We start from the raw sequence: 110726 nt of genomic DNA, 5'->3' as shown, positions 1-110726 counted from the left end.
GCCGCGGTCGGCGCCCGGCGCGAGATCCTCCGACAGGCCCCAGCCGGAGTAGAACGGCCGGCCGTGGGTCGCCACGGTGAGGCCGCGGATCAGGGCCTCGAACCCGGCGAGGGACGTCATGGTCTCGACGTGGTGCACCCGGTCGAGGAGGTCGACGATGCTGATGCCGCCCACGATCCGGTCGGCCAGGGTCAGGGCCTCCGCCTCCGGGATGAGGCCGGGCCGGAAGCCGGCCTCCACGTCGGGGTGCGGCTTGTAGAGCAGGAACGCGTCCGGGTTGCGCCGCCGCGCCGCCTCCAGCAGCGCCCGGTTCGAGCGGACCAGCGGCGAGCCGTGGCGCACCGAGGCGTCGTCCTCCACCTGGCCGGGTACGAGGACGATCCGCCGGCCGGCCGGCCAGTCGAGCGCGGCGGCGTCGAGGCCGACATTGTACTTGCTGAGCCGGCGCGCCACGACCTCCTCGCGCAGGCGCCGCGCCCGGGCGACGAGGTCCGGGGTGAAGTCGGCCTCGGCGAGCAGCCGCTGCAGGCGGCTCTCCCGGCGCGGGTCGTAGTAGATGCCGAGGTCGTCCACCACGATGGAGGCGCCGGGCTGCAGGCTGGCGCCGAGCCCCACGGAGCGCAGGAACCCGTCCTCCACGCGGGCCAGCGGCAGGCCGGCCCGCGCGCAGGCTTCCTCGAGCTGACCGGGCGCCCGCGTCGCCCAGGCGAGGAGGCGGCCGCCGTGGCGCTGTCCCGCGGCGATCGCGGCCTCGGTGGTCATGGTGTGGATCGGCCGTCCGGCGGGGCCCGCGCCCAGGACGTCGAGGGCGGGCCGCTTCCAGCGCGACATCCCGACATAGACCACCCGCCGGTCGTTCTCGGCGAAGCGCGTGGCGAGCCACGCCACCCGCTCGGCGCAGGTCGCGCGGTCGATCGGCGCCCCGGTCCAGGGGTCGAGGTAATGGACGCCGCCCTCCCCGCCGAGAGGCGCCCCGTCGAGGGTGATCCGCAGGGATGCGAAGCCGGACTCCGGCGAGTCGTAGGGGCTCAGGAGCGGCCCGGGCGCGACCACGAGCCGGCGCCGCCCCGTCAGCGCCAGCAGGCGCCCGGCGAGGCTCCCCGCGCCCCAGGTCGCGCCGACGGCGCCGGGGCGCGCCGGACCGAAGGCGAGGCCCGTCGCGGCCTCGATCTCCGCCCGCAGGCGGCGGATCGTGCGGCCGGTCGCGTAGAGCGACGGGGTCGGGTCTGCGGGCATGGTCGGTGCGTCCGGCTCCGGTCGGGTGAGGTGCGGAACAGGCCTGTAGCGCATTTTCGCCGGCATGGGATGGTGATGCAACGCGGGGACAACCTGAGCGCGCGTCGCCGTCGCCACGTCCTGGAAAGGATTTGGACATATCGTCGCCGCGATTGCCCGCCTATTCCGGAGGCTAGGCCGCAGACGCGGGACCGTTGCAGACGGGCCACGCCGGCGCGGAAACGCCATGCCGCGGCATGGCTTCGGATTGCGGGCTCGCCGGGCACCGTGCCACCTCAAGAGTCTCTCGCCGGTTCGGTTCATCCGGCCCAGGGTCAAGGACAGAAGCGCCGCGGAATGCAACAGCCCGCCCCCGACGCCCTCCGCGACCGCCCCGCGACCTTCCTCTTCCTGCAGGGCATCGCGACGCCGTTCTTCTCCGATCTCGGACAGGCGCTGCGCGCGCGGGGACACTCTGTCCGGCGCATCAATCTCTGCCCCGGCGACTGGCTGTTCTGGAGCGGCGAGGCCGAGAATTACCGCGGTCGCCGCGAGACCTGGGGCGAGTATCTCGACGCCTATCTCGACCGCGAGGGCGTGACCGACATCGTGCTGTTCGGCGATTGCCGGCCTTTCCACAAGGCGGCCCGCATGATCGCCGAGTATCGCGGCCTGCGGGTGCACGTGTTCGAGGAGGGCTATATCCGCCCGAACTGGATCACCTGCGAGCTGGGCGGCGTGAACGGCTTCTCGTCCCTCCCCCGGACGGCCGCCGAGATCCGCGCACTGGCGCGGCGCCTGCCGCAACCCGGCCGGGCGATGCCCTCCACGGGCGACATGGCCCGGCGCAGCGTCTGGGACGTCGGCTACAACCTCGCCAACGTCCTGTTCCCCTACCTCTTCCCCCATTTCCGCAGCCACCGGCCGACCCATATCGCGGCCGAGTATGCGGGCTGGATCAAGAAGTTCGCCCGCCGCGCGCATACCCGCCGCGAGGCGGCGCGCTGCGACGAGATCTACCGCGCGGTCGGCTGCGACTACTTCCTGCTGCCGCTGCAGCTCGACAGCGACTACCAGATCCGGGTCCACTCGCCGTTCCTCGGCGTCGAGGGCTTCATGGACCGGGTGATCAAGTCCTTCGCGGACGGCTCGTCGGCGCCGACCCGGCTGCTGGTGAAGCTGCACCCGCTCGACAGCGGCCTGATCAACTGGCGCAAGTTCGCCCGCGCCTCGGCCCGCCGCCACGGCGTCAGCGACCGGCTCGACTTCATCGACGGCGGCGACCTGCCGGCCCTGATCAAGAGCGCCCGCGGCGTGGTCATCGTCAACTCGACGGTGGGGATGCTGTCCCTGGAGATGGGCTGCCCGACCCACGCGGTCGGCACCGCGATCTACAACATGGCCGGCCTGACCCATCAGGGCGACCTCGACAGCTTCTGGAAGAATCCGACGCCGCCGGAGACGGACCTGATGGCGGATTTCCGCCGCGTGGTCCTGCACCGGACCCAGGTCAACGGCGGCTTCTTCTCCAAGGAGGCGATCGACCGCGCGGTGGCCGGCTCGGTACCGCGGATGGAGGCCGCCCTCCCCGACGCGATGCTGGCGGCGGCGCGGGCGGTGAGTGAGGCGGCCGAGCGCGACGGCGAGCTCGCGCCGGTCTACTGACCGGGCTCGCCCGGCTCCCGGGCCGTCGCCATTCGGCGGCCTTTGAAGCGCGTTTAACCGCCGGTGAGCCTTTCCCGGCCTTGATCTTTCCCCGCGCGGCGGCGTAACCCGCCCCATGCCCCGCATTCTGATCACCGGCGCGTCGAGCGGCATCGGCGCCGCGCTGGCGCGCCACTACGCGCAAACCGGCGCGAGCCTCATCCTCGTCGGCCGCAACGCCGAGCGGCTGGAGGCGGTCGCCCGGGACTGCCGCGCCAGCGGCGCCGCCGTCGAGACCGCCCGCCTCGACACCCGCGACCGGGCCGCCACCGTGGCGCTGGTCCACCGGTCGGATGCCGAGGCCCCCCTCGACCTCGTCATCGCCAACGCGGCGGTGAACGGCGGCAACCAGGAAGGGCAGGTGGAGGCCGAGGACGTGGCCTTCGAGACCGCCGACATCAATTACACCGGCACGCTCAACGTGATCTTGCCCGCCCTGACGCTGATGCTCCAGCGCGGGCGCGGCCAGATCGTGCTGCTGTCGTCGCTCGCGGCCTACGCGCCGCTCCAGGACGCGCCGGCCTATAGCGGTGCCAAGGCCGCGCTCGTCGCCCACGGTCTCGCCCTGCGCCAGAAGGTCGCGTCCCGCGGCGTGAAGGTCAACGTCGTCACCCCGGGCTACGTGAAGACGCCGATGGGCGGCGAGCTCAAGGGTTGGCGGCCGCTCGAGATCAGCGCCGAGGAGGCGGCCGTGCGGATCGCCAAGGGCATCGCGGCCAACCGCGACGTGATCGCGTTCCCGTTCATCCTCACGGCGCTCGCCCGCACCGTGCTGCTCCTGCCCGAGAACGTCCGCAAGGCCGGCCTCTACGCCTTCCGTTTCCAGCGCCGGAAGCGGCGCTGATGGCGCGACCCCGGATCGCGCTGTTCGTTCTGGAGGCGTTGCCGAACGCCCGCGCGGTGCGCCGGCTCGTCGCCGATCTCCGGGCCGACATCGCGCTGGTCGGGCTCTCCAACGCCGAGCGGCCGTCGAGCGGCGGCCTCACGGGGCAGATCCGGCGGCACCTCGCGCGCTCGGGCCCCGGGATCCTGCCCTACCTCGCGGTCAATTTCGGCCTGCCGGACCTGCTGCGGCCCCTGGCGCCCCTGACCCAGGCGGCGTCGGGAAGCGGCGACGCGCCGGAGGCGACGCCGCTCAGGACCCTGTGCCGCCGCCTCGGCGTCCCGACCCTGACGGTCGACGACGTCAACGGTCCCGACGTCGCGCGGGCCCTCCGGGACGCGGCGCCGGACCTGATCCTCACCTACCATTTCGACCAGATCCTGAAGCCCGAGACCATCGGGCTGGCGCGGCTCGGCGGGATCAACGGGCATCCCGGCCTGCTGCCCCGCCACCGGGGCCCGGTGCCGACGATCCACGCGCTGGCCGACGGGCCCGGGCAGTTCGGCATGACCCTGCACCGGCTGGTGGCCGCGATCGACACCGGCGCGATCCTCGCCCAGGAGGCGCTGGCGCTGCCCGAGGGTACCACCGCGACCCGGGCCTCGGTGGCGCTCCACGCCCACGGGCGCGGGATGCTCGACCGGTTGCTCGAGGACGTCACCCGGAGCGGAACCCTGCCGGAGGGGCGGTCCGAGCCCGTTCTGCCCTACTGCCCGTTCCCCGACCGCGCGATGCTGGCCGCGCTGCGCCGCCGCGGCCTTCGCCTGACCGACGGGCAGGATCTTCGGGACGCGCTGAGCCTCTCCGCGCGGGCGTCTTAACCCCCGGTTAAGGCTGTTCGGCAAGGATTCGGTCAGATCCTCGCCGTCGATAGGGCCCGCGCATGCCGGATACCAGCGCCCTCAACTCGGCCGCCGGCGCCCTGGCCGCCGGCCGGCAGGTGCAGAGCGGGCGGATCCGCGCGATCTCCGAGAACCTCGCCAACGCCGATTCGGTCCCGACCACCCCGGGCGGTGCCCCCTACGCCCGCAAGATCGCGGTGTTCGCCCCGGTGGCGGCCGACAGCCCCCGCGACCCGGTCGGCCGGATCGTCCGCGACACCACCGGCTTCCGCACCCGCTACGACCCGACCAATCCCGGGGCCGACCCGACCGGCTATGTCCGTCTGCCGAACGTCAACGTCGCGGTCGAATCGGCCGACCTCCAGCGGGTGGTCCGGAACTACGAATTGAGCCTGAGCGCCTCGGCCTCGATCAAGACGCTCGCGCAGGCCACCATCAACCTGATCAGCTGAGCCGGCCGTGCCGCCGGCCGTAGCCGGCGTAGATCGCGAGGCCGATCGCCAGCCAGACCGCGAGGCGGATCCAGGTGTCGGCCGGGAGCGACGCCATCAGCGTGACGCAGGACAGGATCCCCAGTCCGGCGATGAGGGGCACCGCCGGCACGCGGAACGGGCGCGCCCGGTCCGGATCGGTCCGGCGCAGGATCAGCACCGTCGCGCAGACGAGGCAGAAGGCCAGGAGCGTGCCGATACTGACGATCTCGCCCAGGACGTCGATGGGCACGAGCCCCGCCACGGCCGCCGTGAACAGGCCGATCACCAGCTGGCTCGCCACGGGCACCCGCGTCACCGGATGGACCCGGCAGAAGATCCCCGGGAGGAGCCCGTCGCGGGCGATGGCGAAGAAGATCCGGCTCTGCCCGTAGAGGGCAGTCAGCGCCGAGGTGGTCAGGCCGATCAGGGCGCCGGCCTTGATGATCGTGGCGAAGCCCGTCAGGCCGATCACGTCGACCGCCTTGGCGACCGGGTCGGCGACGTCCAGGTCGCGATAGGGCACGAGTCCCGTGAGGACGGCCGCCATGGCCACGTACAGGATCGTGGTGATCAGCAGCGACCCGATCAGGCCGACCGGCGCGTCGCGCTGCGGCGCCCGGCACTCGCCCGCGGCCGTCGCCACGGTCTCGAAGCCCACGAAGGCGAAGAACACCACCGCGGCGCCGCGGAACACGCCGCTCCAGCCGTAGGCGCCGAAGGTCCCGGCATTCTCCGGCACGAACGGGTGCCAGAGTTCGGGACGCAGATGGGCCACGCCGACACCCACGAAAGCCAGGATGATCGCGACCTTGCAGGCGACCAGCAGGCCGTTGACCAGGGACGCCTCCGCGGTGGCGCGCATCAGCAGGGCGCTGAGCAGCAGCACGATCCCGGCCGCCGGGAGGTTGACGAGGCCGCCGGCGCCGGGCGCCCCGGCCAGGGCCGGCGGCAGATGCAGGCCGAACTCCGCCGCGAGGGACTGCGCGTAGCCCGACCAGCCCACCGCCACGGTCGCCGCCGCCACGGCGAACTCGAGGACGAGGTCCCAGCCGATGATCCAGGCGGGAAGCCGCCCGAGGCTCGCGCGGGTGTAGGTGTAGGTCGATCCCGGCTCGGGGATCATGGCGGCCAGCTCGGCGTAGCACAGGCCGACGAGGCCGCAGGCGATGCCGCCGATCACGAAGGAGAGGCTGAGCGCCGGGCCCGCGTACTGCGCCGCCGCCGTCCCGGTGAGCACGAAGATGCCGGCGCCGATCGTGGCGCCGAGGCCGATGGCGACGAGGCCCGGCGCGGTGAGGCTCCGGGCGAGTCCGCGCCCCGCGCCCGCCCGTTCACCCGTGGTCACCGCGGACTCCGCCATCGCGTCCGTTCTCCCTCGCCCGGATCGTCACCCGGCACTTTTCATGCCCGGACGGCGGCCTCCGCGGAACCGCCCGGACCGGCGCCGCACCGTCCTCATCCCGAGTCGATACAGCCTACCGCCGCACCGCGCCCACGGGATCGGGGTCAGGGGCCCCGCCGCGCGCTTCCGGGTCGCCCCCGCCGGGCGGGGACGGTGCGGCGGCGATCATCCGGGTGTCGGTCCGGAACGCCCGGGCGACGAGGCCGCAGAAGCGGATGAAGGCGCTGCCCTGCGGGGTGATGACGTAGCCGTCACCCGCTCGCGCGACGTTGCCGGAGGCCTGCTGCTCGGCCAAGCGCCGCTCCATCTGCCGGAACTCGCCGAGGTAGACCCGCTCGAACACCGCCCGCGCGCGCTCAGGCGTGAAGCGCTCCCCGGGATGGGCAGCCATCTGGCCGAGCAGGAACACGCTGATCGACCGGTCGACCGTCACCGGCAGGATCACGAAGGCGCTGAGGTTCAGGGACAGCGACAGGACGCAGGCGCCTAGGGCGTCCCGTCGGCGCAATCCCCAGGCCCGGCCGAGTCCGGCCAGCGCCATCGTGACCGCCAGGGTCAGCAGGAAGGCGACCGCGAGCAGGACCAGTCCGCGGTAGAACAGGATCGTCACGCCGGACCACAGATCCGTCTGGAACAGCAGCACGAAGCAGGCGAAGCCGACGACGACGGCGCCGGCCTGCAGCAGCGCCTGGGCGCAGAGCCAGCGCAGGGCCTGCCCGGCGCGCGGGTGGGTGGGTGCCGCGAGACTGGGTTCAGTCACGGAGATCCTCCACGGAGATCCTGGACCCGCAGGATCCGGACGAGCGGATCGGCGTAGACCGCGGGGCTGCGCCAGACCCAGGAATCGGGGCTGCTCCAGGGGGCGTCCTGCGCGGTGACGACCAGGGCGCCGATCCCGGCCGCTTCGGCGCGCCGCCGCACCTCGGCGCCGTCCAGGCGGTCGCGGAAGACCGGCGCGACGTCGGCGAGCCGCGACGCCACGGCGTCCGGCGGGGCGCCGAACAGGCGCGCCTCCGCGTCGGCCACCCCCGTCGGCTGGAGGCCGTAGAGCCCGAAATCGAACACCCGGTGCGGCACCGGCGACTGCTGCAGCACCAGGTCCCGGGGTAGGTGCGTGCCCGCCCAGGCGTAGGCCGCGCGCAGCGCCCGGTCGATATCGGGACGGCCGGCGAGGCGGGCGAAGGCGGGCCGGTCCGAGGCGGGATAGGCGCGCATCCCGACGAAGCCGTAGAGGGTCGTCGCGTAGCCGAGGATCAGCAGCGCGGCGAGGAGACCGGGGATCCGGAGCCGCCGCGCCTCGCTCAGGCGGGTCAGGGCCACCACGGTCCAGACCAGGGTCGCGACCTGCGCGAGCAGGACCACGCGCGCGCCGAGGTCGTTGTTGAGGATCGCCGAGCGCAGGAAACCGCCGAGGAGCAGGCTCGCCGCGGCGCAGAGCGTGAGCAGGCGCCCGGCCTCGCGCCCGTGTGCCTCCCGGCGCGGCACGAGGCGCCAGAACAGCAGCGCACCGGCGGCGCAGACTCCCAGGGCCGTGTAGTAGTTCAGGGGCAGAAGGATCAGGCGGAGCGCGCTCAGGGCCGGCGCGTCGACGAGGCCGTCGAGCGGCCCGAATCGCCGGATCGAGAACCGGATCGGCGCGCCGCCGTCGGTCCGGTTGGCCAGGACGCTCAGCAGGTAGGGGGCGGCCAGTGCGGGGCTGAGCAGGCCGGCAACCGCCAGCCGGGCCGCGGCGCGCCAGCGGCGCTCCAGGCCGAGCAGCACCATCCAGGCACCGGCCGCACTCGCCGTGCCGAGGCAGACCCAGACGGACAGGCCCGCGCAGGCCGCGAAAGCCAGTGCCGCGACGCCGATCGCCGCCGCCTCCGCGCGCCTGTCCGGGCGCGTCCGGTCCGCGACCTCCGCCAGGGCCAGGAGTCCGAGCCACCCGGCCAGGGCGCCGGCGACGTGGTGCGGCACCCAGACCAGCGAGGCCGGCCAGTTGAGGACCTGCTCGTTCAGCCACTCCGGGACCGGCAGCCAGGTCCCGGACGTCGTCCGGTCGGCGAGGACCAGCAGGATGTCGAGGCTTCCGGCCGGCAGCAGCAGCAGCACCGCGCGGCGCACGAGCCGGGGCGCGGCGTCCGCGACGAGTCCGGTCGCCGCGAGCAGACGGTCGATCAGGCCGAGGAGCGCGAGGCCGGTCCAGAAGGCGAGGCCCGCGAAGGCGGTCCGCCCGTCGACCAGCCGTCCGCCCGCCCAGTCGACCAGGGCGGTGAGCGTGTAGAAGCCGTAATAGTAGCCCGCCCGCTCGGGCCGGGCGAAGAACGGGTCCACCGGTGGCAATCCGTGCTCCACGATCGCGCGGGTCAGGGCGGCGTGCTTGACGAGGTCGATGATCGTCACGGGCCGGTAGAGGGCGGTGCCGGTATCGACGTCGATCAGCGCGTAGGCCACGACGCCGAGCCAGAGCAGCGCGAGGGCGAGCGCCGCCCGGTCGAGGGACGCGCGCAGGCTCCGCGCGACCGGCCGCAGCGCGGCGAGCCCGAGGGCGCCGGTCGCGAGGGCCGCGACCGGGACGCCGCCCGCCTGGATCAGCAGGCTGTCGAGGGCCGGCAGCAGCCCGATCCCGAGGAGCGCCCCGCACAGGAGGCGGTCGCCGGGCGCGAGCGAGCGGAACCCGAGGATGCCGGTCAGGCCGCCCAGGGCATAGCCCGGCACGAGAACGAGGGGGATACCGAGCAGCGTCGCGACGGCGACGCCGCACGCATCCGAGAAGGTGCCGTTCATCGCCGGGCCGCGTCGCGTGAGCGGTTCCGGGTAGCACGGCGGCGTTAACCGTTCTTTGGACGGGCCCGGACAGCCGCGACGCGCCACCGCTGCGGCCCGCCCGGCTCGGGACTGGCATAACCGTCGGTTTCGTGTATGGATCGCGCGGCCTCGACCCGGGTTGCCGGGCGGGGCTTGAGCCGCTTGGCGCTGTGACCGTGCTGGACGACATCCCGGCACCGGCCGAACGCCGAGCCCGCGCGCGCCCGTTTGGGGCGCCGCATCCGACCAGCACAACCCGAAAGGCACGCGATGTCGATCACGGCAGAGCGCAAGACCGCGCTCATCAAGGAACACCGCAAGGACGCCAAGGACACCGGGTCCCCCGAGGTCCAGGTGGCGATCCTCACCGAGCGGATCACCAACCTCACCGGCCACTTCAAGACCCACGGCAAGGACAACCATTCCCGCCGCGGCCTCCTGAAGCTGGTCTCGCAGCGCCGCTCGCTGCTCGACTACGTCAAGCGCAAGGACGAGGCCCGCTACCGCGCCCTCATCGAGCGTCTCGGCATCCGCCGCTAAGGCACGTCTCGCGCGGTTCCGGGCCCGGCCCGGGGCCGCGTTTCACCATCGCGGGCTGCCGGAATGGGTCCGGCCTCCCGACAAACGGGCCGCTTCGAGGCGCCAGCGTCGGGGCAGGATCGCGAGACACTTCGCCGAGCGTTCTCGGGCGCAGTGTCTCGCCGTCTTGCCCCCGGGCGGCGCCGGGCTTGGGCCCGCCGCAGGCAAGGAAGAGATTGAGAATGTTCGACGTTCAACGCGAAGAGCTGATGTGGGGCGACCGCAAGCTCGTCCTGGAGACCGGCAAGGTCGCGCGCCAGGCCGACGGCGCCGTCATCGCTACCTACGGTGAGACCTCGGTGCTCGCGACCGTGGTCGCCGCCAAGGAGCCGAAGCCCGGCATCGACTTCATGCCGCTCACCGTGAACTACCAGGAGCGCGCCTACGCCGCCGGCCGCATCCCGGGCGGCTACTTCAAGCGCGAGGGCCGTCCCTCCGAGAAGGAGACCTTGGTCTCCCGCCTCATCGACCGCCCGATCCGCCCGCTCTTCATCGACGGCTGGCGCAACGACACGCAGGTCGTCGTCACCGTCCTGACCCACGATCTCGAGAACGATCCCGACATCGTCGCGATGGTCGCGGCCTCCGCGGCCCTGACCATCTCGGGCGTGCCGTTCATGGGCCCGATCGGCGGCGCCCGCGTCGGCTACATCAACGGCGGCTACCGGCTGAACCCGCTGGTCACCGAGACCAAGGAAGAGTCGAGCCTCGACCTCGTCGTCGCCGGCACGCAGGACGCGGTGCTGATGGTCGAGTCGGAGGCCAAGGAGCTCTCCGAGGAGGTGATGCTCGGCGCCGTGATGTTCGGCCACAAGCACTTCCAGCCGGTGATCGAGGCGATCATCCGTCTCGCCGAGAAGGCCGCCAAGGAGCCGCGCGACTTCAAGGCCCCCGAGAACGCCGACGTCGAGAAGGCCGTGCTGGAGGTCTGCGAGGCGGAACTCCGCGCCGCCTACACCAAGACCGTCAAGCAGGAGCGCTACGCCGCCGTCGACGCCGTGAAGGCGAAGGTGATGGCCGCCCTCTGTCCCGAGGGCGCCGAGAAGTTCCCGGCCGAGAAGGTCAAGGCCGCCTTCAAGGAGGCCCAGTCGAAGGTGGTCCGCTGGAACATCCTCGACAGCGGCGCCCGCATCGACGGCCGCGACGTGAAGACGGTCCGCTCGATCCTCTCCGAGGTCGGCGTGCTGCCCCGCGCTCACGGCTCGGCCCTGTTCACCCGCGGCGAGACCCAGGCGCTGGTCGTGGCGACGCTGGGCACCGGCGAGGACGAGCAGTTCATCGACGCGCTGGAAGGCACCTACAAGGAGCGCTTCCTGCTCCACTACAACTTCCCTCCCTACAGCGTCGGTGAGACCGGCCGGATGGGCTCGCCGGGCCGCCGCGAGATCGGCCACGGCAAGCTCGCCTGGCGGGCGATCCGCCCGGTCCTGCCGCCGGCCCACGAGTTCCCCTACACGATCCGCGTCGTGTCGGAGATCACCGAGTCCAACGGCTCGTCCTCGATGGCCTCGGTCTGCGGCGGCTCGCTGTCGCTGATGGATGCCGGCGTGCCGCTGCGCCGTCCGGTGGCGGGCATCGCCATGGGCCTCATCCTGGAGGGTGAGCGCTTCGCGGTCCTGTCCGACATCCTCGGCGACGAGGACCACCTCGGCGACATGGACTTCAAGGTGGCCGGCACGGACGAGGGCGTGACCTCGCTCCAGATGGACATCAAGATCGCCGGCATCACCGAGGAGATCATGAAGATCGCCCTCGCCCAGGCGAAGGACGGCCGCGCCCACATCCTGGCCGAGATGGCCAAGGCGCTGACGGCGGCCCGTCCGGAACTCGGCGAGTACGCGCCGCGCATCGAGACGATGCAGATCCCGACGGACAAGATCCGCGACGTGATCGGCACCGGCGGCAAGGTGATCCGCGAGATCGTCGAGAAGACCGGCGCCAAGATCAACATCGAGGACACGGGCGTCGTGAAGATCGCCTCGGCCGACGGCAAGGCGATCAAGGCGGCCTACAACTGGATCCGCTCGATCGTGGCGGAGCCGGAGGTCGGCGTGATCTACGACGGCACGATCGTGAAGTGCATGGAGTTCGGCGCCTTCGTGAACTTCTTCGGCGCCAAGGACGGCCTCGTCCACATCTCGGAGCTCGCCGCGAACCGGGTCGCCAAGGTGACGGACGTCGTCAAGGAAGGCGACAAGGTCAAGGTGAAGTTCCTCGGTCAGGACGACCGCGGCAAGATCCGCCTGTCCATGAAGGTCGTCGACCAGCAGACCGGCGAGGACATCACCGAGAAGGTGAAGGCTCAGCGCGACGCCGACCGGGCCGAGCGCGGCGACGAGCCGCGCGAGCCCCGCGAGGGCGGCCGCCACCGTGGCGAGCGCCGCCGCGAGGCCGGCGAGTAAGCACGCGGGACGCCCGCGCCGGCCTCGGTCGGCGGGGATGTCTTAGACGGGCGCGGTCCTCCGGGGCCGCGCCCTTTTTGTTGCCCCGTCGAGGTCGGGTCACACCGGTCGTCGGCCGGGAACGGGGCGCCAGATGCCGCGTTCCCCCGCGACTTCCCAATCGGAGACCCTCATGGCCAACGACATGATGCACGACATCTTCAGCGGGCAGCCGAACCTGTCGACGACGGAGCGCGCCGTCTCGGTGGCGCTGGGCCTCGGCATCGCCGCGGCCGCCGCGCAGCCCCGTCCCAACAAGCTCCTGAGCCTGCTGGCCCTCGTGGTCGGCGTCGGGCTGGCGGTCCGGGGCGCGACCGGCCACTGCGCCGTGAAGGCCGCGTCCGAGCATCTCTGAGCCTCAACCCTCGGAGGGCTTCGGCGCCTCCGTCTTTGCGAGCGCAGTGATGCAATCCATGCAGCGCGACGTTCGACGTCGCCGCGCCGCCCTGGGTCACGTCGCTGCGCTCGTTATGACGGAGAGCGCTGTGTTGAGACTCGCCACCGGAATGCGTCGGTCAAAAAAAGGGGCGCCCCGCGGGGCGCCCCTCGTCGTATCCGGACCTGCCGGACGGATCAGTAGGTGGTGGTGCGGCGGCCGGCGATCAGGCCGTAGATGAACAGCACGACCACGGCCCCCACGATGGCGCCGATGAAGCCTGCGCCCTGGTTCGGCCCGTACCAGCCGATCGCCTGGCCCAGGAAGGTCGCCACGAAGGCGCCGACGATGCCGAGGATCGTGGTCAGGATGAAGCCGGCGGGCTCGTTCGGGCCCGGCATGAGGAACTTGGCGATGACGCCGGCGAGAAACCCGATGATGATGGTCCAGAGAATACCCATGACTGACCCCAAGGCGTGATTGTCGATGGCGGCAGAACGCTTCGAGGCCCGCGACGGTTGCCCGCACCCCGACCGCCGATGACGATTTTCCTCGGGTTCCCGCGGCGCGTGCGCGCGCGGCCCTTTACGGCCGGGCCGGTGCGGCGGCAGATACGCCGGTTCTCGAGGATGTGGAGACGGGTATGGACATTCAGCGGATCGAGCCGGGCAAGCGGATGTCGCAGGCCGTCACCTTCGGCGACATGGTCTACCTCGCCGGGCAGGTCGCGTCCGACACGGTCGGCACCGGGGTCACGATCCAGACCCAGCAGATCCTGTCGGAGATCGACCGGCTACTCGCCGCGGCCGGCAGCGACAAGGCGCGGATCCTCTCGGCCACCATCTACCTCGCCGACATCGCGACGTTCGCGGAGATGAACGCCGCCTGGGACGCCTGGGTGTCTCCGGAGAACGCGCCGGCCCGCGCCACCGTCGAGGCCAAGCTCGCCGCGCCGGAGTACCTGGTCGAGATCGTGATCGTGGCCGCGAGGAGCCGGTGATCGGCCCGCGCCGGACCGTCCTGGCGGCGGCCGCGGCCGTCCTCGCGGGAGGGCTCCTGGCGGTCCTGCCCCTCGTGCGGCCGGCACCGGCCGCCGAGGAGCGGGTCGTCAACATCTACAACTGGTCGGACTATATCGACCCGCAGGTGCTCGAGGCCTTCACCCGCGAGACCGGGATCAAGGTCGTCTACGACACCTACGACAACAACGAGATCCTGGAGACCAAGCTGCTCGCGGGCCGGTCGGGCTACGACATCGTCGTGCCGTCGGGACCGTACCTGCAGCGGCTGATCCGGGCCGGCGCGTTCCTGCCCCTCGACAAGTCCAAGCTGAAGAACCTCGGCAATCTCTGGCCCGAGGTGACCAGCCGGCTGGCGGCCTACGATCCCGGCAACACCTACGCGGTCGACTACATGTGGGGCACGACCGGCATCGGCTACAACGTCGCCGCGGTGCGCGAGCGCCTGGGCGCCGGCGCGGCGGTCAATTCGTGGTCCGTCGTCCTCAATCCCGCTTCGGCCAACAAGCTGAAGGAGTGCGGGATCATGGTGCTCGACAGCCCCGAGGACCTGATCCCCAGCATGCTCCCGGCCTTCGGCGCCAAGGCGGATTCCAAGCGCTGGGACGACATGACCCTGGTGACCGACGCCCTCTACAAGGTGCGCGGCGCCGTGCGGAAGTTCCACTCGTCGGAATACATCCAGGCGCTGGCCAACGGCGATATCTGCCTGGCCGTCGGCTATTCGGGCGACATCATGCAGGCCAAGCGCCGCGCCGAGGAGGCCAAGAACGGGATCGACATCGCCTACGTCGTGCCGAAGGAAGGCGCGCTCATGTGGTTCGACACCTTCGCGATCCCGAAGGATGCCGCCCACCCGGCCGAGGCGCTGGCCTTCATCGACTACATGATGCGGCCCGAGGTGGCGGCGGCCAACACCAACTTCGTCTCCTACGCCAGCGGCAACCTCGCGGCGAAGAAGTTCGTGAAGCCCGAGATCCTGAGCAATCCCGGCATCTACCCGGACGAGGCGACGATGCAGCGCCTGTCCATCAACACCGCCTGGGACGACCGCACCCAGCGCTTCGTCACCCGCCTCTGGACCCGGGTCCGCACCGGGCGCTGACGCGGATCGGCGTCGGAGGGGGCCGTCAGCCTTCCGGATCCGCCGGGATGCCGCTGCGGGCGAGCCACGCGCGGACCGCCGCGCGGGTCTCGCGCCCGGAAGCGTTGAGCAGGCGCTCGGGGGTGGTGAAGAAGTACGGCTGGAAGGTCTTCTGCTGCGCGTTGCGCAGGGTCGGGTCGACCCCGGCCTCGAGCAGCCTCAGCACCCAGGGATTGGCCGCGCCGACCTGTGCCGCCACGTGGAGCAGCGAGTTGCCGGTGGCGTCGATCCGGTTCAAGTCCGCACCGGCCCGCAGCAGCAGCGCGATCTGCGCCTCGCGCCGGTTCTGTACGGCGCGGAACAGCGGCGTCCACTGACCGCGCGGGCTCACCGGGTCGACCGGCGCGCCGTGGCGCAGCAGGATCTCCAGGTAGGTCGGATCCTCGACCATCGCCGCCATGTGCAGCGCGGTCTCCTGATCGAGCCCCGGCACAGACGGGTCCGCCCCCGCGTCGAGCAGGGCCGACAGCGCGCGCGGCCGCGCGTTCCAGATCGCCCATTCGAGCAGGGTGAGGTTCCGGCCGCCGCGGACGGAGAGATCCAGGCCGGGCGCCAGCGCGGCGATGCGCGCGACGTCACCGCGGGCGACCGCCGCGGCGATCGTGGCGAGAGGGGACGCCTCGAAGGCGCCGCTGTGGTCCCCGGTCGGGGTCTCCATGACCGTTCGCTCCTCGGCGCCGCCTGATTCGGCGCTGCGTGACGCGGGTCATGTGATCGATAAACACGGAGGCGCCGCAAGGCCCTCTCCGCAAGTGTCGCCGCCGGTGCGCACCGCCGGCGCACGACGTGGTCAAGAAGCGATCTCGCCGCGGCGCCGGTCGAGACCGTCCGCGGCGAGCCTCGTCGATCCCGGACTCGATGACCTAGTGCTTCAGATCGTCCGGAACCTTGCCGCCGTTCTCGGCGAGCTTCTGCATGACCTGCTTGTGCAGCCAGATGTTCATGCTGGCCGAATCGTCCTTGTCGCCGGTGTAGTGGAGCTCGTCGGCGAGCTGCTTGCGCGCGGCGAGGCCGGAATCGAGGCCCAGCAGCTTCATCAGGTCGACGATCGAGTGCCGCCAGTCGAGCGTCTGCGGGTTCTTCTCGGCGAGGCCGGTGAGCACCGCCGCGACGTCCACGGGCTCGCTGCCGCCGGCCGAGCCGGGGGCCGACGTGGAGGGCGTGCTCGTGCCGGCCGAGCCGCCGGAGCCGGCGTTGGGCGCGGGCGCGGCGTCCGCGGTGCCGCCACCGAACGGATGGAGGATCTTGCTGACGATGCTGCCGAGGAGGCTCATGGATCCGCTCCGATAATCGAGGCCCGATCTCCGCGTCGGGCGGCCATTCAACTGGCTGTGAGCCTTGGCGTTCCGCGATTCGGCAGGCTCGGGACGGTCGGCGCGGCGCGGCCCGGAGCGATCACGACCTCGGCCAGAGGGCGAGGACGAGCGCGGCCCGCTCCTCCGCGAGCGTGCCGTCCGGGACCGGGCGGCCCGCGCGGGCGTACCAGTAGCGCGCGTTGCCGTCGTCGCCCTCGACCCGGTGGAGATGGGCGTGGACCCAGGCCGCGTCGGACCCGCCGGCGTCCTGGACGAGGCGGTGCGCCCGCTCCCAGGCGGCGGAGGCCGGGCCGGACGCGTCCCGGGCGAGCCACCAGAGCGCGGCGAGCGGGGCGTCCCAGACGCTCGGCGGCTCGGACGCGGCGAGTGTCGCGGCGAAGGCGGCGGGGAGGCTCTCGGTCACGGCTGTCTCCTTCCCGGGCGTTTCAGCGGCCGGCGGCGCGCTCCGGCTGCCAGCGCCCGCGGCGCTGCCGGGCCGACCACGCGTAGCGGGCATCGCCGTCGAGGCGGTCGAGATGGTCGGAGAGGCGGTTGCGCTCGAGCCACGACAGGGCCGCCTCCAGCTCCGGGAGGGTCATGGTCGCGCGGCCCTTGCCGAGCACGCGCTTGAGAACGGCGTTGTAGCGGTGGGCGAGATTGCCGCCGCGGGGCACGCGCAGCGAGGTCTCGTCCTCGACCGCCTGGGCGGCCACCGCGGCGGCGAGCCGCTGGCGCAGGGTCCGCTCGGTGACGGAGGGCGGTTCGGGCGCGGGCGCCGCGGCGACCGGTTCGGGGAGGCACGGGCGCAGCAGGGCGTAGCGCATCCCGATCGCGTTGCTCTCCAGGGGCGTGATCCCGCCCGGCTCGTCGTCGCGCCAGCGGGTCCGCTCGGGCACGACGGCGCTCGCCGGCCGCTCGCGGGGCGGCCGGACGCTGCTGCCCTGCTCGGTCTCGAGTTCGAGGCGGAACCGCGCGAAGAGCGGGTCGTCGGGGTGGAAGATCAGCGCCTGCTGCCCGTCGTAGGGGCCGGCATGGGGATCGACCCGGGTGGCCCGGGCGAGCATCTGCTCGAGCCAGGGCCGGGAGCGGATATGGGTCAGGGCCGCGACCACCGCGACCTCCGGGGCGTCGAGCCCCTCGTACGCCATCGCCACCGTCACCAGCACGGCCGGTTCCGGCGTGAGCCGGAACGCTGCCAGAGCCGCGTGGGCGTCGCCCTGGCCGGAGGTCGCGAGACGGACATCGCGCGCGCCCTGCCCGGCCGGCATCCAGTCCCGCAGGGTCGCGAGATAGGCCCGCGCGCTCGCCTGATCGGGCGCCACCACGAGGAGCTTGCCGAGCCCCCGGGCGGGATCGCCGGGCGGGAGATCGCGCTCGGCCCGGCGCCGGGCGCGCAGGCGCTTGGTGGCGAAGAACGCCTCGCTCAGAAGGTCGCGGGCGAAGCCGGTCCGCAGGGCGGTGAACAGCGCGGGCCGGGTGGTGATCCGGACCGAGCCCGCGCCGAGCCGGTGCGGCCCGACGCGCGGGCTGTCGCCCGCGATCCGGCCGCCCTCCAGCCAACTCGCCTCGCCGTCGATGGCGCCGAACGTCACCGGCAGCACCGCCCGCTCGGCCAGCGCCTGCGCCCGCGAGTAGCCGATGACCGCGAGGCCGGGGGCGTCGAGATCGAGTTCCGGTCCGCGGCCGGGCGCGGCGGGCTGGTAGGGCAGTCCGAGAATCCGCCGCCCGTCCGCCCGCTCCAGCGTCCCGGACAGGTACAGGCGCACGGTCGCCGCCTCCATGACGGGCAGCATCGCGCGGGACCACGCCCCCGCCTCGGCATCCTCCGCGGAGGCTTCGTCGGCGCCCGGGCGACCGGGGACCGGCAGGTGATGAACCTCGTCGACCACCAGCAGGGTGCGGTGCGCCCGCGCCTCCGCGAGGTGGAGCGCCGGGGCGGCGGCGACCGCCTGATAGGTGGTGACGTAGCCGGCCAGACCCCGCGCCGGGTCGCGCTCGTTGTCGGCGGCCCGGACGCTGAGGGCGTGCCCGAAGGCCGCGCGCCACAGCGGGTCGGCGAAGGCTTCCTCGGCCTGCAGCCGCAGGGAATCCCGCGGCACCACCCAGACCACGCGCTCGACGAGCCCCGCCTCGATCAGCCGGTGCGCGGCGATGACCGGCAGCAGCGACTTGCCCCCGCCCGGCGTGACCGCCGCCAGGATCTTCCGGACATGGGCCGCCTCCCCGCTCGCCATGGCCGCGACCAGGGCCATCAGCGTGCGCTGGTGCGACCGCAGGGACGGGGCGGGACGGGTCAAGGGCCGGCGAAGCAGGGCGACATCGCCACACCGTGGCCGATCCGGATTCCTTTGTGAATCCCCGGAGTCGCGGAACGTTCGCGTTTTCGTCCCAATGGCGGAGCCGCGGGCACCGCGAGGCCGGAAGAGGGTCGACTCTGCGAGCGCGGCCGCCCGGATCGCGGCGACGCCGAGCGAAACCGCCCCGCTCTCCACGATTGCCGCGTCCGGCGAGGCGGATCGGTCCACCATAAGCGTTGACACCCGGCCCACCCCTCACCATAAGGGCGCCGCGGGCGATGCCCGCCTTGGGGGAATGTCCCGAGCGGCAAAGGGGGCGGACTGTAAATCCGCTGCGTAAGCTTCGTAGGTTCGAGTCCTACTTCCCCCACCAAGTTCTTCCCGATCCCGTCAGCCTTGTTTCGCCAGCGCGGCCTCGATACGCGCGGCCGCGGCGGCCGAGAAGCCCTTCCCCTCGAGCCCTTGTCCCGCGGCCGCCTGACCGGTGAGCGAGCGGCGCTTGCCCCCCGGCAGATGCGCCTGCCGCAGGGCGTGGGCGTCCCGGTGACTGGCATGGGTGATCGCGATGGCCAGCGCGTCGGCGGCGTCCGCGACGCGGAACTCGGCCTTCGGCAGAAGGAAGCGGACCATCGCCTGGATCTGCACCTTCTCGGCGTGGCCGGAGCCCGCGACGGTCTTCTTGATGAGGTTGGGGGCGTACTCGAACACCGGCAGTCCGGCGAGGGCCGGCACGAGCAGCGCCATCGCCCGCGCATGGCCCAGCTTGAGCGTCGCCTGGGCGTCCTTGTTGACGAAGGTCTCCTCCACGGCGACCTCGTCGGGCCGCACGGCCTCGACGACGCGGCCGATCCCCTCGAACAGCTCCCGCAGGCGCAGGGCCAGCGGAAGCTCCCCGTCCGAGGTCACGACCCCGCAATCGCCGTAGGTGAGCTTCGTGCCCTGCGCGGTGATCAGGCCCCAGCCGGTGCGGCGGAGTCCGGGGTCGATCCCGAGAATGCGGACGGCGCTGGTCATGGGGCTCCACGGCTCGGTGAACGGCCCGAGGCTGCCGTACGTATCGTGAACGCTTGGTTTCACCAAGGTTCCGAACGCGGAAGCGGTCGGCCGTGGCCGGCCCGGCACGGTGCCGGGTCGAACTCACCCCCGGCGACCGAGGAGGATCAGCGCCGTTCCGGCGAGGCAGACCGCGCTGCCCGCGAGGTCCCACCGGTCGGGCCGCTGACCCTCCGCGAGCCACAGCCACAGGACCGAGGCCGCGACGTAGACGCCGCCGTAGGCCGCGAAGGCGCGCCCCGCCGCGGGGCTGTCCACGAGGGTCAGGAGGGCCGCGAAGGCCGCCAGCGAGGCGAGGCCCGGCAGCGCCCACCAGGCCGACCGCCCGAGCCGCAGCCAGGCCCAGAACGCGAAGCAGCCGGCGATCTCGGCGAGGGCGGCGGCCGCGTAGGCGAGGAGGGTCATCGCGTCAGCTTGGCACGGCGCGCCGCGCGGGACGAGCCCGGCCCCGGGGACGGACCGCGACCGGCATTAAGCTCCCGGCAAGGAGGATCCGGTCGAGTGTCGCCATGAGCACGCATGCGAGCACCCGTGAGACCCAGGGCGACCGGCTGCTGTTTCCGGGGGACGCCCGCCTCCGCGACGCCGTCCTCGCCTGGATCGAGGCGCTGGCGCGGGAGCGGCGGATGTCGTCCAACACCGTCGAGGCGTACGGGCGCGACCTCCGTCAGTTCCTCCACCACCTCGCGTCCCGTCAGGGGACGCCGACGATCCCGATGCTGATCGGGCTCAAGGTGCGGGACATCCGCGGCTTCATGGCCGCGCGCCGGGCCGACGAGGTCTCCGGGCGCTCGCTGATGCGCATGCTGGCGGGACTGCGCTCCTTCGCGCGCTTTCTCGAGCGGGAAGGCTTCGGCACCGTCTCGGCCCTGGGCGGTGTGCGCTCGCCCAAGGTCCCGCGGCGGCTTCCCCGTCCCCTGCCCGTCTCCTCCGCGGTGGCGCTGACCGATACCGCGATCCGCGCCGGCGAGGAGCGGGAGCCCTGGGTCCTCGCCCGGGACGCCGCCGTGCTGGCGCTGCTCTACGGCGCCGGGCTGCGCATCTCCGAGGCCTTGGGCCTGACCCGCCGTGACGCACCCCTGCCCGGGGTCGATCAGGTCACCGTGCTCGGCAAGGGCGGCAAGCAGCGCATGGTGCCGATCCTGCCCGTCGTGGCGCAGGCCGTGGCGGACTACGTCGCCGCCTGTCCCCTGCCGCTGCCGCCGGAGGGACCGCTGTTTCTCGGTGCCCGGGGCGGCCCGCTCTCGCCGCGCATCATCCAGTACACGGTCGCGCGCGCCCGCGGCGCCCTGGGCCTGCCCGAGAGCGCCACACCGCACGCCCTGCGGCATTCCTTCGCAACCCATCTCCTGGCACGCCAGGGCGAACTCCGGGCGATCCAGGAACTCCTGGGCCACGCCTCGCTCTCCACGACGCAGCTCTACACGCAGGTCGACGCCGCCCGCCTCATGAGTGCCTACGCGGCGGCCCATCCGCGGGCTGGCCATTGAGCAAGATTGCTAAAAACTTCGACTTCGAGAGCCTTCATCATCGTCTATAGGCGCGTCTTCCGGTTCGCCCAGTGCAGAATCCCGCTCTTTAAGAGCTTCGTCACGATCTTCAGCCAATATGGGCAACGAACGGGATGGGGTTGGGCGGGCGTCATGGATCTTCAGGATGGGAGGGCGCCGGCACGTGTCGTAATCGCGGATTGCGATCCGGGCCGCCGCGTCTCCCTGAGAGAGATCGTCCTGCGATTCGATCCCAGCGCGGTGATCGATGAGGCGACCTCGGGTCAGGCGCTCTGCGACATCCTCCTCCGCCACCGTCCCACCCTGGCCTTCGTGGGAATGCAGCTCGACGATCTCAGCGGCCCCGAAGCCGTCGCCGTCGCGCGCCGGGCGGGTGCGGAGCCCCCCTGCCTGGTGCTGGTGGCGACCCGCGTGCTGCCGCACTGGCAGGAGATCGCCACGAGCCTCGGCGCCTACGAAGTCCTGAAGACGCCCCTCGACCCGAGCCATATCGAGCCGCTGCTCCACGCGGATGCCCGCCGTCGCGCACCGACCCGGGCCCTGCTCGCCTGCTCGACTCCGGCCGGGCGGTCGGCCATCAGCCGCGTCGTGGCGCGCAGCGGGTTCGCGATCGAGCTCGACGAGACGGATGACGGCCGCCACGCCCTCAAGCAGCTGAAGCTCGCCGCCTACGACTTCGCCTTCATCGACGTGAAGCTCGGCGGCATCGACGGGCTCGAACTGGCCTGCCAGATCCAGCCCCTCGGCCTCCCGACCCGGATCACCCTGCTGACCACGTCCGAGCTGGAGCCCGTCGCACAGGCCGGCCGCTACTTCGGCGTCGACGCCGTGCTGCGGATGCCGTTCTACGCCCGCGACATCGACCTCGCCCTGCACAACGCGCTGGGCCTGCGTCGGCCGTATCTGCTGAACGCCCTGACGGCCCCGCCCGCGCCGAGCGCGCTGCTGCGGATCGCCGACCTGCCGAATTCCAGGCGCAAGATCGCCTGACCCCGCGCCGGGCCGTCGCTCTGCGGGCCAGTCAGGTTCGAGGCGCGCGGTGTGTGACGGAACGCGAAGGCCCCCTTTCCCGCACGGGAGAGGGGGCCTTCGCGCAGGCGGTCGAGCCCGCCGAGGTAGCAATCCGCGCAGCCGTGGGCCTTGGCCCGTCAGACGTGGATGGCGCGCTTGTTGACCGCCAGCGCGGCTTCCTTGACGGCCTCGGTCAGCGTCGGGTGCGCGTGGCAAGTGCGGGCGATGTCCTCCGACGAGGCGCCGAACTCCATCGCGACCGCCACCTCGGCGATCAGGGTGCCGGCATCCGCGCCCACGATGTGCACGCCGAGTACCCGGTCGGTCTGGGCGTCGGCCAGCACCTTCACGAACCCGTCGGTGGTGCCGTTCGCCTTGGCCCGGCCATTGGCCGTGAAGGGGAATTTGCCGGCGTTGTAGGCCACGCCGTCCTTCTTCAACTCCTCCTCGGTCTTGCCGACCGAGGCGACCTCCGGGAACGTGTAGACCACGTTCGGGATCACGCCGTAATTCACGTGGCCGGACTGGCCGGCCAGCATCTCGGCGATCGCCACGCCCTCGTCCTCGGCCTTGTGGGCGAGCATCGGGCCGGCAATCACGTCGCCGATGGCGTAGATGCCGGTGACGTTGGTGGCGTAGTGGGAATCGGTGAGAATCCGGCCCTTGTCGTCCCGCTGGACGCCGACCGTGTCGAGGCCGAGGCCCTCCGTGTAGGGCGTCCGGCCGATGCAGACGAGGACCACGTCGGCCTGCAGCGTCTCCGCCGCGCCGCCCGCGGCCGGCTCGACCGTGACCGTCGCGCCGCCCTTCTTGCCGACCTCGACGCCCGTCACCTTGGTGGACAGCTTGAAGGCGATGCCCTGCTTGGTCAGGATCCGCTGGAACTGCTTGCCGACCTCGCCGTCCATGCCCGGCAGCACCCGGTCGAGATACTCGACCACGGTCACCTCGGAGCCGAGCCGGCGCCAGACGGAACCCAGCTCCAGCCCGATCACGCCGGCGCCGATGACGAGGAGCTTCTTCGGCACCCGGTCGAGTTCCAGGGCGCCGGTGGAGGAGACCACGACCTTCTCGTCGATGGTGACGCCGGGCAGGCGCGCCACGTCCGAGCCGGTCGCGATGACGATGCTCTTCGTCTCGAGCATCTGGTTGCCGCCGTCCTCGGCGATGACCTCGACGCGGCCGGCGCCGGCGATCCGGCCGGTGCCGTGGAAGGTGTCGACCTTGTTCTTCTTGAGCAGGAACTCGACGCCCTTGGTGTTGCCGGCGACGCCCTCGGCCTTGAAGGCCATCATCTTCTTGAGGTCGAGCTTCGGCGTGCCGACGTCGATGCCGAGATCGGCGAAGTGCGTGTTGGCCTCCTCGAAGGCCTCGGACGCGTGCAGCAGGGCCTTGGACGGGATGCAGCCGACATTGAGGCAGGTGCCGCCGTGCGTCGCGCGCTTCTCGACCACCGCGGTCCGCAGGCCGAGCTGCGCCGCGCGGATCGCGCAGACGTAGCCGCCGGGGCCGGTGCCGATGACGACGAGATCGTAGGACATGAGGCTTCGCTTCCGCTCGGTCGTGCCGCGTGCGAGACGGGCAGGGAATGTCAGGTGGGGCTTGGCCTCAGCGGCCGCCGCCGATGTCGAGGATGGCGCCCGTGGTGTAGGAGGCCTCGTCCGAGAGGAGCCACACGATCGGTGCGGCCACCTCCTCGGCGGTGCCGGCCCGCTTCATCGGGACGCCGGGGCCGAGACGCTCGACCCGGTCCGGCTCGCCGCCGCTGGCGTGGATCTCGGTGGCGATGATGCCGGGCGCCACCGCGTTGACGCGGATGCCGTCGGCGGCGACCTCGCGGGAAAGCCCGATCGTCAGCGAGTCGATGGCGCCCTTGGAGGCCGCGTAGTCCACGAACTGGCCGGGGCCGCCGAGGCGCGCCGCCACCGAGGACAGGTTGACGATCGCGCCCCCTGCCCCGCCGCGCTTGATCGACATGCGCCGCACCGCCTCCCGCGCGCACAGGAAGCTGCCGACCACGTTGGTGGTCATCATGCGCTGCAAGCGGGCGACGCTCATGTCGGCGACGTCAGACTTCACGTCGACCACGCCGGCATTGTTGACGAGCGCCGCGAGGCGGCCGAGGCCGTCGGCCGCCTTGAACAGGGCGATGACGTCGGCCTCGTTGCCGACGTCGCCCTTCACGGCGAGCGCCCGTCCGCCCTTGGCCGCGATCGCGTCCACCACGCCCTGCGCGGCGGCGGCGTCCGACACGTAGCTCAGGCAGACGGCGTAGCCGCGCTCCGCCAGGAGGAGCGCCACCGCGCGGCCGATGCCGCGGCTGCCGCCCGTGACGATCGCGACCCTGTTCTCAGCGCTCGACATGGCTGCCTCAGAGGTCCAGCACGAGGCGCGCCGGATCCTCCAGCGCCTCCTTGACCCGCACCAGGAAGGTCACGGCCTCCTTACCGTCGACGATGCGATGGTCGTACGACAGGGCGAGGTACATCATCGGCCGCGCCTCGATCTTGCCGGCGCGGACCACCGGGCGCTCCTCGATGCGGTGCATGCCGAGGATGCCGGATTGCGGCGCGTTGAGGATCGGCGTCGACATCAGCGAGCCGTAGATACCGCCGTTGGTGATCGTGAAGGTGCCGCCCTGCATCTCCTCGATGGAGAGCTTGCCGTCGCGGGCCTTCTTGCCGAAGCCGGCGATCTTCTTCTCGATGCCGGCGATCGACAGGTCGTCGGCGTCGCGCACCACCGGCACGACGAGACCCTTATCGGTGCCGACCGCGATGCCGATATGGTAGTAGTTCTTGTAGACGAGGTCCTGCCCGTCGATCTCGGCGTTGACCGCCGGCACGTCCTTGAGGGCGCCGATCACCGCCTTGGTGAAGAAGCCCATGAAGCCGAGCTTCGTGCCGTGCTTCTTCTCGAAGATATCCTTGTACTGGCTGCGCATCGCCATCACGGCCGACATGTCGACGTCGTTGAACGTCGTCAGCATCGCCGCGGTGTCCTGCGCGTCCTTCAGGCGGCGCGCGATGGTCTGGCGCAGCTTCGTCATGCGCACGCGCTCCTCGCGCGCGGCGTCGTCCGGCGCCGAGGGGGCGCGCGGCAGGGTCGGACGGGCCTCCTTGGCGGGCGCCGACGGGGCCGGCCCCTTGGCGATGGCGCCGAGCATGTCGCCCTTCGTGACGCGGCCGTCCTTGCCGGACCCGCTCACCGACGACGGGTCGACACCCGATTCCCGGGCGAGCTTGGCCACCGCCGGGCCGTTGTCTCCGACCGGGCGCTGCTGGGCCGCGGGGGCGGCGGCATCGCCGTGGTTGCCGTAGCCGGCGGACGATTCCTGGGCCGGGGCCTCGGCCTTCGCGGGCGCGGCGGCCTTCGGGGCCTCGCTCCGGCTCTCGGCCTTGGTCTCGGCGCTCTCCTTCGGGGCGGCCTTCTTGGCCGTGCCGCCGCCGGCTCCGGCCTCGACGATCGAGCCGAGCAGGGCACCGGGCTCCACGGTCTCGCCGTCCTTGACCAGGATCTCGCCGAGCTCGCCGGCCGCCGGGGCGTTCACCTCCAGGGTGACCTTGTCGGTCTCGAGCTCGACGATTGGCTCGTCGGCCGCGACCGTGTCGCCGGGCTTCTTGAACCAGCGGCCGATCGTGGCCTCGCTCACGGATTCGCCGAGGGTCGGGACGAGGATGTCGGTTGCCATGCTCTCTTCTGCCCCGCGGGGGGCCTCCTCTGGATGTCGGGCCGCGACGTCAGCGCCGCAGGATCAGGGATGGAACGGGCGAGACGGTGTACCGGAAGCCTGCCTGCGCCATCAGGACGGGATCTGCTTCGCCGAGCGCCTCGGCCCGGGCCGCGTCGTCGGCCTCGACCATGGCCAGGCCCCAGGTGCCGCCGGACTCGAAGACGGGTCCGACCGCGATGGCGGTGCCGGCGGCCGCCTGCTCCATCCAGTAGCCGGAATGCGCCGAGAACAGCGCCTTCTCGACCTCCGTCGCGTCGAACGGGAAGCTCGGGGGGGGGGGCGGTTCCAAGCGGAGCAGGAAGTAGGCCATGGCCGGACGATCAGACCGCCAGGGCCTCGTTGAGGAAGGCCTGGAGCTGCGCCTGGTGCTTCGACATCTGGCCGACCGCCGTGGAGGCGGAAGCCGGACGGCCGACGTAGCGGGCGCGCTTCACCGCGGAGCCGGCCTGGCCGAGCACCCACTCGAGGTAGGGCTCGACGAAGGACCAAGCGCCCATGTTCTTGGGCTCCTCCTGGCACCAGATCACGTCGGCGTTGCGGAACCGGGCCATCTCGTTGGCCAGCGCCTTCAGGGGGAACGGGTAGAGCTGCTCGACGCGCATCAGGTAGATGTCATTGAGGCCGCGCTTCTCCCGCTCCTCCAGCAGGTCGTAGTAGACCTTGCCGGAGCACAGCACGACGCGGCGGATCTTGTCGTCGCGCACGAGCTTGTTCTGCGCGCCCTCCTCCTCGGCGTCGTCCCAGAGGACGCGGTGGAAGGTCGAGCCCTCGGCGAGCGCGTCGAGGTTCGACACGGCGCGCTTGTGGCGCAGCAGCGACTTCGGCGTCATCAGGACCAGCGGCTTGCGGAAGTCGCGCTTCAGCTGCCGGCGCAGGATGTGGAAGTAGTTCGCCGGCGTCGTGACGTTGGCGACCTGCATGTTGTCCTCGGCGCAGGCCTGGAGGTAGCGCTCCAGGCGGGCCGAGGAGTGCTCGGGCCCCTGGCCCTCGTAGCCGTGCGGCAGCAGCAGCACGAGGCCCGACATGCGCAGCCACTTGCGCTCGCCGGACGCGATGAACTGGTCGATCACCACCTGGGCGCCGTTGGCGAAGTCGCCGAACTGGGCCTCCCAGAGGACCAGGGCGTTCGGCTCGGCGAGCGAGTAGCCGTACTCGAAGCCGAGCACCGCTTCCTCGGAGAGCATCGAGTTGATGATCTCGATCGCGGCCTGCCCCTCGCGGATGGCGTTGAGCGGCGTGAAGCGCTGCTCGTTCTCCTGGTCGATCACCACCGCGTGGCGCTGCGAGAACGTGCCGCGCTCCACGTCCTGACCCGACAGGCGGACCCGGTTGCCGTCGAGGAGCGTCGCCCCGAAGGCCAGGGCCTCGGCGGTCGCCCAGTCGATGCCGACCCCCGTCTCCACCGCCTTGGCGCGGTTGTCCATGAAGCGCTGGATCGTGCGGTGCAGGTGGAAGCCGGGCGGCGCCTGCGTGATCCTGCGCCCGATCTCCTGCAGGGTCCCGGCCGGCACGGCGGTGCGGCCGCGGCGCGGGTCGTCCACGTCCTCGTGCACGGCCTTCACGCCGGACCAGCGGCCGTCGAGCCAGTCGGCCTTGTTCGCCTTGTAGTTGTTGGCGACGTCGAGCTCGCTGTCGAGCATCCCGCGGAACTCGGCCTTGCGGGCGTCGAGCGCCTCCTGGGTCACCGAGCCGTTCTCGACGAGCTTGCGGCCGTAGCTCTCCAGCACCGAGGGATGCTTGCGGATCCGCTGGTACATCTTCGGCTGGGTGAAGGCCGGCTCGTCGCCCTCGTTGTGGCCGAAGCGGCGGTAGCACAGCATGTCGATCACGACCGGCTTGCCGAACTTCTGCCGGTACTCCACCGCGACCTTGGCGGCGAAGGTGACGGCTTCCGGATCGTCGCCGTTGCAGTGGAAGATCGGCGCCTCGACCATCTTGGCGACGTCGGACGGGTAGGGCGAGGAGCGCGAGAAGCGCGGATCGGTCGTGAAGCCGATCTGGTTGTTGATGATGAAGTGGACCGAGCCGCCGGTGCGGTGGCCCTTCAGGCCCGAAAGGCCGAAGCACTCCGCCACCACGCCCTGGCCCGCGAAGGCGGCGTCGCCGTGGATCAGGAGCGGCAGCACCGTGCGGCGCTCGATGTTGGGCTTGGCCCACTGGTCCTGCTTGGCGCGGACCTTTCCGAGCACCACCGGGTCGACGATCTCGAGGTGGGACGGATTGGCGGTGAGCGACAGGTGGACGTTGTTGCCGTCGAAGGCGCGGTCCGAGGACGCGCCCAGGTGGTACTTCACGTCGCCCGAGCCCTCGACCTCGGCCGGGGAGGCCGAGCCGCCCTTGAACTCGTGGAACACCGCCCGGAAGGGCTTGGCCATCACGTTGGTGAGCACGTTGAGCCGGCCGCGATGGGCCATGCCGAGCACGATCTCGCGCACGCCCAGCGCGCCGCCGCGCTTGATGATCTGCTCCAGCGCCGGGATCATCGCCTCGCTGCCGTCGAGGCCGAAGCGCTTGGTGCCGGTGTACTTGAGGTCGAGGAACTTCTCGAAGCCCTCGGCCTCGATCAGCTTGTTGAGGATCGCCCGGCGCCCCTCGGGGGTGAAGGAGATCTCCTTGTCCTTGCCCTCGATGCGCTCCTGGATCCACGCCTTCTCGGCGGGATCCGAGATGTGCATGAACTCGACGCCGAGGGTCTGGCAGTAGGTCCGCTCCAGGATGCCGACGATCTCGCGGATCGTGCCGAACTGCAGGCCGAGGACGTTGTCGAGGAAGATCGGACGGTCCCAGTCGGCCTCCTCGGTGAAGCCGTAATGCTGCGGGTGCAGCTCCTCGTGATCGCCCCGCGGCGCGAGCCCCAGCGGGTCCAGCTTGGCGTGCAGGTGGCCGCGCATCCGGTAGGAGCGGATCAGCATGATCGCCCGCACCGAATCCTTGGTCGCCTGCTCCACCGACACGCCGGTGGTGGCGGTGACGCTGTCCTGCGGCTTGCCGGGCTTGGGCTCCTTGGCTTCCCGCGCGACGATCTTGTCGCCGATCGCCTTCTCCAGGGCGCCCCAGTTGCCGTCGAGCGCCGAGACCAGCTCGCCGTTGAGCGGCACCGGCCAGTGCGGCTTCTCCCAGGAGGCGCCGGCGGCGTTCTTCTCGACCAGGGTCTCGTCCTCGCCGAGCCCCTTGAAGAAGGTCTGCCACTCCGGATCCACCGAGGACGGGTTGCGGGCGTAGGCCGCCTGCAATTCCTCGATGTAGGCGGCGTTGGCGCCGTACAGGAACGAGGTTTCGAGGAGCGCTTCGTTCACGTCCTGGCGTGCCATGGTGCGTCCATCCTGATCGCGCGGGCAGGCTCCCCTGCCCTCCGGGCTCCCCGTCAGCGCGGCGGAGCGCCCTCGAACCGAAACGGGGCGGGTGACCGCCCCGCTGAGATCGTCTGCACGCCCGATATGGGCGTCGCGGCCCTGCGATGGCCGCGACGCAGGCGCGCGGGCCTTTAGCCCTTCAGCACCTCGACGAGCGTCGAGCCCAGCCGGGCCGGCGACGGCGACACGCGGATGCCCGCGGCCTCCATGGCGGCGATCTTGTCCTCGGCGCCGCCCTTGCCGCCCGAGATGATCGCGCCGGCATGGCCCATGCGGCGGCCCGGAGGCGCCGTGCGGCCGGCGATGAAGCCGACCATCGGCTTCTTGCGCCCGCGCTTGGCTTCGTCCTTGAGGAACTGCGCCGCCTCCTCCTCGGCCGAGCCGCCGATCTCGCCGATCATCACGATCGACTCGGTCTTCGGGTCGGCGAGGAACAGCTCCAGCACGTCGATGAACTCGGTGCCCTTCACCGGGTCGCCGCCGATGCCCACCGCCGTGGTCTGGCCGAGGCCGGCATTGGAGGTCTGGAACACCGCCTCGTAGGTCAGCGTGCCCGAGCGGGACACGATGCCGACCGAGCCGGGCCGGAAGATGTTGGCCGGCATGATGCCGATCTTCGACTCGCCGGCGGTGACGATGCCGGGGCAGTTCGGCCCGACGAGGCGCGACTTCGAGCCCGTCAGCGCCCGCTTCACCCGCACCATGTCGAGCACCGGGATGCCCTCCGTGATGCAGACGATCAGCGGCACCTCGGCGCTGATCGCCTCGCAGATCGCGTCGGCGGCACCGGGCGGCGGCACGTAGACCACCGAGGCCTCGGCGCCGGTGGCCTCGCGCGCCTCCGCGACCGTGTCGAAGACCGGCAGGCCGAGATGGCTGGAGCCGCCCTTACCGGGCGACGTGCCGCCGACCATCTTGGTGCCGTAGGCGATGGCCTGCTCGGAGTGGAAGGTCCCGTTCTTGCCGGTGAAGCCCTGGCAGATGACCTTGGTGTTGGCGTCGATCATCACCGACATGATCAGGCTCCCTTCACGGCGGCGACGATCTTCTGGGCGGCGTCGTCGAGGTCGTCCGCCGGGATGACGTTGAGGCCGGAATTGCGGATGATGGCCTTGCCCTGCTCGACGTTGGTGCCCTCGAGGCGCACCACCAGCGGCACCTGCAGGCCCACCGCCTTCACGGCCGCGATCACGCCGTTGGCGATCACGTCGCACTTCATGATCCCGCCGAAGATGTTGACGAGTATCCCCTTCACGTTCGGGTCGGCGGTGATGATCTTGAACGCCGCCGTGACTTTCTCCTCCGAGGCGCCGCCGCCGACATCGAGGAAGTTCGCCGGCTCCTCGCCGTAGAGCTTGATGATGTCGAGCGTCGCCATGGCGAGGCCGGCGCCGTTGACCATGCAGCCGATCGTGCCGTCGAGCGCGATGTAGGCGAGGTCGTACTTGGACGCCTCGATCTCCTTGGCGTCCTCCTCGGTCTCGTCGCGGAGCGCCATGATGTCCGCGTGCCGGTAGAGGGCGTTCGAATCGAAGGCCATCTTGGCGTCGAGGCACTTGAGGTGCCCGTCGGCGGTCAGCACCAGCGGGTTGATCTCCAGGAGGCTCATGTCCTTGGCCACGAAGGCCGCGTAGAGCTTCTCGGTCAGCGCGGCCGCTTCCTTGGCCTGGGCGCCCGACAGGCCGAGCGCCTTGGCGACGGCGCGGCCGTGGTGGGGCATCACGCCGGTGGCCGGGTCGACCGCGATCGTGTGGATCTTCTCGGGCGTGTCGTGGGCGACCGCCTCGATGTCCATGCCACCCTCGGTGGAGACCACGAAGGCGACGCCGCCCGTGGCGCGGTCGACCAGCATCGAGAGGTAGAACTCCTCGGCGATCTGGGCGCCTTCCTCGATGTAGAGGCGGTTGACCTGCTTGCCGGCCGGGCCGGTCTGGATGGTCACCAGCGTCTGGCCGAGCATCTCTCCGGCGAACTGCTTGACCTCGTCGATCGACTTGGTGACGCGCACGCCGCCCTTGGCGCCCTCGGGCGCGCCCTTGAAGGTGCCCTTGCCGCGGCCGCCCGCGTGGATCTGGCTCTTCACGACCCAGACGGGGCCGCCGAGCTCCTTGGCGGCGGCCTCGGCCTCCGACGGGTTGAAGATGGCCACGCCGCGGGAGACGGGCAGGCCGAACTCCTTCAGCACGGCCTTGGCCTGATATTCGTGGATATTCATCGGAGCCTCGTAAGGAGGAGCGAATAGGTGGCAGCGGGCGGCGCGTAGAGAAATCGAGTGATCGAGATTCGAATCTCCGACCGCTACGCGCTGCCCGGTATCCGCTTACCGGTCAGGCGAGGCTGCTGTCGACGCCCTTGCAGGCCTCGATGAGTCCCGTCACCGAGGCGACCGACTTGTCGAACATGGTCTTCTCGGCCGCGTCGAAGGTCACCTCGAGCACGCGCTCCACGCCGTTGGCACCGATCACGATCGGCACGCCGATGAACATGCCCTTCACGCCGTACTGGCCGTCGAGGTAGGCGGCGCAGGGCAGGACCCGCTTCTTGTCGCGCAGGTAGCTCTCGGCCATGGCGATGGCGGAGGCGGCGGGCGCGTAGAAGGCCGAGCCGGTCTTGAGCAGGTTGACGATCTCGCCGCCGCCCTTGCGGGTGCGGTCGACCATGGCGTCGAGCTTCTCCTGGGTGGTCCAGCCGAGCTTGACGAGGTCCGTCAGCGGCACGCCTGCCACCGTCGAGTAGCGGGTCAGCGGCACCATGTCGTCGCCGTGGCCGCCGAGCACGAAGGCCGTGACGTCCTCCACCGACACCTTGAACTCCTCGGCGAGGAAGTGGCGGAAGCGCGCCGAGTCGAGCACGCCGGCCATGCCGACGATCTTGTTGGTCGGGACGCCCGAGAACTTCTGCAGCGCCCACACCATGGCGTCGAGCGGGTTGGTGATGCAGATCACGAAGGCGTCCGGCGCGTGGGTCTTGATGCCCTCGCCGACGGCCTGCATGACCTTGAGGTTGATGCCGATCAGGTCGTCGCGGCTCATGCCGGGCTTGCGCGGCACGCCGGCGGTCACGATCACCACGTCGGCGCCCTTGATGGCGGCGTAGTCGCTGGCACCCGCGTAGGTCGCGTCGAAGCCCTCGACCGGGGCGGCCTCGGCGATGTCCAGCGCCTTGCCCTGCGGCACGCCGTCGACGATGTCGAACAGCACCACGTCCCCAAGATCCTTGAGGCCGGCCAGAAGGGCCAGGGTGCCGCCGATCTGGCCGGCGCCGATGAGCGCGATCTTGTTGCGAGCCATGTCGGATGTGTCTCCGCTGAGTTCGACTTCGGTGATGCGTTGCGCGAGGCCGGAGCCGCTCGTCCGTCAGGGTCCGAGGCCGGATTCGCCACTCTGAAATCTGCGCGGCTGTGTGGCCGAAAAGCACCGTGGCTTCAACCCGATGAGGGCCGCGCGGGCGGCGCGTCCGGGCCGTCGGATCGCCCTCGAGCGTCCCGACGGTGCCTCCGAAACGTCAACGTCGCGAGTGTTTTAGGTGCAGTGCACCCTGGCGCGGGACGGCCGCGAAGCCGCGATGACAGATCTGAAATCCTGTCATTTCGGGTCGCGGCGGGCGGCGTGCGGCGCGGGAGGGCGCACGAACGACGAAGGCCCGGACGGTCTGTCCGGGCCTTCGAGAGAGCCTGTGGGTACGCGCCGGATCAGAGGATGCCGGAGCGCAGGACCCGCTGGATCGCGTGGATGACGGCCCCGAACCGGGCCTCGATCAGGTCGCGCGGCACCTCGGCATCGTGCTGGATCGCCAGCGGATGCGTGAAGCGGTAGCTCGCGTCGAAGATGTAGGCGATCGCCCGTTCCCGGTCCCGGGCCGAGAAGATCCCGGAGGTGATGCCCTCCTCGACCACGCGCTCGACGAGGCTGCGCAGCCGCACGCGGTGCCGCCGGGCGATCGGCCGTGCCGAGACGGTGGCGTCGAGATGGACCGCGAACAGGTTCGGCTCGTCGAACAGGGCGTCCCGCTGGACCGTCGCGAGGGCGGTCAGGAGGCGCTCGATCTTGTCGTCGGCGGGATCGGGCGCGTCGGCGATGCCGGCGAGCCGGGCTTCGACCTCGCGCAGCCAGCGGCCCGCCACCGCGTCGAGGAGCGCATCCTTCGACGGGAAGTAGCGGTACACGTTCGCGTGCGTCATACCGGCCTCGGCGGCGACGGCCACGACCGTCACGCGCTTGGGCCCGAGCCGCGAGAGGTGCTCGGTGGCGATCCCGAGGAGCCGCACGTCGGCCGCGACCGGCGCCCGCGGGCGGGCGGGACTGGCCGCCTCACCGCTCTCGCGGAGTGTGCCGGATTCGGCGTCGGCGACGGTGATCTTGGCCTTGGCGCTGAGCGCCTCCTCCTTGGACCCGTCGGACTCTGGCTTGAGGAAAGGAAGCGGAAGGCGGGAAGTGGACAGGTGGTAGGGCGAGACGGACCCCCATCATACCGGCTGAAGCGTCCCGGCGCTTCGCGTTGACGTTACGGCTTCCCCCCGGGAGCCCGGTTACCTGAGCGGATTAGGACCGCTTAAACACCCCTATGTGTCAGTTTGCCTTGAGAAGGCAACAAATTTTTCTCGTTATCACCTGCGTCAGAAGCGGTTCTTCCACGCCCGTAAGGCGACGAACACCGCCTCGGGATCGCTTTCCGGCGGAAGGTCGACGGATCGCGCCAGGGCCGGCTGCCCGCTGCGCAGGAACGGGTTGGTGGCCCGCTCCGCACCCATGGTCGAGGGGATCAGGAACCGGCCCTCCGCGTGGGCACGCTCCGCCTCGGCGAGGCGTCTCTTCAGATCCGGGTTGTCCGGATCCGCCGCCAGGGCGAAGCGCGCGTTGGAGAGTACGTAGTCGTGGCCGCTGAAGACCTGCGTCGCGTCGGGCAGGTCGTCGAAGCGCCGCAGGGAGCGGTAGAGGGTCTCGGGCGGGCTCTCCATCACACGCCCACAGCCGAGGGTGAACAGGGTGTCGCCGGCGCAGACGAGGCCGGCTTCCGCGAACCAGTAGGTCACGTGGTCGGCGCAGTGGCCCGGCGTCTCCCAGACCTGCGCCTCGAGGCTGCCGACCGTGACCGTGTCGCCCTCCCGCACGGTCACGTCCACCTGTGGGACCGCGTCGCCGGCCCTGGCGGGGGCGACCACCCGGGCGCCGGTCGCCCGCTTCACCTCCGGGATGCCCTCGACATGGTCGGCGTGCCGGTGGGTCACGAGGATGTCGGTCAGCCGCCAGCCGGTCTCGTCGAGGGCCCGGAGGACAGGTCCGGCCTCCGGCACGTCGATCGCCGCGCAGGCGCCGGACTGCGGATCGCGGATCAGCACGCCGATGTTGTCGCTGCGGCAGAGGAAGGTGCGAATCTCGGTCTCGGCGGCCATCGGACGGGGTCTCCCAAGAACGCGAACGGGCGCGAAGCGGCGCGAAATCTGTTGCCGTGAACAGGTGATGGTCCGGCGAGGTTCCTCCGGCGCTTGCCGCGCGGCGCGCGGCTCACCATTGAGTACGACGACCGTTCCGTCCGCGATCTCCTGTCCCTCCATGCGCCTCGACGTCAACGGCTTGCGGGCCTTCTACGCCAGCCCTCTGGGCCGCACGACGCACCGCGTGGTCGGCCGCGCGCTCCACGACTTCCTCGGCTCGGTCTCGGGGCTGCGCGTCCTCGGGATCGGCTACGCGACGCCGTATCTCGGGCCGGTCCACTGCATCGCCGAGCGCACCCTCGCCTTCATGCCGGCCTCGCAGGGCGTGGTGAACTGGCCGGGCACCGGGCGCTCCTGCGCGGCGCTCGCCGATCCCACCATGATGCCGCTGCCGGAGGCCGCCATCGACCGGGTCATCCTGGTCCACGCCCTCGAATCGGTGGAGAGCCCGACGGAGCTGCTGCAGGAGGTCTGGCGCACCCTGACGCCGGGCGGCCGCATGATCCTCGTGGTGCCCAACCGCCGGGGCGTCTGGGCCCGCCGGGAGGCGACGCCCTTCGGCCACGGCCAGCCCTACAGCCGCTCGCAGCTCGGGCGGCTCATGCGCGACACGCTGTTCTCACCGGTGAGCTGGGCCGAGACCCTGTACATGCCGCCGGCCCGCTCGCGCCTGATGCTGCGCACCGGGCCCGCCTGGGAGTGGCTCGGCACCGGCCTGTCCCTGCCCTTCGCGGGCCTGCACGTGGTCGACGCGACGAAGCAGCTGTACCGGCCGGTGGCCGTCCAGCAGGTGCGGCGCGCCCGCCGCCTCGCGCCGGCCCGGGTGCTGGTGCCGGCCCCCTCCCCGGGTTGACCCCGATGAGCCTCGACTTCACCACCCAGCAGTTCCTGCTCGCCCTGTCGGCGCTGTTCTCGATCGTGAACCCGGTCGGGGGCGCCTTCATCTTCGCGCAGGTGGCGGGCGCCTTCAGCCACGCCGAGCGCGTGCTGCTGTCGCGCCGGATCGGCGTCTACGCCGCCCTGGTGATGCTCGGCGCCCTCTGGGCGGGCACGCCGATCCTGAACTTCTTCGGCGTCACCCTGGGGGCGCTACGCATCGCCGGCGGCCTCGTGGTCATGTCGTCGGCCTGGACCCAGCTGAACCGGCCGGAGGCCCGCGAGGCGCGCAAGCAGGCCGAGGCCTCGGGCTCGGCGGCCCGCGGGGCGGTCCCGGCGGAGCCGCCGGGCGATCCGGCGCCCGGCCCCCTCGCCGACATCGCCTTCTTCCCCCTGACGCTCCCGTTCACCACCGGGCCGGGGACGATCGCGGTCGCCATCACCCTGGGGGCCAACCGGCCGGAGGCCTACGCGGAGCGCTTCGGCTTCTACATCGGCGTCACGCTGGCGGCCCTCGCGGTCGCCGCCACGGTCGCGGTTCTCTACGCCTCCGCCGACCGGGTCGTCGCCTTCATCGGCCCGGCCCGCGCCCGGGTGATGGGCCGCCTCTTCGCCTTCCTGCTCCTGTGCGTCGGGACCCAGATCCTGGTGAACGGCCTCATCGACGTGTTCGCGCCCCTCGCCGCGGCGCGGTGACGACCGGGTCACCGCCGACAGGGCCGGGCAAGGCCCGCATCCCAGGTGACCCGCGCGGATTCCGGCCGGCCGAATCGATCGAATTGCGGACGATGTCCGGGATGTTGTGTGTTCATCCAGATATAATAGTCGTACTTCGCTCATTATTGCATATTATATAAATATAAATCTTCATTAACGATCTCATTCTAGGGCATTCGTCGAGAAGAGATCCGATTCTTCGAGGCTTGCGTCTTCCATAGGTCCGAGCATGATCATGCATGGCCCTCGGTCGCGGCGAGGAAGACTTGCGGCCGGAGCCGTCGGCGAAGCGGATCCAGCAACGGAGTGCAGATCGTGGCGACGGACGTCATCGCGGAACCCGAGCGTCGGCCGTCCGCATCCGGGCCACGAGCACGAGGCGGCCGCGCCTCTGCCGACCCGTGCACGACCGGATCCCGCGCGTGATGCGACCGGCATCCCGGGCGCGCCGTCGAGCCGGCGCGCGCCGCGTCCCGCCCACGCGGGCCGTGCGGCCCGGCCCGAGCCCGTGAACCCCCGAGATCCCGCAGCCCGGTGCCGCGCGCGGAGCGCGCGTCCGGCGGCCACCCCGCGCGTATCAGCAAGGAGACACCGCATGACCGACACGACGCAGAGCAAGGTTCCGGCCTGGTACAGCCCGGACGAGATCCAGGACATCCAGCGCGATCTCCTGGGCGCCGCCGCGAAGGTTCTCGTGCTCTGCCTCGGCGGCAAGGGCGGCGTCGGCAAGACGACCATCGCCCTCCAGGTGGCGGATCTCTGCGCGGAGGTCGGTCCGGTGCTGGCGATCGACACCGACCCGGCCAACCGGCACTTCCACACGGCGCTCATGCAGGAGACCACGCCCGGCAGCGACAACTTCGTCCCGCGCCGTCCCGGCATCACCGCCATCCGGCAGCGCCTGCGCGCCGAGGACAGCACGGGCCGCGTCGACCCGACCCTGTGCCAGGACCTGATCGAGCGCGTGACCGAGGCGGCCGAGCGCCTCGTCGTGGTCGACTTCCCGGCCGGCGACACCGAGACGACCCGTCGGTGCACCGAGATCATCGTGGAGAGCTGCCGGGAGGCGAATGTCCGCCTCGCCGTGGTCGTCGCGGCCGGCGCGGTGGATCCCACAGCCCTGGAGGTCCTGCGCGAGCTCCGGCCCATGCTGATCGAGTGCGACCGGGCGATCCTGGCGAAGAACACCGCCCAGGCGACCAATTTCGACTATCTCGAATCGTCCGACCTCGTGCGATCCCTGCGGAAGCAGTCGAACTTTCGCGTCATCGAGATCGAGCGGATCGGCGAGCGGCTGATCGAGGCCCTGCGGGTGCAGAACACGACCTGGCAGGCCTTGGCGAACAGCGCGCCGATGCGCCTGCGGGTCGAGGGCCGCCGCCTGCGGCGCAACTTCCACACGGCGTGGCGGGATGCCCTCCGGCCGTGACCAACCTCGAGCGGTTCTACCGGTCGGTCCACGGCCGCGATCTCCAGCCCTGGGAGCGTCAGCTCGCCGTGCGGATCGCGGCCGCCCTCAACACCACGACGGACGACGACTTCGTCGTCCACCTGCTGCTGGTGTACATGTCCACCAACGCCATCACGAACATGTACAACGAGCTGGTGGCGGCGCGGAACGGTCTCGCCGAACACAACCGGGACCTCATCGGGGCGCTGACGGCGGACCTGCGGCGCAACAGGCTGATCACCGCCGTTCTGCTCGGCGCGGCCGCCCTCGGCGTGCTCGTGAGCGTCGGGATCCTCTCCACTGTCCTCAACCTGTCTTACGGGTCCGCGGCCAGCGCGGCGCGCCTCGCCGCGGCGCTGGAATCCTGCGAGGTGCGCGGCCCAGCCGGCGCCCAGCGCGGCCTCGGTCGCTGAGCCGAGGGAACCCGCCGTCGGCTCACTCGAGGCGGACGGACACGCTGTCGCTGGCGCCGGTCGCGTCCAGGACCGAGATCCGCGCGAAGCCCGCGCCCCCCGGGGCCCACTCGGCCTTCCGCCGCGGCGTCTGCACGACCGGCTGACCGTCGACCAGCCAGGTGAGCGGCGGCACGCCGCCCAGGGCCTTGAGGGCGAGACCCGGGCCGCCCTCCGCGGCGCCGTGCCGGTCCACCGCGAGGCCGAGATCGATCCGCGCCCCGTCCGGCGGATAGGCGATCCGCAGCGCCGGTCCCGCCGCCTCGGCCGCCTCGCGCCGCAGGTGCCGCAGCGGCGGCGGCAGGCCCGCCGTCCCGACCACCAGCGCGTCCCGCGGCTGGGAGACCGGCTCGGGCTCGATCCCGAGGCGCGCGAAGGCGTCGAACAGGATCGGCGCCGCGACGGTGCGGCCCACGAGCCCCGGCACCGCGGCACCGTCCGGGCGCCCGGCCCAGACGACGATCGTCGCGTGGCGGTCGAAGCCGGCGGCCCAGGCGTCGCGGTACCCATAGGAGGTGCCGGTCTTGTAGGCGATGCGGTTCGGCAGTGCGTTCTCCGGCGGCGGTGTCCCGCGCAGGATGTCGGCGACGTACCAGGACGCCACGGGCTCGGCGACGCGGTGCCGGGATTCGGCCGCGACCCCGTCGGCGCGGCGCAGCAGGTCCGGAACCGCGCCGCCGCGGGCGAGCCCCGCGTAGAGCCGGGCGAGGTCGGTGACCGTGATGCCGAGGCCGCCCAGCGCGACCGGCAGCCCCGGGGCCGCCTCCCGCGGGAGCTGGATCCCGGCCCCGGCGGCGCGCAGCCGGGCGATGAAGCGGGCGGGACCGACCGCGTCCATCAGCTCGACTGCCGGCACGTTCAGCGAGAGCTGCAGGGCCCGCCGGGCCGTGACCGTGCCCTGGAAGGTCAGGTCGAAATTCTCCGGCGCGTAGCTCGCCGAGAAGCGCGCCGGGCGATCCTCCAGCAGGGTCTCGGGATGCGCGAGACCGTCCGCGAAGGCCATGGCGTAGACGAAGGGCTTCAGCGCGGAGCCGGGCGAGCGCACCGCCAGGGTCATGTCGATGGCGCCGCGCCGGGCGGGGTCCAGGTACCCGGCGCTGCCGACCTGGGCGAGCACCCGGCCGTCGCGGTTGTCGAGGACGAGGATCGCGGCCGAGAGGTCCGGACCGGCGGCGGCGGCGCGCTCGGCCGCCAGGGTTTCCAGCCGCTCCTGCAGGCGCCCGTCGATCGCGAGGCGGATCGTGGCGGCACCGGGATCGGCCGCCACCGCCTCCTCGGCGGCGTGCGCCGCGAGCATCGGGAACGGCTTGCGCGTCGTCGGCACCGGCTCGGCCCGGGCGGCCTCGGCCTCCGCCGTCGTGAGGATGCCCCGCGCGACGGCCACCGCCAGGACCCGGTCGCGGGCGGCGCGGGCGCGCTCGGGGAACCTGTCCGGACGGCGGGTCTCGGGCGATTGCGGCAGGGCGACGAGCAGGGCCGCCTGCGCGGCGGTCAGCCGGACCGGCTCGCGCCCGAAATACGCGACGCTCGCCGCGCGCACGCCCTCCAGCGGGCCGCCGTAGGGGGCCAGCGCCAGGTAGAGGTCGAGCAGCCCGGCCTTGCCGAGGCGCCGCTCCAGCGCGACCGCCCGCACCATCTGGCGGAGCTTGGCCTCGAGCGACCGCTCGCGCCGCGGCTCGACGAGGCGCGCCACCTGCATCGACAGGGTGGAGGCGCCGGACACGATGCGGCCGCGCGTCAGCCACTGGCCGGCGGCGCGCAGCACCGCGGCCGGGTCGATGCCGGGATGCGCGGCGAAGCGGCGATCCTCGTAGGCGAGCAGCATCGCCCGGTATCGCGGATCGACCGCCTCCGCGGTGATCGGCAGGCGCCAGCGCCCGTCCGCGGTCGCGAAGGGGCGCAGCAGCGTGCCGGACCGATCCAGCACCACCGTCGAGCGTGATTCGGCCGCGGCCAGGTCGAGGGGCGGCAGCGCGTCGGCGTAGCGCCAGAGCGCGGCGGTGCCGGCCCCCAGGAGGCCGAGACCGAGCGCCGTCGCCCCGAGCGCCGCGCGCAGGCCCCTCGCCCGCTTCCGGGGAGGCGCCGACGCGCGCGGATCCGACCCGTCGTGCGGCACGCATCCTCCCGGTCTCGGCTCCGACGGCGCAGGATCCCGTGTTCCCGCGCGCCCGGCAAGCCCCCGGCGGAGCCGGCCTCTAGGCCGTGCCGACGCCCCGCAGGTCCTCGAAGGCGGGTCGATCCGGCCGATTCATCCGGATCGGGAACGGCACGACGTTGGAGGGCATCGCGGCTGCCGGTGTCTCGGGGGGCTGCGCCGCCTTGCGCGCCTTGCCGGGCTTCGCCCAGCGCTCGATCCGCTTGAAGTAGGTCCGCCTCGCCAGCCAAGCCGGAACTCGCCTGCCCTTCCGCATGATCTGTCCCTCGCCGTTGCGTACCGAGTCCCCCTCAGACCCGCGCCCCGAACGCGTCAAGCGGTTCGAATCACGGCTGTATTCACGATACGAGCGGATCCCGGGGAACACCGCATCCCCCGTTTGGGTGACGCGGGAGGCCCGGCCGCGACCGTCAGGCCGCCGCGTTCTCCTTCGCCCGCTCCAGCGCGAGCTTCGTGACGGCCACTTGGTCGACCTTGCCGGTGCCGAGCATCGGGATCGCGTCCAGCACCACCACCTCGGCGGGGATCGCGACGTCGGAGGCGCCGCGGCCCTTGGCGAAGCTCTGGTAGGCGGCCCGGGTCGCGCCCTTCTCCTGCGTGAACAGGATCAGCCGCTCGCCCTTGCGGACGTCCGGCACCGCCGCGACGGCGCTCGGGCGGTCGGGCCACAGTTCGGCGGCCAGCGTCTCGATGCCGGCGAGCGACACCATCTCGCCGGCGATCTTCGCGAAGCGCTTGGCCCGACCCTTGATGGTGACGAAGCCCATCGGGTCGATCGCCACGATGTCGCCGGTGTCGTGCCAGCCGCCCGGCGGCGGCTCCAGCACGCCGGGCTTCTCGGCGCGCAGGTAGCCCAGCATGATGTTCGGCCCGCGCAGGGACAGGCGGCCGCCCTCGTCGATTCCCGGCACCGGCTCGAGGCGGGTCTCGATGCCGGGCAGGATCCGCCCGACCGTGCCGAACCGGTTGAACATCGGCGTGTTGAGGGCGACGACCGGCCCGCACTCGGTGACGCCGTAGCCCTCCAGGATGCGCAGCCCGAACTTCTCCGCCCAGGTCTTCCGGGTGGTCTCCTTCACGGCCTCGGCGCCGGCCACGACGTAGCGCAGGGAGCGCAGGTCGTAGGAATGGGCCGACCGGGCGTAGCCCGTGAGGAACGTGTCGGTCCCGAACAGGACGGTGCTGTTCGAGCCGTAGATCAGCTCCGGCACGATCCGGTAGTGCAGCGGCGACGGGTAGAGGTAGACCGGCACCCCCGAGACCAGGGGCAGGACCAGCCCGGCCGTGAGCCCGAAGGCGTGGAACACCGGCAGGACGTTGAACACCTTGTCCATCGGGCCGAAATCGATCCGGGCCGCCACCTGCGCCACGTTGGCGAGCATGCAGCGGTTGGCGAGCACCACGCCCTTCGGCGTGCCCTCGCTGCCCGAGGTGAACAGCACCGCCCCCGGATCCTCGCCGGCGCGCGCCACCAGGGGGCGGCGCGGCGCCAGGAGGCCGCGGATCTTGTCCCCCGTCGTGATGCCGGCCCGCACGTCCTCTAGGTAGATCAACTCGACCGAGCCGCGGATCGCCTCGACGAGCGGGTCCAGCCGTCCCTTCTCGATGAAGGCCCGGGAGGTCAGGATCTTGCTGACCTCCGCGGCCCGGCAGGCCGAGAGCACGTTGGCGGGGCCAGCGGAGAAATTGATCATCGCCGGCACCCGGCCCGCGGAGGCGAGGGCGAACAGCGTCACCGCGGCGCCGTTGGCGTTCGGCAGCATGACGCCGATCCGGCCGCCCACGGGCGCCAGCGGCATCAGCTTGCGGCCGAGGATGTTGGCGCCCATCACGAGCCGGCTGTAGCTGAGGCGGCCGCCGACCGGATCCTCCAGGGCGTTGCGGCTCCAGCCGTGGCGCTCGCCCGCCTCGATCAGCGCCGCCATCAGGCCGCGGTCGATATCGGCGGTGCGGAACACGAGGTCCGACATGATCCCGTAGAGGGCGGCGCCCGCCGCCTGCCGCCGCGCCTTGCCCTTGAGCGCGGGGTCCACGGTCAGCCGCACCGGCGGCATGACCGTCACGGTCACCTTGGGCCACCAGCGGCGGCGCACCTGCCCGCGCGACAGCCGCGAGAAGACGGTGCGCTCCAGGCCGTCGAGCTTCACCGGGACGACCATCGCGCCCGACTTGTCGGCGATCAGCCCGGCGCCGTCGTAGACCTTCATCAGGCTGCCGGTGACCGTGAGGCGGCCTTCGGGGAAGATGATCAGGGTCTCGCCGCTCTTGACCGCGTTGATCAGCGTGCGGGTGGCGAGCGGCCGGGTCGGGTCGAGCGGCATCGCCTTGGTGATGCGCAGGAACGGGCGCACCCACCAGCGCTGTGCGATCCCGCTATCGATGGCGAAGACCGGCTCCTGCTCGAGGAGCGACAGCGCGAGCGGCGCGTCGAGGAACGAGACGTGGTTGAGGGCGATGATGGCGTTCGGGCCGGCCGCCGCGAGGTTGTCGAAGCCGCGGACCTCCAGCCGGTAGAAGGCCCGGAACAGGATCGACAGGAAGTCGCGGAACGGGCTCGTCGGCAGGGTCGCGAACACGAGCGCGCCGACGATCAGGTTCAGCACCGCCACCACCGCGAGGAGGCTCGCGATCGTGAGGCCCGCGCCCTGCAGCGCCGCGAGCGCCAGGGTGCCGGCGACCATGAAGGCCGCCGTCATGACGTTGACCGCGCCGATGATCCGGGCGCGCATCGCCTTCTCGGCCCAGGCCTGCACGGCCGCGAAGGACGGGACGATGTAGAGGCCGCCGGAGATCGCCAGCCCGAGGAAGTCGATCCCGGTGCGCAGGCCGTGGCCGGTCTGCAGGAAGCCGAGGGGGCCGATCGGCTCGGCCGGCGGGGCCGGCAGGTGGCCGACCGTCCAGGCGAGGTCGAGGCCGAACAGGCCCATCAGCACCGCGCCGACCGGCGTCGGCAGCAGCACGATCCGGCCGCTGGCGAGCCACGAGGCGAGGCCGGAGCCGACCGCGATGCCGATCGAGAACAGCGCCAGCAGCAGCGTGATCACCGTCTCGGTGCCGTTGAAGGCGCCGCGCACCAGTACCGGCAGCAGCGACAGCACAACCACGCCGACCAGCCAGAACCAGCTCACCGTGAGCGAGCCGCGCCACAGCCGCGTGTCGGCCCAGAGGTCGCGCAGCAGCGCGTAGGTCGAGCGGGCGACGTTCGGGTCGACGCGCAGGTCCGGCGCCCCCTCGCCGGTCGCCGGGATCATCCGGGCCGAGAGCCAGCACAGGACGGCGAAGCCCATCACCAGGACGCCGAACACGAGTCCCGAGCCGCCCATCGCCGAGGCCGCGCCGGCCGCGATCGTGCCGAGCAGGATCGCCAGGAAGGTCGCCGCCTCAACGAGGGCGTTGCCGGCGGGCAGCTCCTCGCGCCGGAGATGGTCCGGCAGGATCCCGTACTTGATCGGGCCGAACAGCGCCGCGATCGTCCCGAACAGGCCGAGCGCCACGAACAGCACTGGGATCGAGTGCAGGAGGAAGCCGAGCACGGCGGTGCCGGCCGCGAAGATCTCGGCGAACTTGAGCCGCCGCGCCATCAGCGCCTTGTCGTAGCGGTCGGCCCACTGGCCGCCGAGACCCGACAGGATGAAGAACGGCCCGATGAACACGGCGCTCGCGAGCGTCACGAGGACGCCGGCATGGGCGTCCGCCTGGCCGCCGATCCCGAACAGGATCAGGAAGGCGAGCGCGTTCTTCAGAAAATTGTCGTTGAACGCCGAGAAGAACTGGCACCAGAACAGCGGCGCGAAGCGCCGCGCAGACATCAGGGTACGGAACATGGCGATCTCTCGGTTCCGAACCTGACTGGCCCACGAGAGACCGTCAGGTCAAATCGGACCGAGGCGAACGCACAGGGATCGCGGGGGCCGCGCGGCCGGGCCGTGTGGACCGGCACGGCTCAACGCCGCCCGGCCGTCGATCCGCTCCCGCGCGTCAGGCCTTGTGGACGAGCCGGCCGCGCCGCGCGACGGCGGCCCCGGCATGCCGGGCGATGAACGCGTGCAGGGAGGCGCCGAGATCGTAGGACCAGTACACGTGGGCCGCGAGCGTCGTGAACACGAGGAGCGCGGCCCCGACCGCGCAGGCCGGCACGAGCAGCAGGCCGGTCAGGACCATTCCGACGGCGGTCCGCTCGGCCAGGGACGCCTGCGGCCAGGGATCGATCGGGAGCGAGAAGAGGGAGAAGCGTCGTCCAGTGCGCATGGCTGCGACCCTCGATGGTTCGGCATGACGCGGTACAGGCAGTCAACAGCGGCCGCGGTCGGACGTTGCGTCCCGGTCCGCGAAATCGGCGTCGTGATCGGTATCGCGATCCGCTTCCCCGTGACGTTCCGGCCCAATCGGGCGGCGCAACCGAGCGCGCCGCACCGTGTTGCCGGTTCGGTCCGTCGCGGATGAGGTCGGTATGGCACGGGTTGCGGTCGTTACGGGGGGCACGGCCGGAATCGGGCTCGCCACCGCGCATGAATTCGCCGCGCGCGGCTGGTCGGTCGCGGTGATCGCGCGGGATCCCGGCCGCCTCTCCGCGGCCGAGCGGGCGCTCGCCGCCTACGGCCAGCCGGTGCTGGCGATCGGCGCCGACGTCGCCGACCCGGAGGCCGTGGACGCGGCCGCCGAGCGGGTCGAGCGCGAGCTCGGCCCGATCCGCGCGTGGGTGAACAATGCCATGTCGACGGTGGTGAACCCGGCCGACCGAATCACCCCGGACGAGTACCGGCGGGTGACCGAGACCACCTATCTCAGCCAGGTCTACGGGACGCTCGCCGCCCTGCGCTACATGAAGCGGCGCGACCGCGGCGCGATCATCCAGGTCTCGTCGGGCCTCGCGATCCGGGCGGCGCCCCTGCAGGCGCCCTACTGCGCGGCCAAGTTCGCGGTCTCGGGCTTCACCGACGCCCTGCGCTGCGAGCTGCTGCACGACCGGGTCAATGTCAGCCTCAGCGTGATCTACCTGCCGGCGGTCAACACGCCGCAGTTCAACTGGGCGCGCAACCGCACCGGCCACCGCCAGTACGCGCCGGACCCGGTCTTCGACCCGCGGCTCTGCGCCGACGCGATCCTGTACGCGGTCGAGCACCCGCGCCGGGAGGTCTGGGTCGGCCGGTCCTCGGTGATGATGGCGGCCGCCCAGGCGCTGGCGCCGGCGCTCGCCGACCGCAAGGCCGCCTCCATGTGGTCGGCCCAGCTCTCCGACGAGACCATCCCCGAGATGGCGGGCAATCTCAAGGCCCCAGTGCCCGGCCCGGCCGGGATCGACGGGCGATTCTCCGGTCGGACCAAGGCGAGCCGCGCCGAGTTCGTCACGAGCCGCACCCGCGACGTCGTGGTCGGCGGCCTTGTCGGCTTGGCCCTCGTCGGCCTCGCCGGCACCGTCCACGCCGCCCGGTCGGCGCGCCGCCTGCCCGGACGGACCTGACGGCTGTAACCGACCGCGCCGCCTGTTACACCCGTTCCGGTTGATAGGCGTGCCGCCGTCTTTGCAAGCGGAGCGAAGCAATCCAGCCGGCGCTACGCTCCCCGGTGTCGCGCTGCCCTGGGTCGCTTCGCTGCGCTCGCGATGACGAAGAGGGCGGCTGAACCGGGGCCATCTTATAGACACTGCCCCGAGGAAGGTCCCAGACGATGCCCGGCTATCTGCCCTTCGCGGGCGCCCTGAAGCTGCCCGCCTACACCTGCGACAATTGCGGGTTCTGGCAGCGGCACTTCGAGGTGCCGGCCGCCTGCCCGATGTGCCTCGATGCCCGCCACGTCGTGCCGCAGGACGGCTGGCGCTTCCGCACCGCCCGCGAGGCGCAGGAGGCCTTTCCCTGCCACTGGCAGGAGCTCGAGCCGGGCGTCTGGCGCTTCTGGAACGAGCCGGTCTCCGGCATCGGGCCGTCCGCCTACCTGATCCAGACCGAGCACGGGAACATGGGCTTCGAGGGCTGCCCGGTCTTCAGCGAGGCCGCCCTCGACCAGATCGAGCGGCTCGGCGGGATGGCTGTGCTCTCGGCCTCGCACCCGCATTCCTACGGGGCGCTGACGCAGCTCCAGGACCGTTTCGACCCGGAGCTGTGCCTGCCGGCGGCCGACTTCACGTGGAGCGCGGCGCTCCAGGTGAGCTGGCCCTACGACGATTTCCTCGAGCCGCTGCCGGGGCTGGAGCTGCACCGCACCGCCGGCCATTTCGATGGCCACGCGATCCTGTACGACCGTGGGCGAAAGATCTGCTTCTGCGGCGACGCCCTGAAGTTCGAGCTCGACCCGGCGGATTTCCGACGCGCCACCACGATCTCGGCCCACAAGGCCTTCGTGCGCGGGGTGCCGCTCACGCCGAGCGAGCTGCGCCGCTACCGCGACGTGTTCGAGCGCCTCGACTTCACCCAGACCTGGACGCCGTTCGAGCCCGCCCGCAACTGCGGGCGGGCCGAGGTTCTGGCCCTGCTCGACCAGTTGATGAGCGGCCGGTCGCACGCCGCGCCGGTGCCGCTCGACAGCCTGCGGGCTCAGGGCCGGTAGAGCGGGTCGTTCTCCAGGCGGATCGGCTGGCCGTGGGGCGTGGCCTCCGCGGCCCGCAGGAAGGCCTCGGTCCGCGCCGCGACGCTCTCGGGCCCCGCCACGCCCCGCTCGGCCAGGAGCGCTTCCAGCGTCGCGAGCCACGCGCCGTAATCGGCCGCCTGCTCGGGGGCCTCGGTGGGGCGGATCTGGCGGCCGAGGCGGTCCGCCCATTCCGACCACGTGAACAGCCCGGATTCGCGCAGGGAGACCACCAGGGCGAAGACCTGCGCCTCCCAGGGCGCCGCGAAGGGGCTGGGCGACGGTGCGGTCACGCGGGGTCCAGGTACGGTTCGAAGGCCGCCACCGTGACGACTCCGCCCGGGTCGCCGCTCTCGCCCCACAGCTCCTGCGCGGCGAAGGCGACCGTGTAGAGCCAGGTCGGGTTCTCACCCGACCCGTAGGCGTTGGTGTCGGGGAAGACGTAGACCCCGTCGACGCGCACGATCCGGCCGCGCTTGCCGCGCACGTAGCGGGGCAGCCGCGTGTGGCCGGTCGGGTGGCTGTTGCGCGCCACGACGGCGTCGCCGACCGCGAAGCGCGCCGGGGCATCGGCGGCGCGGCTGCTCGGGAAGCCGGCCCGGAAGCGCTGCTCCAGGCCCTCGCGGGCCAAAACCCGCGCGACGGGCTTGGCCTTCTCCGCGGATCGGCCGCTCGCCAGTTCGGCCGGCGTCACCAGCCCGGTGCCGACGACCTGCTTCTCCAGCGCCCTGAGCCAGATCTCGTAGTAGCTCGACGCGAGATATTCCGCCGGCGGCAGGGATTCGCGGTTGGCCCGGCTGCCGTCGAGGTTCCAGGCGCCCGTGTAGCCCATGGCCATGGCCAGCGCGAAGACGCGGCGCTCCCACGCGGCGTGGAAGACCGGCTCGTCCGGCTCCGGCACCACCGGCCCGAAGCCGTGCGCCCCGCCGAGATCCTGGGCTCCGTTCATACCGGCATCTCCGCGGGCGCGACCGGGATCGCCCTGGGCAGGCCCGTACCGATCATGGAATCGCGGGTGACGAGGGCGGCCAGGGCCTCCTCGGAGAAGCCCTCGGTCTCGGCCGGGCGCATCGGCAGGACCATGTAGCGGGTCTCGGCCGTAGAGTCCCAGACGGTGATGCGGGTGGTTTCCGGCAGCGTCACGCCGAACTCGGCGAGCACGCCGCGCGGGTCGATCACCGCCCGCGCCCGGTAGGGCGGCGCCTTGTACCAGACCGGGGGCAGGCCGAGCACCGGCCACGGGTAGCAGGAGCACAGGGTGCAGACGACGAGGTTGTGGATCTCCGGCGTGTTCTCGACCACCACCATGTGCTCGCCGCCGCGGCCGCCGATATCCAACTCGGCGATGGCCGGCGTGGCGTCGGCCAGGAGCCGCGCCCGGAAGGCGGGATCTGTCCAGGCCCGGGCCACGACCCGGGCCCCCGCGTGCGGGCCGACCTTGGTCTCGTAGAGCTCGACCAGGGCATCGAGGGCCGCCGGGTCGACGTAGCCCTTCTCGGTCAGCAGCGATTCCAGGGCGCGCACCCGGGCCTCGACCGGCGACAGATCGCTGCCGTGGTGGTGATCGTGGTGGTGATCGTCGTGGCCATGCGCGTGCTGCGCGTGATCGTGGGTCATCCCGCTCTCCTGACGCTGCGCACTCTGCATCGACCGGCCCGCCGCTGCCAGCCCGGGGGCCCGGATCCGGCCGCCGTTGTCACCCCGGTCACCATGCTTAAATTCCCTGTCACAATTGGGAGCGTTTGGCATCGGTTCAGGATTCCACCGCTACCGACGTTAGAGCTATTCCAGTATACCAGCGTTGGAGGCGGAAACGTTCATGACTGAGGACGCTGCGGACCGGCCAGACGGAGGCGCGGGCACCCGGGACGGGGCCGGCTACGCCGCTTCCATCGGCCAGCACCTCGCCCTGCCGATCCGGGAGTATTTCAAGGTCGTGGAGCTGGAGCCCCTGCCGGCGCAGCTCGCGGCCCTGGTGTCCCGCTTCGAGGCGGCGGTCACGGCGCACGGCGAGACGGTCCCCTTCGACTTCCGCGGCGACATCATCAAGGCCCTGCCGGCCCTGCGCACCTTCGCCCTGTCGCTCGTGGGCGACGTGAGCCGCGCCGACGACCTGGTGCAGGAGACCTTCGTGAAGGCCTGGGCCAACCAGCAGCGGTTCCGGCCCGGCACCAACTTCACCGCGTGGCTGTTCACCATCCTGCGCAACCAGTTCTATACCGACCTGCGCAAGACGCGGCGGGAGGTGGAGGACGTGGACGGGACGCATGCCGGGCAGATGACCAGCCCGTCCGACCAGGAGGATGCCAGCACCCTCAAGGTCGTCTGGGAGCGTCTCGGCGACCTGCCCTCCGCGCAGCGCCAGGCGCTGCTGCTGGTGGGTGCCGAGGGCCACACCTACGAGGAGGCCGCGGTCATGCTCGGCTGCCAGGTCGGCACAGTGAAGAGCCGGGTCAGCCGTGCCCGGTCGTCGCTCCTCGACACGCTCGGCGTCGTCGTGGCCGGGCAGGTTCCGGCCGCGTGATCGATCCGTCCCCGAACGGCGCAGCCTGACGCGGCCGCGCTCCGGCACCGCCGCACGCAGGATGTGGATCCGCCGCCGGGCCCGCGCCGATCCTGTGCGCGTCGTCACGAGAACCGGACGCCGCGGCCCTTATGGTCGATGTCAGTCATCGATTCGGGGGCGCACATGCAGCACGTGTCCGCAGACAACGACAGGGTGGCGCAGTGGTGCGCGGCGCATCCCGTCCTTCTCGCCTTCGGCCTGTGCGCGTTCGGCCTCGCCGTCGTCGCCGCGGTCTGGGGATTCGGGATCCTCACGCCGGCCACGGCCACGGTCATCGCCTTCATCTATGTGGCCTGCCTGGGCGGCTTCCTCATGGAGTACCTCGGGATCAATGAACTCATCAGAGGTGTGAGATTCCTCTGGTTCGTTCTGACGGGCGTCTGGTGGCTGTTGACCTTCTGGCGGGCGTGACGGGGCCGTGGATCCCGTCTCCGCGTCACCGGATCGCCCGCGGTCTCCCGCAGGATGGGGGCGTCGGCAGGTCCGCTGCCGCACGCCGGAGGCGCCGAGACTCCGCGGGTCTCACACCGGCGGCCGGCGCAGGTGCCAGTCGGTCGCGCGCTGGTAGGCCTGTCCGATCCGCAGCGCCGTCGTCTCCTCGTAGCCACGGCAGACGATCTGCAGCGAGAGCGGCAGCCCGGACGCGGTGAAGCCGTTCGGCAGCGCCAGGGCGCAGAGATCGAGCAGGTTGCCGAAACGGGTGAAGCGCGACGGGAGGTGCGCCTCGTCGACGGCGTCGAGCGCGACGGCCGCGCTCTCCGTGGTCGGCGTCAGGAGGGCGTCGATGCCCGCGAGGGCGGCGTCGTACTGCTGCTTCATCGTGGCCCGGCGGTGGAGCGTGCCGAGATACTCCTGGGCCGAGACGTTCGCGCCGGCCAGGATCCGGGCCCGGACGGCGTCGCCGAGCTGGGCGGACGGATCCTCCGCCAGATCCCCGTTGACGAAGTAGGCCTCCGCGTTGGTGATCTGGCTCATGGCCACGCAGTCGCTGAACCGGAACGGCAGGACGACGTCGACGATCTCGGCGCCCTGCCGGGCCAGGAGGTCGAGGGCCGCGTCGTAGGCGGCCAGCATGTCGGGGGCGACCCCGTCCCGCTCCGAGGCCGGCATCCGGCCGAGGCGCAGGCCGCGGACCCCGCGGTTCAGCGCCGGCCAGGGCGCGTCCGGCGCGACCCCGCGGGTCGTCGGATCGCGGGGATCGGGGCCGGAGATCGCCTCGTAGAGCAGCGCCGTGTCCTCCACGGTGCGGGCCAGCGGTCCGGGCGTGTCGAGGGTCATCGAGAGGGGCACGATCCCCCAGGTCGAGACGCGCCCGACCGTCACCTTGAGGCCCGTCAGCCCGCAGAAGGAGGCCGGCAGGCGCACCGAGCCGCCGGTATCGGTGCCGATGCCCCAGGGCGCCATGCGGGCCGCCACCGACACGCCGGTGCCGCTGCTCGACCCGCCGGGGGTGCGCGGCGTCTCCGGATCCCAGGGATTCCACGGCGTGCCGAGATGCTGGTTCGTGCCCCAGCCGCCGTAGGCGAACTCCACCGTGTGGGTCTTGCCGAGCACGATCATGCCCTGGCCGATGAGGCGCCGGGCGATCGTCGCGGTGCGCGCGGCCCGGCGCGCCCGGTGGGCGGCCGAGCCGCCCATGGTGATCCGGCCCTCCAGGTCGATCAGGTCCTTGAGCACGACCGGGACGCCGTGGAGCGGCCCCACGGCGTGGCCGGACCGGATCGCCCGGTCGGCCCCCTCGGCGGCGAGGCGGCCATCGGCGGTGAAGACCTCCGTGAAGGCCTGGAGCTTCGGCTCCAGCCGGTCGATCCGGCCGAGGAGGGCGTCGACGGCGTCGACCGGCGAGAGGGTCCGCGCCTGGATCGCGCGGCCGAGCTCGGCCGCGGAGGCGTGTACGGGATCGATGTCGGGCATAGGGTCACTGCACGCTGACGAGGGTGAGGTCGACGAACCAGGATTGCGGCGAGACGAAACCCTGGACCTTCTTGGACATCCCGCGGGGATTGAGGTCGTGGACGACGAACAGCCAGGGCGGATTGTCCACGAGGCGCTCGTGGGCGACCTTGGTCTGGGCGTCGATCACCTTGGCGTCGGTGGTCTCGGCGAGCGCCTTGAGGGCGGCGTCGAACGCGTCGTCCTTCCAGGTGGGGAAGTTGAAGCCGGCCGGCGGGAACCGGTCCCCCGCGAAGTAGCGCGCCATGACGGCCGGGTCCGACGAGGGCGACGAGACGTTGAGCGCCATCGCGCCCTGGAGGGTCGGCGCGTCGGGAAGCGCGCGGCCGGCATTCAGCAGCACCTGCCACTCGACCACGTTGAAGGTCAGGTCGACGTTGCAGGCCTGCTTCAGGTTCTCCTGCAGGTACTCGTTCATCGGCATCGGCAGCATCTGCCCCGAGCCGGAGGAGGAGATCATCACCTTGAGGCTCAGCGGCTTCTTGTCGGTGTAGCCGGCCTCGGCCAGCAGCGCCTTCCCCTTCGCGGCGTCGAAGGTGTAGCGGTTCTTCGGGGTGCCGAAATTCGGGTCCCGGTCGTTCAGCCACCCGCTCGCGGGCTCGGCGGTGCCGTTGAGGAGCTCCACGATCCCGGCCCGGTCGATGCAGTAGTTCAGGCCCTGCCGGACGCGGACGTCCTTCAGCGGGCTGTCCTTGGCGCCCATGTTGAAGAAGTAGGGCCAGACATGCGGGTACGAGCCCGTGGTGATGGTGAAGCCCGCCTGCTTCATCGACGGGATCGCGTCGGGCGCCGGCACCTCGATCCAGTCGACCTGGCCGGCCCGCAGGGCGGCGACGCGGGCATTCGCCTCCGGGATCGGCAGCAGCCGGACCTTGTCGACCTTGGCCATCCGGTTCGGGTCCCAGTAGCCGTCGAACCTGGCGAGATCGACCGCCTCCCGCGGGGCGACGCGGGTGATCCTAAACGGGCCGGTGCCGGCCGCCGGCAGGGCCGCGACCTTGCTCCAGTCGCGCCCGGCCTTCTCGAAGGAGGCGGGCGAGGTGAAGAGCAGGTAGACCACCATGTAGGGGAAGTAGGAGGCGACCTGGGTGGTGGTGATCTGCACAGTCGAATCGTCGACCTTCCTGTAGCTCCCGACCAGCGGCGCCCGCGCCCGGGAGATGCCCGCGCCCTGCGGCTCGAATTGCGGGCTGTCGTTCTTGAAGTAGCGGTCGAGGTTCCAGATCACCGCGTCGGCGTTGAACGGCGTCCCGTCGTGGAACTTCACGCCCTGGCGCAGGTGGAAGGTCCAGACCGTCTTGTCGTTCGGGTCCTGCTCCCAGCGCTCAGCCAGCGCCGGGACGATGCCGGCGAGCTTGGTGGTGCTCTTGAGGTCCCACTGCACCAGCCCCTCGAAGATCGGGTAGCCGAGGAAGCGCATCCCCTCGAAGCCGTTGTTGGGCATGCCCGTCGTGGTGGGAATGTCGCTCGCCGTCATGGCGATGCGCAGGACGCTCTCGGCGCTGGCCGATCCCGTCAGGGCCACGGTACCCGCCAGGGCGGCGGCAATCAGGCGGCGAGATGTCATCCGGATCCCAATCGTCGAAGTTGCGGCGCGCCGGGCGCAATTCCCGCGCCACGCTCAGGCTTAGGCCCTGCGTCCGGCGAACAGAAGATGCCGGACGTCGCCCCTTGCGCGTGGCGCCCGCTGCGCCACGATAATAAAAAATGCGAGTCGCCAGCCCGGACGGCCGGCCCCCGAAGGAGACGCCCGTGACCGACGAGACGCCGCGCGCCATGAACGGGGCCGAGAGCTTGGTCCGGACCCTCGTGGAGGGCGGGGTCGAGGTCTGCTTCACCAATCCCGGCACCTCCGAGATGCACTTCGTCGCCGCCCTCGACCGGGTCGAGGGCATGCGCTGCGTCCTGTTCCTGTTCGAGGGCGGGGCGACCGGCGCCGCCGACGGGTACGCCCGCATGGCCGACAAGCCGGCCTCGACCCTGCTCCATCTCGGGCCCGGCCTCGCCAACGGGCTGGCCAACCTCCACAACGCCAAGAAGGCGCGCACCCCCGTCGTCAACATCGTCGGTGAGCACGCCACCTACCACCGCGAGTACAACGCGCCGCTCACCTCGGACATCGAGGGGCTGGCCCACCCGATGTCCTCCTGGGTGCGGACCGGCATGAGCGCGACCGAGATCGGCTCCGACGGCGCCGCCGCCATCGCGGCCGCCCGGACCGCCCCGGGACAGGTCGCGACCCTGATCCTGCCGGCCAACACCGCCTGGGATCCCGGCGCCGGCCCCGCGCCGGTGCCGCCGATCCCCGAGCGGGCGCGGGCCGGCGACGAGGCAATCGCGGCGGCTGTTAAGGCCCTCCAGAGCGGCGAGCCGGTGCTCCTGCATCTCGGCGACCGGGCCGTGCGGGGCGAGGGCCGGGTCATCGCGGACCGGATCGCCCGCAAGACCGGCGCCCGGCTGATGGCGATGACCTCCAACGCCCGGATCGATCGCGGCGCCGGCACCGTGCCGATCGAGCGCCTCCCCTACCCGATCGACCAGGGCATCGAGGCCCTGAAGGGCTTCCGCCACATCATCCTGATCGGCGCGACGCCGCCGGTGGGCTTCTTCGCCTATCCGGGCAAGCCGAGCCTGCTGGCGCCGGAGGGCAGCACCACGATCACGCTGGCCACGCCCGAGGAGGACCAGATCGACGCCCTCGAGCGGCTCGCCGAGGCCGTCGCGGCCCCGCCGGCCGAGCCGGTCGCCGTCGGGCCGCGCCCGAAGCTCCCGACCTCCGGCCCCCTCGACCAGGACACGATCGGGCAGGTGCTCGGCGCGCTGATCCCCGAGGGCGCGGTGATCTGCGACGAGTCGATCACCACGGGCCGCAACTTCTTCGCCCTGACCCGAGACGCCGCGCCCCACACCTGGCTGCAGCTCAGCGGCGGCTCGATCGGCCTCGGCATCCCGATGGCGACCGGCGCCGCGGTGGCCTGCCCCGACCGCAAGGTCATCAACCTGCAGGCCGACGGCAGTGGGCTCTACACGGTGCAGGCGCTCTGGACCCAGGCCCGCGAGCACCTCGACGTGGTGACGCTCGTCTGGTCGAACCGCTCCTACGCGATCCTGCGGGCGGAGCTCACCAACGTCGGCGCGCTCAATCCCGGTCCGAAGGCGCTGGGCATGCTCAGCCTCGACGATCCGGCCATCGACTGGGTGAGCCTCTCCCGCGGCTTCGGCGTCGCGGGGCGGCGGGTCGAGACCCTGCCGGACTTCATCGAGGCGTTCCAGCACGCGCTGACCAGCAAGGGGCCGCACCTCATCGAAGTGGCTCTGTGAGCGGGACGGCCTACGCCCTCCCCGGCCTCGACGGGCCGGCGGAGATCCGCGTCGACCGCTGGGGGCTGGCGCATATCCGCGCCGGCACCCCGCTCGACGCGTTCCGCGCGCAGGGGTTCAACGCCGCCCGGGACCGGCTCTGGCAGCTCGACCTCTGGCGCAAGCGCGGCCTCGGCCTGCTGGCGGGGGATTTCGGACCCGGCTACCTCGCCCAGGACCGGGCCGCCCGGCTGTTCCTCTACCGCGGCGACATGGCGGCCGAGTGGGCGGCCTACGGGCCGCAGGACACGCGGGCGATCGTCACCGCCTTCGTGGCGGGGATCAACGCTTACGTCGCCCTCACCGAGGCGCGGCCCGACCTGCGCCCGCCGGAATTCGCCGTGACGGACACGCGCCCGGCGCTGTGGCAGCCGGAGGACGTGGTGCGCATCCGCAGCCACGCGCTGATCCGCAACGTCCTCTCCGAGGTCGCCCGCGCGCGGGTGCTCGCCCGGGCTCGGAGCCCGGCGGACGGGCTGGCCGTCGACGACCTGCGCAAGCGGATCAGTCCGCCGCACGACCCGGTCATCCCCGACGGGCTCGACGCCGCCGACTGGCCGGACGATCTCCTCGACGCCTTCCGGCTGACCACGGCGACGGTGGGGTTCGACCCGGACCGGATGGCGGCGACGCGCGCCGAGGCCTGGGACTGGTCCAAGGTCGACGCGCACGGAACCGTCACGCGCGGCCCCCGTGGCGCGGCGAAGGAGCCGGCCGAGGGCTCGAACAACTGGGCGGTGGCGCCGTCCCGCACCGCCACCGGGCGGCCGATCCTCGCGAGCGACCCGCACCGGGTCTACCTGCAGCCCTCGCTGCGCTACGCCGTCCACCTCACCGCGCCGGGCCTCGACGTGATCGGCGCCGGTGAGCCGGCCCTGCCCGGCATCTCCATCGGCCACAACGGCCGGGCCGCCTTCAGCCTCACCATCGCGCCGATCGATCAAGAGGACCTGTTCGTCTGCGCGACCGACCCGGCCGATCCCGACCGCTACCGCTCCGGCGACGGCTGGGAACGGATCGCGCGCGTCGCCGAGCGGATCCCGGTGCGCGGCGGCCCGGACGAGACCGTGATCCTCGGCTTCACCCGGCACGGGCCGGTCCTCCGCGAGGAGAGGGGCCGCGCCTTCGCGCTGCGGACCGTCTGGTCGGAGCCCGGCGCTGCCGCCTATCTCGGCAGCCTCGCCTATCTCGGCGCCACGACGCCCGAGGGCTTCGGCGAGGCCCTGCGCCACTGGTCGGCGCCCTCGGTGAACCAGCTCTACGCCGACGCGTCGGGGCGGATCGCGTGGTTCATGGCCGGCAAGGCGCCGGTGCGGCCCGGCCACGACGGGTTGCTGCCGGCGCCGGGCGACGGCCGCTACGACTGGGCCGGCTTCCACGATCCCGCCGCCCTGCCCCGAAGCGTCGATCCGGAAGCGGGCTGGCTCGCCACCGCCAACGAGATGAACCTGCCGCCGGACTATCCCGCGGAGGACCGGAGGGTCGGGTTCGAGTGGGCCGAGCCCTGGCGCGCCCGCCGCATCCGGGCGGTCCTCGGCGGGCAGGACCGGCACAGCCTCGCGGACTCGCGGGCGCTCCAGGGCGACGTGGTCTCCGAGCCGGCCCGGCGGCTGGCCGACCTGATGCGCGACCTGCCGGCGGCGGGCGATCCCGACGCCGCCGCGGCCCAGGCCCTGCTGGCCGCGTTCGACGGCGCGCTGCACCACGGCTCCGCGGCGGCCGCCCTCATCGAGGTGGTCTGGGTGCGGCACCTCCGCCCGGCCCTGGTCGCGGCGCTCGTGCCCGATGCCGGGACACGCCGCCTCCTCCCGCCCGGCGACACGCAGAGCCTGATCGAGCGGCTGGAGACCGATCTCGACCCGGCGACCCGCGCGTCCCTGCTCACCGACGCCCTCGGCGCCGGCCTTCGCACCTGCCGGGAGCGGATGGGCGCCGACCCTGCGGACTGGTCCTGGGGTCGCCTGCACCACGCGCTGTTCGCGCACCCGCTGACGGCCCTGGCGCCCGGATCCGGCTGGGACGTCGGCCCGCTGCCCGTGGGCGGCGCCGCGGCATCGGTCATGCACGCGGAGTACCGGACCGACACGTTCCGGCTCACCCACGGCGCCTCGTTCCGCATGGTCGTGGACGTGGGCGACTGGGACCGCTCGGTCTTCATCAACGTGCCGGGCCAGTCGGGCGACCCGGGCAGTCCGCACTACGCCGACCTGGCCCCGGTCTGGGGGCGCCAGGACTACGTGCCGATGCTCTACGGCCGCGCGGCCGTGGACGCGGCGACCGAGACGGTCATCACGCTGACCCCGAGCCCCGCCTGACCCGGCGGCCGGGACGGATTGGGACAGGACCTTGAAGATCTTCATCGCCGGCCTCGCCACCGAGACCAACACCTTCGCGCCGCTGCCCACCGGACGGTCGGCGTTCCACGCCGACTACGCCCGCCGGGACGGCAGCCGGAACCCGCCGAGCCTCAGCAATATCGGCCTCAAGGCCTGGCGCGCGCTGGCCGAGGCGGACGGGCACACCGTCGTCGAGAGCCTCTCGACCTTCGCGCAGCCCGGCGGGATCACCCTGCGGGCCGTCTACGAGGAGCTGCGCGACGCCCTGCTGGAGGATCTGGAGGCCGCGATGCCGGTCGACGCCGTGCTGCTGTTCATGCACGGGGCCATGGTGGCCGAGGGCTACGACGACTGCGAGGGCGACACCCTGGAGCGGGTCCGCGCCATCGTGGGGCCGGAGGCCACGATCGGCGTCGAGCTCGACCTCCACTGCCACCTCACCGAGACGATGCGGGCCAGCGCAGACGTCATCGTGATCTACAAGGAATACCCCCACACCGACATCGTCGACCGCGCCCGCGACCTGTACCCCCTGGTCGTCCGGACCGTGGCGAAGAACATCCGGCCGGTGATGGCCTACGCCGACTGCCGGATCGTCAACATGTGGCGCACCAGCCGCGAGCCGGTCGCAGGCTTCGTTCGCCGCATGGAGGCGCTGGAGGGGCGCGACGGCATCCTGTCGGTCTCCTTCGGGCATGGCTTCCCCTGGGGCGACGTGGCCGATGTCGGCGCCAAGATGCTGGTTGTGGCCGACGGCGATGCCGGCAAGGCGCAGGCGCTGGCCGACGAGCTGGCCGGGGCCGTCTGGGCGATGCGGGAGGAGGCGGCGAGCCACTGCGACACGATCGACGCGGCCATCGACCGGGCGCTCGCCTCCGGCGACCCGCGCCCGATGGTGCTCGCCGACTTCGCCGACAATGCCGGCGCGGGCGCACCCTCCGACAACACCGCGATCCTCGCCCGCCTCGCCGAGCGGGGCATCGCGGACGTGGCGCTCGGCCTGATCTGGGATCCCGGCGCGGTCGGCATCTGCCACGAGGCCGGCCTCGGGGCGACCTTCACCCTCCGGATCGGCGGCAAGTGCGGCGTGACCTCCGGGAACCCGGTGGACCTGCGCGTCACGGTCCGCGGCCTGTCGGACGACCACAGCCAGACCGGCCTCAGCGGCGGCCGGGCCCAACTCGGCCCCGCGGCCTGGGTGGAGGCGGACGGGATCCACGTGGTGCTGACCCACAAGCGCCAGCAGGCCTTCGCGCCCGACGCGTTCACGGGCCTCGGCCTGAGCCTCGACGACAAGCGGATCGTCGTGGTGAAGTCGATGCAGCACTTCTACGCCGCCTTCGCGCCGATCGCGAGCGAGGTCCGCTACGTCGCGGCGCCCGGCGCCGTCCCGCCGGACTACGGCGCGATCCCCTACACCAAGCGGTCCGGCCTCTACTGGCCGCGTGTCGCCGATCCGTTCGCCGAGGAGAACGCCCGATGATCCCGGACCTGTCCTTCGACGCGCGCGAGATCCTCGCGACCCTGCAGCCCTGGGTGCTGTGCGAGAGCCCTACCCACGACGCGGCGGCGGTCAATCGCATGATGGGCGTCGCCGCCCGCGACCTCGCGCTTCTCGGGGCGACCGTCGAGACGATCCCGGGCCGCATGGGCCTGAGCGACTGCGTCCGCGCCCGGTTCCCGCACCGGGACCGCGACGCGCCCGGCATCCTGGTGCTCGGCCACCTCGACACGGTGCATCCGGTCGGCACCCTCGGGAGCCTGCCGTGGCGGATCGAGGGCGACCGCGCCTACGGTCCCGGCATCCTCGACATGAAGGGCGGCAACGTCATCGCGCTCGCGGCGATCCGCGCCCTGGCGGCGGCCGGGATCGAGACGCCGCTGCCGGTGACCGTCCTGTTCACCGGCGACGAGGAGATCGGCAGCCCCTCCACCCGCGACCTGATCGAGGCGGAGGCCGCCCGCCACGCCGTCGTGCTGGTGCCCGAACCCGGCCAGCCCGAGAACGGGGTCGTCACCGGCCGCTACGCCATCGCCCGCTTCGACCTCGAGGCCCTGGGCCGCCCGAGCCACGCCGGCGCCTCGCCCCACGAGGGGCGCTCGGCGATCCGCGCGATGGCGCGCAAGATCCTCGCCATCGACGCGCTGTCGGATGCCGACTGCACCGTCTCGACCGGGATCGTCTCGGGCGGGCAGTGGGTGAACTGCGTCCCCACTGTCTGCCGCGGGCAGGCGCTCAGCATGGCCAAGCGGCAGGCCGACCTCGACCGCGGCGTCGCGCGGATGCTGGCCCTGTCGGGCGAGGAGGACGGCGTCCGCTTCACCGTGACCCGCGGCGTGACCCGGCCGGTCTGGGAGCCGGATGCCGGCTGCATGGCGCTCTACGAGCAGGCGCGTGCGCTGAGCGAGGCGCTCGGCCAGCCCCTGCCCCATCGCAGCGCCGGCGGCGGCTCGGACGGCAACTTCACCGGCGCCAACGGCATCCCGACCCTCGACGGGCTCGGACCGCTGGGCCAGGGCTACCACACCCTGGAGGAGCACGTGCTGATCGAGACCCTGCCGCAGCGGGCCCGGCTCTTCGCGGCCCTGCTCGCCAACCTCGGCGCCGCCGGCCGGCCCTGAGGCCGGCCGCACCGCGATCAGGCGCGACCCCGGCCGAGGGCCGCGACCGCCAGTGCGCCCAGCAGGCCCCCGGCCGTGCCGCCGCCGAAGAAGCCCGCCAGGGCGAGGAGCGGTCCCGACGACGCGGTCAGGAGACAGAGCAGGGTGCTTCCGAGGCACCCGCCGGTGGCGATCATCGACATGCGGCGCCTTCTGCAACCAATGGTTGTAAAAGCGGAGCAGCGACGGTTCGGTTCCGGCGGACGCGGTTCCGCCTCAGGCCGGGTCGACCGGCATGTCCGGCACGCCGCCGGCCTCGATCGCCGCGCCGGCCGCGAGGCAGAGGTCTTCCCGGTAGCGGGCGGCGACCAGCTGCACGCCGACGGGTGTCCGCCCGACGAGGCCCGTCGTCACCGTGAGCGCCGGGACGCCGATCGGCGCCAGCCCGACCTGCAGCAGGTTCGCCTCGAAGGCCCGGGCGATCCCGGCATCGCCGGTGCGGTCGAGCCCGTCCGGGAAGGGCAACTCTCCCGAGACCGGGACCAGCAGCACGGGGTTCTCGGCCAGGAACAGCGCCCAGTCCCGCGCCAGCGTCGCGCGCCGGGTCAGCGCCCGGGCGATGGCGTCGGGCGCCATCGCCTCGGCCCGCGGCCGGAAGCTCTCCAGGAGGCCGATCGCCGCCGGATCCCCTTCCCGCTCGGCCGCGGCCCGGACCGCCGCGTAGCCGTCGCCGAGCCAGAGCTGGAGCTGGAGCTCGCACGCCTCCCGGATCGGCGGGGTGTCGGCGATCTCCGTGACCGCCCACCCGGCCTCGCGCAGGCGCCGCGCGGCCTCGCGCAGGGCGGCCTCGACCTCCGGTGCGGTGGCGAGCCCCCCGGGCCGCACGCAGAGCGCGACCTCGCGCGCGACGGGCGGTCCCTCAAGCGGTGCCGGCACCCACCACGGGTCGCGCGGGTCGGGCGCCGCCATGACCTCGAGGCCGAGGCGCACGTCGGCGATGCTGCGGGCGAGCGGGCCGGAGACCGCCATCAGCTGGGGACCGATGCCGCGCTCGGGCGAGGACGCGTTCCAGGCCGGGATCCGGCCCAGGCTCGGGCGCAGCCCGTGCACCCCGCAGGCATAGGCCGGGTAGCGCACCGAGCCGGCGATGTCGGTGCCGTGCGCGATGGCGCCGATCCCGGCCGCCACCGCGGCGCCGGCGCCCCCGGAAGAGCCGCCGGGCGTCAGCGCCGGGTCGCGGGGATTCTTGGTATCGCCGTGGAGTTGGTTCGTGGTGAACCAGCGCAGCGAGAAGGCCGGGGTGTTGGTCCGCCCGAGCAGCACGGCGCCGGCCCGGCGCAGGTTGGCGACGACGGGATTGTCGTCCGTCGCCACGAGATCGCGCTGGAGGCGCAGCCCGTTCGTCGTCGCGAAGCCGCGCTGGTCGGCGTTGACCTTGACGGTGACCGGCACGCCCGCCAGCGGACCGGGGGCCTCGCCGCGCGCCCGGGCGGCGTCCACCGCGTCCGCCTGCGCCAGCACGTCCTCGGGCCGGTGCTCGACCACGGCGTTGATCCGCCCGTTGACCGCGTCGAGCCGGTCGAGGGCGTCCCGCGCCACCTCCCGGGCCGAGACCTGGCCGGAGCGGATCAGGGCCGCGAGGTCGGTCGCCGTCAGACGCCAGAGCTGCATGGGGTGTCCTTTCGCGCCCGGATGGGCGGGATCCATCCTACGATTCGCACCGCCCGGGCGGCTCCCGGCCGGCCCGCGCAGCATATTCAAAATGCAAGACGGCGGCCGCTTTTTTGCGCACCCGCGGATCGCGTGGCCGGCCAAGGCTTTGCCGCATTGCAGCAGAAGGACCTAAGCATTTCGACGTATACGACCCTTGCCACCTCTGGAACGACTGATAACCTCGCCCTCGTTCGCGCGTTCGACCGGCCAATCCAGCGAGAAGGGACGATTTCCTCAGACGAAAGCAGGCAACCTCCAGCATAAGGCAGGCTCCCATGGCAGAGGTGATTCGCGTCAGGCCGACTCACGACGGCACCTATACCGTGTATCGCGGAACACTCGCGTTGATATGCGGTCTCACCCGCCTCCAGGCCGAGCGCTACGAAGCAAGTCTCAGCCGACAGCAGCGCGCCGACCTCGCGGTCGCCGGCATCTGAACCGCATCGTTGCCGATCATTGGGCCGGCGCCGCCGTCACGACGGCCGTGCCGGCTCACGCCCTCAGGCTCCGCCCGGCGCGCCGAGGTCGAGCGTGCCGAGATCGCCCACGGTGCCCGACGCGTCGAGGCCCCGCCGACGGGCCGTGACCGAGAACCCCTGGTCCACCCGGCCGATCTCGAACAGCAGGTAGGAGGCCCGGCGCGACGCGATCGCGCCGTGACCGTCCGCGCGCGCCGAGGCGGAGGGAGCTCCGATGACCGGGACGGTCCGCCCGTCCGGCCCCGCGATCCGGGCAGTGCTGGTGACGTGATTGTGACCGTGCAGGATCAGGTCCGCGCCGGCTCGCCCGATCATCGCGGTGAACGCCGCCGCGTCCTTGAGCTCGCGCCCCGGCGAGGCGCCGCCGGGCTGCGGCGGATGGTGGATCATCACCACACGGAACGGCCGACCGGGCTCGGTGGCCAGGGCGCGGAGCAGGGTCTCGGCCGCGGCGAGCTGCGACGCGCCGAGGCGGCCGGTCGCCACGAAGGGCTTCGTCGGGATCGCGCTGGACAGGCCGACCAGGGCCAGCGGGCCGCGGCGCCGCAGGTACGGGAAGTGGCCCCAGGAGCCCGAATCGTCCCCCGTGTAGCGGCCGCAGGCGGCGAGCAGGCCTTCCAGGGAGCCGCGGACATAGGCGTCGTGGTTGCCCGGCACGAAGCTCACCGCTTCGGGGGATCCGAGGGCTTCCAGGAACGTGCGGGCGGTCTCCCACTCGCTGGGCAGGCCGATGTTGCACAGGTCGCCCGTGCAGGCGACGTGCCCGGCCTCCTGCGCCTTCAGGTCGGTGACCAGGGCCTCCAGCACGGTCATGTCGTGGCTGCGCGAGCGCCCCCGCCGCCAGTTGGCGTAGCCGGTGGCGCGCTTGCCGAGGAGCTGGCGGAGGCGCACCGGCCCGAGGGGCCCGACATGCGGATCGCTGAGATGGGCGAGGCGGAAGGTCAACGCCGGTGGTCACCCTCGACACGGGGAAAGGCGCCCCGCATCGCGGGCGCGGCGCGTCCCGTCAAGCGCTTCCGATCAGCATCCCGACCACCAGCACCAGCGCGCCGCCGAGCATGACCTGCAGGGCCGCGCGCCAGAACGGCGTCGCCATGAAGCGCGTGCGGATCGCCGCGATGACCGCGAGTTCCACGATCACCACCAGAACCGCGAGGCTCGTGGCCAGGACGAACGGGTTCGGCCAGCCGGCCGGGAGCGTGTCGGGGATCGCGTAGGGCAGCGTGTGGCCGAGGCCGCCCAGCGTGGTCATCGCCCCGCAGACCAGGCCGCGCAGCCACGGATCGCCGCGGCCGGTGACGGCGCCGTCGTCCGACAGGGCCTCGGTGAACCCCATGCTGATGCCGGCCCCGACCGAGGCCGCGAGCCCCACCAGGAAGGTCGCGCCGTTGTGACCGGTGGCGAAGGCCGCCGCGAAGATCGGCGCGAGGGTCGAGACCGAGCCGTCGATCAGGCCGGCGAGGCCGGGCTGCACGTAGCGCAGCACGAAGGCGCGGCGCGCCTCGGCGTGCAGGTCGGCGGCGCTGTCGAGGGCGGCGGCCATGCGAATCTCCTTCTTTGGATCCATTCCAATCTATAGTCTGGAATTGATCTAAACAAGGCCCGCTGCCGTGTTTTCGCCGCGCCGCGGGAGCATCCGCGGCGTCGGAACGCCCGCCGATCCCGGCGGCCTAACCGTGTGGTTGTGGACGAGGCCGATTGTCTCGTCTCCGGAGCGGGAGCTAGACCATGCGCGGTCGAATTCGATCCGGACCTGATCGGGCGGCGGCACGCCGGCCCGCCCCAAGCGTGACATGAGCCTCGGTAAGCGTCTCCTCCGCCAGCCCCCCGTGCAACGCCTCCTCGGCCGTCTCGCGGCGACCTATCTGCGGCTCGTGCGCCTCACCAACCGCTTCGAGATCCACGCGGGTGAGGCGTCCGCGGGCGCGGCGGACGGGTGGATCGACGCGCGCACGCCGCTGATCCTCGGCATGTGGCACGGCCAGCACATCATGATGCCGCTCCTGCGCCGGCCGGGCGACCGCGTGGCGACGATCATCTCGCGGAACCCGGACGGGAACATCAACACCATCGCGCTGGAGCGCTTCGGCGTCCGCGTGATGCGCGCCTCCGGCGCCCGCGGCCGCGGCCGCGCCACCGATCAGCGCGCCAAGGGCGGCGCGGAGGGCTTGCGGGCGATGCTGCGGGCGCTGAAGGCCGGCGAATCCGTGGCCTTCAGCGCCGACGTGCCGAAGGTCTCCCGCCGGTGCGATGCCGGGATTCTCACCCTCGCGCGCTTCTCCGGCCGGCCGATCGTCCCGGCGGCCGTGGTGACGAGCCGGCACCTGCGCTTCAGTTCGTGGGACCGGGCCTGCCTCGGGCTGCCCTTCGGCCGCGGCGCGATCGTGCTGGGCGACCCGATCTACGTCCCGCGGGACTGCGAGGGCGAGGCGTTCGAGACGCTCCGCCGCTTCGTCGAGGCCGAGATGAACCGGGTCCATGCCCGTGCCTACGCCCTCGTCGGGCGCGCCGACCGGGCGGCGCTCTACCGCGACCAGGTCCCCGAGATCGGGCAGGCGCCGGTGGGAGACCTCGCGTGAGGCGCCCCTCCGTGACCCTGCCGCTACAGGCCTACCGGGCCGGCCTGCGCATCGGCGAGCCGGCGCTGACGGGCCTGCTCGCGTGGCGCGCGCAGCGCGGCAAGGAGGATCCGCGCCGGCTCCCGGAGCGGCGGGGCCTGCCGGGCCGGGCCCGGCCGGTCGGGCCGCTCGCCTGGATGCACGGCGCCAGCGTCGGCGAAGCCCTGTCGCTGATCGGGCTCGTCGAGGGCATGATCGCCCGCGGCTTCTCGGTCCTCGTCACCACCGGCACGCGCGCGGCCGCCGAGCTGGTCGGCGTCCGGCTGCCTCCGGGCGCGGTGCATCAGTACATGCCCCTGGACGCGCCGCGCTGGGTCGGACGGTTCCTCGACCACTGGCAGCCGGACCTCGCGGTGATCGCCGAGTCGGAGATCTGGCCGAACACGATCCTGGCGCTCGACGAGCGCGAGATCCCGCTGATCCTGGTCAACGGGCGCATGTCGGAGCGCTCGTTCCGGGGCTGGGAGCGCTGCCCGCGCACCGCGAAGGCGCTCCTGGCGCGGATCGCGATCTGCCTCACACAGACCCAGGAGGACGGCGAGCGCTTCGCCAAGCTCGGCGCGCCGCGGGTGAGCATCGCCGGCAACCTGAAATTCGACGCCTCGGTGCCGCCGGCCGACGCGCAGCAGCTCGCCTATCTGGGATCCATGGTGGCCGGCCGGCCGGTCTGGGTCGCGGCGAGCACGCATTCCGGCGAGGAGGCCATGGTCGCCTACGCGCACGCGATGCTCAAGGCGCAGTTCCCCCAGCTCCTGACCATCATCGCCCCGCGCCACCCGGCCCGGGGGGGCGAGGCCGTCGCCTGCGCGAACGCCGTCGGCCTGCGCAGCGCGCAGCGGTCCGCCGGCGGGCGGCCCCATCCCTCGACCGAGGTCTACGTCGCCGACACGATCGGCGAGCTGGGGCTGTTCTACCGCCTCAGCCCCCTGGTGTTCCTCGGCGGTTCCCTGGTCCCGCGGGGCGGCCAAAACCCGATCGAGCCGCTGCGGATCGACTCGGCGGTGCTTCACGGGCCGCACACCGAGAATTTCGGCGTGATCTACCACGCCCTCGACCGCGCCGGCGGCGCCATGCCGGTGCGCGACGGCGTCGAGCTGGCGGCGGTCGCCGCCGAGCTCCTCGGCGACCGGGAGCGCCTCGCCGACATGGCCCGCGCCGGGCAGCGTGCCCTGGAGCCGTTCGAGGGGGCGGTGGCGCGCACGCTCGCGGTCCTCGATCCGTTCGTGGCGCAGATGAAGCTCCAGCGCCTCGATCGCGGCAGCCCCGCGCGCCCGCTCGCGCGGGCCTGATGCGACCGCCGGCCTTCTGGGCCGCGGGGCCGGATCATCCGGCCGCGCGCGCGCTGGCGCCGGTCGGCGCGGCCTACGGGGCGCTCGTGGCGCGGCGGATGGACCGCCCCGGCGCGCGGGCCGGCTGCCCGGTCCTGTGCCTGGGCAACTTCACCCTCGGCGGTGCCGGCAAGACGCCGGCCGCCCTGGCGGTCGCGGGCCTCGTCGCCGAACTCGGCGCCGCGCCGGCCTTCCTGTCGCGCGGCTACGGCGGCCGGCTCGCGGGTCCGGTGCGGGTCGATCCCGCGCACCACGCCGCCGCCGATGTCGGCGACGAGCCGCTGCTCCTCGCCCGCCTCGCGCCCGCGATCGTCGCCCGCGACCGCCCGGCCGGGGCCGCCCTGTGCCGGAGCCTCGGCGCCGACGTCGTCGTGATGGATGACGGCCTCCAGAATCCGAGCCTCGCCAAGGACCTCAGCCTCGCGGTGGTCGACGGACCCGCCGGCCTCGGCAACGGCCTGCCGTTCCCGGCGGGGCCGCTGCGCGCGCCGCTCGCCCGGCAGTGGCCGCATGTCGGCGGCCTGATCGTGATCGGCGACGGGGCCGGGGGCGAGGCGGTCGCCCGGGCGGCCGCGCGGCGCGACCTGCCCGTCCACCGGGCGCGCCTCGTCCCGGAGACGGACGACCTGGCCGGCCGCCGCTGCCTCGCCTTCGCGGGGATCGGCCGCCCGGAGAAGTTCTTCGCGACCCTGGCCGAGACGGGGGCGGTGATCGTCGGGACGCGCCCCTACCCCGACCATCATCCCTACCGGGCGCGCGAGCTGGCGGCGCTTTCCGAGGCGGCCCGGCGCCTCGACGCCGCGCTCGTCACCACCGAGAAGGACACGGTGCGCCTGCCGCCGGCCTTCGCGGCGGGCGTGCGGGTGCTGCGCGTCCGCCTCGCGCTCGACGACGCGGCCGCCCTGCGCCGGCAGATCCGCGGCGCGCTCGGCGCGCCGTGACCGTCAGGGGCGGCCGGTTTCCTTCAGCCGCGTCAGGATCGCCTCGGGGGAGACGTAGGCCTCCTGGCGGGCGGCGCTCCAGTAGCGCAGGGCGTCCAGCGGGATCGGCTCGCCGGTCACCGCGCAGCGCACGAAGCTGCCGGGCTTGACCACCCGCATGGTGCCGTCGCCGTACTCGACGACCGCCTCGCCGTTGTTCGCGCGCTCGTAACGACCCAGCACGTCCGCCTCCTGCTCGATGGTGCCTTCTACACGATCCGCGCGCGCCGCGATGCCCGCGGGGCTCAGGTCAGCATCGACGGGGTCTCATCCCGTGCCAGCATGGTCCGGGCCGTGGCCGCGTCGACATGCATCCGCTCGACCAGCGCCTCGGCGCTGGCAAACCGCTCCTCGCCGCGGATGTACCCGACGAACTCCACGGCGGTGTCCTGCCCGTAGAGATCGCCGGAGAAGTCGAACAGGTAGGTCTCCAGCAACGGTGCGCCGTCGTCGAAGGTCGGGCGGCGGCCGTAGCTCGCCACGCCGTCGCGGAACGCGCCCGAGGCCAGGCGGACCCGCACTGCGTAGATGCCGTGCGCGAGCCCGCAATCGGGCAGCATCACGTTTGCGGTGGGGAAACCCAGCTGGCGGCCGCGCTTGTCGCCGTGGCGGACTGCGCCGAGGACGAACCAGCGGTAGCCGAGCAGCGCGTTGGCGCGGGCGACATCGCCGGCCGCGAGGGCCGCGCGGATCGCGCTGGAGGAGACCGGCTCGGTCTCGCCGCCGAGGGCGACCGGCGCCACGATGTGGCAGCTCATCCCCGCCTCCCGGCAGAGGTCGGCCAGGATCGCGGGCGTGCCCTCGCGGCCGCGGCCGAAGTGGAAATCGTGTCCGACGACCACGCCGGACAGGCCCAGCGACCGCTTCAGGAAGTCGAGCACGAAGGCGCGGGCGCCGGTCTCCGCCAGAGCCCCGTCGAAGCGGCGCACGATCAGCCCGTCGAGGCCGAGATGCGCGAACACGATCTCCTTGGCGGCGAGGCCGGTCAGCCGGAACATCGGCGCGTCCGGCGTGAAGTAGGCCCGCGGGTGCGGCTCGAAGGTCAGGATCGCGGACGGCCGGCCGGCCGCGCGGGCGGCGGCGCGCACGCTGTCGACGAGCATCCGGTGCCCGAGATGGACGCCGTCGAAGTTGCCGATCGCCGCCACGGCCCCGGCCAGGGCCGGCGGGACGGGGGCGTCGGCGCGGCAGATCGTGAAGGGTCGCGCGGCCGTGTCGTCGCCTGTGGCCATCGGTTCGGGTCGAGTGCTCGGAAGGGTCGGATAGGGTCGCCTGACATGTCCGCGAGGGGCCCGACGCGGCCGGACCCTGCCGAAAGGCGCCCGGAGGGTCAAGCGAGGCGACGCCGCGCGGGCGGCCATGCGTCGCCCGCGCCGATTAACGGCTTCGCAATGCGCATGCCCTATTTGAAATGCTGTGCAGCGCAGCTAAATTGCAGCGTTAGCGAAGCGTTAATCTATCCGGGAGCCGCCGCGGCTTCCCGCCGGGCAATACGGAGCAGTTGTTCGATGGCTCTCGACCTGAGCATGCCGATCCTCGTTGTCGACGATTACCAGACGATGGTCCGCATTATTCGCAATCTACTGAAGCAGCTCGGCTTCGAGGAGGTCGACGACGCTTCCGACGGGACCGAGGCCCTCGCGCGACTGAAGGGTCGCAAGTACGGGCTGGTCATCTCCGACTGGAACATGGAGCCGATGACCGGCTACGAGCTGCTGCGTCACGTGCGCGCCGACGAAAATCTTCGCACGACGCCGTTCATCATGGTGACGGCCGAATCGAAGACCGAGAACGTGATCGCGGCCAAGAAGGCCGGCGTGAACAACTACATCGTCAAGCCCTTCAACGCGGCCACGCTGAAGTCGAAGATCGAGGCGGTCTGCGGCAGCTGACCGGTCTCCCGTCTTCGACCACCGCGCGTCCGGACGGATCGCTCCCGCGCCGCCGGACGCCGAGACGTGGCGTGGCCGGCGAGGACGGCCACAGATCCGAGGAGGAGAGCATGTCGTCAGCCGCCGCACGGCAGACCGATCTGCGGCTTCGCGAGCCGCAGACCGTGATCTCCGAGCTGATCGAGATCGCGGATTACATCGCCCATCTCCGCGAGGAGATCGGGGCGCTGCGCGCGAACGAGATGAGTCGCGACCGGATCCCCATGGCGCACGAGGAGCTCGGCAGCGTCGTGGAGGCGACCGCCGGCGCCACCAACACCATCATGGAGGCTGCCGAGGCGATGCTCGGCCTGCCCGACGGGCCGGGCTACCGCGACGCGGTCGAGGAGCGCATCAACACGATCTTCGAGGCCTGCGCGTTCCAGGACATCACCGGTCAGCGGATCGCCAAGGTGGTCGAGTCGCTGCGCCTGTTCGAGCAGCGCCTCGCCCGCTTCGTCGGCGCCGTGAAGGCCCGCGACGCGGCCTCCATGGATCCCGCCGAGCGTGCCCGGCGGACCCGGGCCGAGGACCTCATGCTGAACGGCCCGCAGGCCGTGGACGCCACGCCCTCCCAGGACGACATCGACGCGCTGTTCGCCTGACGCGATCCGGGCGGGCGCGGGACCGGTTGTCTGAGGAAGGATCGCCGGCGCGACGGTCGACTCGGCGCCGGCCTGCCGGCTAGATCGCCTTCCGGACCCGCCGCGTGCGGGGCGGGCGGAGGCCGCGGCAGAGATGACGGCGCAGTTCTGGTCCGAGCTGACCACCGAAGACTTCACCCAACGGGACATGGGTCGCGCGGTCGCCGTGCTGCCGGTGGCCGCCGTCGAGCAGCACGGTCCCCACCTCCCCCTCGCGACCGACACCGTGATCGCCGAGGGCTACCTCGCCCGGGTGCGCGACGGCGTGCCGGCGGATCTCGACGTGCTGCTGCTGCCGGTCCAGCCGGTGGGCAAGTCCGACGAGCACGACGCGTTTCCCGGCACGCTCTCCCTGGAGACCGGGACGGCGCTGGCCGCCTGGACGGGCATCGGCGCGGCCGTCCACCGCGCCGGCTGCCGCAAGCTGGTGATCGTCACGAGCCACGGCGGTAACAGCGCGCTCATCGATCTCGTGGCGGGCGAGCTGCGCGCCCGGTTCGGCATGGTCGCGGTCACGACATCCTGGGCGCGGCTCGGCTATCCCGAGGGTCTGTTCCCGGCGGACGAGATCGCCCACGGCATCCACGCCGGCGGCATCGAGACGGCGCTGATGCTGGCCCTGCGGCCGGACCTCGTCCGGACCGACCGGGTCGCGGATTTCCCGCCGCGCACGCTGTCGATGATCCGCGACTTCACCCACCTGCGCGCCGGCCGCCCCGCCGCCTTCGCGTGGAAGGCCGGCGATCTCCAGGCTTCGGGCGCCATGGGCGACGCGCGGCTCGGCACGGCCGAGGCGGGCCGCGCGGCGCTCGACCACGGCGCCCGGGCCTTCGTCGCCCTGCTGCGCGACGTCGACGCCTTCGAACTCGCGCCGCCGGTGTAACCGCCGCCGCGCCGCCGCCGAAGGAGCCGGTACGCCGGGTCCGAACCGCCGGCGTGCGGGAGTTCCGGCCATGCGCCCTGCCCTCTTGATCGCCGCCGCCCTGCTGTGCGGCAGCCTCTACCCGGCCGACGCGGCGGAGCGCCCCGTCGTCGTCGAGCTGTTCACCTCGCAGAGCTGCTCCTCCTGCCCGCCCGCGGAGGCGCTGATCGGCCGCCTCGCCCACGAGCCGGCGGGGGCGCAGGGCGATGTCCTGCCGCTCGCGTTCCACGTCACCTACTGGAACCATCTCGACTGGCGCGATCGCTACGCCCTGCCGGCCGCCACCGCCCGCCAGGAGGCCTACGCGGCCCGTCTCGGCGGACCCACCTACACGCCGCAGGCGGTGATCGACGGGCAGGTCGGGCTGGTCGGCTCCGACGAGGCCGGCCTGCGCGCCGCGATCGCGCGCGCCCGGCAGGCCGGGCCCGGCATTCCCGTGACGCTGGCCCGCGACGGCGAGCAGGTCGTCGCGCAGATCGGTGCCGGGGCCGGCGGCGCCGCGGGCCGCGTCCTCCTGATCGGGTACGATCCGAGCCACACCACCCGCGTGCTGCGCGGCGAGAATGCCGGGCGCACCATCGAGCAGGCCAACATCGTCCGGTCGGTGCGCGACCTCGGGCGCTGGTCCGGCTCCGCCGCGACCTTCGCGTCGGCGCGTCCCGAGGGCGAGACGGCGGCCCTGCTGCTCCAGTCCGAGGACGGGCGGATCCTGGGCGCCGCGCGACTCGCCGCGTCTCCCGCAACGTCGCACGCCGCGACGGTCCGGGAGGCCGTGCGATGATCCTCGCCGTCCCGGGCGGGATGCCCGCGCGCGGCTGGGTGCTGGCGTCGGGATCGGACCGTGGGTTAGACACGCCGCGTGCCGGGGGACGGAACGACGGCGGAGCCCGGATGGCGCTCGAACAGGAACTGGCCACCCTGATGGCGGCGGCCCAGAGCGGCGACGCGGCCGCCTATCGCGCGCTGCTGAAGGCCTGTCTGCCCGTGGTCTCGGCGATCGCGCGTGCGCAGGGCGTGCGCGGCGAGGCGGTGGACGACGTCGTGCAGGACGCGCTGATGACCGTCCACCGGGCTCGGGCGAGCTACGATCCGGCCCGGCCGTTTCTGCCCTGGCTGCGCGCCATCACCCAGCGGCGGGCGATCGACCGGCTGCGCCGCGCCGGGCGGCGCCCGCGGGAGGTCAACGACCCGCTGGCCTACGAGGCGGAGGTCGATCCGGGGCCGGCCCCCGGCCACGGGCTGGAGGCGCGGGACCGGGCCGCCGCCCTGGCCAGGGCGGTGGCGGCCCTGCCCGACGGCCAGCGGCAGGCGGTCGAGCACCTGGGCCTGCGCGAGCTGTCGCTCGACGAGACCGCCGCCCTCACCGGCCGCAGCAAGGGGGCCCTCAAGGTGAACCTGCACCGGGCGCTGAAGGCGCTCCGGGCCAGCCTGACGCAGGAGCGGGAGTGATGCCCGGAGAGGGGAGCAACTGGGCCGGCGGCGACCTGTCCCGCCACGAGCGGCTGGTCGAGGAACTCGCGGTCGGGCTCGAACCCGTGCGGCCGCTGCCGGCCCCGGAGGCCCGCGCGGCCCTCTGGCTCGGCGTGACGCTTCTGATCGGCGTGGTCCTCGCCGCCTGGGTCGGGACCGGCGGCTTCATGCTGCGCATGCATGTGCCGGATCTGGCCCTCGCGGCGGTGGGCGCCGTACTGACGGCGATCACGGCCGCCTACGCGGCCTTCGCCACCAGCGTGCCGGGACGGTCCGGCCGCTGGGCGCTGCTGCCGCTGCCGCCCCTCGCCCTCTGGGTCGGGGCGAGCGGCCTGGGCTGCCTGCGCGACTGGATCGCGCCGGGGGCCGACCTGCCCGGCGAGCACGCGATCACGGGCTGCTTCAGCTTCCTGATCTGCGTCTCGGTGCCGCTGTCCCTGCTGATCGTCGTGATGCTGCGGCGCGCCTGCCCGCTGCGGCCGAACCTCACGGCCGCCCTCGGGGGGCTGGCGGTGGCGGCGGCGGCGGCGGCGCTGCTGATGCCGGTCCACCCGCACGACGCCACCGCCACGGACCTGCTGTTCCACGCGGCGGCGGTCGCCATCGTGATCGCGGCGAACGGATTGGCCGGAGGCCGGCTGCTCGGCCGGCACGCCGGGGCCGGCTAGGGCGTACCGACCGAGGCTCGCGAACTCGGCCGATCGCTCGAGGGGACGTCCGGTGCGGTCGCTTCACACCGCGCCGGGATCGAGGCCCGGCCAAGCCACGATCCGGTCCGGCAACTCGTCCTCCGAGAATTCCTCCTCGTTGCCGGCGAGCCGGCCGCGGACCGAGATGCCCGCCTCGTGCACGCTCGCGGCCCGGCCGGAGACCAGGGGGTGCCACGGGTAGAGCGGCTGCCCGTCGCGCACGAGCCGGTACGCGCAGGTCGGCGGCAGCCAGGCGATCGACCGCACCGCCTCCGGCGTCAGGCGCACGCAGTCGGGCACCCGCTTCTGCCGCCGCGCGTAGTCGCGACACCGGCAGGTGAGGCCGTCGAGCAGGGTGCACCCGATATCGGTGTGGTGGACCTCGCCGGTATCCTCGTCCTCGAGCTTCATCAGGCAGCACCGGCCGCAGCCGTCGCACAGGCTCTCCCACTCGGACGGGGTCATGGCTTCGAGCGTCTTGGTCCGCCAGAACGGCTCGACCGCCCCGCGGCGCGGCGCCTCGGGCTTGGGCATCGGGAAAGTCTCTCGGATGGGAAGCCGCCTCTCTGCCCGAGGCGCCGCGCCGCTGCAAGCGTGGCAGCCGAGTGTCGCCGACGGCCGCCCTGCGATTGCCATGCGACCGGATCGCCCCGTCGTGCGTTACGGCCAAGCTCGTCCGCGGCGAATCACGAGACTGCGCAGAGCCTCGCCGCCGGTTCCGGATCCTGCTATGGAAGTCGGATGCCGTGCGGTGGCGCCGGCGCAGGGTTCGTGTCCGCGGCGCGGGCGCCCGACCATCCGCCGCCAGGATCCGCCGCAGAGGCGCTCGACAAGCCGGGTTCGACATCGTGCGCCTGCCGACGTTCACCGAGATCAAGGTCCGCCTCGAACGCGCCGCCCTCGCCTTCGACGCCTGGGTCAACGCGAGCCTGTACGACGGCGGCCAGTCGACGGGTCAGGCTTATGAGCGCTTCCACCGCGTCATGAGCCGCTTCGCGGTGCGCGGCTGGAAGCGCGTCGCCCTCGACCTGACGAGCGAGGGAGTGACGATCGGGACCGGCGGTGCCATCCTGATGCTCGCGCTGGCGCAGCCCGCCTTCCAGCTCACCAGCGAGAACTGGCTGAAGCAGCAGGATCTGGCCGTCACCTTCCTCGACCGCTACGGCACCGAGGTCGGGCGGCGCGGCATCAAGCACGACGACTCGCTGAAGCTCGACGACTTTCCCGACATCATGATCAAGGCGCTGGTCTCCACCGAGGACCGGCGCTTCTACGAGCACTGGGGCATCGACCCGATCGGCACGCTGCGGGCGCTGGTGAACAATTCCCGCGGCGGCAGCGGGACGCAGGGCGGGTCCTCGATCACCCAGCAGCTCGCCAAGAACCTGTTCCTGACGAACGAGCGCTCGCTGGAGCGGAAGGTCAACGAGGCCTTCCTGGCCCTGTGGCTCGAGAGCCATCTCACCAAGAACGAGATCCTGAAGCTCTACCTCGACCGCGCCTACATGGGCGGCGGCACCTTCGGCGCGGTGGCGGCGGCGGACTACTACTTCGGGAAGCCGCTCAAGGACATCAGCCTCGCCGAGGCCGCCATGCTGGCGGGCCTGTTCAAGGCGCCGACCAAGTACGCCCCGCACGTCAACCTGCCGGCGGCCCGCGCCCGGGCGGCGGACGTGCTGCACAACATGGTGGAGGCGGGCTTCGTCACCGAGGGCCAGATCCAGACGGCGCTCCGCAACCCGGCGACGCCGGTGACCCGCACCCGCGACATCACCGCCGACTACTACCTCGACTGGGCCTTCGGCGAGATCAAGGCGATGGCCGACGCGGGCAAGCTGCGCAACGACCGCGTGCTGACCGTGAAGACGCCGCTGGACCTCGCGATCCAGAAGCGGGCCGACGAGGCGGTGGCCGACATCCTGCGCAAATCCGGCGACGCCTACGACGTGGACGAGGCCGCCATGGTGATCCTCGATCCCGACGGGGCGCTGCGCGCCATGGTGGGCGGCGCGGATTACGGCGAGAGCCAGTTCAACCGCGCCACCGACGCGCTGCGCCAGCCCGGCTCCTCGTTCAAGCCCTACGTCTACTCGGCCGCGCTCGCCTCCGGGCTGTTCAAGCCCGACACGACGGTGGTCGACAGCCCCGTCTGCATCGGCAACTGGTGCCCGCAGAATTACGGCCGGTCCTATGCCGGACGGGTGCCGATGTGGCTCGCGGTGGCGAAGTCGATCAACACGATCCCGATCAAGATCTCGATCTCGCTGGGCAAGGCCATGGGCATCTCCCACGAGGCCAAGGCCGCCAAGGCGGGCCGCGCGAAGATCACGGAACTCGCCCACAAGATGGGCATCACCTCGAACCTGATCGATACGGTCTCGATGCCGATCGGCTCGGACGAGGTGACGGTCATCGACCAGGCGGCGGGCTACGCGGTGTTCGCCAACGGCGGCTTCCGCGCCAAGCCCTACGCGGCCATCGAGGTGAAGAACTCGTCCGGCGAGGTGATCTACCGCCACGCCGACGAGGCGCCCGAGCGGGTTCTCTCGCCCCAGGTCGTGGCGGACATGAATTTCATGCTCAACAAGGTGGTCGAGGAGGGCACCGGCAAGCGGGCCCAGCTCGAGGGCGTGAAGGTGGCGGGCAAGTCCGGCACGACGAACGCCTACCGGGACGCGTGGTTCGTCGGCTACACCGGCAATTACGTCGGCGCCGTCTGGTTCGGCAACGACGACCACACCTCGACCAACAAGCTCACCGGCGGCTCCCTCCCGGCCCAGCTCTGGCACGACGTCATGGAGCCGGCCCACCAGGGCATCGAGATCAAGGGCCTGCCCGGCCTGAAGGAGAGCCCGCGCGCCGCCCAGCAGCAGGCCTCCGGCGGCCCGACCGCGCCGACCGATCCCAATGCCAGCGCCTACGGCAAGCTCTCGCGCCGCTCCTTCGAGGTGATCAGCGGCCTCAACGGCCTGTTCCGCACCGTCGAACGCGCGCCCGGCTCGGCCGCGGACGCGCCTGCCGGCGCCGGAAGCGCGCCGAAGACCGGCCGGAAGCCCGGCGACCGGGCGGCGGCGCCGCCGTTGGGTCAGCTGCGCGAGGTCGCCGAGGGCGCCCGCCCGGTCGGCGGCTTCACCGAGGTGCGGTGAGCGCATGAAGCTCACGATCCCCGAGGCGCTCGGCCGGACCTCCGTGTTCGCCGGCGCCCCACGCAACGGCGCTGCGCGCTTCGTCTTGCGCCTCTGGCGCAAGAGCTCGATCGCCGGCCTCGCCGCCTACACCCTGGCGCTGGGCGCCGTCCTGGGACTCGCCAGCGCCGACTGGGCCACGAGCGGCGGCTACCCGTTCGGCGGCGTGCAGGTCGGAGCCTGGACCGCGTGGCCGCGGGCCGGCGCGGCGAATGCCGATCCCTACACCCGCGCCGTCAACGCGCGCCGCGGCGAGATCCCTCTGGCGGTCGGTGAGGGCCTGCTTCTGACCGCGGCGGTCGACGATTCCGGTCAGGCGCTCGACGCGACCTGCACGTACCGGATCGGCGGCGCGACGCCGCCCGCCCGCGCCTGGACCGTCACGGTCGCCGGGCGCGGCGCGCGCGAACCCGGCCGCGCGCCGCTGCGCGAGGGCTTCACCTCCACGGAAGTGCTGCGCACGGCCGACGGGCGCTTCACGATCACGCTCGCGCCGGATGTCCAGCCGGGCAACTGGCTCCCGAGCCCGCGGGCGAGCGGGCCGGTCCGCCTCGCCCTGCGCCTGTACGATACGCCGGTCGCCGCCAGCGTCGGGTCCCTCGACCGAAGTGCCGTGCCGGCCATCACCCGCGTGGGGTGCGCCCCGTGAGCCTGCGCTTCGTCTACGCCACGCTGATCGGCCTCGTGCTCGCCGGGATCGTCCACATCGCGGCGGTCCTGGCGATCCCCGCCCTGTCGGAGGCCGACGCGGTCTCGCGCGCCCGCACCAGCGAGAACCTGGACCATCCGCAATCGATCTACGCGGTCGCGACCGGCGACGACCCCTCCCCGCCCGAGGCGTGGCTGCCGATCCCGGATCCGGCGGTCGCCGTGGGCGTCTGCGCCTACAACCTCGCGGACGGGCCCATGCGCGTCTCGGCCCGCACCGGTCCGCTGTCGCTCTCGCTCGCCGCGCATGCCCGCCGCGGGGCGTTCTACGCGGTGACCGATCAGGCCGCGGTCCGCGGGGCCCTGGATCTCGTGATCCTGACCCGGGCGCAGTACGACGAGGCGCTGGCCGACGACGACGAGAACGATCCGAGCCGCGACGTGCGCATCGTCGCGCCCGACGCGCGCGGCTTCGTGGTGGTGCGGGTGATCGCCGGTCTCCCGAGCCAGAGGCCCGCCGCCAACGCCGCCGTCCAGGCCGTCTCCTGCACCACCGACACGCCGACGGACGATGCGTCCGCGGGCAAGGACACGCCCGGCAAGGACGCGTCGGGCAAGGATGCGTCGGGCAAGGGAGCGGGACGCTGAGCGAGGACGCCGCACGGGTCCGCGGCGCCGGTCGGCCGGTGCTGAGCCCCCGCGGCCCCGCGTTCTCCCGGATGACGGCGCCGGCCCCGCCGACGCGATGACCGCAGCCGCCGCGACGATGCCGTCCTCGGCCGCCGGGATCACGCGATCCGCCCTCGATCTGATCGGCAACACGCCGCTCGTCGCCCTCGACCGCGTCCATCCCGGTCCGGGCCGCATCCTCGCGAAGGCCGAGTTCATGCAGCCCGGCGGCAGCGTCAAGGACCGCGCCGCCCGCGCCATCCTGCTGGCCGCGCGCGCGGACGGCCGCCTCGCCGCGGGGGCGCCCGTGGTGGAGATGACCAGCGGCAACATGGGGGCCGGCCTCGCGGTGGCCTGCGCGGCCCTGGGGCACCCGCTCGTGGTCACGATGTCGGCCGGGAACAGTCTCCAGCGCGTGCGGATGCTCGAGGCGCTCGGTGCCGAGGTCGTGCGGGTGCCGCAGGTGGACGGCGTCCCGGGGCAGGTCACCGGCGCCGACGTGCGGGCGGCCGCGGACGCGGCGGAGCGCGTCGCGACCGAGCGGGGCGGCTTCTACATCGACCAGTTCCATGCGCCGGAGGGCGTGCGCGCGCATCGCGACACGACCGGACCGGAGATCTGGGCGCAATCGTCCGGCCGGGTCGATGCCTGGGTGGCGGCCGTGGGCACGGGCGCGACCTTCCTCGGCGTGGCCGCGGCCCTGCGCGCGCGCAACCCGTCCCTGATCTGCGCCGCGGTCGAGCCGGCGGGCTGTCAGCCCCTCGGCGGATCGCCGGTCACGAAGCACCGGCACCTGATCCAGGGCACCGGCTATGGCAGCGTCCCGCCGCACTGGACGGCCGGCCTGATGGACCTGTCCATCCCGGTGACCGACGCGGCGACCGAGGAGTGGCGGCGGGCCCTGGCGACGCGGGAGGGCCTGCATGTCGGCTACTCGGCGGCGGCCAACGTCGCGGCGACGGTCGCGCTGCTGTCGTCCGGGCGCCTCCCCAGCGACGCGACCGCCGTGACCGTCCTCTGCGACACCGGACTGAAGTACTAGGGCCGGCGGAGTCCGGCCTCCGGCCATCCGCGCGGCACGGCCTTCATCCCGGGGCGGCCTCGAGCGCTCAGTATTTGACCACCAGCGGTTCCGCCTGCGCGACCGGTGGGGGCGGCAGCGGAAGCGGCCCGAGGCCGCACCGGGCCGCGGCGTCCGGCGGCAGGAGCGGGTCGAGCAGGTTGCGGCGCGCGGCCAGCATCAGGATGGACCGCTCGGCCGAGACCGATTCCGGCGCCGGCGCGGCCGCGAACAGGTGCTCCAGCGCGAACCGGTAGCGGGCGAGCCGCAGGCCGGCCTCGAAGCGCACCCAGGCGATCAGGCAGCGGTTCTCGGCGACCCGCTGGACGGCATCCCGCACGGCGGCGTCGTCGAGGGTCTTGGCGAAGGGCAGGCTGCGCAGGCGAGCGGCATCCGCGTCGATGACGCGGGCGGCCAGCGCCACGAAGAGCGGGATCAGCCGGGCATCGGCGGTCGCGTCGTCGCTGAGCTTCCGGTAGCGGGAGACCGGGGAGCGGGACGGCTCCGCCGTCAGAGCCTCGTAATAGGCGCCGACTTCCTCGTAGCGCCACGTCGGCGGGAGTGCGTGGGCGCTGGCGAGGCCGAGCACCGTGTCCTGGAAGGCCGTGAAGTTGCTGGCCGGCGCGACGAACCGCCATGCGCGGTCGCGCAGGGTCAGTTCGTCGTCGGTGAGGCCGGAATCGAGCAGGAGGCGCCCGCGATCCCGGGTGCTGAAGCTGCCCGTCGTGTCGATGAGCCCGTTCCAGACCCCCGTGCGCGGCCGGCCGAAATCGCCGCTCTGGGTGCAGGCCGCGAGCAGGGCGAGCGCGGCGCCGGCGGGGGCGAGGCGCAGCGCGGTGCGCGCGCGGTCGGGCTGCCGGCGATCCGGGGCTGACATGGGAGAACCGTCGGTGGTGTCGCGCGGCCGGGGTGACATGCGCGGGGACGTCCTCAGGACGCGAGGCGCTCGTAGCGCACGCCGAGGAACAGGAGGATCTCGCCGCGCCGCTCGCCGGAGCGCGGGATCCGGCAGGTCCGCCGCGACTCCGCGCCCGGGAACGGGATCAGGGTGGCGGACGGGGCCTGGGCGGCTCTGCGTGCCGGATCGGCGGCGGGCTTCGACGAACGGGCTTCGCCGGTCTCCAGCGGCTTGATGAGGGTCATGGTCTCCGGCTCCTGTCGGCGGTCCGAGCATCTGGCCCGGGCCCTTCGGAGGGCGTCGGCAAGGGCTACCGAAACAATCCAGCACGACGTGGTTAACGGAGTCTTTCCGGGCCCCGGCCGGGAATCTCGGTGCTGGCAGGAGTTGGCGCGTGAATTGCTTGGGTGTTCGCGCCCATGGCGGGCGTTTCCTCCCTTCGACTTGAGGCCCTGTCCGATCCGGACGGGGCCTTCTTATGTGCGGACGGCCCGCCGGGCGGCGGCGCTGTGCGACCCGCGCGCCACACCGCGGCGAAGCGTGGCCGCGACGTTGCCGCGCGGAACCCGTCGGGACCCTCGGCGCTTGCCTACCGCCCGGCCCGACCGATATGCCGGGCACGGGCGATGGCGGGACCGCCGTGTCGGCTCTCCGCCCGATCGAGATTGAGGACACCGCTGAATGCGACTGGTTCCGGAACGATCCCTGCGCGCCTTCCGCCGCCGCGGCTTGGCTACTGCGGCGCTGGCGCTGTTCGCGCTGACCGCCGGCCCCGCCTACGCCCAGCGGGAGGATCAGGGCCTGCAGCTCGGCTGCGCGAACGACTATTTCCGCCTCTGCGCGGGCGTCGATCCGAACAGCCAGGACGCGGATCGCTGCATGATGCGCAACCGCAAGCGCCTGTCCCCGGAATGCCGGGCGGCGATCGGCGACTACGACAAGCGCACGGGCAGTAAGTCCCTGTCCGACGATTGAGACGGGACCCGGTCGAGTTGCCCGCCGTTGGCGAGGGGCGTTTGGTATGAGCCTGACCGTCGCGGTCCAGATGGACCCGATCCAGAATATCCGGATCGCGGGTGACACCACCTTCGCCCTGCTGCTGGAGGCCCAGCGGCGGGGGCACGCGCTCGTCTACTACACGCCCGACCGGCTCTCGATGCAGGGCCGTCGCGTGACGGCCCGCGTCGAGCGGCTGAGAGTGCAGGACGTCGAGGGCGCGCACTTCACCCTGGCGCCGCCGGAGCGGATCGACCTCGCCGAGGCGGACGTGGTGCTGATGCGCCAGGACCCGCCCTTCGACATGGCCTACATCACGGCCACCCACATGCTCGAGCGGATCCATCCGGAGACCCTCGTGGTCAACGATCCCTTCGAGGTGCGCAACGCGCCCGAGAAGCTGTTCGTCCTCGACTTCCCCGAGCTGATGCCGCCGACGCTGATCAGCCGCGACAAGGCGGAGATCGAGGCCTTCCGGCTGGAGCACGGGACCGTGGCGATGAAGCCGCTGCACGGGCACGGCGGCGCGGCCGTGTTCAAGGTCACCGAGAAAGACCCGAATTTCGGCTCGATGTTCGACCTGTTCGCCACGACCTTCCGGGAGGCCTGGGTCGTGCAGCGCTACCTCGACCGGGTCACCGAGGGCGACAAGCGCATCATCCTGGTCGACGGCGTCCCGATGGGGGCGGTCAACCGCGTCCCGGCCGCGAACGACATCCGCTCCAACATGGTCCGCGGCGGCGCCGCCTCCGCCTCCGAGCTGACCGACCGCGAGCGCGAGATCTGCGCCACGATCGGCCCGGAACTGGCGCGGCGGGGCCTGATCCTGGTGGGCATCGACGTGATCGACGGGCACCTCACTGAGATCAACGTCACCTCCCCCACCGGCATCCGGGCGATCCAGCGACTCGGGGGCCCCGACCTGTCGGTCGCGGTCTGGGACGCGATCGAGGCCCGGGTGGCGGCCCGCAAGGGCGTCTGACGGGGCGCGCTCAGGTCTCCGCGCGCGGGGTCGCGCTGAGTTCGGCCCAGTCGAATTCCTCCTCCAGCAGGTAGTAGGCGTCGTCGCCGATCCGCCCCTGGCGGCGCAGGGCGAGCACCGCGTCGCGGGCGGCCTCGACGGCGCGCCGCCGCGCGGCATCCGCCGGCAGGCTCTCCGGCGCCAAGCCCTCGTCATGCGCCTCGGCCTCCGCGAGGGCCGCGCGGAACTCGGCGCGCAGGGCGTCGGTCGCCGGCTCGTTCTCGGCGTCGGCGAGGCTCTCAAGGGCGGCCTCGTAGGCCGCCGCGCGGGCCCGACCGGTCTCCCGGCCCACCGGATCATCGTCCTCCAGCCGCAGACGGGCGAGCAGCGGCCGCAGGGTCAGGCCCTGGATAATCAGGGTGCCGAGCACCGTGACGAAGGCGGTGACCACCACGAGATCCCGGTGCGGGAACTCGGCAGGCAGCGCCAGGGCGGCCGCCACGGTGACGATCCCGCGCATGCCCGCCCACGACAGGGCGATCCCAGGGCCCAGCCGCGCCGGGGCGCCGGCCTGCCGGAGGCCGAACCCGCGGATCCCTGTGGTCGGCATCACCCAGGCGAGGCGGGTCAGGACCACGGTGGCGAAGGTCGCGCCCGCGAGGATCAGCGCCTGCCACGCGTCCGCGCCGCTCAACCGATCCCGGATCGGGTCGATCTGGATGCCGATCAGCACGAAGGCCAGGACGTTGAGCACGAACACTGCCGTGTCCCAGACTGCGTAGGAGATCACCCGGGCGCGGGGCGCGGTGACGCCGGGTGCCCGGCGGGCGACCGTCACCGCGAAGGTCACGATGGTCAGGACCCCCGACAGCTCCAGCCGCTCCGCGGCGAGCCAGATCCCGAAGGCGGCGACGAACTGGAGCACGATCGCGCTCGCCGGATCGGTCACGCGCCGGGTCACGGCCACGAACAGCAGGCCGAGGCAGGGGCCGACGACGAGGCTCGCGACCACGCCCAGGAGGAAGGCCGGCGCCACCTCCGCCGGGTGGAAGGTGCCGGCCATCGCGGCCGTCACGCCGAGTCGGTAGATCAGCAGTGAGGCCGCGTCGTTGAGCAGGCTCTCGCCGCGTAGGATCGTGGCGAGCCGGTGCGGCATCGGCGCGTGCTTGAGCACCGCCAGCGCCGCCACGGCGTCGGGCGGCGCGACCACGGCGCCGAGCACGATGCAGGCGGAGAGCGGCATGTCCGGCACGACGAGCCGCGCCACGACCGCGACCGCGACGGTCGTCACCGCTACGGCCCCGACCGCGAGCCCGAGCACCGCGCGCCAGTTCTCCTTCAGGTCCCGCACCGAGGCATCGAACCCGGCATCGAGCAGGACCGGGGCCAGGAACAGGGCGAGCGCCAGTTCGGGATCGAGCCGCAGGTTCGGGACGCCGGGCACGAAGGCGAGGCCGACGCCGCCCAGCGCCAGGAAGGCGGGATACGGCGCACCGAGCCGGCGCGCGACGCCGGCCAGGAGGACGGCGCCGAACAGGACGCCGACGACCCACTCGAAAATCAACATGCTGCTGAAAGAGGCGGAGGCCCGGGAGCGTTCCGGGTGCCGCGGTCGCAGGCCGGCTCAGTACTGCACGGTCGCGCGCAGGCCGAGCACCGCCGCGTTGCGCAGCCGGCGCCCGTCCGGACCGGCGATTCCGGCACCCGGCCGGATGACGTACTGCGCGTCGGGCTGCACCGTGAAGCCCGGCACGACCACCGCCTGGTAGGTCGCCTCGATCACCGCCTCGGCGCGGCGGCGCGGCATCGGCATCCCGGTGTAGAGGATCGTGTCCCGGTCGGCCCGCTGGGCGTCGTCGCCGATGCGGGCGTAGGCGAAGCTGAGTCCGATGGTGTCGTCGTCGCGCCCCTCGAACAGGCCCTTGTAGGCGAGGCCGGTATCCACGTAGGCGTCGATCAGGCTCGAACGCGTGGGCGACCACGCCGCGCGCACGAAGAAGCCCAGGCCCTCGTCGTCCTTGCCGGATTCCCGGTAGAGGGTCTGGTCGTAGATCGCGTAGAGGCCGGCATTGCCGCGCACCGGCCGGCCGATCCCGGTGGCGTTCGGGTCGGCCAGCGGCACGCCGGTGATGTCGAAGCGCAGGCTGTCGAACCGGCCGAAATGCTGCCAGCCGCCGAGGGTGATGTCCCCGGGCAATCCCCGGGCGCCGGGCGCGATGTTGTACGCGTAGGTGGCCTCGGCGATGACCAGGGCCGGATCGCGCAGGCGGAAATTCGTGCCCGTCCGGTCGAGGCGCTGCGCCTCCGGATCCCGACCGGGGCGGTTCGCGCCGGCCGGATCGCCGTCGTAGAGGCCGACCTGCAGGGAGAAGCCGTTGCCCGGCACGTACTTGGCCCGGATCGCCGGCGCCGCGAGCGGGTAGGCCGGGCCGCCGCTCGGCAGGTCGAGCCCGGTGATGGCCGGCCAGCCGAAGGTCGAGTTCACGAACAGGGTCGCGGTCTGGCTGACGAAGAACTCGGTATCGGCGGCCTGCTGGCCGATCCGGATCCCGAGCTTTCCGTCCATCAGGCTCTGGTCGAGCCAGAGAACGTAGAGCCGCGTCGACGGCAGCGCCTCGATGACACTCGTCGTGAGCAGGTTGCCGACATAGTAGCGCGACAGGCCGGTGCCGTGGATGAAGTAGGCGTTGGCGTGGACCGTCGCGCCCTGCCAGCCCGCGAGCCGGTCGAGGTCGAGGTTGAGGCGCAGGTTGAGGCGGTCCTCGACGATCGCGCCCTGCCGCAGGCCGCCGACCGGGTTGCCGAGCACGTCGACGATGTAGGTCAGGCTGTACTCGATGCCCCGCTCCTTCAGGACCGGGCGGATCCCCAGCGGATCGCCGAGCGGGCCGAGCGAGGGTTCGACCGAGCGGACGTAGCCGCCGGAGGCCTGGCTGGTGGTCTCCGGCTGGGAGACCGAGACGCGCGGATCGGCGCCCGCGCCCTCGAAGACCGAGGGCACGTGCTGCTGGGCCGCGGCGGGCACGGCCGAGAGGGCCAGGGCAAACGAGGCTATGAGCTTCCGGACCATGGGCCGCTAGTCGGCGACAGTACGGGCCGCAGAATAGCACGGCGTGCTGGTCGAACACGCTCGACCTTTGCAGGAGCCGCGCGCTCGCCTAACCGTGCGGCCGGTACACCACAGGACCGTCGATGCCCGAGACCCCCGTCTTCACGTCCGCCGCCGTCGCCGCGCCCCACAGCCTCGCCGCCCAGGCGGGGCAGACCGTCCTGGCGCAGGGCGGCAACGCCATCGAGGCGATGGTGGCGATGGCCGCCTCCATCGCGGTGGTCTACCCGCACATGAACGGCATCGGCGGCGACGGCTTCTGGCTCGTGCGCGAGCGCGGCGGGCGGGTGCGCGGCATCGAGGCCTGCGGTCCGGCCGGGCGCCTCGCCACGATCCCGCGCTATCGCGAGAAGGGCTACGACGCGATCCCCGCCCGCGGCCCCGACGCGATGGTGACGGTCGCGGGCGCGGTGAGCGGTTGGCGCCTCGCCCTGGAGCTGGCGCGGGCGCTGGGCGGCCGCCTCCCGCTGGAGACCCTGCTGGCCGACGCGATCGCGCAGGCGCGGGCCGGCGTCCCGGTCTCCCCGTCGGAGGCGCGCTACGTGCCCCAGGAACTCGACACCCTCCACGACGCCCCGAACTTCGCGCGGACGTTCCTGAAGGACGGCAAGCCGTTCCCGGCCGGCGAGACCCGGAGCCTCCCGCTGCTCGCCGCCACCCTGGAGCAGCTCGCCCATGCGGGCCTCGGCGACTTCTACCGCGGCGATATCGGCCGGGAGATCGCCGCCGACCTGGAGCGCCTCGGCGCGCCGGTCACCCGGGCGGATCTGGAATCCTTCGCGGCGGTCGAGCGGGCGCCCCTGTCGATCCGCCGCCGCGACGCGACGCTCTACAACTTCCCGCCGCCGACCCAGGGGCTCGCGGCGCTCCTGATCCTCGGGATCTTCGACCGTCTCAACATCGTCGAGCCCGAGACCACGGCCCATTACCACGGGCTGATCGAGGCGACGAAGCGGGCCTTCGCGATCCGCGACCGGGTGGTCACCGATTTCGCCCGCCTGCGGCACGATCCCGCCACCTTCCTGACCCCGGACCGGCTCGCCCGCGAGGCCGCGCTCGTCGACATGGGCCGCGCCGCCCGGGTGCCCCTGCCCGATCCCGGTCACGGCGACACGGTCTGGATGGGCGCCATCGACAAGGACGGCCTCGCCGTCTCCTACATCCAGTCGGTCTACTGGGAGTACGGCTCCGGCACGGTCCTGCCCGCCACCGGCATCTGCTGGCAGAACCGGGGCATGTCGTTCTCGCTCGACCCGAAGGCCGTGAATCCCCTGGAGCCGGGCCGGCGCCCGTTCCATACGCTGATCCCGGCGCTCGCCGCCTTCGACGACGGGCGCGTGATGAGCTACGGCAGCATGGGCGGCGACGGGCAGCCGCAGTTCCAGGCCCAGATCTTCACCCGCTACGCCGATTACGGGATGTCGGTGGCGGACGCGGTCGACGCGCCGCGCCTGCTCTACGGGCGCACCTGGGGCGCGCCCTCCCTCAGCGTGAAGGTGGAGGATCGGTTCGATCCGGCCTGCATCGCGTCCCTGGGCCGACTCGGCCACGAGATCGAGGAACTCGGCGGCTCCTACATCGACTCGCTCGGCCATGCCGGCATGCTGGTCCGCCATCCCCGGAACGGGCGGATCGAGGCGACCCACGACCCGCGCTCGGACGGCGGCGCGCTGGGTCTCTGATACCGTTTCCGATCGACCCTTCGGCGGCCGTCGCGCCCTTCGTCATCACGCGCGCAGCGCAGTGACCCAGGGCAGCGGGACGCCCCGGATCGTCGCGCGGGCTGGATCGCTTCGCTCCGCTCGCGAAGACGGTGAGATCGAGCAGCGGCGCGGAACCTATCCCGCCTGGATGAGCCAGCAGGCGGCGCGCAGGCGCACGGCGCCGCCCGCCGCGTGCCGCCGGAGGGCCTCCGCCACGGCCGCCTCGGCGCGCGCCCGGAGATCCGGCGCGGCCTCGCGGACGAGATGGGAACTCGGCCCGAGGTTCAGGGCGACGTGGGTGGCCGCCGCGACCGCCGCCGCGTCGGTCTCGCCCTGCCCGAGGACGATGTCCCGGTCGAGGGCATCGCAGGTGACGGCGTCGAACCCGGCGCTGCGCAGGAGCGCGACGAGCGGGTCGGCGTCGGCGAAGCGGAACGGACCCGGCGTGTCGGGCTGCGGCGGCGGCGGCACCTCCGGCAGGAGCGGCAGCACCGCGTCGCGCGGCACGCCGACCCACAGGTTCTCGGCGAGGGGCCGCCAGCACAGGAAGGTCATCCGGCCGCCCGGCCGAAGCATCCGGCGCACGTTGGCGAAGGCGCGGGCGGAATCCGCGAAGAACATCACGCCGAACCGCGACACGACGTGGTCGAACCGGCCGAGATCGGCCGTCTCGACATCGGCCTCGACGAACTGGAGCGACGCGCTCCCGGGGGGCTCCGCCTCGGCGCGCTCCCGCCCCACGGCGAGGAGCGGCGCCGAGATGTCGGCGCCCGCCACGCTCCCGGCGGGCCCGACCCGGCGCGCGGCATCCAGGGTCGTGGCGCCCGCGCCGCAGCCGATGTCGAGCACCGTCTCGCCCGGGGCGAGCCCCGCGCGGGCGAAGAGCGCCTCCGTCAGCGGGACGAACATCGCGTCGAGGACGGCCTGATTGCGCGCCCAGCGCGTCCCGACCTCGCCGTTCCAGTACTCGGCCTGGGTGATGCCGCCCGCCATGGTGCGCTCCGTCAGGCGGTCGTCGCGGCGACCGACAGGTCCGGCTTGTGGTTGAGGGTCTGGAACACGACGCAGTAGCGCTCGGTCAGCTTCAGGAGCTGCGCGAGCTTGTCCTCCGGCGCATCGGTGTCGAGCTCGAAGAACAGGCGGATGTTGCGGAAGCCCACCGGCGCCTCCTTGTCGACCCCGAGGGTGCCGCGGAAATCGAGGTCGCCCTCGGCGCTGACCGTGCCGGCGCGCAGCGGGATCTCCAGGGCGGTCGCCACCGCCTTGAGCGTCACGCCCGCGCAGGCGACCAGCGCCTCCAGCAGCATGTCGCCCGAGCACAGCTCCGCGCCCGAGCCGCCCGTGGCCGGGTGCAGCCCGGCCTCCGCGATGGCGCGGCCCGTCTCGACCTTGCAGGCGATCTTGGTGTCGTCCAGCGTGCCCCTGGCCTTCAAGGTGATGACCGCCGCGTCCGGCGCGGTGCGGTACTTGTCCTTGATCGGAGCCTGGAGGGCTCGCAGCGCGGTGGCGTCCATGGCGTCGTCCTCTCGATGATGTCGCCCGACCTCGGGCGGCCGGATCGGGTTCTCGGTGCGCGAAACGCCTTAGCAGGTTGTCGCGACGCCCTCACCGTCTTTGCGAGCGCAGCGAAGCAATCCAGCGTGGCGCCACGATCCCAGGGGTCGTGCCGCCCTGCCCAGCTTCGCTGCGCTCGCAGAGACGAAGGGTGTCCGCAGCCGCGTGTTGGGCCCGCAGATATGAGAATCGGCGCGATCACCGAGAAGCGCCCGCGCTCAACCGATCAGGGCGGCCACGGCCTCCGCGAGGGCGTCGACCTGGGCCTCGTCGTGGGCGGCCGAGAAGGCGACCCGCAGCCGCGCGGTGCCGGCCGGCACGGTCGGCGGGCGGATCGCCACCACGAGGTAGCCCTGCGCCTCCAACGCCGCCGAGATGTCGAGCGCCGCCTGCGCCTCGCCGACCAGGACCGGCACGACCGCGCTCTCGGCCTCCGGCAGGCCCAGGCGGGCGGTGAAGCGCCGGGCGAGGGCGAGCGGACGGGCCCGGCGCTCGGGCTCCGCCTCCAGGATCGCCAGCGCCTCCAGGGCCGCGGCGGCCGAGGCCGGTGGCAGGCCGGTGGTGTAGACGAAGCTGCGGGCACGGCTCGTCATCAGGTCGATGACCGGGCGCGAGGCGCAGAGATAGCCGCCGTACGAGCCGAGCGCCTTCGAAAGGGTGCCCATCTCCAGGGGCGCCCGCGGTCCGTCCTCGACCACGCCGATGCCGTGGGCGTCGTCCACCAGCGTCCAGGCGTCGAAGGATTCGGCGATGCCCAGGATGTCGCCGAGAGGCGCCCGGTCGCCGTCCATGCTGAACACGCGCTCGGTCAGCACGAGGGCGCGCCCGTGGTGCGGCCGGTGCTCGGCGAGCCGCGCCGCGAGGTCGCCGGGATCGTTGTGGCGGAAGGTCAGGACCCGCGCGCCCGAGAGCCGCGCGCCCGCCCACATGCAGGCGTGGGACAGCTCGTCGAGCAGGACGAGGTCGCCCCGCCCGGCGAGCGCCGGGGTGATGCCGAGATTGGCGAGGTAGCCGCTGCCGAAGACCAGGGCGGCCTCCGTGCCCTTGTGGCGCGCGAGGCCGGTTTCCAGGGCGCCGAGATAGGGGTGGTCGCCGGTCACGAGCCGCGACCCGCCCGCCCCCGCGCCGTGGCTCGCGACCGCGGCCTGGGCCGCCGCGATCACCCGCGGGTGATGCGAGAGGCCGAGATAGTCGTTGCACGAGAAGGAGACGAGCGCCCGTCCCCGCCGCGCCGCCGCGGCGCCGGCGCCGCGCTCCGTCGGCACCAGCTTGCGGCGCAGGCTGCCGGCCTCGAGGGCGTCGAGTTTCCCGGTGGCGAAGGCGTCGAGGCTGTCCATGGAGACGGGGATGGGCGGTGCCGCGCGGACAATGTCAAGCGGCGGGTGCCGGTCCTTGACCCCCGTCCGAGGCCACATCATGCCAGGCGCATGACCCTCGCAACGCCCGCAGGCCATCTCTGGCGGCCCTACACGCAGATGCGCCGCGCGGCGCCGCCCCTGGAGGCGGTCGCGACCCAGGGCACCCGCATCCGCCTCGCCGACGGGCGCGAGCTCGTGGACGGCATCGCCTCCTGGTGGACCGCGGTGCACGGCTACAATCACCCGCACATAGCGGGCGCGGTGGCCGACCAGCTCGCGCGCATGCCCCACGTGATGTTCGGCGGCCTCACCCACGCGCCGGCGGAAGCCCTGGCCCGGCGGCTCGCCGCCCTGCTGCCGGGCGATCTCGACCACGTCTTCCTCAGCGATTCGGGCTCGGTCGCCGTGGAGGTCGCGCTCAAGATGGCGGCGCAGATGTGGATCAACCGCGGCGTGAGCGGGCGGACGAAGGTCCTCGCGTTCCGCGGCGGCTACCACGGCGACACGATGGGGGCGATGTCGGTCTGCGACCCCGAGGAGGGCATGCACCGCCGCTTCGGGGCCTACCTGCCGGGCCAGATTTTCTGCGACCTGCCGCGCAGCGGGGCCGAGACCGCGGCGCTCGACGCGGCCCTGGCGGCCCATCGCGACACCCTGGCGGCGGTGATCGTCGAGCCGCTGGTGCAGGGGGCCGGCGGGATGCGGACCCACCCGCCGGAGGTGCTGGCGACGGTCGCCGGGCTGGCGTGCCGCCACGGGCTGCCGCTCATCGCCGACGAGATCTTCACCGGCTTCGGGCGCACCGGCAGCCTGTTCGCCAGCGAGCAGGCGGGGATCGTGCCCGACATCCTGTGCCTGTCGAAGGCGCTCACGGGCGGCACGATGGCGCTCGCCGCCACGATCGCCCGCACGGAGGTGTTCGCGGCGTTCTGGTCCGAGGATCCGGCGGCGGCGCTGATGCACGGCCCGACCTTCATGGCCAACCCCCTCGCCTGCGCGGCGGCCAATGCCAGCCTCGACCTGTTCGAGACCGAGCCGCGCCTGTCCCAGGCCCGCGCCATCGCGGAGCGCCTCGCCGCGGGGCTGGAGCCTCTGCGGCGGGTGCCCGGCGTGGCGGATGTCCGGGTCCTCGGAGCCATCGGCGCGGTCCAGTTCGCGCGGGCGCCCGATCTGGCCGTCCTGAAGGCGGAACTGCTCGCCCGCGGCGTCTGGGTGCGGCCCTTCGGCGACATCGTCTACCTCACCCCCGCGCTCACGATCGGCGCGGCGGATCTCGACCGGCTCATCGAGGCCGTCGCCGGGGTGGTGACCGAGCTGGCGCCGGCATCGACATGAGGCCCGCGCGTTCCACTTTCCCGTGACGAGCCCCCGTGCCGGCCTGCAACCCGGGACCGTTTCTGCCGTTGGGCCTACGGCTGGAGATGCGTGCGGCGGCCCGCGCGGCCGGGTGCTGCCGAAGGGAGTACACAGTGGCGAGCGAGCAGACGGGTTCGAGCGGCGATCGGCCGGTAATCCTCCTCGTCGAGGACGAGGCGCTGACGATCATGGACCTCGGGGACGTGTTGGAGGAAGGCGGCTACGACACCGTCCAGTGCGCCTCGGCCGAGCGGGCGCTCAGCATCCTGCAGGCGCGCCCGGACATCTGCGGGCTGGTCACGGACGTGCAGCTCTCGGGCAAGACCGACGGCTTCGACCTCGCGAGCTCCGTGGCCGAGGCGCGGCCGCAACTGCCGATCCTGATCGTGTCCGGGCGCGCGGCCCCGGACCCGGCCCGCATGCCCGAGCATGCCGAGTTCATCGCCCGTCCCTGCACCGGCGAGGACATCCTGGACCGTCTCCAGCGTCTCATGCACTGCTGAGCGGGCCTCCGCGCCAGCCCCGTCATCGCATCGTCACCGGTCGGCGCCACAGGGACCTGGGCGGCCGCTTGATGGGGGTGGACGGTGCAGATTCAGGATCGTCCGGCGGCCGCCGGCTCTAATTCGGGCGCTCCGGTGGGCGACAAGCAGAAGCGCGATCATCAGGACGAGGCCGCGTTGCTCGGCCTCCCGTCCAAGAAGCTGAGGCCACCCGGCGTGCGCAGCGTCGGCTGGGCGCTGGTGCAGGCGGCGCGCCTGCACCGGGCACGGACCGGCGACCGTCTGGCCAAGCTCGGCCTGTTCGCCGGCCAGGAGCAGGTGGTGCAGGCGCTCGCCGCGGCCGGCACGATGACGATGGGCGATCTCGCCGCCCTGCTGCGCGTCCGGCCGCCCACCGCCTCCAAGACCGTCACGCGGCTCGCGGCCCTCGGCATCGTCGAGCGCCGGGCCGAATCGGGCGATGGCCGCGTGGTGCGGGTCCAGCTCACGGAGACCGGCAGGGCCAAGGCCGAGGCCATCGAGCGGATCCAGGAGGAGGTCGAGGCCGAGTTGCTCGACCACCTCGACAAGACCGACCGCCGCCGCCTCCGGAAGCTCCTGCGGAAGGCGGCCCGCGGCCTCGCGGAGGCGGCCGGCGCATCCGGTCAGACGACCGAGGCGGATGCCGAGATCGAGGCCGAGGACGAGGCGGAAGCGTTGGCGACCTGACCGTCGCCCTCAGGCCGCGCGGCGCCAGGCCGGGAACGGGTCCGGCAGGCCGCGATAGGGCGCGGGATCGAACGGCGCCCGGTCCGCGCCGGTCTCGAGCAGGCAGGCGTCCAGCGCTGCCGTGAGCGCCGCGGCGTCCATGCCGGTGCCGATGAAGACCAGCTCCTGGCGCCGGTCGCCCCAGACCTCGCTCCAGACGTCCCGGAGCCGCGCCTGGAACTCGGGCGCCTCCGGCCAGCGCCGCCGCGGCACGGCCGACCACCAGAACCCCATCGCCGAGACCCGGGCCACAGCGCCCGCCAGGGAGAACTCGCCGACCCAGTCCGGCCGGGTCGCGAGCCAGAAATGGCCCTTCGCGCGGATCAGACCCGGCCACGTGGCGTTGACGAAGGCGTTGAAGCGCTCCGGGTCGAAGGGCCGCCGGGCTCGGTAGACGAAGGAGGCGATGCCGTACTCCTCGGTCTCCGGCACGTGCGCGTGGGCGCCGTAGAGCTCCTTGAACCAGAGCGGGTGCTGCTGCGCCTTCTCCTCGTCGAAGAGGCCGGTGTCGAGGATCTCGGCGAGCGGCGCGCGCCCGTGATCGGTCTCGAGGATGCGGGCATCGGCGTTCAGGCCGCGCACGACGGAGCGCACCAGCGCGAGGTGCTCGGCCGGCACGTCGCGCGCCTTGTTGATGACCACCACGTCGGCGAACTCGATCTGCTCCACGAGCAGGTCCACGAGCGTACGCGTGTCCTCGGCGCCCGCCGTCTCGCCGCGCTCGCGCAGGAAGGCCGCCGAGCCGTAATCCTTCAGCAGGTTCACGGCGTCGACCACCGTGACCATCGTGTCGAGCCGGGCGAGATCCGACAGGGAGCGGCCGGCCTCGTCGCGGAACGAGAAGGTCGAGGCGACCGGCAGCGGCTCGGCGATGCCGGTCCCCTCGATCAGCAGGTAGTCAAACCGCCCCGTCTCCGACAGCCGCCGGACCTCGGCGAGCAGGTCGTCGCGCAGGGTGCAGCAGATGCAGCCGTTGGTCATCTCGACGAGCGTCTCGTCGGTCCGGGACAGGTCGGCGCCCCCGGCGCGGACCAGATCCGCGTCGATGTTCACCTCGCTCATGTCGTTGACGATCACCGCGACGCGGCGGCCGTCGCGATTGGTGAGCACGTGATTGAGAAGTGTCGTCTTCCCGGCCCCGAGGAAGCCGGACAGGACGGTGACGGGAAGGCGGGTGTCGCGCTGAGTCATGACGCGATCAAAATGTTATAACGTTTCAAAGTCAACCGGCGTCTTGAGCTTGTGCGGGCGCGCCGCCCGGATCGCTGTTGCAACGATGTAACGTTTCTCGGCCGTGTCCGACACCGGCGGGATTAACGCTTGCACCGGACCGAGGCACCGCAACAATGAAACGATATAACACTGTGTGAGTCTCGATGCTTCCCTCGCGCCGCTTCGGCTTCCTCGCCAGCACGGTCCTGTCCTCGACCGTCTGCGCCGGCCTCCTCACGCCCTCCGCCGCGCGGGCGCAGCAGGCCGTCGCCCTCGACGAGATCAGCGTCACCAGCCCGAGCCCGATCCAGCCGTCGCGCGGCGCGGTCGCGGCGGACGCGGCGGTGCCGATCGGCGTCCTGCCGGTGGCGACCAACACGTTCTCACCGGTGACGGTGGTGACCCAGGACCAGATCGCGCGCGACCAGCCCCGGACCCTGGGCGACGCCCTGTTCGACCGTCCGGGCATCTCGGGCACGACCTACGCGCCGGGTGCGGCCTCGCGACCGATCATCCGCGGCCTCGACAATGCCCGGGTGCGGATCCAGGAGAACGGCATCGTCAACGGCGGCGTGTCCGACCTCGGCGAGGATCACGCCGTGCCGGTGAACCCGCTGGTCTCCGACCGGATCGAGGTGATCCGCGGTCCCGCGACCCTGCGCTACGGCTCGGGGGCCATCGGCGGCGTCGTCTCGGCCGACAACAACCGGGTCCCGACCTTCATCCCGGCGAACGGGGTGCAGGGGCAGGTCACCAGCGGCTTCTCCAGCGTGGATAACGGCCGGCTCGGGGCCGCCACGGTGGACGCCGGCGGCGACGGCATCGCGGTCCACGCCGACGGCTTCAAGACCGCCAACGACAGCTACGCGATCCCCGGCGGGATCCAGCGCAACTCGTACAACGAGTCGCAGGGCGGCGCGGTCGGCATCTCGGCGATCGGCGACCGCGGCTTCGTGGGCATCTCCTTCAGCCACTACGACGCGGTCTACGCGATCCCCGGCGGCGTGGCCGAGCAGGACCGGACCCGCCTGACCCCGAACCAGGACCGGGTCCTGTCGCGGGGCGAGTACCGTCCGCTCGACGGGCCCTTCGAGGTGATCCGCTACTGGGCGGGCTACTCGGTCTACCGCCACAACGAGGTCGGGATCGGCGACGACGGGATCGAGGGCGTCCAGGCGATCTTCAAGAACCGCGAGGCCGAGGGACGCCTGGAACTCCAGCACGTCCCGGTCATCACGGAGTTCGGCAGGCTCACCGGCGCTCTGGGCTTCCAGTCGGACCGGCGCGTGATCAACACGCAACTCGAATCGTTCCTGCCGAAGACGGAGTCGCGCGCGAACGCGGTCTACCTCTTCGAGGAGCTGGAACTGCGCCCGGGCACGCGGCTGCAGGCGGCCGGGCGCTACGAGGTCGACCGGCTCTCGAGCACGGCGGCGCAGTTCCCCGCCGACTACGTGCCGGTCGACGGACAGGAGCCGTTCCAGTACGCGCGCACCCGGCGCTTCGCCCCGAAGAGCGCCAGCATCGGCGCCCTGCAGGACCTGCCTTACGGCTTCGTGGCGAGCCTCACCGGCTCCTACGTCGAGCGCGGGCCCACGGGCTATGAGCTGTTCTCGCAGGGCCCGCACGACGCCACCGCGACCTTCGAGATCGGCAACCCGAACCTCAAGAAGGAGCGAGCCCGGACCGTCGAGGCCAGCATCCGGCGGGCCGAGGGGCCCTTCCGTCTGGACGCCACCGGCTACTTCACCCGCTACACCGGCTTCATCTACCGGAACTACACGGGTCTGACCTGCGACGACGACTTCGCCTCCTGCGGCGTCGGCACCGACAACCGGCAGATCGTCTACCAGCAGCAGAACGCGACCTTCTACGGCGCCGAGATCATCGGCCAGTACGACCTCGTGCCGGTGGGCAACGGCTTCGCCGGCGTCGAGGCGCAGTTCGACTTCGTCCGCGCCCAGTTCGACAACGGCGCGAACGTGCCGCGCATCCCGCCCTACCGGCTCGGCGGCGGCGTCTACCTGCGGGCCGACGGATGGTTCGCGCGGGTGAACCTGCTCCACGCCTTCAGCCACGACGCCACGGCGGTGTACGAGACGCCGACCACCGGCTACGACGACCTGCGCGCCGAGCTGAGCTACACCAAGGCCGTCGATCCCGCGGTCTACGGGGCGAGCGCGATCACCCTCGGCCTCCAGGGCCGCAACCTCCTGAACGACGATATCCGCAACTCGACCTCGTTCAAGAAGGACGAGATCCTGCTGCCGGGGCGGAACGTGCGGCTGTTCCTGACGGCGCGGTTCTAGGGTCGGACATCAGGCCGCGTGATCGTGATGATGCTCGAGAGGGATGGATCATCGCCGGTCCGCTTCCGGACGGCGCTGTTTGGCCGGGCGCCGCTGCTCCGCCGCTTGTCCCCCGTCTACCTGTTGTGAAGGTAGATTATATACAATAAACGCCGGGGTTCCCGATCTTCGCCACCGGGTGGCGACAGGGGTGCCCAGGCGGCGGATGCAACCGTTTTTCTCGACAGATGGGATTCATCCCAGAAACGCGGTCCGCCAATGGCGGGAACTGGTCTGCGAGCGGCTCGTGCCTGCCGAGATCGAGACGCCGGACGGTCTCCCGTTCCAGGGACGGCTGGACGTGACGTGTATCGGCGCGATGCCGATCTCGCATTTCTGGCACACAACCGTGCGGACCAGAATCACGGACGCCGAAGCGCGACGCCGCGGGAACCCCGATCGGGTTTTCGTGCTCCTGAAGCTGTCCGGACGGGATACAATCCAGCAGCTTGACCGGGAGGCGAAGACCAAGCCGGGCGACCTCATCTTGCTCGACTCGAGTTCATCCGTGATGGAGGCGGAGACCGGCGACTCCTTGGTCATCGATCTGCCGCGCCAGCGTTTCGAGACCGTTCTGGGCCCGTCCCGGCTCTACACCGCGCTCACGGCCGCAGCGGACCTCGCCTCGACGACCCTGACGGGCTCGTACCTTCAGGAACTCGTCCGGGTCAGCGATCGCCTCACCCCTGACGCGGCCGAGCGCATGGCATCGATCGGCGTCGACCTGATCGTGGCGAGTCTCGCCGAACGGATGGCGCAGGAGGTACCCCGTTCCGTCCACGGCAACGTCACGGTCCAGCGCGCCAAGGCCTATGTCGAGGCGAACCTGAGCGATCCGAACCTGGACCCGCCCCGGCTCGCCGCCGCGATGGGCGTGTCGTTGCGGCGGCTGCAGGAGCTGTTTCATGAGCGCGGCCGGCACATCTCCGACTACATCTGGGGACGCAGACTGGAGGTGGCAGCCAAGCGCCTGACCGACCCGGCCTGCGCCACCCTGTCGATCGGCCTGTTGGCTTATGGCTGCGGCTTCAGCAGCCAGGCGCATTTCGCGCGCCGCTTCAAGGATCGCTACGACGCGAGCCCCCGTGAATACCGACAGGCGCACAGGCCGGACGTGGAGGTATCTGCGTCCGCCTCCGGGCTGTCGTCCTGACGCGCAGCACGACCGGATCGGAAGCCACCGCCGGGCCGATCTCGACCGCTCGACAGCACACGCTGAAACCGACCTCAGGCGGACAGCGTCCGACGCAGCCTGCGCCAGCCCGCCACGATCCCGGTGACCGCGATGCCCGCCGCCAGGAGATTCAGGACCCACTGGGCCGTATCGTGCAGGGGGCGGTTGCCGGTGAGCCCCGGCAGGTCGAGCCGGTGCGCGGCGTCGAACAGCCAGCGGTTGATCCGGCCCGAGCGGTCCAGGCGCTGGAGGATCGTGCCGTCCCGGGGATCGACGTGGAGCCACGTGGCGGCCGCGTCGCCGAAGCGCAGGCGCAGCACCGGAAGCGGCCGTGGGTCGGCCCCGTGGGGATACCAGTAGGCGTTGTAGGCGTATAACGGGCGGATCGACCGGAGGGGACCGTCCGCGAAACCGTCTGCCGCGGCCGTCGCGATGCTGCGCGCGTCGAGGGCGGTCGCGCCGTCCGCTGCGACCGTCCGGAGGCCGTCCGCCGTCTCGGCGACGACCCACCAGCGTCCGCCGACGGCGGCGAAGCGCAGGGTGCGCGTATCCGGCACGGCGCCATCGCGGAGCCGGTGCGGATCGAGGCCGAGCGCCGGCGGGATTCCAGCATAGGCGGCGCGCAACGCTACCGGCGGGCTGGTCGCGCTGAACCAGCGGTTCGGGTTCATGGAGATCCAGCCGCTGACGATGAACGTGCTCAAGCCGAGGCCCCCCGCGAGGCCGAGCAGGTGGTGCCAGCGCGCCAGCCCGCGATAGGGCGTGACGGCCCCGGCCGCGTAGCGCCGCCGAAGGCGCAGGCGCCAGATCCCGATCGCGCCTCCACTCAGCGCGCCGAGGGCGGCGAAACCGGAGAGCCACAACAGGACCGTCCGCCACAGCTCCGGCCGGGCCCGCAGCGGCGTGAGGTAGATCCAGTGCGCCACCGAACCCACCCAGTTCCAGCCCCGCTCGAAGCGTGTCGTGTCGAGGGCGATCTCCCCGGTCACCGCAGACACGTAGAGCTCGGTCCCCGCGGCGTCGCCGAGGGCCACCTTCAGGAAGGGCCGGAGCGGATCGTAGCGGGCCGTGACGGTCCACTGGTCGCGCGCGACCAGCTCGGCCTGCGCAGCCGGAGCACCACCGGCCGCGACACGCAGCGCGTCTGCGAGTGTCAGCGGACCGAGCCGCGCGCCGGTCCGTGCCGAGACCGTCACCCGGGTGCCGTCGTGGCCGGCGATCCGGTAGACCGGCTCGTCGCCCCGCATCTCCAGGCCGAAGGCGGCCGGCACGCCGGCGAGCCCGCCGGCCCGCAGCGCCGCGTCCGGCGCGACCGCGACCTGATCCCAGGCGATCGGGGCGAGCCCCGACAGCCGCTCGGCCTCGGTGAGCGCCGGGAACGGCACGTAGAGCATCACCAGCCCGGAGCCGATCCACAGCGCGAAGAACAGCCCCGCGGCGATCCCGGCCCAGCGGTGGAACAGGAGCAGCCAGCGCCGTCCCGCCTTGCCGAGCCGGTGCGGCAGGCTCACCACGTCACCGTGTAGGCGACCTCGACCGAGCGCGGGCGCCCGAGCAGCCAGTTGGTGCCGACCCCGTTCACGGCGTTGCCCGAGATCGCGTAGACCTTGTCGAACAGGTTGTAGACCCGCACGGACAGGCGCGAGTCCGCCGTCACCTGATGGTCCAGGACCGCGTTGACGAGGTTGTAGGCGGGGCGCCGCGCCGTGTTGCCGAAGTCGCTGTAGACCTGCCCGACGTTCTGCAGTCCGACCCGCGCGGTCCAGTCGCGGGTGACGTCCCAGGTCAGCCAGAGGTTGGCCACGCGCTCGGGCACGTCGATCGGCTGGTTGCCGGCATACGAGACGGTGGCGCCGTTCACCGTCTGGTCGAACCGGTCGTACTGCGCGTGGAGGAGCGCGAGGTTGCCGTCGAGCCGCCAGCCCGGCGCGAAGCGCCAGCCGAGCGCCAGCTCGAAGCCCTGCGAGGACTGGCTCCCCACCTGCGTGGACAGCGTCGGCTGGCCGGGGATCGCCGAGATCAGGTTGTCCTTGACGATCCGGTAGCCCGCGACGGTCCATTCGAGGGCGCCGTCGAAGGCCAGACCCTTGGCGCCGATCTCGACCTGATCGCCGGTCGCGAGCTTGAAGCCGGCCAGCGACTGCGACAGCGTGATCAGGCTGTTCACCGGGTCGGTGGCGAAGCTGTACTGGGCGTAGAGCGCGCTGTCCGGCGTCGGGTTGTAGACGAGGCCGAACCGGTAGCCGAGCGCCCGATAGGTCTTCTCGAACCGCGATCCCGTCTGCAGGTCCTCGCGGTTCAGCGTCGGCACGTCGAGGCGCACGCCGGTGAGGAACGAGAGCTTGTCCGACAGGATCACCCGGTCCTCGGCGAAGACCGAGGCCTGGCTCGTCTGCGTCGCGTAGGCCGGGCGCGCCCGGCCGTTCTGCGGGAACAGGCCCGGATCGTAGCCGGTGAGCGGCACGCTCGTGGTCTGGTCGAAGTAGAAGTTGTTGGTGTGGCGGAAGTCGATGTGGTTCACGTCGAAGCCGGCCACGAACTGGTTCGGCAGCCCGAACAGGCTGCCCCGGAACGTCGCGTCGAGGCGGTCTCCGACCTGCTCCTGGCTGTGGTAGATCTCCAGGTAGTCGCCCCGGTCCACGAGCCCGGTGCCGCGGTTGTAGCTGTACTGCTCGACGTCGAGCCAGTGGCGCCGGCTGGTCAGCCGGTAGGCGGTGTTGCGGATCGTGATGTCGGCCGAGGGGGACCACTCGGTCTTGAGCTGGGTCCAGTTGTCGGCCCACGTGATCTTCGCGTCGCGGACGTTGTAGTTGTTGAACCGGATGAGATCCGGGATCCGTCCCTCGACCAGCGGCGTGCCCCAGTAGCGGGCGGGCTCCTGGTAGCCGAGATCGTGGCTCAGGGTGAAGGCGAGGTCGGCGCTCGGCCGGAACAGCAGGGCGGCGGAGACCGCGAGGTTGCGGAAATCGCCCTCCGGCCGCATCCAGCCGTCGGCGCGGTTGCCGCTGACGTTGAGGCGGTACGCGAAGGTGTCGCCGTACTCAGCCTGGCCCAGCGGGCCGCCGGAATCGAGGGCGAGCCGCGCGACCCCGTCGGTGCCGATCACCGCGCGGGCGGCGTTGATCGGCACGAAGACCGGCTTCTTGGGCACCACGTTGATGACGCCGCCGATGGCGCCGTCGCCGTAGAGCACCGAGGACGGCCCGCGCAGCACCTCGATCCGCTCGACGTTCCACGTGTCGAACGGGAAGGTCACGGTGTTGGCGCCGACGTAGAAGCGCGTGCCGTCGTAGAGCTGCTGGATCGAGTTCGGGCCGGCGAAGCCGCGGGACGTGAACGCGCCGTTGCCGTTGCCGGGCGCCGCGATGGTGGTGATGCCGGTCGCGTCCTGGGTCACGGCCTCGGCGATCGTGTCCTGGCCGCGCAGCCGCGCGGTCTCGCCCGACACGATGTCGAGGCTGGCCGGCGTCTCCAGCGGCGTCAGGCCGAGGCGGCTCGCGGTCCGGTCAGGCGTGCGCAGGTTGAGCCCGTTCGGCGGGAGGCGGCTCGGGTCGCCGCCCGCGCCCGCGACCGACAGCTCATCCAGCGTGACCACCTCCTGTGCGGCGGCCGGACTGGCGAGGAGCGCGAGGAGAACGCCGCAGAGCGGGGCCCGCCCGCCGAGGCAGGAGCGATGGGTCGATGGAGACATGGGGAAAGCGGTCCGTGCGCGGCGCGCGCCGGCCCCCGCGTCCTACAAGCATTGTAATAACATTACAATGCGCTCGCTGTCCGGTAGCCTCTGCCCGTGCGGGCGCGCGACGGCGTCCTGCGACAGGGCTCGAGGGGTTCGGGACGGCGGAGACGGGCATGGGGAACGGCGTCGCGGGCGCGCTTGCTGTGGCACGTCACCGCGAACGAGGCCTCGGCGGCCGCCTCCCCTCGGGACTGGCGGCGCCTCGACACCCGCCAGGACACCCCGCCCGGCGCGTTTCGCGTGTGACCACGGCTGACGGCAGGTCTCCTGGCTCGCGGGTCGCCGCCCTCGCACCGTCTTCCCGGGGTGACCCAGTGACGTGGTGGTGAAGGGCTCGCCGCTTACAGTTGCGGGGGCAGCCGCGGCTTCGGGGCGAACCCCTCACCGCGTTCCCTTTTGATCCCCGAGGGGAACCGTCGAACACAGCTTGGCCGTAGCGGGGGCGGGCGTCAACCGTGTGTCCGGTTGTTGCCGTGGATCGGCGCGCTGTGCGCCGGTCCGTTGCGGCCTCGCCGACGACGGGCTAGCCCCTGCGGGATGACGGTCTGGCGGCCCCCTGCGGAGATTCGCGTGAAGGCACTGGGTCTGCCCCGGCGCGGCAACAGCCTGCTCGTGGCCGAGGTCCGCGCGGATGACGGGCGGCTGAAAGGCGTCCGGCCGCTCGGCGGCAGCGTCGCGTTCGGCGAGCGGGTCGAGGACGCCCTGATCCGGGAGTTCCGGGAGGAGCTCGGCGTCACCGTCTCGGTGCTCGGCGGCCCCCGCGTCATGGAGAACATCTTCACGCACGAGGGGCAGGTCGGGCACGAGGTGCTGTTCCTGTTCCCCGTCGCCCTGCCGCCGGGGCGGTTCGACGGGCAGGAGCGCTTCGTCTTCCACGAGGATTCCGGCACCGCCTGCGTGGCGCGGTGGTGCGATCTGGACGGGCTCGACGTGCCGGGCGGTCCCGACCTCTTCCCCGCCGGCCTGAAGGCCCGCCTCCGCGACGCGTGGCGCGCGGAGCTCTGACGGACCGGGCCGGCCCACCGCCTTTGCCGCTCGGCGCGGGCGATGCTACAGCCGGGCAATCCCATCGGTCCGGACGTCCGCGACGCCGCGGCCCATGCGCCCGGACGCTCCGTCCGACGCGGAGACGGGTGCCGGCGGAAGCATGACGATACGACCTCCCAGAAGCGGCGGGCCGACGGGGCGCAAGCCTCAGGCCGGCAAGTCCAGCGCCAGCAAGTTCAGGGGCGGCAAGGCCCAGGCCGACGGCCGCGCCCGCACGGGCCCGCGCACCAGCGCCCGCGACGCCGCCGAGCGCGCGGCCCGCAACCGCGGCGAGGATGCCGGCACCCGCGATCCCTGGGGCGCGCAGGCCGCTGCGGCCCCGGCGCCGGCCCGGCCGCCGAAGCCGCGCCGCGACGCCGCCGCACCGCGCGACGCCGCGGCGGGCAAGCCCGGCGGCCGGCCGCCGGCCAAGCGCTCGGCGGCCCCCTCCCCGGCCCTCGCCACCGCCTCTGCCCCCGCGCCCGGTCCGACCCGGCGCGAGCAGCGCGCCGCCGCCTCCGCGACCCTCGCCTCCGGCGTGCAGACCCTGACCGTCGAGCCGGACGAGGCCGGGATGCGGATCGACCGCTTCCTCACCGCCCGCTTCCCGCTCCTGCCCTTCACCCGCGTGCAGACCATCGTCCGCAAGGGCGAGTTGCGGGTCGACGGCAAGCGCGCCAAGCCGAACGACCGGCTGGAGCCGGGCATGAGCGTGCGCGTGCCGCCGCTGCGCCTCGACCAGCCCACCGAGCGGCCGCGCAGCGCCGCCCGCGAGCAGGACGACGCCGCCTTCATCCGGTCGCTGATCCTCTACGAGGATGCCGACATGATGATCCTCAACAAGCCCTTCGGCCTCGCGGTCCAGGGCGGTTCGGGGACGGTCCGGCACGTGGACGGCCTGCTCGCCGCCCTCACGGGTCCGGACGGCCAGAAGCCGCGCCTCGTCCACCGGCTGGACAAGGACACGGCCGGGTGCCTGATCATCGCCAAGACCCGGCTCGCCGCCGCGACGCTGGCCAAGAGCTTCCGGTCCCGGGCGGCGCGGAAGATCTACTGGGCGCTCACCGCGGGCGTGCCGCGGGTCCGGCAGGGACGCGTCTCGACCTACCTCGCCAAGGAGGAGCCCACCGACGCCGACGCGCGGATGCGGGTCGCCAAGCACGGCGACGAGGGCGCGAGCCACGCGCTGACCTACTACGCGATGGTCGATCAGGCGGCCCAGAAGCTGTCCTGGCTGTCGTTCAAGCCGGTCACCGGCCGCACGCACCAGCTGCGCGCCCACGCGGCCCATATCGGCCACCCGATCGTGGGCGACCCGAAATACTTCTCCGTCGAGAACTGGGAGCTGCCGGGCGGCATCCAGAACCGCCTCCACCTGCTCGCCCGGCGGATCGTCATCCCGCACCCGCGGACCGGCAAGCCGGTCGACGTGAGCGCGCCGCTCCCGCCCCACATGGCGCAGAGCTGGAATCTCCTGGGCTTCGACGCCGCCCGCTACGACCCGATCGTCGAGGCTCCGGAGGCCTGAGCCCGCAGCCAGGGCACGATCGCGTCCGCCAGCGCGTCCGGGGCCTCGAGCGGCAGCATGTGGCCCGACCCGTCGATCACCCTCAGCGTCGCGCCCGGGATGCCGTCGCGGAGCTCCCGCGCCTCGTCGAGGCTGCGCAGGGCGTCCTGGGCCGCCGCCACGACCAGGGTCGGGCAGCCGATCGCGCCGAGGCGGTCGCCATCGGATTCGCGCGCCTGCCCGGCCTGGCGCAGGAAGACCTCTCCGCCGAGCCGGTCGCCCATCTGCCGGATCCGGCTCAGGAGGGCGCCGTCGCCGGCGCGGTCCGGGTGCACCGACTGGAGGATCGCCGACCGGCTGAGGCCCCGGTAGCCCTGCTGGCGCATATGGGCGACGGCGGCCGCCTTCCGGCGCGCCTGGGCCGGCGTGTCGGCCCGCGACGAGGTGGCGACGAGGACCAACGCCTCCACCCGGTCCGGCACGAGCCGGGCCACCGCGCGGGCGACGTAGCCGCCCATGGAGAAGCCCACGAGCCCGAAGCGCGGCGGCGCCTCCGCGGCGACGCGGCGCGCCATGTCGGCGATGGCGGCGTCCCGCGCGAGGTCGCCGTGCGTGATCGGACCCACCTCGGCGAGGCGCGCGACCACGTCCGACCAGAGGTCGGCATCGGTCATGAAGCCGGGCAGCAGCACGAGGTTCATCGCCGGATCACCCTTCCCGTCCCCCAGATAACCGTCACGCGAGCGCCCGTCAGCGCCGCGGCATCTCCGGTGAAAGTCGGGTGCGGTCCGGGCGTCCCGCGCGGCGCATGCCTTGGCAACCGGCCGTGCCGCCTCATATGCTGCCCCGCGCCCCGCCGATCCGCCGCGGGGCCTGTTCCCGGCGGTTCGAGACCCTGACACATGAAGCTCGCGATGCTGGCCTGCCTCGCCGCCCTGTGCCTCACCGGGCCGATCGCGCATGCCGCGCCGGGCGAGACGACCAGGGCGGCGCCGACGGCGAACGGCACCCACCCCCCCGAGACGGCGACCCCGCATCCGGCCCCGGCGCCCGCCCCGGGCGCGGCGCCCGCGCAGGCCGCCCCGCGCACCGCCAACAGTGCCCGCGCGGAGCGCCGGCGGCGCTCCTACGCGGCCTGCAACCGCGCCTCGCATCAGCGCGGGTTGCGCGGCGGCAAGCGCCGGCGCTTCCTGATCCGGTGCCGGCTCGGCTACGAGCGGACCCGGATCCCCGGCGGCCAGCCCGCCGCGGCCGCGCCGGCCCAGCCGGGCCGGAAGCCGTGACGGGGACCCGCCTCCTTTCATCCGCGCCGTCGGGGCGGCTCGCGGCGCGACTTCCGGCGCGTCGGTCGCGATGAGGCTCGTCGTCTTCGACGTCGACGGCACCCTCGTCGACAGCCAGCACCTGATCGTGGCGGCCCAGGAGGTGGCGTTCGCGGAGAACGGCCTGCCGGCGCCCGGGCGGCGGGAGGCCCTGTCGGTGGTCGGCCTGTCGCTGCCGCAGGCCTTCCGGCGCCTCGTCGGCGAGGACGGCCCGGTCGCGGAACTCTCGGAGAGCTACAAGCAGGCCTACAACCGCCTGCGGCTCGACCCCGCCCACGAGGAGCCCCTGTTCCCCGGCATGGCCGACCTGCTGACCCGGCTGCACGGGCGCTCCGACGTGCTGATCGGCCTCGCCACCGGGAAGTCGCGGCGCGGTGTCGACCGGCTGATCGCGCATTACGGCTGGGCGGACTGGTTCGCCACGACCCAGAGCGCCGACGACGCGCCGTCGAAGCCGGATCCGACCATGCTGCAGCAGGCGATCCGCGAGGCCGGCTGCGAGCCCGAGGCCACCGTGATGGTCGGCGACACCACCTTCGACATCGCCATGGGCGTGGCGGCCGGTGCGACGGCCGTCGGGGTCGCCTGGGGCTACCATCCGCCGGACGCGCTCTACGGGGCCGGGGCCGTGACGGTGGTCCCGAGTGCCGCCGCGCTGGAGGCGCTGCTCCTCGAGGGGCTCGCGACCGGCTCCTGATCGCGGGAGGCTCGCGCGCGGGGCCGGAAGCGCCTATCTCGCCTCCATGAGCGATCAGACCACAGACTGGCTCGGGCAACCGAGCGACGGTGACAGGCCCGATCCGGTCCGGGCCGCCCGCGGCCACGCCAAGCCGGCCCTGCCCCACCGCTTCTACAAGGAAGCCGGCTTCTCCGAGGATGACGACGGGTTCCGGCTGACCCTGGACGGACGTCCGGCCAACACGCCGGCCCGCAACCCGCTGCGTCTCCCCAGCCGGACCCTGGCCGAGCGCGTCGCGGCGGAGTGGCAGGCCCAGGACACGGCGATCGACCCCGCGCGGATGCCCCTGACCCGGCTGGCCAACACGGCGATCGACGGCGTCACGCCCCGCCTCGCCGAGGTCGCGGCGGATCTCTGCGCCTACGCGGGCACCGATCTCGTGGCCTACCGCGCCGGGGATCCGGAGCGCCTCGTGGCGGCCCAGGCGGAGGCCTGGGATCCGATCCTCGCCTGGGCCCGGGACGCGTTCGGTGCGCGGGTGATCCTGAGCGAGGGCGTCATGCACGTCGCGCAGCCGGCCGACACGATCCAGGCGCTCTCCGCGGCGGTGAACGCGGTGACCGACCCGTTCCGGCTGGCGGGCCTGCACACCCTGACCACGCTGACCGGCTCCCTGCTGATCGCCCTGGCGGTTCTCGAGGGCCGGCTGACACCGGCCGAGGCCTGGGCCGCGGCCCACGTGGACGAGACCTATCAGGCCGCCGTCTGGGGGCGCGACGCCGAGGCGGAGGTCCGCCTCGAAGCGCGCCGGACGGAGTTCGAGGCGGCCGCCGCGTTCGTCGCGGCCGGCGGCTGAGCCCGGGCCGCGGTCCGGCGCGGCCGCGCAGATGCAATTGCGCAACAATCCCGCATTCGCGGCGCCCGCCGCGCGTCGGCGGCTGACAAAGCGCGAACACTGTTTTAGGGTTCGACGCACATTGTGTTCGAGTCGACGATGCGTTCCGATCAGCCTGTCCGTTGCAGTTTTGAAGGCGAACTGGCCAATCTGATCGCGTCGAAACAGTTTTCCCGTGATCTCGACGGGCGCTACGCGCTGTTCGACGCCCTCTCGGACCTCGAGCGCCGAGCACAGGGCGCCGGAGCGCCCGATCTGACCTTGCGCAAGATTGCCGAGATCCGGTTCCTGGCGGGGATCCTGCGCGAGTCGGTGCGCCCGTTCCCGATCGCGCCCCTGCGGACGGTGCTGCGCGTGCGCGAACGGATCGACGCGCGCCGCGCGGTCTCCGCCGAGGCCGCGGATCTCGACGCGGTCTGACGCGGGCGCGGCTCAGGCGGGCTCGGCCAGGGCAGCCTGGATCTTCGCCTCCAGGGCCGCGGGCTTCGTCCCGGGTGCGAACCGGGCGATGACCCGGCCGTCGCGTCCGACCAGGAACTTGGTGAAGTTCCACTTGACCGCCCGCGTGCCGAACAGCCCGGTCCGGGCCCGGGTGAGGTGGGCGTAGAGCGGGTCGGCACCCGACCCGTTCACCGCGACCTTGGCGAGCACCGGGAAGCTCACGTCGTAGCGCAGCGCGCAGAAGCTCGCGATCTCGGCGGCGTCGCCCGGCTCCTGCGCGCCGAACTGGTTGCAGGGGAATCCCAGGATCGTCAGGCCCGCATCCCGGTGCCGGCGCCAGAGCGCCTCGAGCCCCTCGTATTGCGGGGTGAAACCGCAGCGGGAAGCCGTGTTCACGATGAGCAGCACCTGACCGCGGTGTTGCGCGAGCGGGTACGGCGTTCCGTCGGCCGCGGAGACGCTGAAATCGTGAACGGTCGTCATGGCCGATCACTCGGGCAAACCGGCCGGATCCGCAAGGCTCGCGCGTCGCGACATGGCGTCGGCCCGCGGCGCAGCCCGGCGATCCCGGCCGCGACTCTAACTCCGTATATGGCCGAGCCGGCGGGCGTGGCGTAACGAGTCCGTCAATCGCGGCGACGGGACTCGGCACGGCCGCGAGTGAGGGGTACCCGCATCCCCCGCCTGGACCCGGCCGGGACGTGTGGATGCCGCGCTATCACTTCAACATCCACGACGGATCCTCGATCCTGGACGGTGCGGGAACGGAGCTGCCGGACTGGCAATCCGCCCGGCTCGAAGCCGTCCGGCGCGCCGGCGACATCCTGAAGCAGGACGCCCAGCGCATCGCCCTCGGCGAGGATTGGCGGATCGAGGTGACGGACCAGACGGGGCTGATCCTGTTCCAGATGACGTTCCTGGTGGTCGAATCCCCGGTCATGCGGCGGCATTCCGGCACCGAGCGCTGAGCCGGCCCCGGGTCCGGCCGGTCGCCCGGTTCAGGCCGGCACTTTCCGGACGTCGAAGCTCGGGCCCTGGGGCGTCATCCGGTCGGTGGTGACGATGCGCTCGTCGGCGCCGACGACCCCGAGGCTGACGTCGCGGTCCGGCAGGATGACGGTGGTGCTCTTGTTGACGTGGACCAGCACGTGCCGGCGCAGGGGCACCGAGGCCACGGCCCAGCGCCTGAGCTGCCCGTAATAGGGCTCGCGCCGCCACGCGTTCGCCTGTCCGGGATCGACCTGCACGTTCATGTTGCGGGTGAGCGGATCGAGGCTCAGCACCATCTTGGCGCGGTCCGGCTTCCATTCCGGGCCGAGCCATCCCTCCGTCATCCAGAGGCAGTGGAAGGCCCGGCAATGGTCCGGGCGGGTGGCGTGGATGGCGCAGCCCTGGCCGACCTTCGTGTGGCGGCACCACTGGCCCGCGACGCTCTCGACCGCGGGCACGTCGTAGACCTTGCAGCACAGCGTGCAGGCGCCGCAGGCGCGGCCGGGAGCGGGTTGGGCGACGTAGGCTTCCGGGTTGAGCATCGGTCGGGCGCGGCGAGGGGCGGTGCTGGAGTAGCGCTGGCGGCATGCGTCCGGCAACGGCCGGACGCGGATCCTCCGGGCTACCTGACGGGGCATCGGGTCGGTAGTGTGGCGGCGGTCACCCGCGCACGAGGACCTTGCGAACCATGCTCTCGAACCTCGCGACCCGCGACGTCGAAACCCTCCTCCATCCCTACACCAACCTGTCGACGCACCGACAGACCGGCCCGCTGGTGCTGGAACGGGGCGAGGGCGTGCATGTCTACGACACTGAGGGACGCTCCTACATCGAGGGCATGTCCGGCCTGTGGTGCACGGCGCTGGGCTACTCCAACGCGGAGCTCGTGGAGGCGGCCCGGGCGCAGATGGCGCGCATGCCCTTCACGCACCTGTTCTCCGGCCGCAGCCACGATCCGGGCATCGAGCTCGCCGAGACGCTGAAGGAGCTGATGCCGGTCCCGACCTCGAAGATCTTCTTCACCTCCTCGGGGTCGGAGGCCAACGACACGCAGGTCAAGCTGACCTGGTACTACAACAACGCCCTGGGGCGGCCGCAGAAGAAGAAGATCATCGCCCGCCAGAAGGGCTACCACGGCGTCACGGTCGCGAGCGCCTCGATGACCGGGCTCGCCGCGAACCACGCCGACTGGGACCTGCCGCTGCCGGGCTTCCTGCACGTCTCGCCCGCGCACCACTACCGGGGCGCCGAGCCGGGCGAGACCGAGGAGGCCTACTCGGCGCGCCTCGCCGCCGAGCTGGAGGAGACGATCCTGCGCGAGGGGCCGGAGACGGTCGCGGCCTTCATCGCCGAGCCGGTGATGGGCGCGGGCGGCGCGATCGTGCCGCCGCGGGGGTACTTCGCGGCGATCCAGGCGGTGCTGGCCAAGTACGACGTCCGCTTCATCGCCGACGAGGTGATCTGCGGCTTCGGCCGGCTCGGCACGTGGTTCGGCAGCGAGGCGCTGGGGGCCCGGCCCGATTCGATCTCCTTCGCCAAGGCCCTGACCTCGGCCTACATGCCGCTCGGCGGCGTGAGCATCGACGAACCGCTCTACGAGGCGCTGATCGGCCAGAGCGAGAAGATCGGCACCTTCGGCCACGGCACCACCTATTCCGGGCACCCGGTGGCCGCCGCGGTGGCCCTGAAGGCGATCGAGATCTACCGCCGCGACCGGGTGATCGAGGGCGCGGCCGAGAAGGCGCCGCAGTTCCAGCGCCGTCTGGCGGCGCTCGCCGGGCACGACATCGTGGGCGAGGCCGGCGGCCTTGGGCTGATCGGCGGCCTGGAGATCGTCGCCGACAAGGCCAGCAAGCGGCAGTACGACCCGAAGAAGGGCGTGGCCGCCCGCTGCGTCGCCTTCGCGCAGGGCGAGGGGCTGATCGTGCGCGCGCTCGCCGGGGACCGCGTCGCCGTCTGCCCGCCGCTGATCATCGCGCCGGACGAGATCGACGCCCTGTTCGACCGGCTCGGACGTGCCCTGGACCGGACCCGCGACTGGATCCGCGCCGAGGGGCTGGAGGCGATGCCGGGCTGAGGACCGCCCCGCGCGCGTCGCGGCGCGGGCGCGGACCCCGGCCGCGGCGGTCGCCTGCCGCCGTCACACCGCGTCGCGCGGCGCGTCCGGCAGCGCGGCCGCCTGGAGCCCCGCCGCGGTCAACGGCGTGATGCGGAGCGTGGTGATCCGGTTCTTGGCCTTCCGCAGCACCTGGAAGCGGAAGCCGTGGAAGTTGAAGGCGGTGCCCTGGTCCGGGATGGTCCGCGCCTCGTGGATGACGAGGCCGGCGATGGTGGTCGCCTCCTCGTCGGGCAGGTCCCAGTCCATGGCCCGGTTCAGGTCGCGGATCGGCACGCCGCCGTCCACGTTCACCGACCCGTCCCCCTGTGGGCGCACGCCCGAGACGGTGACGTCGTGCTCGTCGGCGATGTCGCCGACGATCTCCTCCAGGATGTCCTCCAGGGTCACGAGCCCCATCACCTCGCCGTACTCGTCGACCACCAGGGCGAAATGGGTCTTCTTGGTCAGGAAGGCCTTGAGCTGGGCGCGCAGCGACGTCGTGCCCGGCACGAACCACGTCTCCAGGGCCAGCGCCTCGACCTTCAGGCCGGAGGCGTCGCCGCCCGCGGCGTCGAGCGCCCGCAGCAGGTCCTTGGCGTGGAGGACGCCGACGATGTTCTCGGGCGTGCCGCGCCACAGCGGCATGCGGGTGTAGGGCGAGGCCAGCACCGCCCGGACGATGTCCTCGGAGGGCTGGTCGGCGTCGATCGCCCGCATCTTCGTGCGGTGGACCATCACGTCGGAGACCGACAGGTCCGACAGGTCGAGGAGGCCGCCCAGCATGTCGCGCTCGGCCTTGGCGACGCCGCCCTCCCGGTGCATCAGCGCCACCTGCCCGCGCAACTCCTCGGCGGCGGTGAGGATCGACTGGTGCTCGCCGATGGTGACGCCGAACGGTTTCAGCATCACCCGCACGACGTGCTCGATGGCGATGGCCAGCGGGCCCATCAGCGCCACCGCGAAGGCCACCGGGCGGGCAGTGAGCAGGGCGGCCTTGTCGGGTTTGGAGATCGCCAGCGTCTTCGGCAGCACCTCGGCGAAGACGATGACCAGCACCGACATGCCGACCGTCGCGTAGATGACGCCGCTCTTGCCGAACAGCGCCGTGAGGACGCTGGTGGTGAAGGCCGAGGCGCCGATCGCCACGATGTTGTAGCCGATCAGCATCGCGCCGATGAAGCGCTCGCGAATCGCCAGGATGCGGTTGACGATCGCGGCGCGCGGGTCGCCCGCCTGCTCCAGGGCGTGCATCCGGGCCCGCGAGGCGGCTGTGAAGGCCGTCTCCGCGCCCGCGAAGAAGGCCGAGAGCAGCAGCGAGATCGCCACGATGCTCGCGGCGAACCACAGGTCGATATGGGTTTCCATCGGGTCCGTCAGGCACGCCTCGCGCGGCTTGTCGGCCGCCCATATAGCGCCTCCTGCGACTTATTGCGCGCCGATCGGGCGCACCGTCCACGTCCCCCAGTAGACGGGCCGCCCGTACAGGCTCGACGCGTCGCGCCCGGAGGCGGTCGGGGCGAGCCGGTCGAGCCAGGTCAGGAAGCCCGCCTTGTTCGGGTAGATCGCCGGCGTGTCGAGGTTGCCCTCCGCGTCGGTCATCCAGAAATGCGCGCTGCGGTCGTACCGGCCGCTGCCGTCGCCCCCCGAGCGCAGCCCGAGATAGGAGGCGGAGCGGCCCGCCTCCACCGGATCGGCGTAGAGCTTGAGGGCGCCGATCCCGTCGAGGTTCATGTCGGCCGTGTATTGCAGGCAGATATCCGCCACCGGACCGCCCGGGGCGTTGGCGGGCCGCTGGCACGTGTAGGAGACCGCCCAGCGCGGCATGCCCTTGGCGCGGGCCACCCGCACGAGGGTCCCGGGCGGCAGCGGCCCGGCGAGCTTGCGCGCCGTCGACCAGACCTTCGGCCCCGACAGGTCCTGCGCGGTGCGCAGGAACAGCCCGGTGCGGCGCTTCTCGGGGGCGAGGCCGCAATCCTCGGGCAGCACGTCGGTGTAGACGTAGTGATAGGTGCGGTCGACGACGCTGATCGAGCCGGCGAGCCCGTGGGTCTCGAAGGCCGGCGCCGTGCAGGCCGACGTGACCGGCTTGCCCGCCTCGTCGACCACCGCGGCGGGGACGGGCGGGTCGGCGCGCCGGCCGCGGCCGGCGCCCGCCTCGAACGGCGTCCAGGCCAGCCCGTAGCCGTCGGCGGTGCGGG

General features: G+C 72.5%; 104 protein-coding genes, 1 tRNA gene, 1 pseudogene and 1 riboswitch (2 of these 107 cut by a window edge). Of the genes and pseudogenes, 54 read left to right on the top strand and 52 right to left on the bottom strand.

What is annotated here, in order from left to right; genetic code table 11:
- A protein-coding gene (locus ABIC30_RS18275) for a capsular polysaccharide export protein, LipB/KpsS family (protein WP_354455894.1) crosses the window boundary here: on the bottom strand, window positions 1-1236 show its 5' portion. It extends 267 nt beyond the left edge of the window; the window shows 1236 of its 1503 coding nt (coding positions 1-1236); its start codon is at window positions 1234-1236; its stop codon lies off the left edge, out of view.
- A gap of 336 nt (window positions 1237-1572) precedes the next feature.
- Here ABIC30_RS18275 and ABIC30_RS18270 point away from each other — a divergent pair, with 336 nt between their 5' ends.
- The 4 genes from ABIC30_RS18270 to ABIC30_RS18255 all read left to right on the top strand — a co-directional run bounded on the left by ABIC30_RS18270 (window position 1573) and on the right by ABIC30_RS18255 (window position 5096).
- A complete protein-coding gene (locus tag ABIC30_RS18270) occupies window positions 1573-2880 on the top strand; it encodes a capsule polysaccharide biogenesis protein (protein ID WP_354455893.1) in 1308 nt (435 codons plus the stop codon).
- 115 nt (window positions 2881-2995) lie between these two features.
- Window positions 2996-3763 carry an SDR family NAD(P)-dependent oxidoreductase gene (locus tag ABIC30_RS18265; RefSeq protein WP_091681231.1) on the top strand — a complete coding sequence of 256 codons (768 nt, stop codon included), beginning with the start codon at window positions 2996-2998 and terminating at the stop codon, window positions 3761-3763.
- Window positions 3763-4623: a formyltransferase family protein gene (locus ABIC30_RS18260; RefSeq protein ID WP_354455892.1), complete on the top strand. Its 861-nt coding sequence runs from the start codon at window positions 3763-3765 to the stop codon at window positions 4621-4623. Before ABIC30_RS18265 ends, ABIC30_RS18260 begins: the two co-directional genes overlap by 1 nt.
- Window positions 4624-4685: 62 nt before the next feature.
- Complete coding sequence (locus tag ABIC30_RS18255) at window positions 4686-5096, top strand: flagellar basal body rod protein FlgC (protein ID WP_020093747.1); 411 nt, start codon at window positions 4686-4688, stop codon at window positions 5094-5096.
- Here the strand turns inward: ABIC30_RS18255 and ABIC30_RS18250 are convergent.
- The 3 genes from ABIC30_RS18250 to ABIC30_RS18240 form a co-directional block, all read right to left on the bottom strand.
- Entirely contained in the window at window positions 5089-6477 is a 1389-nt protein-coding gene (locus tag ABIC30_RS18250) for an amino acid permease (RefSeq protein WP_354455891.1), read from the bottom strand. The two genes, ABIC30_RS18255 and ABIC30_RS18250, sit on opposite strands and share 8 nt — an antisense overlap.
- 115 nt (window positions 6478-6592) lie before the next feature.
- The gene (locus ABIC30_RS18245; RefSeq protein ID WP_354455890.1) at window positions 6593-7279 is read right to left on the bottom strand and encodes a hypothetical protein; all 687 of its coding nucleotides are present in this window, start codon (window positions 7277-7279) and stop codon (window positions 6593-6595) included.
- Window positions 7276-9285 carry a hypothetical protein gene (locus ABIC30_RS18240; RefSeq protein WP_354455889.1) on the bottom strand — a complete coding sequence of 670 codons (2010 nt, stop codon included), beginning with the start codon at window positions 9283-9285 and terminating at the stop codon, window positions 7276-7278. Before ABIC30_RS18240 ends, ABIC30_RS18245 begins: the two co-directional genes overlap by 4 nt.
- A gap of 291 nt (window positions 9286-9576) precedes the next feature.
- Between ABIC30_RS18240 and rpsO the strand changes: the two genes are divergently transcribed.
- The 3 genes from rpsO to ABIC30_RS18225 all read left to right on the top strand — a co-directional run bounded on the left by rpsO (window position 9577) and on the right by ABIC30_RS18225 (window position 12681).
- The gene (gene rpsO, locus ABIC30_RS18235; RefSeq protein WP_012317943.1) at window positions 9577-9846 is read left to right on the top strand and encodes a 30S ribosomal protein S15; all 270 of its coding nucleotides are present in this window, start codon (window positions 9577-9579) and stop codon (window positions 9844-9846) included.
- A gap of 221 nt (window positions 9847-10067) precedes the next feature.
- Window positions 10068-12287, top strand: coding sequence for a polyribonucleotide nucleotidyltransferase (gene pnp / locus ABIC30_RS18230; RefSeq protein ID WP_056525668.1), 2220 nt, complete (start codon window positions 10068-10070; stop codon window positions 12285-12287).
- A gap of 172 nt (window positions 12288-12459) precedes the next feature.
- Entirely contained in the window at window positions 12460-12681 is a 222-nt protein-coding gene (locus ABIC30_RS18225) for a YgaP-like transmembrane domain (RefSeq protein ID WP_020093742.1), read from the top strand.
- 218 nt (window positions 12682-12899) lie between these two features.
- On the opposite strand, the gene ABIC30_RS18220 is transcribed toward ABIC30_RS18225, so the two are convergent.
- A complete protein-coding gene (locus tag ABIC30_RS18220; RefSeq protein WP_012317940.1) occupies window positions 12900-13163 on the bottom strand; it encodes a GlsB/YeaQ/YmgE family stress response membrane protein in 264 nt (87 codons plus the stop codon).
- A gap of 182 nt (window positions 13164-13345) precedes the next feature.
- On the opposite strand from ABIC30_RS18220, the gene ABIC30_RS18215 reads away from it, so the two are divergent.
- Both ABIC30_RS18215 and ABIC30_RS18210 read left to right on the top strand, forming a co-directional pair.
- Window positions 13346-13702, top strand: a complete 357-nt coding sequence (locus ABIC30_RS18215) for a RidA family protein (protein ID WP_020093741.1) — start codon at window positions 13346-13348, stop codon at window positions 13700-13702.
- Window positions 13699-14826: a polyamine ABC transporter substrate-binding protein gene (locus ABIC30_RS18210; protein WP_020093740.1), complete on the top strand. Its 1128-nt coding sequence runs from the start codon at window positions 13699-13701 to the stop codon at window positions 14824-14826. Before ABIC30_RS18215 ends, ABIC30_RS18210 begins: the two co-directional genes overlap by 4 nt.
- A 25-nt stretch (window positions 14827-14851) precedes the next feature.
- Here the strand turns inward: ABIC30_RS18210 and ABIC30_RS18205 are convergent, their stop codons facing one another.
- The 4 genes from ABIC30_RS18205 to ABIC30_RS18190 all read right to left on the bottom strand — a co-directional run bounded on the left by ABIC30_RS18205 (window position 14852) and on the right by ABIC30_RS18190 (window position 18457).
- Window positions 14852-15523, bottom strand: a complete 672-nt coding sequence (locus tag ABIC30_RS18205) for an ankyrin repeat domain-containing protein (RefSeq protein ID WP_354455888.1) — start codon at window positions 15521-15523, stop codon at window positions 14852-14854.
- 205 nt (window positions 15524-15728) lie between these two features.
- Window positions 15729-16139 carry a DUF3597 domain-containing protein gene (locus ABIC30_RS18200; RefSeq protein ID WP_103985380.1) on the bottom strand — a complete coding sequence of 137 codons (411 nt, stop codon included), beginning with the start codon at window positions 16137-16139 and terminating at the stop codon, window positions 15729-15731.
- 121 nt (window positions 16140-16260) lie between these two features.
- Window positions 16261-16584: a hypothetical protein gene (locus ABIC30_RS18195; protein WP_042671911.1), complete on the bottom strand. Its 324-nt coding sequence runs from the start codon at window positions 16582-16584 to the stop codon at window positions 16261-16263.
- 22 nt (window positions 16585-16606) lie between these two features.
- Window positions 16607-18457: a DEAD/DEAH box helicase gene (locus ABIC30_RS18190; protein ID WP_354455887.1), complete on the bottom strand. Its 1851-nt coding sequence runs from the start codon at window positions 18455-18457 to the stop codon at window positions 16607-16609.
- 289 nt (window positions 18458-18746) lie between these two features.
- Between ABIC30_RS18190 and ABIC30_RS18185 the strand changes: the two genes are divergently transcribed.
- A tRNA-Tyr gene (locus ABIC30_RS18185) sits at window positions 18747-18830 on the top strand.
- Between the two features lie 17 nt (window positions 18831-18847).
- On the opposite strand, the gene ruvC is transcribed toward ABIC30_RS18185, so the two are convergent.
- Both ruvC and ABIC30_RS18175 read right to left on the bottom strand, forming a co-directional pair.
- On the bottom strand, window positions 18848-19471 hold the full coding sequence (ruvC, locus tag ABIC30_RS18180) for a crossover junction endodeoxyribonuclease RuvC (RefSeq protein ID WP_020093735.1): 624 nt from the start codon (window positions 19469-19471) through the stop codon (window positions 18848-18850).
- A gap of 123 nt (window positions 19472-19594) precedes the next feature.
- Window positions 19595-19915 carry a YnfA family protein gene (locus ABIC30_RS18175; protein ID WP_020093734.1) on the bottom strand — a complete coding sequence of 107 codons (321 nt, stop codon included), beginning with the start codon at window positions 19913-19915 and terminating at the stop codon, window positions 19595-19597.
- 104 nt (window positions 19916-20019) lie between these two features.
- On the opposite strand from ABIC30_RS18175, the gene ABIC30_RS18170 reads away from it, so the two are divergent.
- Complete coding sequence (locus ABIC30_RS18170) at window positions 20020-21000, top strand: tyrosine recombinase XerC (protein WP_354455886.1); 981 nt, start codon at window positions 20020-20022, stop codon at window positions 20998-21000.
- A 261-nt stretch (window positions 21001-21261) separates the two neighbouring features.
- The gene (locus ABIC30_RS18165; RefSeq protein ID WP_020093732.1) at window positions 21262-22011 is read left to right on the top strand and encodes a response regulator; all 750 of its coding nucleotides are present in this window, start codon (window positions 21262-21264) and stop codon (window positions 22009-22011) included.
- A 158-nt stretch (window positions 22012-22169) separates the two neighbouring features.
- Here the strand turns inward: ABIC30_RS18165 and lpdA are convergent, their stop codons facing one another.
- The 10 genes from lpdA to gloB form a co-directional block, all read right to left on the bottom strand.
- Window positions 22170-23573 carry a dihydrolipoyl dehydrogenase gene (gene lpdA / locus ABIC30_RS18160; protein WP_354455885.1) on the bottom strand — a complete coding sequence of 468 codons (1404 nt, stop codon included), beginning with the start codon at window positions 23571-23573 and terminating at the stop codon, window positions 22170-22172.
- A gap of 67 nt (window positions 23574-23640) precedes the next feature.
- Entirely contained in the window at window positions 23641-24396 is a 756-nt protein-coding gene (locus ABIC30_RS18155; protein WP_020093730.1) for an SDR family oxidoreductase, read from the bottom strand.
- Between the two features lie 7 nt (window positions 24397-24403).
- Window positions 24404-25723, bottom strand: coding sequence for a 2-oxoglutarate dehydrogenase complex dihydrolipoyllysine-residue succinyltransferase (odhB, locus tag ABIC30_RS18150; RefSeq protein WP_020093729.1), 1320 nt, complete (start codon window positions 25721-25723; stop codon window positions 24404-24406).
- A gap of 49 nt (window positions 25724-25772) precedes the next feature.
- A complete protein-coding gene (locus ABIC30_RS18145) occupies window positions 25773-26075 on the bottom strand; it encodes a YciI family protein (RefSeq protein ID WP_354455884.1) in 303 nt (100 codons plus the stop codon).
- Window positions 26076-26085: 10 nt separating this feature from the next.
- A complete protein-coding gene (locus ABIC30_RS18140) occupies window positions 26086-29076 on the bottom strand; it encodes a 2-oxoglutarate dehydrogenase E1 component (protein WP_020093727.1) in 2991 nt (996 codons plus the stop codon).
- A gap of 173 nt (window positions 29077-29249) precedes the next feature.
- The gene (gene sucD / locus ABIC30_RS18135; protein WP_010685286.1) at window positions 29250-30134 is read right to left on the bottom strand and encodes a succinate--CoA ligase subunit alpha; all 885 of its coding nucleotides are present in this window, start codon (window positions 30132-30134) and stop codon (window positions 29250-29252) included.
- A 2-nt stretch (window positions 30135-30136) separates the two neighbouring features.
- Entirely contained in the window at window positions 30137-31333 is a 1197-nt protein-coding gene (gene sucC / locus ABIC30_RS18130) for an ADP-forming succinate--CoA ligase subunit beta (RefSeq protein WP_020093726.1), read from the bottom strand.
- Between the two features lie 112 nt (window positions 31334-31445).
- On the bottom strand, window positions 31446-32408 hold the full coding sequence (mdh, locus tag ABIC30_RS18125) for a malate dehydrogenase (RefSeq protein WP_042671902.1): 963 nt from the start codon (window positions 32406-32408) through the stop codon (window positions 31446-31448).
- A 401-nt stretch (window positions 32409-32809) separates the two neighbouring features.
- A complete protein-coding gene (locus tag ABIC30_RS18120) occupies window positions 32810-33385 on the bottom strand; it encodes a TetR family transcriptional regulator (RefSeq protein WP_012317921.1) in 576 nt (191 codons plus the stop codon).
- Window positions 33386-33733: 348 nt separating this feature from the next.
- Window positions 33734-34510, bottom strand: coding sequence for a hydroxyacylglutathione hydrolase (gene gloB, locus ABIC30_RS18115; RefSeq protein WP_100252713.1), 777 nt, complete (start codon window positions 34508-34510; stop codon window positions 33734-33736).
- Between the two features lie 160 nt (window positions 34511-34670).
- Between gloB and ABIC30_RS18110 the strand changes: the two genes are divergently transcribed.
- From ABIC30_RS18110 to ABIC30_RS18095, 4 genes are all read left to right on the top strand, one after another.
- Window positions 34671-35405 carry a class I SAM-dependent methyltransferase gene (locus ABIC30_RS18110; RefSeq protein ID WP_042671901.1) on the top strand — a complete coding sequence of 245 codons (735 nt, stop codon included), beginning with the start codon at window positions 34671-34673 and terminating at the stop codon, window positions 35403-35405.
- A 5-nt stretch (window positions 35406-35410) separates the two neighbouring features.
- Window positions 35411-36124 carry a MarC family protein gene (locus tag ABIC30_RS18105; protein WP_354455883.1) on the top strand — a complete coding sequence of 238 codons (714 nt, stop codon included), beginning with the start codon at window positions 35411-35413 and terminating at the stop codon, window positions 36122-36124.
- A 616-nt stretch (window positions 36125-36740) separates the two neighbouring features.
- Window positions 36741-37574 (top strand): nucleotide-binding protein, encoded by an 834-nt coding sequence (locus ABIC30_RS18100; protein WP_091979515.1) that lies wholly within the window; start codon window positions 36741-36743, stop codon window positions 37572-37574.
- Entirely contained in the window at window positions 37571-38008 is a 438-nt protein-coding gene (locus ABIC30_RS18095) for a hypothetical protein (protein WP_091979514.1), read from the top strand. Before ABIC30_RS18100 ends, ABIC30_RS18095 begins: the two co-directional genes overlap by 4 nt.
- Window positions 38009-38030: 22 nt before the next feature.
- On the opposite strand, the gene pbpC is transcribed toward ABIC30_RS18095, so the two are convergent.
- The 4 genes from pbpC to ABIC30_RS18075 form a co-directional block, all read right to left on the bottom strand.
- Window positions 38031-40163, bottom strand: coding sequence for a penicillin-binding protein 1C (gene pbpC, locus ABIC30_RS18090; RefSeq protein WP_502915845.1), 2133 nt, complete (start codon window positions 40161-40163; stop codon window positions 38031-38033).
- A 79-nt stretch (window positions 40164-40242) separates the two neighbouring features.
- Complete coding sequence (locus ABIC30_RS18085) at window positions 40243-40458, bottom strand: hypothetical protein (RefSeq protein ID WP_020093718.1); 216 nt, start codon at window positions 40456-40458, stop codon at window positions 40243-40245.
- Window positions 40459-40612: 154 nt separating this feature from the next.
- On the bottom strand, window positions 40613-44026 hold the full coding sequence (locus tag ABIC30_RS18080; protein WP_354455882.1) for an acyl-[ACP]--phospholipid O-acyltransferase: 3414 nt from the start codon (window positions 44024-44026) through the stop codon (window positions 40613-40615).
- A gap of 154 nt (window positions 44027-44180) precedes the next feature.
- Complete coding sequence (locus ABIC30_RS18075; protein ID WP_020093716.1) at window positions 44181-44450, bottom strand: hypothetical protein; 270 nt, start codon at window positions 44448-44450, stop codon at window positions 44181-44183.
- A 202-nt stretch (window positions 44451-44652) separates the two neighbouring features.
- Between ABIC30_RS18075 and ABIC30_RS18070 the strand changes: the two genes are divergently transcribed.
- Window positions 44653-45663: an SDR family oxidoreductase gene (locus ABIC30_RS18070; RefSeq protein ID WP_354455881.1), complete on the top strand. Its 1011-nt coding sequence runs from the start codon at window positions 44653-44655 to the stop codon at window positions 45661-45663.
- Between the two features lie 206 nt (window positions 45664-45869).
- Window positions 45870-46745 carry an MBL fold metallo-hydrolase gene (locus ABIC30_RS18065; protein ID WP_331298529.1) on the top strand — a complete coding sequence of 292 codons (876 nt, stop codon included), beginning with the start codon at window positions 45870-45872 and terminating at the stop codon, window positions 46743-46745.
- On the opposite strand, the gene ABIC30_RS18060 is transcribed toward ABIC30_RS18065, so the two are convergent.
- Genes ABIC30_RS18060 through nthA form a run of 3 tightly spaced genes read right to left on the bottom strand, consistent with a single transcriptional unit; the run spans window position 46733 to window position 48380 of the window.
- Window positions 46733-47056 carry a nitrile hydratase accessory protein gene (locus ABIC30_RS18060; protein ID WP_056525624.1) on the bottom strand — a complete coding sequence of 108 codons (324 nt, stop codon included), beginning with the start codon at window positions 47054-47056 and terminating at the stop codon, window positions 46733-46735. The two genes, ABIC30_RS18065 and ABIC30_RS18060, sit on opposite strands and share 13 nt — an antisense overlap.
- Entirely contained in the window at window positions 47053-47712 is a 660-nt protein-coding gene (gene nthB, locus ABIC30_RS18055) for a nitrile hydratase subunit beta (protein WP_354455880.1), read from the bottom strand. The genes ABIC30_RS18060 and nthB overlap by 4 nt, the downstream gene beginning before the upstream one ends.
- Window positions 47709-48380, bottom strand: a complete 672-nt coding sequence (gene nthA / locus ABIC30_RS18050) for a nitrile hydratase subunit alpha (protein ID WP_091681267.1) — start codon at window positions 48378-48380, stop codon at window positions 47709-47711. Before nthA ends, nthB begins: the two co-directional genes overlap by 4 nt.
- 202 nt (window positions 48381-48582) lie before the next feature.
- Here nthA and ABIC30_RS18045 point away from each other — a divergent pair, with 202 nt between their 5' ends.
- Window positions 48583-49287 carry a sigma-70 family RNA polymerase sigma factor gene (locus ABIC30_RS18045; RefSeq protein ID WP_091924839.1) on the top strand — a complete coding sequence of 235 codons (705 nt, stop codon included), beginning with the start codon at window positions 48583-48585 and terminating at the stop codon, window positions 49285-49287.
- A 165-nt stretch (window positions 49288-49452) separates the two neighbouring features.
- Window positions 49453-49740 carry a hypothetical protein gene (locus ABIC30_RS18040; RefSeq protein WP_244539977.1) on the top strand — a complete coding sequence of 96 codons (288 nt, stop codon included), beginning with the start codon at window positions 49453-49455 and terminating at the stop codon, window positions 49738-49740.
- 111 nt (window positions 49741-49851) lie between these two features.
- Here the strand turns inward: ABIC30_RS18040 and ABIC30_RS18035 are convergent, their stop codons facing one another.
- Both ABIC30_RS18035 and ABIC30_RS18030 read right to left on the bottom strand, forming a co-directional pair.
- Complete coding sequence (locus ABIC30_RS18035; protein WP_354455879.1) at window positions 49852-51243, bottom strand: amidase; 1392 nt, start codon at window positions 51241-51243, stop codon at window positions 49852-49854.
- A 4-nt stretch (window positions 51244-51247) separates the two neighbouring features.
- Window positions 51248-52849 carry an ABC transporter substrate-binding protein gene (locus ABIC30_RS18030; protein ID WP_354455878.1) on the bottom strand — a complete coding sequence of 534 codons (1602 nt, stop codon included), beginning with the start codon at window positions 52847-52849 and terminating at the stop codon, window positions 51248-51250.
- A gap of 209 nt (window positions 52850-53058) precedes the next feature.
- Between ABIC30_RS18030 and ABIC30_RS18025 the strand changes: the two genes are divergently transcribed.
- The 4 genes from ABIC30_RS18025 to ABIC30_RS18010 are packed head-to-tail and all read left to right on the top strand — an operon-like array spanning window position 53059 to window position 59600.
- A complete protein-coding gene (locus ABIC30_RS18025) occupies window positions 53059-54603 on the top strand; it encodes an acetolactate synthase large subunit (protein ID WP_354455899.1) in 1545 nt (514 codons plus the stop codon).
- A complete protein-coding gene (locus ABIC30_RS18020; RefSeq protein ID WP_354455877.1) occupies window positions 54600-56957 on the top strand; it encodes a penicillin acylase family protein in 2358 nt (785 codons plus the stop codon). The genes ABIC30_RS18025 and ABIC30_RS18020 overlap by 4 nt, the downstream gene beginning before the upstream one ends.
- 31 nt (window positions 56958-56988) lie before the next feature.
- Entirely contained in the window at window positions 56989-58461 is a 1473-nt protein-coding gene (locus ABIC30_RS18015; RefSeq protein ID WP_354455876.1) for a M81 family metallopeptidase, read from the top strand.
- Complete coding sequence (locus tag ABIC30_RS18010) at window positions 58458-59600, top strand: M20/M25/M40 family metallo-hydrolase (RefSeq protein WP_354455875.1); 1143 nt, start codon at window positions 58458-58460, stop codon at window positions 59598-59600. Before ABIC30_RS18015 ends, ABIC30_RS18010 begins: the two co-directional genes overlap by 4 nt.
- A gap of 17 nt (window positions 59601-59617) precedes the next feature.
- Here the strand turns inward: ABIC30_RS18010 and ABIC30_RS18005 are convergent, their stop codons facing one another.
- A complete protein-coding gene (locus tag ABIC30_RS18005; RefSeq protein ID WP_165923085.1) occupies window positions 59618-59782 on the bottom strand; it encodes a hypothetical protein in 165 nt (54 codons plus the stop codon).
- A 73-nt stretch (window positions 59783-59855) separates the two neighbouring features.
- Window positions 59856-61250 (bottom strand): amidase family protein, encoded by a 1395-nt coding sequence (locus ABIC30_RS18000; protein ID WP_354455874.1) that lies wholly within the window; start codon window positions 61248-61250, stop codon window positions 59856-59858.
- Between the two features lie 317 nt (window positions 61251-61567).
- Here ABIC30_RS18000 and ABIC30_RS17995 point away from each other — a divergent pair, with 317 nt between their 5' ends.
- Window positions 61568-61729, top strand: coding sequence for a hypothetical protein (locus tag ABIC30_RS17995; RefSeq protein WP_012317896.1), 162 nt, complete (start codon window positions 61568-61570; stop codon window positions 61727-61729).
- 63 nt (window positions 61730-61792) lie between these two features.
- Here ABIC30_RS17995 and ABIC30_RS17990 read toward each other — a convergent pair whose 3' ends face one another.
- Both ABIC30_RS17990 and ABIC30_RS17985 read right to left on the bottom strand, forming a co-directional pair.
- On the bottom strand, window positions 61793-62716 hold the full coding sequence (locus ABIC30_RS17990) for a metallophosphoesterase family protein (RefSeq protein WP_354455873.1): 924 nt from the start codon (window positions 62714-62716) through the stop codon (window positions 61793-61795).
- Between the two features lie 61 nt (window positions 62717-62777).
- Window positions 62778-63269: pseudogene (locus tag ABIC30_RS17985) on the bottom strand (VIT1/CCC1 transporter family protein); the annotation flags it as partial.
- A gap of 295 nt (window positions 63270-63564) precedes the next feature.
- Here ABIC30_RS17985 and ABIC30_RS17980 point away from each other — a divergent pair.
- The 3 genes from ABIC30_RS17980 to lpxK are packed head-to-tail and all read left to right on the top strand — an operon-like array spanning window position 63565 to window position 66658.
- Complete coding sequence (locus tag ABIC30_RS17980; protein WP_354455872.1) at window positions 63565-64350, top strand: lysophospholipid acyltransferase family protein; 786 nt, start codon at window positions 63565-63567, stop codon at window positions 64348-64350.
- A complete protein-coding gene (locus ABIC30_RS17975; protein WP_354455871.1) occupies window positions 64347-65678 on the top strand; it encodes a 3-deoxy-D-manno-octulosonic acid transferase in 1332 nt (443 codons plus the stop codon). The genes ABIC30_RS17980 and ABIC30_RS17975 overlap by 4 nt, the downstream gene beginning before the upstream one ends.
- Window positions 65678-66658: a tetraacyldisaccharide 4'-kinase gene (lpxK, locus tag ABIC30_RS17970; protein ID WP_354455870.1), complete on the top strand. Its 981-nt coding sequence runs from the start codon at window positions 65678-65680 to the stop codon at window positions 66656-66658. Before ABIC30_RS17975 ends, lpxK begins: the two co-directional genes overlap by 1 nt.
- A gap of 3 nt (window positions 66659-66661) precedes the next feature.
- Here the strand turns inward: lpxK and ABIC30_RS17965 are convergent, their stop codons facing one another.
- Together ABIC30_RS17965 and ABIC30_RS17960 are read right to left on the bottom strand one after the other, a co-directional pair.
- The gene (locus tag ABIC30_RS17965) at window positions 66662-66880 is read right to left on the bottom strand and encodes a DUF2093 domain-containing protein (RefSeq protein WP_331326277.1); all 219 of its coding nucleotides are present in this window, start codon (window positions 66878-66880) and stop codon (window positions 66662-66664) included.
- A gap of 62 nt (window positions 66881-66942) precedes the next feature.
- Entirely contained in the window at window positions 66943-67929 is a 987-nt protein-coding gene (locus ABIC30_RS17960) for a bifunctional riboflavin kinase/FAD synthetase (protein ID WP_354455869.1), read from the bottom strand.
- 276 nt (window positions 67930-68205) lie between these two features.
- Between ABIC30_RS17960 and ABIC30_RS17955 the strand changes: the two genes are divergently transcribed.
- The 6 genes from ABIC30_RS17955 (at window position 68206) to ABIC30_RS17930 (ending at window position 72332) form a co-directional block, all read left to right on the top strand.
- Window positions 68206-68589: a response regulator gene (locus tag ABIC30_RS17955; protein WP_012317888.1), complete on the top strand. Its 384-nt coding sequence runs from the start codon at window positions 68206-68208 to the stop codon at window positions 68587-68589.
- Between the two features lie 110 nt (window positions 68590-68699).
- A complete protein-coding gene (locus tag ABIC30_RS17950) occupies window positions 68700-69233 on the top strand; it encodes a protein phosphatase CheZ (protein WP_020093693.1) in 534 nt (177 codons plus the stop codon).
- Window positions 69234-69366: 133 nt separating this feature from the next.
- A complete protein-coding gene (locus ABIC30_RS17945) occupies window positions 69367-70155 on the top strand; it encodes a creatininase family protein (RefSeq protein ID WP_354455868.1) in 789 nt (262 codons plus the stop codon).
- A 70-nt stretch (window positions 70156-70225) separates the two neighbouring features.
- Window positions 70226-70975: a DUF1223 domain-containing protein gene (locus ABIC30_RS17940; RefSeq protein ID WP_132366848.1), complete on the top strand. Its 750-nt coding sequence runs from the start codon at window positions 70226-70228 to the stop codon at window positions 70973-70975.
- 110 nt (window positions 70976-71085) lie between these two features.
- A complete protein-coding gene (locus tag ABIC30_RS17935; RefSeq protein WP_354455867.1) occupies window positions 71086-71643 on the top strand; it encodes a sigma-70 family RNA polymerase sigma factor in 558 nt (185 codons plus the stop codon).
- Window positions 71643-72332, top strand: a complete 690-nt coding sequence (locus ABIC30_RS17930) for an NrsF family protein (RefSeq protein WP_354455866.1) — start codon at window positions 71643-71645, stop codon at window positions 72330-72332. Before ABIC30_RS17935 ends, ABIC30_RS17930 begins: the two co-directional genes overlap by 1 nt.
- Before the next feature lie 63 nt (window positions 72333-72395).
- Here the strand turns inward: ABIC30_RS17930 and ABIC30_RS17925 are convergent, their stop codons facing one another.
- The gene (locus tag ABIC30_RS17925) at window positions 72396-72887 is read right to left on the bottom strand and encodes a YcgN family cysteine cluster protein (RefSeq protein WP_020093688.1); all 492 of its coding nucleotides are present in this window, start codon (window positions 72885-72887) and stop codon (window positions 72396-72398) included.
- Window positions 72888-73201: 314 nt separating this feature from the next.
- Here ABIC30_RS17925 and ABIC30_RS17920 point away from each other — a divergent pair, with 314 nt between their 5' ends.
- The 4 genes from ABIC30_RS17920 (at window position 73202) to ABIC30_RS17905 (ending at window position 77897) form a co-directional block, all read left to right on the top strand.
- Window positions 73202-75499, top strand: a complete 2298-nt coding sequence (locus tag ABIC30_RS17920; protein WP_354455865.1) for a transglycosylase domain-containing protein — start codon at window positions 73202-73204, stop codon at window positions 75497-75499.
- 4 nt (window positions 75500-75503) lie between these two features.
- Window positions 75504-76187, top strand: a complete 684-nt coding sequence (locus ABIC30_RS17915) for a DUF1214 domain-containing protein (RefSeq protein ID WP_020093686.1) — start codon at window positions 75504-75506, stop codon at window positions 76185-76187.
- On the top strand, window positions 76175-76834 hold the full coding sequence (locus tag ABIC30_RS17910) for a DUF1254 domain-containing protein (protein ID WP_107351944.1): 660 nt from the start codon (window positions 76175-76177) through the stop codon (window positions 76832-76834). Before ABIC30_RS17915 ends, ABIC30_RS17910 begins: the two co-directional genes overlap by 13 nt.
- A gap of 97 nt (window positions 76835-76931) precedes the next feature.
- Entirely contained in the window at window positions 76932-77897 is a 966-nt protein-coding gene (locus ABIC30_RS17905; RefSeq protein WP_354455864.1) for a PLP-dependent cysteine synthase family protein, read from the top strand.
- 67 nt (window positions 77898-77964) lie between these two features.
- Here ABIC30_RS17905 and ABIC30_RS17900 read toward each other — a convergent pair whose 3' ends face one another.
- A complete protein-coding gene (locus ABIC30_RS17900) occupies window positions 77965-78792 on the bottom strand; it encodes a hypothetical protein (RefSeq protein WP_354455863.1) in 828 nt (275 codons plus the stop codon).
- 53 nt (window positions 78793-78845) lie between these two features.
- Window positions 78846-79058 carry a hypothetical protein gene (locus ABIC30_RS17895; RefSeq protein ID WP_056525564.1) on the bottom strand — a complete coding sequence of 71 codons (213 nt, stop codon included), beginning with the start codon at window positions 79056-79058 and terminating at the stop codon, window positions 78846-78848.
- Between the two features lie 436 nt (window positions 79059-79494).
- On the opposite strand from ABIC30_RS17895, the gene ABIC30_RS17890 reads away from it, so the two are divergent.
- Together ABIC30_RS17890 and gshB are read left to right on the top strand one after the other, a co-directional pair.
- On the top strand, window positions 79495-79788 hold the full coding sequence (locus ABIC30_RS17890) for a hypothetical protein (RefSeq protein ID WP_020093681.1): 294 nt from the start codon (window positions 79495-79497) through the stop codon (window positions 79786-79788).
- Window positions 79789-79834: 46 nt separating this feature from the next.
- Window positions 79835-80791 (top strand): glutathione synthase, encoded by a 957-nt coding sequence (gene gshB / locus ABIC30_RS17885; protein WP_354455862.1) that lies wholly within the window; start codon window positions 79835-79837, stop codon window positions 80789-80791.
- Window positions 80792-80801: 10 nt separating this feature from the next.
- Here the strand turns inward: gshB and ABIC30_RS17880 are convergent, their stop codons facing one another.
- Together ABIC30_RS17880 and ABIC30_RS17875 are read right to left on the bottom strand one after the other, a co-directional pair.
- Window positions 80802-82337 carry a cation:proton antiporter gene (locus ABIC30_RS17880; protein ID WP_020093679.1) on the bottom strand — a complete coding sequence of 512 codons (1536 nt, stop codon included), beginning with the start codon at window positions 82335-82337 and terminating at the stop codon, window positions 80802-80804.
- A 57-nt stretch (window positions 82338-82394) separates the two neighbouring features.
- Complete coding sequence (locus ABIC30_RS17875; RefSeq protein WP_354455861.1) at window positions 82395-83840, bottom strand: carbohydrate porin; 1446 nt, start codon at window positions 83838-83840, stop codon at window positions 82395-82397.
- A gap of 122 nt (window positions 83841-83962) precedes the next feature.
- Here ABIC30_RS17875 and ABIC30_RS17870 point away from each other — a divergent pair, with 122 nt between their 5' ends.
- Window positions 83963-85561: a gamma-glutamyltransferase family protein gene (locus ABIC30_RS17870; RefSeq protein WP_354455860.1), complete on the top strand. Its 1599-nt coding sequence runs from the start codon at window positions 83963-83965 to the stop codon at window positions 85559-85561.
- A gap of 156 nt (window positions 85562-85717) precedes the next feature.
- Here ABIC30_RS17870 and ABIC30_RS17865 read toward each other — a convergent pair whose 3' ends face one another.
- The 3 genes from ABIC30_RS17865 to ABIC30_RS17855 form a co-directional block, all read right to left on the bottom strand.
- Complete coding sequence (locus ABIC30_RS17865; protein ID WP_354455859.1) at window positions 85718-86575, bottom strand: class I SAM-dependent methyltransferase; 858 nt, start codon at window positions 86573-86575, stop codon at window positions 85718-85720.
- An 11-nt stretch (window positions 86576-86586) separates the two neighbouring features.
- A complete protein-coding gene (locus ABIC30_RS17860; protein WP_103985409.1) occupies window positions 86587-87096 on the bottom strand; it encodes an OsmC family protein in 510 nt (169 codons plus the stop codon).
- 258 nt (window positions 87097-87354) lie between these two features.
- Window positions 87355-88473: an aminotransferase class I/II-fold pyridoxal phosphate-dependent enzyme gene (locus tag ABIC30_RS17855; RefSeq protein ID WP_091979469.1), complete on the bottom strand. Its 1119-nt coding sequence runs from the start codon at window positions 88471-88473 to the stop codon at window positions 87355-87357.
- Window positions 88474-88563: 90 nt separating this feature from the next.
- Here ABIC30_RS17855 and ABIC30_RS17850 point away from each other — a divergent pair, with 90 nt between their 5' ends.
- From ABIC30_RS17850 to ABIC30_RS17840, 3 genes are all read left to right on the top strand, one after another.
- The gene (locus tag ABIC30_RS17850) at window positions 88564-89829 is read left to right on the top strand and encodes an adenosylmethionine--8-amino-7-oxononanoate transaminase (RefSeq protein ID WP_354455858.1); all 1266 of its coding nucleotides are present in this window, start codon (window positions 88564-88566) and stop codon (window positions 89827-89829) included.
- A gap of 134 nt (window positions 89830-89963) precedes the next feature.
- Window positions 89964-90353 carry a response regulator gene (locus ABIC30_RS17845; protein ID WP_020093672.1) on the top strand — a complete coding sequence of 130 codons (390 nt, stop codon included), beginning with the start codon at window positions 89964-89966 and terminating at the stop codon, window positions 90351-90353.
- Window positions 90354-90488: 135 nt separating this feature from the next.
- Complete coding sequence (locus ABIC30_RS17840) at window positions 90489-91061, top strand: MarR family winged helix-turn-helix transcriptional regulator (protein WP_244539976.1); 573 nt, start codon at window positions 90489-90491, stop codon at window positions 91059-91061.
- 9 nt (window positions 91062-91070) lie between these two features.
- Here ABIC30_RS17840 and zigA read toward each other — a convergent pair whose 3' ends face one another.
- Window positions 91071-92291, bottom strand: coding sequence for a zinc metallochaperone GTPase ZigA (gene zigA, locus ABIC30_RS17835; RefSeq protein WP_354455857.1), 1221 nt, complete (start codon window positions 92289-92291; stop codon window positions 91071-91073).
- 185 nt (window positions 92292-92476) lie between these two features.
- On the opposite strand from zigA, the gene ABIC30_RS17830 reads away from it, so the two are divergent.
- Together ABIC30_RS17830 and ABIC30_RS17825 are read left to right on the top strand one after the other, a co-directional pair.
- Window positions 92477-94621, top strand: coding sequence for a TonB-dependent receptor (locus tag ABIC30_RS17830; protein ID WP_354455856.1), 2145 nt, complete (start codon window positions 92477-92479; stop codon window positions 94619-94621).
- A 205-nt stretch (window positions 94622-94826) separates the two neighbouring features.
- Entirely contained in the window at window positions 94827-95813 is a 987-nt protein-coding gene (locus ABIC30_RS17825) for a helix-turn-helix domain-containing protein (protein ID WP_354455855.1), read from the top strand.
- 74 nt (window positions 95814-95887) lie between these two features.
- Here the strand turns inward: ABIC30_RS17825 and ABIC30_RS17820 are convergent, their stop codons facing one another.
- Together ABIC30_RS17820 and ABIC30_RS17815 are read right to left on the bottom strand one after the other, a co-directional pair.
- Entirely contained in the window at window positions 95888-97348 is a 1461-nt protein-coding gene (locus tag ABIC30_RS17820) for a PepSY domain-containing protein (RefSeq protein WP_354455854.1), read from the bottom strand.
- On the bottom strand, window positions 97342-99525 hold the full coding sequence (locus ABIC30_RS17815) for a TonB-dependent receptor (RefSeq protein WP_354455853.1): 2184 nt from the start codon (window positions 99523-99525) through the stop codon (window positions 97342-97344). The genes ABIC30_RS17820 and ABIC30_RS17815 overlap by 7 nt, the downstream gene beginning before the upstream one ends.
- A 285-nt stretch (window positions 99526-99810) precedes the next feature.
- Window positions 99811-100003: riboswitch (cobalamin riboswitch) on the bottom strand.
- 137 nt (window positions 100004-100140) lie between these two features.
- Here ABIC30_RS17815 and ABIC30_RS17810 point away from each other — a divergent pair.
- Both ABIC30_RS17810 and ABIC30_RS17805 read left to right on the top strand, forming a co-directional pair.
- Window positions 100141-100575 carry an NUDIX hydrolase gene (locus ABIC30_RS17810; protein ID WP_502915844.1) on the top strand — a complete coding sequence of 145 codons (435 nt, stop codon included), beginning with the start codon at window positions 100141-100143 and terminating at the stop codon, window positions 100573-100575.
- A gap of 142 nt (window positions 100576-100717) precedes the next feature.
- Window positions 100718-102124 carry an RluA family pseudouridine synthase gene (locus ABIC30_RS17805; RefSeq protein WP_091681322.1) on the top strand — a complete coding sequence of 469 codons (1407 nt, stop codon included), beginning with the start codon at window positions 100718-100720 and terminating at the stop codon, window positions 102122-102124.
- On the opposite strand, the gene ABIC30_RS17800 is transcribed toward ABIC30_RS17805, so the two are convergent.
- Window positions 102091-102804, bottom strand: coding sequence for an alpha/beta fold hydrolase (locus ABIC30_RS17800; protein WP_354455851.1), 714 nt, complete (start codon window positions 102802-102804; stop codon window positions 102091-102093). The two genes, ABIC30_RS17805 and ABIC30_RS17800, sit on opposite strands and share 34 nt — an antisense overlap.
- A gap of 201 nt (window positions 102805-103005) precedes the next feature.
- Between ABIC30_RS17800 and ABIC30_RS17795 the strand changes: the two genes are divergently transcribed.
- The 4 genes from ABIC30_RS17795 (at window position 103006) to ABIC30_RS17780 (ending at window position 105419) form a co-directional block, all read left to right on the top strand.
- Window positions 103006-103386 (top strand): hypothetical protein, encoded by a 381-nt coding sequence (locus tag ABIC30_RS17795; protein ID WP_020093661.1) that lies wholly within the window; start codon window positions 103006-103008, stop codon window positions 103384-103386.
- 70 nt (window positions 103387-103456) lie between these two features.
- Window positions 103457-104122, top strand: coding sequence for an HAD-IA family hydrolase (locus ABIC30_RS17790; RefSeq protein ID WP_020093660.1), 666 nt, complete (start codon window positions 103457-103459; stop codon window positions 104120-104122).
- A 46-nt stretch (window positions 104123-104168) separates the two neighbouring features.
- Window positions 104169-104960 (top strand): ATP12 family chaperone protein, encoded by a 792-nt coding sequence (locus tag ABIC30_RS17785; RefSeq protein ID WP_354455850.1) that lies wholly within the window; start codon window positions 104169-104171, stop codon window positions 104958-104960.
- A gap of 138 nt (window positions 104961-105098) precedes the next feature.
- Window positions 105099-105419, top strand: coding sequence for a hypothetical protein (locus tag ABIC30_RS17780; RefSeq protein WP_132366861.1), 321 nt, complete (start codon window positions 105099-105101; stop codon window positions 105417-105419).
- Window positions 105420-105431: 12 nt separating this feature from the next.
- Here ABIC30_RS17780 and ABIC30_RS17775 read toward each other — a convergent pair whose 3' ends face one another.
- On the bottom strand, window positions 105432-105923 hold the full coding sequence (locus ABIC30_RS17775) for a glutathione peroxidase (protein WP_091681331.1): 492 nt from the start codon (window positions 105921-105923) through the stop codon (window positions 105432-105434).
- A gap of 224 nt (window positions 105924-106147) precedes the next feature.
- Here ABIC30_RS17775 and ABIC30_RS17770 point away from each other — a divergent pair, with 224 nt between their 5' ends.
- The gene (locus ABIC30_RS17770) at window positions 106148-106408 is read left to right on the top strand and encodes a DUF6894 family protein (protein ID WP_091681333.1); all 261 of its coding nucleotides are present in this window, start codon (window positions 106148-106150) and stop codon (window positions 106406-106408) included.
- A gap of 30 nt (window positions 106409-106438) precedes the next feature.
- On the opposite strand, the gene ABIC30_RS17765 is transcribed toward ABIC30_RS17770, so the two are convergent.
- The gene (locus ABIC30_RS17765) at window positions 106439-106972 is read right to left on the bottom strand and encodes a hypothetical protein (RefSeq protein ID WP_354455898.1); all 534 of its coding nucleotides are present in this window, start codon (window positions 106970-106972) and stop codon (window positions 106439-106441) included.
- 146 nt (window positions 106973-107118) lie between these two features.
- On the opposite strand from ABIC30_RS17765, the gene ABIC30_RS17760 reads away from it, so the two are divergent.
- Window positions 107119-108507 carry an aminotransferase gene (locus ABIC30_RS17760; protein ID WP_091681337.1) on the top strand — a complete coding sequence of 463 codons (1389 nt, stop codon included), beginning with the start codon at window positions 107119-107121 and terminating at the stop codon, window positions 108505-108507.
- A gap of 63 nt (window positions 108508-108570) precedes the next feature.
- Here the strand turns inward: ABIC30_RS17760 and ABIC30_RS17755 are convergent, their stop codons facing one another.
- Window positions 108571-109893 carry an HlyC/CorC family transporter gene (locus ABIC30_RS17755; protein WP_091681339.1) on the bottom strand — a complete coding sequence of 441 codons (1323 nt, stop codon included), beginning with the start codon at window positions 109891-109893 and terminating at the stop codon, window positions 108571-108573.
- 60 nt (window positions 109894-109953) lie between these two features.
- A protein-coding gene (locus tag ABIC30_RS17750) for a hypothetical protein (RefSeq protein ID WP_354455849.1) crosses the window boundary here: on the bottom strand, window positions 109954-110726 show its end. The gene runs 817 nt beyond the window's last position; 773 of the gene's 1590 nt are visible here — the last part of the coding sequence; its start codon lies beyond the right edge, outside the window — the gene reads right to left on this strand; it ends in the stop codon at window positions 109954-109956.

This window comes from Methylobacterium sp. 1030 (genome assembly GCF_040544715.1).
In the GTDB taxonomy this organism is placed as follows: Bacteria; Pseudomonadota; Alphaproteobacteria; order Rhizobiales; family Beijerinckiaceae; genus Methylobacterium.
This window is presented reverse-complemented; position numbering and strand designations above follow the sequence as displayed.

Coding starts and splice junctions, on each gene's coding strand:
- ABIC30_RS17855 (WP_091979469.1), bottom strand. CDS start 88,473: ATGGACAGCCTCGACGCCTTCGCCACCGGGAAACTCGACGCCCTCGAG.
- sucD (WP_010685286.1), bottom strand. CDS start 30,134: ATGTCGGTGATGATCGACGCCAACACCAAGGTCATCTGCCAGGGCTTC.
- lpxK (WP_354455870.1), top strand. CDS start 65,678: ATGCGACCGCCGGCCTTCTGGGCCGCGGGGCCGGATCATCCGGCCGCG.
- ABIC30_RS18075 (WP_020093716.1), bottom strand. CDS start 44,450: ATGCGCACTGGACGACGCTTCTCCCTCTTCTCGCTCCCGATCGATCCC.
- pnp (WP_056525668.1), top strand. CDS start 10,068: ATGTTCGACGTTCAACGCGAAGAGCTGATGTGGGGCGACCGCAAGCTC.
- ABIC30_RS18070 (WP_354455881.1), top strand. CDS start 44,653: ATGGCACGGGTTGCGGTCGTTACGGGGGGCACGGCCGGAATCGGGCTC.
- ABIC30_RS17960 (WP_354455869.1), bottom strand. CDS start 67,929: ATGGCCACAGGCGACGACACGGCCGCGCGACCCTTCACGATCTGCCGC.
- ABIC30_RS17980 (WP_354455872.1), top strand. CDS start 63,565: ATGAGCCTCGGTAAGCGTCTCCTCCGCCAGCCCCCCGTGCAACGCCTC.
- mdh (WP_042671902.1), bottom strand. CDS start 32,408: ATGGCTCGCAACAAGATCGCGCTCATCGGCGCCGGCCAGATCGGCGGC.
- ABIC30_RS17795 (WP_020093661.1), top strand. CDS start 103,006: ATGAAGCTCGCGATGCTGGCCTGCCTCGCCGCCCTGTGCCTCACCGGG.
- nthA (WP_091681267.1), bottom strand. CDS start 48,380: ATGACCCACGATCACGCGCAGCACGCGCATGGCCACGACGATCACCAC.
- ABIC30_RS17950 (WP_020093693.1), top strand. CDS start 68,700: ATGTCGTCAGCCGCCGCACGGCAGACCGATCTGCGGCTTCGCGAGCCG.
- ABIC30_RS18085 (WP_020093718.1), bottom strand. CDS start 40,458: ATGCGGAAGGGCAGGCGAGTTCCGGCTTGGCTGGCGAGGCGGACCTAC.
- ABIC30_RS17955 (WP_012317888.1), top strand. CDS start 68,206: ATGGCTCTCGACCTGAGCATGCCGATCCTCGTTGTCGACGATTACCAG.
- ABIC30_RS18105 (WP_354455883.1), top strand. CDS start 35,411: ATGAGCCTCGACTTCACCACCCAGCAGTTCCTGCTCGCCCTGTCGGCG.
- ABIC30_RS17780 (WP_132366861.1), top strand. CDS start 105,099: ATGCGTTCCGATCAGCCTGTCCGTTGCAGTTTTGAAGGCGAACTGGCC.
- ABIC30_RS18215 (WP_020093741.1), top strand. CDS start 13,346: ATGGACATTCAGCGGATCGAGCCGGGCAAGCGGATGTCGCAGGCCGTC.
- ABIC30_RS17915 (WP_020093686.1), top strand. CDS start 75,504: ATGAAGCTCACGATCCCCGAGGCGCTCGGCCGGACCTCCGTGTTCGCC.
- ABIC30_RS17865 (WP_354455859.1), bottom strand. CDS start 86,575: ATGGCGGGCGGCATCACCCAGGCCGAGTACTGGAACGGCGAGGTCGGG.
- ABIC30_RS17875 (WP_354455861.1), bottom strand. CDS start 83,840: ATGGTCCGGAAGCTCATAGCCTCGTTTGCCCTGGCCCTCTCGGCCGTG.
- ABIC30_RS18250 (WP_354455891.1), bottom strand. CDS start 6,477: ATGGCGGAGTCCGCGGTGACCACGGGTGAACGGGCGGGCGCGGGGCGC.
- ABIC30_RS18200 (WP_103985380.1), bottom strand. CDS start 16,139: ATGAGCCTCCTCGGCAGCATCGTCAGCAAGATCCTCCATCCGTTCGGT.
- ABIC30_RS18265 (WP_091681231.1), top strand. CDS start 2,996: ATGCCCCGCATTCTGATCACCGGCGCGTCGAGCGGCATCGGCGCCGCG.
- ABIC30_RS18065 (WP_331298529.1), top strand. CDS start 45,870: ATGCCCGGCTATCTGCCCTTCGCGGGCGCCCTGAAGCTGCCCGCCTAC.
- rpsO (WP_012317943.1), top strand. CDS start 9,577: ATGTCGATCACGGCAGAGCGCAAGACCGCGCTCATCAAGGAACACCGC.
- ABIC30_RS17895 (WP_056525564.1), bottom strand. CDS start 79,058: ATGACCCTCATCAAGCCGCTGGAGACCGGCGAAGCCCGTTCGTCGAAG.
- ABIC30_RS17900 (WP_354455863.1), bottom strand. CDS start 78,792: ATGTCAGCCCCGGATCGCCGGCAGCCCGACCGCGCGCGCACCGCGCTG.
- ABIC30_RS17775 (WP_091681331.1), bottom strand. CDS start 105,923: ATGACGACCGTTCACGATTTCAGCGTCTCCGCGGCCGACGGAACGCCG.
- ABIC30_RS18110 (WP_042671901.1), top strand. CDS start 34,671: ATGCGCCTCGACGTCAACGGCTTGCGGGCCTTCTACGCCAGCCCTCTG.
- gloB (WP_100252713.1), bottom strand. CDS start 34,510: ATGGCCGCCGAGACCGAGATTCGCACCTTCCTCTGCCGCAGCGACAAC.
- ABIC30_RS18035 (WP_354455879.1), bottom strand. CDS start 51,243: ATGCCCGACATCGATCCCGTACACGCCTCCGCGGCCGAGCTCGGCCGC.
- lpdA (WP_354455885.1), bottom strand. CDS start 23,573: ATGTCCTACGATCTCGTCGTCATCGGCACCGGCCCCGGCGGCTACGTC.
- ABIC30_RS17830 (WP_354455856.1), top strand. CDS start 92,477: ATGCTTCCCTCGCGCCGCTTCGGCTTCCTCGCCAGCACGGTCCTGTCC.
- ABIC30_RS17870 (WP_354455860.1), top strand. CDS start 83,963: ATGCCCGAGACCCCCGTCTTCACGTCCGCCGCCGTCGCCGCGCCCCAC.
- ABIC30_RS18145 (WP_354455884.1), bottom strand. CDS start 26,075: ATGGCCTACTTCCTGCTCCGCTTGGAACCGCCCCCCCCCCCGAGCTTC.
- ABIC30_RS17815 (WP_354455853.1), bottom strand. CDS start 99,525: ATGTCTCCATCGACCCATCGCTCCTGCCTCGGCGGGCGGGCCCCGCTC.
- ABIC30_RS17770 (WP_091681333.1), top strand. CDS start 106,148: ATGCCGCGCTATCACTTCAACATCCACGACGGATCCTCGATCCTGGAC.
- ABIC30_RS17880 (WP_020093679.1), bottom strand. CDS start 82,337: ATGTTGATTTTCGAGTGGGTCGTCGGCGTCCTGTTCGGCGCCGTCCTC.
- ABIC30_RS18240 (WP_354455889.1), bottom strand. CDS start 9,285: ATGAACGGCACCTTCTCGGATGCGTGCGGCGTCGCCGTCGCGACGCTG.
- ABIC30_RS18205 (WP_354455888.1), bottom strand. CDS start 15,523: ATGGAGACCCCGACCGGGGACCACAGCGGCGCCTTCGAGGCGTCCCCT.
- ABIC30_RS17860 (WP_103985409.1), bottom strand. CDS start 87,096: ATGGACGCCACCGCGCTGCGAGCCCTCCAGGCTCCGATCAAGGACAAG.
- zigA (WP_354455857.1), bottom strand. CDS start 92,291: ATGACTCAGCGCGACACCCGCCTTCCCGTCACCGTCCTGTCCGGCTTC.
- ABIC30_RS17785 (WP_354455850.1), top strand. CDS start 104,169: ATGAGCGATCAGACCACAGACTGGCTCGGGCAACCGAGCGACGGTGAC.
- ABIC30_RS17825 (WP_354455855.1), top strand. CDS start 94,827: ATGCAACCGTTTTTCTCGACAGATGGGATTCATCCCAGAAACGCGGTC.
- ABIC30_RS18005 (WP_165923085.1), bottom strand. CDS start 59,782: ATGTCGATGATCGCCACCGGCGGGTGCCTCGGAAGCACCCTGCTCTGT.
- ABIC30_RS18080 (WP_354455882.1), bottom strand. CDS start 44,026: ATGTTCCGTACCCTGATGTCTGCGCGGCGCTTCGCGCCGCTGTTCTGG.
- ABIC30_RS17930 (WP_354455866.1), top strand. CDS start 71,643: ATGCCCGGAGAGGGGAGCAACTGGGCCGGCGGCGACCTGTCCCGCCAC.
- odhB (WP_020093729.1), bottom strand. CDS start 25,723: ATGGCAACCGACATCCTCGTCCCGACCCTCGGCGAATCCGTGAGCGAG.
- ABIC30_RS18175 (WP_020093734.1), bottom strand. CDS start 19,915: ATGACCCTCCTCGCCTACGCGGCCGCCGCCCTCGCCGAGATCGCCGGC.
- ABIC30_RS18220 (WP_012317940.1), bottom strand. CDS start 13,163: ATGGGTATTCTCTGGACCATCATCATCGGGTTTCTCGCCGGCGTCATC.
- ABIC30_RS18100 (WP_091979515.1), top strand. CDS start 36,741: ATGACCGACACGACGCAGAGCAAGGTTCCGGCCTGGTACAGCCCGGAC.
- nthB (WP_354455880.1), bottom strand. CDS start 47,712: ATGAACGGAGCCCAGGATCTCGGCGGGGCGCACGGCTTCGGGCCGGTG.
- ABIC30_RS17905 (WP_354455864.1), top strand. CDS start 76,932: ATGACCGCAGCCGCCGCGACGATGCCGTCCTCGGCCGCCGGGATCACG.
- ABIC30_RS18045 (WP_091924839.1), top strand. CDS start 48,583: ATGACTGAGGACGCTGCGGACCGGCCAGACGGAGGCGCGGGCACCCGG.
- gshB (WP_354455862.1), top strand. CDS start 79,835: ATGAGCCTGACCGTCGCGGTCCAGATGGACCCGATCCAGAATATCCGG.
- sucC (WP_020093726.1), bottom strand. CDS start 31,333: ATGAATATCCACGAATATCAGGCCAAGGCCGTGCTGAAGGAGTTCGGC.
- ABIC30_RS17935 (WP_354455867.1), top strand. CDS start 71,086: ATGGCGCTCGAACAGGAACTGGCCACCCTGATGGCGGCGGCCCAGAGC.
- ABIC30_RS18260 (WP_354455892.1), top strand. CDS start 3,763: ATGGCGCGACCCCGGATCGCGCTGTTCGTTCTGGAGGCGTTGCCGAAC.
- ABIC30_RS18025 (WP_354455899.1), top strand. CDS start 53,059: ATGAACGGGGCCGAGAGCTTGGTCCGGACCCTCGTGGAGGGCGGGGTC.
- ABIC30_RS17940 (WP_132366848.1), top strand. CDS start 70,226: ATGCGCCCTGCCCTCTTGATCGCCGCCGCCCTGCTGTGCGGCAGCCTC.
- ABIC30_RS18170 (WP_354455886.1), top strand. CDS start 20,020: ATGAGCACGCATGCGAGCACCCGTGAGACCCAGGGCGACCGGCTGCTG.
- ABIC30_RS18010 (WP_354455875.1), top strand. CDS start 58,458: ATGATCCCGGACCTGTCCTTCGACGCGCGCGAGATCCTCGCGACCCTG.
- ABIC30_RS17945 (WP_354455868.1), top strand. CDS start 69,367: ATGACGGCGCAGTTCTGGTCCGAGCTGACCACCGAAGACTTCACCCAA.
- ruvC (WP_020093735.1), bottom strand. CDS start 19,471: ATGACCAGCGCCGTCCGCATTCTCGGGATCGACCCCGGACTCCGCCGC.
- ABIC30_RS17925 (WP_020093688.1), bottom strand. CDS start 72,887: ATGCCCAAGCCCGAGGCGCCGCGCCGCGGGGCGGTCGAGCCGTTCTGG.
- ABIC30_RS18270 (WP_354455893.1), top strand. CDS start 1,573: ATGCAACAGCCCGCCCCCGACGCCCTCCGCGACCGCCCCGCGACCTTC.
- ABIC30_RS17890 (WP_020093681.1), top strand. CDS start 79,495: ATGCGACTGGTTCCGGAACGATCCCTGCGCGCCTTCCGCCGCCGCGGC.
- ABIC30_RS17790 (WP_020093660.1), top strand. CDS start 103,457: ATGAGGCTCGTCGTCTTCGACGTCGACGGCACCCTCGTCGACAGCCAG.
- ABIC30_RS17765 (WP_354455898.1), bottom strand. CDS start 106,972: ATGCTCAACCCGGAAGCCTACGTCGCCCAACCCGCTCCCGGCCGCGCC.
- ABIC30_RS17755 (WP_091681339.1), bottom strand. CDS start 109,893: ATGGAAACCCATATCGACCTGTGGTTCGCCGCGAGCATCGTGGCGATC.
- ABIC30_RS18030 (WP_354455878.1), bottom strand. CDS start 52,849: ATGACATCTCGCCGCCTGATTGCCGCCGCCCTGGCGGGTACCGTGGCC.
- ABIC30_RS17760 (WP_091681337.1), top strand. CDS start 107,119: ATGCTCTCGAACCTCGCGACCCGCGACGTCGAAACCCTCCTCCATCCC.
- ABIC30_RS17995 (WP_012317896.1), top strand. CDS start 61,568: ATGGCAGAGGTGATTCGCGTCAGGCCGACTCACGACGGCACCTATACC.
- ABIC30_RS18140 (WP_020093727.1), bottom strand. CDS start 29,076: ATGGCACGCCAGGACGTGAACGAAGCGCTCCTCGAAACCTCGTTCCTG.
- ABIC30_RS18155 (WP_020093730.1), bottom strand. CDS start 24,396: ATGTCGAGCGCTGAGAACAGGGTCGCGATCGTCACGGGCGGCAGCCGC.
- ABIC30_RS18225 (WP_020093742.1), top strand. CDS start 12,460: ATGGCCAACGACATGATGCACGACATCTTCAGCGGGCAGCCGAACCTG.
- ABIC30_RS18040 (WP_244539977.1), top strand. CDS start 49,453: ATGCAGCACGTGTCCGCAGACAACGACAGGGTGGCGCAGTGGTGCGCG.
- ABIC30_RS17850 (WP_354455858.1), top strand. CDS start 88,564: ATGACCCTCGCAACGCCCGCAGGCCATCTCTGGCGGCCCTACACGCAG.
- ABIC30_RS18255 (WP_020093747.1), top strand. CDS start 4,686: ATGCCGGATACCAGCGCCCTCAACTCGGCCGCCGGCGCCCTGGCCGCC.
- ABIC30_RS17805 (WP_091681322.1), top strand. CDS start 100,718: ATGACGATACGACCTCCCAGAAGCGGCGGGCCGACGGGGCGCAAGCCT.
- ABIC30_RS17800 (WP_354455851.1), bottom strand. CDS start 102,804: ATGAACCTCGTGCTGCTGCCCGGCTTCATGACCGATGCCGACCTCTGG.
- ABIC30_RS18000 (WP_354455874.1), bottom strand. CDS start 61,250: ATGCAGCTCTGGCGTCTGACGGCGACCGACCTCGCGGCCCTGATCCGC.